The organism is Curvibacter cyanobacteriorum (assembly GCF_028649475.1).
In the GTDB taxonomy this organism is placed as follows: domain Bacteria; phylum Pseudomonadota; class Gammaproteobacteria; order Burkholderiales; family Burkholderiaceae_C; genus Curvibacter; species Curvibacter cyanobacteriorum.
Genome location: NZ_JAQSIP010000003.1, coordinates 394951 through 509226 on the forward strand (window position 1 = coordinate 394951; position 114276 = coordinate 509226).

General features: G+C 68.0%; 90 protein-coding genes and 1 pseudogene (2 of these 91 cut by a window edge). 47 read left to right on the forward strand and 44 right to left on the reverse strand.

Features of this window, described 5'->3' with window-relative positions; translation table 11 throughout:
- The 3 genes and pseudogenes from PSQ40_RS08405 to PSQ40_RS08415 form a co-directional block, all read right to left on the reverse strand.
- A pseudogene (locus tag PSQ40_RS08405) lies at positions 1–251 on the reverse strand (FKBP-type peptidyl-prolyl cis-trans isomerase); its annotated part reaches 94 nt to the left of the window's first position; the annotation flags it as partial.
- A 163-nt stretch (positions 252–414) separates the two neighbouring features.
- Complete coding sequence (locus tag PSQ40_RS08410; RefSeq protein ID WP_273950549.1) at positions 415–723, reverse strand: winged helix-turn-helix transcriptional regulator; 309 nt, start codon at positions 721–723, stop codon at positions 415–417.
- Positions 724–915: 192 nt separating this feature from the next.
- Positions 916–1383, reverse strand: a complete 468-nt coding sequence (locus tag PSQ40_RS08415) for a MarR family winged helix-turn-helix transcriptional regulator (RefSeq protein WP_273950552.1) — start codon at positions 1381–1383, stop codon at positions 916–918.
- 190 nt (positions 1384–1573) lie between these two features.
- Here PSQ40_RS08415 and ahpC point away from each other — a divergent pair, with 190 nt between their 5' ends.
- The 4 genes from ahpC (at position 1574) to PSQ40_RS08435 (ending at position 5545) form a co-directional block, all read left to right on the forward strand.
- On the forward strand, positions 1574–2137 hold the full coding sequence (gene ahpC / locus PSQ40_RS08420; protein WP_273950554.1) for an alkyl hydroperoxide reductase subunit C: 564 nt from the start codon (positions 1574–1576) through the stop codon (positions 2135–2137).
- 158 nt (positions 2138–2295) lie between these two features.
- Positions 2296–3864, forward strand: coding sequence for an alkyl hydroperoxide reductase subunit F (gene ahpF / locus PSQ40_RS08425; protein ID WP_273950555.1), 1569 nt, complete (start codon positions 2296–2298; stop codon positions 3862–3864).
- A gap of 108 nt (positions 3865–3972) precedes the next feature.
- Entirely contained in the window at positions 3973–4191 is a 219-nt protein-coding gene (locus PSQ40_RS08430; protein WP_273950557.1) for a SlyX family protein, read from the forward strand.
- 208 nt (positions 4192–4399) lie between these two features.
- A complete protein-coding gene (locus tag PSQ40_RS08435) occupies positions 4400–5545 on the forward strand; it encodes a GGDEF domain-containing protein (protein ID WP_273950559.1) in 1146 nt (381 codons plus the stop codon).
- Between the two features lie 33 nt (positions 5546–5578).
- On the opposite strand, the gene PSQ40_RS08440 is transcribed toward PSQ40_RS08435, so the two are convergent.
- Together PSQ40_RS08440 and PSQ40_RS08445 are read right to left on the reverse strand one after the other, a co-directional pair.
- A complete protein-coding gene (locus PSQ40_RS08440) occupies positions 5579–6805 on the reverse strand; it encodes an HD-GYP domain-containing protein (RefSeq protein ID WP_273950561.1) in 1227 nt (408 codons plus the stop codon).
- 95 nt (positions 6806–6900) lie between these two features.
- A complete protein-coding gene (locus PSQ40_RS08445; RefSeq protein ID WP_273950563.1) occupies positions 6901–7803 on the reverse strand; it encodes a LysR family transcriptional regulator in 903 nt (300 codons plus the stop codon).
- A 112-nt stretch (positions 7804–7915) separates the two neighbouring features.
- Here PSQ40_RS08445 and PSQ40_RS08450 point away from each other — a divergent pair, with 112 nt between their 5' ends.
- From PSQ40_RS08450 to PSQ40_RS08460, 3 genes are all read left to right on the forward strand, one after another.
- Positions 7916–8914: a tripartite tricarboxylate transporter substrate binding protein gene (locus PSQ40_RS08450; RefSeq protein ID WP_273950565.1), complete on the forward strand. Its 999-nt coding sequence runs from the start codon at positions 7916–7918 to the stop codon at positions 8912–8914.
- 5 nt (positions 8915–8919) lie between these two features.
- Positions 8920–10131, forward strand: coding sequence for a M20 aminoacylase family protein (locus PSQ40_RS08455; protein ID WP_273950566.1), 1212 nt, complete (start codon positions 8920–8922; stop codon positions 10129–10131).
- Between the two features lie 170 nt (positions 10132–10301).
- On the forward strand, positions 10302–11453 hold the full coding sequence (locus tag PSQ40_RS08460) for a sensor domain-containing diguanylate cyclase (RefSeq protein WP_273950569.1): 1152 nt from the start codon (positions 10302–10304) through the stop codon (positions 11451–11453).
- A gap of 10 nt (positions 11454–11463) precedes the next feature.
- Here PSQ40_RS08460 and PSQ40_RS08465 read toward each other — a convergent pair whose 3' ends face one another.
- The 5 genes from PSQ40_RS08465 to PSQ40_RS08485 all read right to left on the reverse strand — a co-directional run bounded on the left by PSQ40_RS08465 (position 11464) and on the right by PSQ40_RS08485 (position 17896).
- Complete coding sequence (locus PSQ40_RS08465) at positions 11464–13212, reverse strand: acyl-CoA dehydrogenase family protein (RefSeq protein WP_273950571.1); 1749 nt, start codon at positions 13210–13212, stop codon at positions 11464–11466.
- A 95-nt stretch (positions 13213–13307) separates the two neighbouring features.
- Entirely contained in the window at positions 13308–14318 is a 1011-nt protein-coding gene (locus PSQ40_RS08470) for a Bug family tripartite tricarboxylate transporter substrate binding protein (protein ID WP_273950574.1), read from the reverse strand.
- 47 nt (positions 14319–14365) lie between these two features.
- Positions 14366–15151: an SDR family NAD(P)-dependent oxidoreductase gene (locus PSQ40_RS08475; protein WP_273950576.1), complete on the reverse strand. Its 786-nt coding sequence runs from the start codon at positions 15149–15151 to the stop codon at positions 14366–14368.
- A 1-nt stretch (position 15152) separates the two neighbouring features.
- Positions 15153–17045 carry a feruloyl-CoA synthase gene (locus tag PSQ40_RS08480; protein ID WP_273950578.1) on the reverse strand — a complete coding sequence of 631 codons (1893 nt, stop codon included), beginning with the start codon at positions 17043–17045 and terminating at the stop codon, positions 15153–15155.
- Between the two features lie 56 nt (positions 17046–17101).
- Positions 17102–17896, reverse strand: a complete 795-nt coding sequence (locus PSQ40_RS08485; protein ID WP_273950580.1) for a crotonase/enoyl-CoA hydratase family protein — start codon at positions 17894–17896, stop codon at positions 17102–17104.
- A gap of 119 nt (positions 17897–18015) precedes the next feature.
- On the opposite strand from PSQ40_RS08485, the gene PSQ40_RS08490 reads away from it, so the two are divergent.
- A complete protein-coding gene (locus tag PSQ40_RS08490; RefSeq protein WP_273950582.1) occupies positions 18016–18894 on the forward strand; it encodes an amidohydrolase family protein in 879 nt (292 codons plus the stop codon).
- Between the two features lie 13 nt (positions 18895–18907).
- Here the strand turns inward: PSQ40_RS08490 and PSQ40_RS08495 are convergent, their stop codons facing one another.
- Together PSQ40_RS08495 and PSQ40_RS08500 are read right to left on the reverse strand one after the other, a co-directional pair.
- On the reverse strand, positions 18908–20089 hold the full coding sequence (locus PSQ40_RS08495; protein ID WP_273950584.1) for a porin: 1182 nt from the start codon (positions 20087–20089) through the stop codon (positions 18908–18910).
- Positions 20090–20298: 209 nt separating this feature from the next.
- A complete protein-coding gene (locus PSQ40_RS08500) occupies positions 20299–21489 on the reverse strand; it encodes a porin (protein WP_273950586.1) in 1191 nt (396 codons plus the stop codon).
- Between the two features lie 398 nt (positions 21490–21887).
- Here PSQ40_RS08500 and PSQ40_RS08505 point away from each other — a divergent pair, with 398 nt between their 5' ends.
- The 10 genes from PSQ40_RS08505 (at position 21888) to PSQ40_RS08550 (ending at position 31658) form a co-directional block, all read left to right on the forward strand.
- Positions 21888–22742: a FadR/GntR family transcriptional regulator gene (locus PSQ40_RS08505; protein WP_273950587.1), complete on the forward strand. Its 855-nt coding sequence runs from the start codon at positions 21888–21890 to the stop codon at positions 22740–22742.
- A gap of 155 nt (positions 22743–22897) precedes the next feature.
- Entirely contained in the window at positions 22898–23869 is a 972-nt protein-coding gene (locus PSQ40_RS08510) for a Bug family tripartite tricarboxylate transporter substrate binding protein (protein ID WP_273950589.1), read from the forward strand.
- Between the two features lie 73 nt (positions 23870–23942).
- Positions 23943–24860 (forward strand): 5-dehydro-4-deoxyglucarate dehydratase, encoded by a 918-nt coding sequence (gene kdgD / locus PSQ40_RS08515; RefSeq protein WP_273950591.1) that lies wholly within the window; start codon positions 23943–23945, stop codon positions 24858–24860.
- A 45-nt stretch (positions 24861–24905) separates the two neighbouring features.
- Positions 24906–25358 carry a nuclear transport factor 2 family protein gene (locus PSQ40_RS08520; protein ID WP_273950593.1) on the forward strand — a complete coding sequence of 151 codons (453 nt, stop codon included), beginning with the start codon at positions 24906–24908 and terminating at the stop codon, positions 25356–25358.
- Positions 25359–25420: 62 nt separating this feature from the next.
- Positions 25421–26398: a Bug family tripartite tricarboxylate transporter substrate binding protein gene (locus tag PSQ40_RS08525; protein WP_409338564.1), complete on the forward strand. Its 978-nt coding sequence runs from the start codon at positions 25421–25423 to the stop codon at positions 26396–26398.
- Positions 26399–26462: 64 nt separating this feature from the next.
- Positions 26463–27911: an aldehyde dehydrogenase family protein gene (locus PSQ40_RS08530; RefSeq protein WP_273950595.1), complete on the forward strand. Its 1449-nt coding sequence runs from the start codon at positions 26463–26465 to the stop codon at positions 27909–27911.
- 86 nt (positions 27912–27997) lie between these two features.
- A complete protein-coding gene (locus PSQ40_RS08535) occupies positions 27998–29029 on the forward strand; it encodes a Bug family tripartite tricarboxylate transporter substrate binding protein (protein WP_273950598.1) in 1032 nt (343 codons plus the stop codon).
- 68 nt (positions 29030–29097) lie between these two features.
- Positions 29098–30042 (forward strand): 2-hydroxyacid dehydrogenase, encoded by a 945-nt coding sequence (locus PSQ40_RS08540; protein ID WP_273950600.1) that lies wholly within the window; start codon positions 29098–29100, stop codon positions 30040–30042.
- A gap of 117 nt (positions 30043–30159) precedes the next feature.
- Positions 30160–30450: a late competence development ComFB family protein gene (locus PSQ40_RS08545; RefSeq protein WP_273950602.1), complete on the forward strand. Its 291-nt coding sequence runs from the start codon at positions 30160–30162 to the stop codon at positions 30448–30450.
- A 209-nt stretch (positions 30451–30659) separates the two neighbouring features.
- The gene (locus PSQ40_RS08550; protein WP_273950604.1) at positions 30660–31658 is read left to right on the forward strand and encodes a TRAP transporter substrate-binding protein; all 999 of its coding nucleotides are present in this window, start codon (positions 30660–30662) and stop codon (positions 31656–31658) included.
- Here the strand turns inward: PSQ40_RS08550 and PSQ40_RS08555 are convergent.
- Positions 31640–32617 (reverse strand): LysR family transcriptional regulator, encoded by a 978-nt coding sequence (locus PSQ40_RS08555; protein ID WP_273950605.1) that lies wholly within the window; start codon positions 32615–32617, stop codon positions 31640–31642. The genes PSQ40_RS08550 and PSQ40_RS08555 overlap by 19 nt on opposite strands.
- A 110-nt stretch (positions 32618–32727) precedes the next feature.
- Between PSQ40_RS08555 and PSQ40_RS08560 the strand changes: the two genes are divergently transcribed.
- The 3 genes from PSQ40_RS08560 to PSQ40_RS08570 all read left to right on the forward strand — a co-directional run bounded on the left by PSQ40_RS08560 (position 32728) and on the right by PSQ40_RS08570 (position 37610).
- Entirely contained in the window at positions 32728–34098 is a 1371-nt protein-coding gene (locus PSQ40_RS08560; RefSeq protein ID WP_273950607.1) for an aspartate aminotransferase family protein, read from the forward strand.
- A gap of 239 nt (positions 34099–34337) precedes the next feature.
- Positions 34338–35831: an amidase gene (locus PSQ40_RS08565; RefSeq protein ID WP_273950610.1), complete on the forward strand. Its 1494-nt coding sequence runs from the start codon at positions 34338–34340 to the stop codon at positions 35829–35831.
- Positions 35832–36140: 309 nt separating this feature from the next.
- On the forward strand, positions 36141–37610 hold the full coding sequence (locus PSQ40_RS08570; RefSeq protein ID WP_273950612.1) for a DASS family sodium-coupled anion symporter: 1470 nt from the start codon (positions 36141–36143) through the stop codon (positions 37608–37610).
- Here PSQ40_RS08570 and PSQ40_RS08575 read toward each other — a convergent pair.
- Positions 37601–38401, reverse strand: coding sequence for an IclR family transcriptional regulator (locus PSQ40_RS08575; RefSeq protein ID WP_273950614.1), 801 nt, complete (start codon positions 38399–38401; stop codon positions 37601–37603). The two genes, PSQ40_RS08570 and PSQ40_RS08575, sit on opposite strands and share 10 nt — an antisense overlap.
- Before the next feature lie 163 nt (positions 38402–38564).
- Between PSQ40_RS08575 and PSQ40_RS08580 the strand changes: the two genes are divergently transcribed.
- The 4 genes from PSQ40_RS08580 (at position 38565) to PSQ40_RS08595 (ending at position 42779) form a co-directional block, all read left to right on the forward strand.
- A complete protein-coding gene (locus PSQ40_RS08580; protein WP_273950616.1) occupies positions 38565–39521 on the forward strand; it encodes an MBL fold metallo-hydrolase in 957 nt (318 codons plus the stop codon).
- Positions 39522–39549: 28 nt separating this feature from the next.
- Positions 39550–41244: an FAD-dependent oxidoreductase gene (locus tag PSQ40_RS08585; protein ID WP_273950617.1), complete on the forward strand. Its 1695-nt coding sequence runs from the start codon at positions 39550–39552 to the stop codon at positions 41242–41244.
- A 16-nt stretch (positions 41245–41260) separates the two neighbouring features.
- On the forward strand, positions 41261–41521 hold the full coding sequence (locus PSQ40_RS08590; RefSeq protein WP_273950620.1) for a DUF2783 domain-containing protein: 261 nt from the start codon (positions 41261–41263) through the stop codon (positions 41519–41521).
- Positions 41522–41810: 289 nt separating this feature from the next.
- Complete coding sequence (locus tag PSQ40_RS08595) at positions 41811–42779, forward strand: Bug family tripartite tricarboxylate transporter substrate binding protein (RefSeq protein WP_273950621.1); 969 nt, start codon at positions 41811–41813, stop codon at positions 42777–42779.
- A gap of 109 nt (positions 42780–42888) precedes the next feature.
- Here PSQ40_RS08595 and PSQ40_RS08600 read toward each other — a convergent pair whose 3' ends face one another.
- Both PSQ40_RS08600 and PSQ40_RS08605 read right to left on the reverse strand, forming a co-directional pair.
- Positions 42889–45642 carry a bifunctional diguanylate cyclase/phosphodiesterase gene (locus PSQ40_RS08600; protein ID WP_273950623.1) on the reverse strand — a complete coding sequence of 918 codons (2754 nt, stop codon included), beginning with the start codon at positions 45640–45642 and terminating at the stop codon, positions 42889–42891.
- Between the two features lie 20 nt (positions 45643–45662).
- Positions 45663–46334, reverse strand: a complete 672-nt coding sequence (locus PSQ40_RS08605; RefSeq protein WP_273951154.1) for an NUDIX domain-containing protein — start codon at positions 46332–46334, stop codon at positions 45663–45665.
- 87 nt (positions 46335–46421) lie between these two features.
- On the opposite strand from PSQ40_RS08605, the gene PSQ40_RS08610 reads away from it, so the two are divergent.
- Positions 46422–46706, forward strand: a complete 285-nt coding sequence (locus tag PSQ40_RS08610) for a VF530 family protein (RefSeq protein WP_273950624.1) — start codon at positions 46422–46424, stop codon at positions 46704–46706.
- Positions 46707–46736: 30 nt separating this feature from the next.
- Here PSQ40_RS08610 and PSQ40_RS08615 read toward each other — a convergent pair whose 3' ends face one another.
- Entirely contained in the window at positions 46737–49193 is a 2457-nt protein-coding gene (locus PSQ40_RS08615) for a hypothetical protein (protein WP_273950626.1), read from the reverse strand.
- A 293-nt stretch (positions 49194–49486) separates the two neighbouring features.
- Here PSQ40_RS08615 and imuA point away from each other — a divergent pair, with 293 nt between their 5' ends.
- The 4 genes from imuA to PSQ40_RS08635 all read left to right on the forward strand — a co-directional run bounded on the left by imuA (position 49487) and on the right by PSQ40_RS08635 (position 56390).
- Positions 49487–50353 carry a translesion DNA synthesis-associated protein ImuA gene (imuA, locus tag PSQ40_RS08620; protein WP_273950628.1) on the forward strand — a complete coding sequence of 289 codons (867 nt, stop codon included), beginning with the start codon at positions 49487–49489 and terminating at the stop codon, positions 50351–50353.
- 241 nt (positions 50354–50594) lie between these two features.
- Positions 50595–51905 carry a Y-family DNA polymerase gene (locus PSQ40_RS08625; RefSeq protein WP_273950629.1) on the forward strand — a complete coding sequence of 437 codons (1311 nt, stop codon included), beginning with the start codon at positions 50595–50597 and terminating at the stop codon, positions 51903–51905.
- Complete coding sequence (locus PSQ40_RS08630) at positions 51902–55072, forward strand: error-prone DNA polymerase (protein ID WP_273950631.1); 3171 nt, start codon at positions 51902–51904, stop codon at positions 55070–55072. The genes PSQ40_RS08625 and PSQ40_RS08630 overlap by 4 nt, the downstream gene beginning before the upstream one ends.
- A 199-nt stretch (positions 55073–55271) precedes the next feature.
- Entirely contained in the window at positions 55272–56390 is a 1119-nt protein-coding gene (locus PSQ40_RS08635) for an alpha/beta fold hydrolase (RefSeq protein WP_273950633.1), read from the forward strand.
- Between the two features lie 127 nt (positions 56391–56517).
- On the opposite strand, the gene rpoD is transcribed toward PSQ40_RS08635, so the two are convergent.
- From rpoD to dnaG, 3 genes are all read right to left on the reverse strand, one after another.
- The gene (rpoD, locus tag PSQ40_RS08640; protein ID WP_273950634.1) at positions 56518–58884 is read right to left on the reverse strand and encodes an RNA polymerase sigma factor RpoD; all 2367 of its coding nucleotides are present in this window, start codon (positions 58882–58884) and stop codon (positions 56518–56520) included.
- Positions 58885–59258: 374 nt separating this feature from the next.
- Positions 59259–60596, reverse strand: coding sequence for an MFS transporter (locus PSQ40_RS08645; protein WP_273950636.1), 1338 nt, complete (start codon positions 60594–60596; stop codon positions 59259–59261).
- A gap of 495 nt (positions 60597–61091) precedes the next feature.
- Positions 61092–63158 (reverse strand): DNA primase, encoded by a 2067-nt coding sequence (dnaG, locus tag PSQ40_RS08650; protein WP_273950638.1) that lies wholly within the window; start codon positions 63156–63158, stop codon positions 61092–61094.
- Between the two features lie 85 nt (positions 63159–63243).
- Between dnaG and PSQ40_RS08655 the strand changes: the two genes are divergently transcribed.
- The 3 genes from PSQ40_RS08655 to PSQ40_RS08665 all read left to right on the forward strand — a co-directional run bounded on the left by PSQ40_RS08655 (position 63244) and on the right by PSQ40_RS08665 (position 67813).
- A complete protein-coding gene (locus tag PSQ40_RS08655) occupies positions 63244–64353 on the forward strand; it encodes an ABC transporter substrate-binding protein (protein WP_273950640.1) in 1110 nt (369 codons plus the stop codon).
- A complete protein-coding gene (locus PSQ40_RS08660) occupies positions 64350–66047 on the forward strand; it encodes a GGDEF domain-containing protein (RefSeq protein WP_273950642.1) in 1698 nt (565 codons plus the stop codon). Before PSQ40_RS08655 ends, PSQ40_RS08660 begins: the two co-directional genes overlap by 4 nt.
- A 107-nt stretch (positions 66048–66154) precedes the next feature.
- Positions 66155–67813 carry an acyl-CoA synthetase gene (locus PSQ40_RS08665; protein ID WP_273950644.1) on the forward strand — a complete coding sequence of 553 codons (1659 nt, stop codon included), beginning with the start codon at positions 66155–66157 and terminating at the stop codon, positions 67811–67813.
- A gap of 129 nt (positions 67814–67942) precedes the next feature.
- Here PSQ40_RS08665 and PSQ40_RS08670 read toward each other — a convergent pair whose 3' ends face one another.
- From PSQ40_RS08670 to mnmH, 3 genes are read right to left on the reverse strand one after another with little or no spacing between them, the layout of a single operon-like run.
- Positions 67943–69556, reverse strand: a complete 1614-nt coding sequence (locus PSQ40_RS08670; RefSeq protein ID WP_409338572.1) for an alkaline phosphatase D family protein — start codon at positions 69554–69556, stop codon at positions 67943–67945.
- 40 nt (positions 69557–69596) lie between these two features.
- On the reverse strand, positions 69597–71120 hold the full coding sequence (locus PSQ40_RS08675) for a GGDEF domain-containing protein (RefSeq protein WP_273950646.1): 1524 nt from the start codon (positions 71118–71120) through the stop codon (positions 69597–69599).
- 45 nt (positions 71121–71165) lie between these two features.
- A complete protein-coding gene (mnmH, locus tag PSQ40_RS08680; protein WP_273950648.1) occupies positions 71166–72251 on the reverse strand; it encodes a tRNA 2-selenouridine(34) synthase MnmH in 1086 nt (361 codons plus the stop codon).
- Positions 72252–72287: 36 nt separating this feature from the next.
- Between mnmH and selD the strand changes: the two genes are divergently transcribed.
- Both selD and PSQ40_RS08690 read left to right on the forward strand, forming a co-directional pair.
- Complete coding sequence (gene selD, locus PSQ40_RS08685; protein WP_273950650.1) at positions 72288–73346, forward strand: selenide, water dikinase SelD; 1059 nt, start codon at positions 72288–72290, stop codon at positions 73344–73346.
- A 4-nt stretch (positions 73347–73350) separates the two neighbouring features.
- Positions 73351–73506, forward strand: a complete 156-nt coding sequence (locus PSQ40_RS08690; RefSeq protein ID WP_273950651.1) for a hypothetical protein — start codon at positions 73351–73353, stop codon at positions 73504–73506.
- Between the two features lie 46 nt (positions 73507–73552).
- Here PSQ40_RS08690 and PSQ40_RS08695 read toward each other — a convergent pair whose 3' ends face one another.
- The 6 genes from PSQ40_RS08695 to PSQ40_RS08720 form a co-directional block, all read right to left on the reverse strand.
- Positions 73553–75547, reverse strand: a complete 1995-nt coding sequence (locus tag PSQ40_RS08695) for a polysaccharide biosynthesis protein (protein WP_273950653.1) — start codon at positions 75545–75547, stop codon at positions 73553–73555.
- 192 nt (positions 75548–75739) lie between these two features.
- Entirely contained in the window at positions 75740–76300 is a 561-nt protein-coding gene (locus PSQ40_RS08700; RefSeq protein ID WP_273950655.1) for a sugar transferase, read from the reverse strand.
- Positions 76301–76410: 110 nt separating this feature from the next.
- Positions 76411–77580, reverse strand: coding sequence for a nucleotide sugar dehydrogenase (locus PSQ40_RS08705; protein WP_273950658.1), 1170 nt, complete (start codon positions 77578–77580; stop codon positions 76411–76413).
- A 71-nt stretch (positions 77581–77651) separates the two neighbouring features.
- The gene (locus PSQ40_RS08710; protein ID WP_273950659.1) at positions 77652–78038 is read right to left on the reverse strand and encodes a MarR family EPS-associated transcriptional regulator; all 387 of its coding nucleotides are present in this window, start codon (positions 78036–78038) and stop codon (positions 77652–77654) included.
- A 176-nt stretch (positions 78039–78214) separates the two neighbouring features.
- Positions 78215–80458 carry an O-linked N-acetylglucosamine transferase, SPINDLY family protein gene (locus PSQ40_RS08715; protein WP_273950661.1) on the reverse strand — a complete coding sequence of 748 codons (2244 nt, stop codon included), beginning with the start codon at positions 80456–80458 and terminating at the stop codon, positions 78215–78217.
- Between the two features lie 202 nt (positions 80459–80660).
- Positions 80661–81650 (reverse strand): Bug family tripartite tricarboxylate transporter substrate binding protein, encoded by a 990-nt coding sequence (locus tag PSQ40_RS08720; RefSeq protein WP_273950663.1) that lies wholly within the window; start codon positions 81648–81650, stop codon positions 80661–80663.
- A gap of 316 nt (positions 81651–81966) precedes the next feature.
- Between PSQ40_RS08720 and PSQ40_RS08725 the strand changes: the two genes are divergently transcribed.
- The 5 genes from PSQ40_RS08725 to PSQ40_RS08745 all read left to right on the forward strand — a co-directional run bounded on the left by PSQ40_RS08725 (position 81967) and on the right by PSQ40_RS08745 (position 87609).
- Positions 81967–82431 (forward strand): acyl-CoA thioesterase, encoded by a 465-nt coding sequence (locus PSQ40_RS08725; protein WP_273950665.1) that lies wholly within the window; start codon positions 81967–81969, stop codon positions 82429–82431.
- A gap of 336 nt (positions 82432–82767) precedes the next feature.
- The gene (gene pncB, locus PSQ40_RS08730) at positions 82768–83949 is read left to right on the forward strand and encodes a nicotinate phosphoribosyltransferase (protein WP_273950667.1); all 1182 of its coding nucleotides are present in this window, start codon (positions 82768–82770) and stop codon (positions 83947–83949) included.
- A 66-nt stretch (positions 83950–84015) separates the two neighbouring features.
- Entirely contained in the window at positions 84016–85002 is a 987-nt protein-coding gene (locus PSQ40_RS08735) for a 2-hydroxyacid dehydrogenase (RefSeq protein ID WP_273950669.1), read from the forward strand.
- Between the two features lie 7 nt (positions 85003–85009).
- Positions 85010–86392 carry a DNA recombination protein RmuC gene (locus tag PSQ40_RS08740; RefSeq protein WP_273950671.1) on the forward strand — a complete coding sequence of 461 codons (1383 nt, stop codon included), beginning with the start codon at positions 85010–85012 and terminating at the stop codon, positions 86390–86392.
- Between the two features lie 8 nt (positions 86393–86400).
- Positions 86401–87609: an MFS transporter gene (locus PSQ40_RS08745; protein WP_273950673.1), complete on the forward strand. Its 1209-nt coding sequence runs from the start codon at positions 86401–86403 to the stop codon at positions 87607–87609.
- A gap of 135 nt (positions 87610–87744) precedes the next feature.
- On the opposite strand, the gene PSQ40_RS08750 is transcribed toward PSQ40_RS08745, so the two are convergent.
- Positions 87745–88608 (reverse strand): LOG family protein, encoded by an 864-nt coding sequence (locus PSQ40_RS08750; protein WP_273950675.1) that lies wholly within the window; start codon positions 88606–88608, stop codon positions 87745–87747.
- A gap of 94 nt (positions 88609–88702) precedes the next feature.
- Here PSQ40_RS08750 and PSQ40_RS08755 point away from each other — a divergent pair, with 94 nt between their 5' ends.
- Together PSQ40_RS08755 and PSQ40_RS08760 are read left to right on the forward strand one after the other, a co-directional pair.
- Positions 88703–89965 carry an MFS transporter gene (locus PSQ40_RS08755; RefSeq protein ID WP_273950676.1) on the forward strand — a complete coding sequence of 421 codons (1263 nt, stop codon included), beginning with the start codon at positions 88703–88705 and terminating at the stop codon, positions 89963–89965.
- Between the two features lie 52 nt (positions 89966–90017).
- A complete protein-coding gene (locus PSQ40_RS08760) occupies positions 90018–90959 on the forward strand; it encodes a M14 family metallopeptidase (protein ID WP_273950678.1) in 942 nt (313 codons plus the stop codon).
- Positions 90960–91011: 52 nt separating this feature from the next.
- On the opposite strand, the gene PSQ40_RS08765 is transcribed toward PSQ40_RS08760, so the two are convergent.
- The 4 genes from PSQ40_RS08765 to PSQ40_RS08780 form a co-directional block, all read right to left on the reverse strand.
- On the reverse strand, positions 91012–92622 hold the full coding sequence (locus PSQ40_RS08765; RefSeq protein WP_273950680.1) for a methyl-accepting chemotaxis protein: 1611 nt from the start codon (positions 92620–92622) through the stop codon (positions 91012–91014).
- A gap of 226 nt (positions 92623–92848) precedes the next feature.
- Positions 92849–94159, reverse strand: coding sequence for a TRAP transporter large permease (locus tag PSQ40_RS08770; protein ID WP_273950682.1), 1311 nt, complete (start codon positions 94157–94159; stop codon positions 92849–92851).
- 27 nt (positions 94160–94186) lie between these two features.
- On the reverse strand, positions 94187–94720 hold the full coding sequence (locus PSQ40_RS08775) for a TRAP transporter small permease (protein ID WP_273950684.1): 534 nt from the start codon (positions 94718–94720) through the stop codon (positions 94187–94189).
- Positions 94720–95712: a TRAP transporter substrate-binding protein gene (locus PSQ40_RS08780; protein ID WP_273950686.1), complete on the reverse strand. Its 993-nt coding sequence runs from the start codon at positions 95710–95712 to the stop codon at positions 94720–94722. The genes PSQ40_RS08775 and PSQ40_RS08780 overlap by 1 nt, the downstream gene beginning before the upstream one ends.
- A 155-nt stretch (positions 95713–95867) precedes the next feature.
- Between PSQ40_RS08780 and PSQ40_RS08785 the strand changes: the two genes are divergently transcribed.
- From PSQ40_RS08785 to pcp, 4 genes are read left to right on the forward strand one after another with little or no spacing between them, the layout of a single operon-like run.
- The gene (locus PSQ40_RS08785; protein ID WP_273950688.1) at positions 95868–96413 is read left to right on the forward strand and encodes a winged helix DNA-binding protein; all 546 of its coding nucleotides are present in this window, start codon (positions 95868–95870) and stop codon (positions 96411–96413) included.
- Positions 96414–96423: 10 nt separating this feature from the next.
- Positions 96424–97167, forward strand: a complete 744-nt coding sequence (locus PSQ40_RS08790) for an aspartate/glutamate racemase family protein (protein ID WP_273950690.1) — start codon at positions 96424–96426, stop codon at positions 97165–97167.
- Between the two features lie 2 nt (positions 97168–97169).
- Positions 97170–100862 (forward strand): hydantoinase B/oxoprolinase family protein, encoded by a 3693-nt coding sequence (locus PSQ40_RS08795; RefSeq protein ID WP_273950692.1) that lies wholly within the window; start codon positions 97170–97172, stop codon positions 100860–100862.
- A gap of 4 nt (positions 100863–100866) precedes the next feature.
- The gene (gene pcp / locus PSQ40_RS08800; RefSeq protein ID WP_273950694.1) at positions 100867–101517 is read left to right on the forward strand and encodes a pyroglutamyl-peptidase I; all 651 of its coding nucleotides are present in this window, start codon (positions 100867–100869) and stop codon (positions 101515–101517) included.
- A 123-nt stretch (positions 101518–101640) separates the two neighbouring features.
- Here the strand turns inward: pcp and PSQ40_RS08805 are convergent, their stop codons facing one another.
- The 10 genes from PSQ40_RS08805 to gyrA form a co-directional block, all read right to left on the reverse strand.
- Positions 101641–101898 (reverse strand): ComEA family DNA-binding protein, encoded by a 258-nt coding sequence (locus PSQ40_RS08805; protein ID WP_273950696.1) that lies wholly within the window; start codon positions 101896–101898, stop codon positions 101641–101643.
- 293 nt (positions 101899–102191) lie between these two features.
- Positions 102192–103349 carry a lipopolysaccharide assembly protein LapB gene (gene lapB, locus PSQ40_RS08810; RefSeq protein ID WP_273950698.1) on the reverse strand — a complete coding sequence of 386 codons (1158 nt, stop codon included), beginning with the start codon at positions 103347–103349 and terminating at the stop codon, positions 102192–102194.
- Complete coding sequence (locus tag PSQ40_RS08815) at positions 103339–103656, reverse strand: LapA family protein (RefSeq protein ID WP_273950700.1); 318 nt, start codon at positions 103654–103656, stop codon at positions 103339–103341. The genes lapB and PSQ40_RS08815 overlap by 11 nt, the downstream gene beginning before the upstream one ends.
- Positions 103657–103749: 93 nt before the next feature.
- On the reverse strand, positions 103750–104061 hold the full coding sequence (locus PSQ40_RS08820; RefSeq protein WP_273950702.1) for an integration host factor subunit beta: 312 nt from the start codon (positions 104059–104061) through the stop codon (positions 103750–103752).
- Between the two features lie 79 nt (positions 104062–104140).
- Positions 104141–105826 (reverse strand): 30S ribosomal protein S1, encoded by a 1686-nt coding sequence (gene rpsA / locus PSQ40_RS08825; RefSeq protein WP_273927064.1) that lies wholly within the window; start codon positions 105824–105826, stop codon positions 104141–104143.
- Positions 105827–106016: 190 nt separating this feature from the next.
- Entirely contained in the window at positions 106017–108029 is a 2013-nt protein-coding gene (locus tag PSQ40_RS08830; protein ID WP_273950704.1) for a bifunctional 3-phosphoshikimate 1-carboxyvinyltransferase/cytidylate kinase, read from the reverse strand.
- Between the two features lie 3 nt (positions 108030–108032).
- Complete coding sequence (locus PSQ40_RS08835; RefSeq protein WP_273950706.1) at positions 108033–108911, reverse strand: prephenate dehydrogenase; 879 nt, start codon at positions 108909–108911, stop codon at positions 108033–108035.
- 30 nt (positions 108912–108941) lie between these two features.
- Positions 108942–110048, reverse strand: coding sequence for a prephenate dehydratase (gene pheA / locus PSQ40_RS08840; protein WP_273950708.1), 1107 nt, complete (start codon positions 110046–110048; stop codon positions 108942–108944).
- Between the two features lie 39 nt (positions 110049–110087).
- Entirely contained in the window at positions 110088–111194 is a 1107-nt protein-coding gene (gene serC, locus PSQ40_RS08845) for a 3-phosphoserine/phosphohydroxythreonine transaminase (protein WP_273950709.1), read from the reverse strand.
- A gap of 99 nt (positions 111195–111293) precedes the next feature.
- The gene (gyrA, locus tag PSQ40_RS08850) at positions 111294–113945 is read right to left on the reverse strand and encodes a DNA gyrase subunit A (RefSeq protein WP_273950711.1); all 2652 of its coding nucleotides are present in this window, start codon (positions 113943–113945) and stop codon (positions 111294–111296) included.
- Positions 113946–114169: 224 nt separating this feature from the next.
- On the opposite strand from gyrA, the gene ompA reads away from it, so the two are divergent.
- A protein-coding gene (gene ompA / locus PSQ40_RS08855; protein ID WP_273950713.1) for an outer membrane protein OmpA crosses the window boundary here: on the forward strand, positions 114170–114276 show its beginning. Its footprint extends 547 nt past the window's final position; only the first 107 of its 654 coding nucleotides appear in the window; it begins with the start codon at positions 114170–114172; the stop codon falls past the right edge of the window.

Here is a 114276-nt window from a genome sequence, read left to right on the forward strand (position 1 = left end):
ATCAGGGTGCGCTTGCCACCCACCTTCATGCCTTGCACGCCCAGGTCCCAGCCCTTGATGACCATGCCGGCGCCCAGGGAGAACTCGAACGGGTCGTTGCGGTCCACGCTGGAGTCGAACTTGGCGCCTTGCACGCCGTTCTCGTACAGCCAGCCCGTGTAGTGGACGGTGACCTCGGCGCCGGCGCGGGCTTCGCTGCCCTCGCCAACGGTGGTGTCTTCGTATTGGAGGCCGGATTCGGTGGTGGGCATGAAAGTCCTTGGGTGTGTGCGGTCGGAATGAGAGGGCCCATGTCCGCGCGGTGGCGCGCCTGGGCCCGGTTTTGGAGCCCGGATTATCCCCGAAACCGCCTGCCCAGCCCGGGCCGCGCGGGGCGGTGGGCGCGCGGGCGGGCTGTGGTCAGGCCCGCGGCGATTATTTTTTCTTGGCCCGCCCGGCGGCCCATTTGACGGCAAAAGGCTGCACGTCGTTGAGGCGGCGCAGCAGGTCTTTGCCGCTGTCGGTGACCAGGTAGCCGCTGGGGCCGTGGTCGATCAGGCCAGCTTCGCGCAGCTCTTTGATGCGTGTGTTCAGCGTGTTGGGGGTGATGCCGCCGACGCTGTCTTGCAGCAGGCGAAAGGTCTGGGCGTGTTCATCGCGCAGAGCCCACAGCACGCGCAAGGCATAACGCGACTCCAGCAGGTCGAACAACTGGCTGATGGCGGGGGCTTCCTTGGCGGTCATGGTGGGGATCTCCTCGTGACACAACACATTCGCATTCAAACACCCCAGGCCCAGTGGCCTGCCCGTGCGGCGCGACTATAGCCCAAAACCCGTCTTTGCTACCGGATTCATAGCTGCCCAGCAACCGCCGGAGCGGCTGGTGCGCCCCAGTCAGGGCCTGGCGGTGATTTCAGTCCGCCAGCGACCCGAGGGTCACAGGTAGATCTTTTGCAGCAGGCGGATCAGCGTTTTGCGTTCCTGGGCGCTGAGCCGGCTGGTGGCGTCGTCCTCGAGGTCGGCCGCGGTTTGTTCGGCGTCCTTCATCAGCGCCTGGCCGGCTTCGGTCAGGTGCAGGCCCATGGCCCGGCCGTCGCTGGGGTGGGGGCGGCGCTCGATCAGGCCGCGCCGGTCCATCGAGGCAATGATGCCCACCAGGTTGGGCGGCAGGATGTCCAGCGTGCTGCACAGCTGGCGCGAGGTGATGCCCGGGTTGTGCGCCACCAGGGACAGCACCGAGAAGTCCACCACCTTGAGCCCATAGACCGACATCCGCTCCATGAAGACCTCGATGATGCTCAACGCCGCCCGACGGGCGTTGTAGCCCATCAGCGTTTCCAGGTAGCGGGTGTCCACGGCTTCGACGGCGGCCGCGGGGGAGGTGGTTTTGCGCTGCGTGACCATGGCCCGATTGTCCTCCCAATAGCGGCCGCCTCGCGGCTGGTGTGACGCGTTGATGTCCAGCGCTCCCGGGAGGGTGGTATTTTTAATAGGCAAAAACAATTGGGTGAATATGATCAATCAATTGGTTCAATGGCTATGGCTCGGATAAAGTCACGGCTGTCGTCAACCAAACGTAACAGAGGAAACATCAATGTCCTTGATCAACACCCAAGTCCAGCCTTTCAAGACCCAAGCTTTCCACAACGGCAAGTTCGTTGAAGTCAGCGAACAAAGCCTGAAGGGCAAGTGGTCGGTTCTGATCTTCATGCCGGCAGCGTTCACCTTCAACTGCCCGACCGAAATCGAAGACGCCGCTGACAACTACGCTGAGTTCCAAAAGGCCGGTGCCGAGGTGTACATCGTCACCACCGACACCCACTTCTCGCACAAGGTCTGGCACGAAACCTCGCCGGCCGTGGGCAAGGCCAAGTTCCCCCTGGTCGGCGACCCGACCCACGTGCTGACCAAGGCTTTCGGCGTGCACATCGCTGAAGAAGGCCTGGCTCTGCGCGGCACCTTCATCATCAACCCGGACCTGGTCATCAAGACCGCCGAAGTGCACTCCAACGAAATCGCTCGCGACGTCAAGGAAACCGTGCGCAAGCTGAAGGCTGCCCAGTACACCGCCGCCCACCCCGGTGAAGTCTGCCCCGCCAAGTGGAACGAAGGCGCCAAGACCCTGGCCCCCTCGATCGACCTGGTCGGCAAGATCTAAGTCACCGCCTCACGGCAGAGCGCTTCGGCGCTCCCCCGCCGGACAGCGTCATGGCCTGGTGCCATGCCGTCCGGCTTTTTTTTGCCCGAATTTTGGCGCCCGGGCCGCCACAAGCGGCCCGCCGCGCCCCCCAGCACTGACCCCTGAAGGACCTGAACATGCTCGACGACCAACTCAAGACCCAACTCTCTGCGTACCTGGAGCGCGTGACGCAGCCTTTTGAGCTGGTGGCTTCCCTCGACGACAGCGACACCGCACGCGACATGCTGCAGTTGCTGCAAACCATCCAGTCCCTGCGCGCCGACAAGATCTCGCTGCGCACCGATGGCACCGACGAGCGCAAGCCGTCGTTCAGCCTGCAGCGCCTGGGCAGCCACAACCAGCTGCGCTTTGCGGGGCTGCCCCTGGGGCACGAGTTCACGTCTTTGGTGCTGGCCCTGCTGTGGACCGGCGGCCACCCGCCGAAGGTGGAGCAGGATGTGATCGAGCAGATCCAGGCGCTGGACGGGGACTACAACTTCGAGGTCTACATGAGCCTGAGCTGCCACAACTGCCCCGACGTGGTGCAGGCAGCGTCCCTCATGGCGGTGCTCAACCCGCGCGTCAAGACCACCATCATCGAAGGCGGCGCCTTCCAGGATGAAGTCACGCGCCGCGGCATCATGGCCGTGCCCATGGTCTACCTGAACGGCGAGGTGTTTGCCTCGGGCCGCATGACGGTGGAGGAGATCGTGGCCAAGCTCGACACCGGTGCCGCAGCGCGCGACGCGGTCAAGTTCGACGCCAAGGCCCCTTACGATGTGCTGATCGTCGGCGGTGGCCCGGCCGGCGCCGCAGCGGCGGTGTATTCGGCCCGCAAGGGCATCCGCACCGGCGTGGTGACCGAGCGTTTCGGTGGCCAGACCCTCGACACCCTGGGCATCGAGAACTTCATTTCGGTCAAGGAGACCGAAGGACCGAAGTTCGCCGCGGCCCTGGAAGAGCATGTGCGTGCCTACGACGTGGACATCATGAACGCCCAGCGCGCCGAGCAACTGGTTCCGGCGGCCCAGCCGGGTGAGCCGATCCTGGTCAAGCTGGCCAACGGTGGCACGCTCAAGGCCAAGACCGTGATCCTGAGCACCGGCGCGCGTTGGCGCAACATGAACGTGCCAGGCGAAAACGAGTACCGCACCAAGGGCGTGACCTACTGCCCGCACTGCGACGGCCCGCTGTTCAAGGGCAAGCGCACCGCGGTGATTGGCGGCGGCAACTCGGGCGTCGAGGCGGCGATCGACCTGGCTGGCATCGTCGACCACGTCACCCTGCTCGAGTTCGCCCCCGAGTTGAAGGCCGATGCCGTGCTGCAGAAGAAGCTGGCCAGCCTGCCCAATGTGACGGTGCTCACCAACGCCCAGACCACCGAGGTCCAAGGCGACGGCAGCAAGGTCACGGGCCTGCGCTACAAGGACCGCGTCAGCGGTGCCGAACAGCTGCTGCCGCTCGAAGGCATCTTTGTGCAGATCGGTCTGCTGCCCAACACCGACTTCCTGAAGGGCACGGTCGAGCTGTCCAAGCACGGCGAGATCGTCGTCGACACCCATGCCCGCACCTCAGTGCCCGGGGTGTTCGCTGCCGGTGACGTCACCACGGTGCCGTTCAAGCAGATCATCATCGCGGCCGGTGAAGGGGCCAAGGCCGCCCTCGGCGCCTTCGACCACCTGATCCGCACCCCGGTCGTGGCTTGAGGCGGGACGGCGCCAGGCCCGGCGACAGGTCGCCGGGGCCTGGCCCCCACGAGCCCCGCCCTCGGGCGGGGTTTTTTGCGGGCGCTGAATTTCAGGTCCAATCGGGGCATGGAAAAACCTGACATCATCGACCACCGCCTCACGGAGCTGGAGATCAAGACCAGCTTCAACGAAGACCTGCTGGAGCAACTCAACCAGACCGTGTTCCGCCAGCAGGAACAGATCGAGGCCCTGATCCGCGAGGTGCGTGAACTGCGTCGGCAGCAGCCCGACAACGGCCCCGGCGCCACGCCCGGCCTGCGCGACGAACTGCCACCCCATTACTGACTCGCAGGTCATTCAATCAGCCTGACCTGGCCCCCCGTGAACCGAGCCGCCGTCCCCCCAGGGCTGCGGCTTTTTTGCATGGTTTTGAGACACATCGCCGTTCCGCGGGGGAATTTCTTTGTTTGCAACCGAACCGTTGGTACCATGCCTTGAAAGAACGGTTTCAGACTCCCAAAGCAACACCATCGACCTGGAGAGGAAGCCGGCGATGTCCACGGTACTTGAAAGTGGCGCGAAACATGCCCGCTCGGGCGCCCTGCCGGCGCCTTGGGAGGGTGGCCACCGCACTCGCCTCACGATGCTGGTGGCGGTGGGGGTCAGTTACGCACTGGATGCAGTGTTCCTGGCCTGTTTCTGGTGGCTGGGCCGGATCGAGCTGAGCCTGCCTCTGCTGTATGTGGCAGCGGGCCTGGGGCACATCTTGCTGTTCACCCTGGCCTTCCGGATCGGTGATGCGCGGGGGCAGCGAGACCTGCTCCTGACCGAATGGCAGATGGCCGCGGCGATTGCCGTGCAACTCGGCGCGGTGCTGCTGGCGCCGTGGATCAAGGCCTATTTCCTGTGCATCATCTTCGTCGTGTTCGCGTTTGGCACCCTGAGCCTGAGCGTGCGACGGGCCTTGCTGATGTGGCTGGGCACCTGCGCCATGACCGCCCTGACCCTGCAGTGGCTGCCTTCGCAGCACACGGTGCCCGTCAGCATTCCCGCCAACGCGCGTGAGGCCGTGCTGGTGGGCGTGGCCTATGCGTCCATTTTGCTGCGTTGCCTGCTGCTCAACCACTACGGCACCTTGCTGCGCACGCGCCTGATCCAGCGCCAGCGCAAGCTGACCGAAGAGGTCGAGGCGGTACACCGCCTGGCCTCCCACGACTTGCTGACCGGCGCGCTCAACCGCCACGCCATGCTGCCCTTGCTTGAAGGGCAGATTCAACTGGTGCAACGCGGCCGTCAGGTGTGTGCGTTGGCCCTGATCGACCTCGACCATTTCAAGCGCGTCAATGACAACCATGGCCATTTGACCGGCGACCAGGTGCTGTGCCGGGTGGTCGACACCATGGCGGCCACCCTGCGCCCCAGTGACAAGCTGGCGCGCTACGGTGGCGAGGAGTTCTTGCTGCTGATGCCCGCCACCACACTGGCCGAGGCCGAGGTGGTGCTGGAGCGTGTGCGCGCAGCCGTGGCCTTGCAGCATTGGCAGGATTTGGTGCCGGGTTGGCCGATCACCCTGTCGGCCGGCATCACCAATGTGCACCCCAGTGACCGGCTCGACGATGTGCTGGCCCGCGCCGACACCAGCCTCTACCAGGCCAAGAACGGTGGTCGCAACCGCTGTGTGTCCTTGCCGTGGCAGTGAGGCGGGCGGTGCCAGCGCGGTGGCGGGGACGGCTCAGGTCAGTGCCAGCAGGCGCACCAGGTCCGGGCGCACCCGGATGTCCTTGTAGTTGACGCTCGACAGGATGCGGTGGTCGTGCAGGCGCGTGTCACGGATGGCGGGTTCCAGCATGGGCATGCCTTCCCGGTTGACCAGCACCGCGACGCGCGGGGTCAGGGTGTTGGCCCCGCGGCGCACCACGGTGGCAATCTCATTGCTGGCCAGTTTGACGAACGAGCCCGGTGGGTAAATGCCCACCGCCTTGATCAGCGAGGCCCCGGCTTCGTCGACCTTCTTGCTTTCGTCAAAGTAGGTCGCGTGCATGGCGGCCGAGGGCGCCATGGGCGGTCGGGTGGCGCGCGGCGACAGGCGTGCGGCAAAGCCATCGGCACGGTGGATCAGGCGCGCAATCTGGTCGGCGGGCGTGCGCCCGCCCAAGGGCCCGGCGCTGACCTGGTGGTGCTGTTGCACGGCTTCGAGCCAGATCGGGTCGCGCACCCCGCGCTCGCGCAGCAGTTGAACCGAGCGCAGCGGGTGGTGTTCGATCTGTTCCCGTTGTTCGGGCGACACCGGTTCGCGTTGCAGGGTCAGCTGGTCCTGCAACTCGGTCATGCCGATGTTCATGGTCAGGCAGGCCCGCACCATGGTGGTCTCGAGTTCTGGGGACCAGTTCAGCACGTCACGCGCTGCCAGCGAGCACATGGCGCACACCAGCATGGCGTGGGTGGCGCTGTAGTAGCGGGTTTCGCTGGCGGTCAGGTGGATCAGTGCGAACAGCGCGGTGTCGGGGTTGCGCGTCAGCACCCGGCTCAGGTCGCGCTGCAGGCGGTCCAGGCGGAACATGAAGCGCAGGCTTTTGGTGTCGCGCAGCAGGGTGTTGGCCCGGCTCTGCATGTCCAGCCAGTCGATCGGGGCATCGGGGTCACCGAGCTCTTCGGGCGGCCGTGCCGACGGGGCGCTGCTGGGCTCGGGCGCCATGATCTGGGTGTCGGCGATCTGGCCCAGCGTGGTGTTGCCGGCGTTCACCATCGAGTTCATCTGCGCTTCCATGGCACGCCGGTATTGGCGCACTTCCTGGGGGTCGACGAACAAGGTCCCGTGCGCCGCCAGCGTGTCCAGCGCTTCGCGTTCGTTGAACACATAGCCACGGCTGGCCAACAGAATGCCCTCGGCGTTGTGCAGCGAGAAGGGCAGTGGACGTCCCAGCGGGATGTTGCTGAAGCTGACGGGAGCGAGTTTCATGGGTGGCCGTGATTATCTGACAGGATTTTTCATCGGTGACCGAGGTTTACCGGGTATCCCCAGTGCTGTTCTGGCTTCCACGGAGAGGGCCGGACTCAGTCGTGCAGCTGCCGGCGCACAAAGTCGCGCAGCAGGCCCATCAGCGGTGACTCCGTGCGCCCGCGCAGCGTGATCAGCCCGAAGCGCGCCGAAGCCTGCAGCGGCGGGCTGACGCGGACCTCGGCCAACAGGCCGGCTTCGATGCCGGCGCGCGCGGCGGCCCGGATGCCGAGGAACAGCGCGTCGGTCTGGGCCACGGTGTCGAGCAGGCTGCTGACGTCCTCGCAGCGCAGCGAGACCATCTGCTCGGGGTTGGCGGCTTCGCCGTAGCGTTCGACCAGCATGCGCGCCACCTCATCGCTCAAAGGCGTGGTGGCGATGGGGTAGCGCAGCAGCGCGGCAAAAGGCGGGCTGGCGTCATGGCGCAGCAGTGGGTGCCCCGCGCGGGCGATGAAGGCCGCCTGCATGTCGGTCAGGCGCTCGATGCGCAGGTCTTCCGCGGGCGCAACCCGGCGCAGGTCGACCACCAGCGCATCCAGCTGGCGCTCGCGCAGGGCCTGCAGTTGCAGCTCGGTGGCGCCACGCGAGACGCTGACCTTGACCCCCGGGTGGTGGCGCGCCATGTGCTGCAGCAACGGCGTCATCAGCAAGGCCCCAGGGCCCGAGCCCAGGCCCACGCGCAGGGTGCCCAGCTCGGCCTGGTTCAGGTGTTGCAGGCCTTCTTGCAGGTCGTGGGCCTCGAACAACACGCGGCGTGCGCGCTCGGTCACCCAGTGGCCTACGGGGGTCAGCTCATTGCGCTTGCCCAGGCGGTCCACCAGCGGCACGCCCAGGCTCGATTCGAGCGCCTGGATGCTGCGGCTCAAGGCCGATTGGGTCAGGTGCAGCTGCTCGGCGGCCCGGCTGAAGGAACCGCACTCGGCGAGGCAAATCAAGTGTTTGAGTTGGCGCAATTCCATGGGCGACCCAATGAGTTTGATGAATCATTATCAGGAAAATAATGCATTAGACACATGGATAAACCATGCCCTAGCATGGACTCACCTTCCTCAACTCACCTCCCGATACCCCATGACCTCACCCCAAAAACGCCGCTTGATCGGCCTGTCGTTGGCCCTGCTGGGCCTGAGCTGGATGGCGGGCGCACAGGCGCAAAGCTACCCCAGCAAGCCCGTGACCTTGATGGTGCCGTACCCAGCGGGGGGCTTGTCGGACGTGATCGCCCGCACCGTCAACACGGCGCTGGCCAAGCACCTCGGCCAGCCGGTGGTGGTGGAGAACCTGGGCGGCGTGAGTGGCGCCCTGGCGGCCCAGAAGGTGTTGAACGCTCCGGCCGACGGGTATCAGATTTTCCAGGGCTCGCCCAATGAGCTGATCCTGTCGCCGCTGGCCAACTCGGCGGTCAAGTTCAAGAGCGAGGACTTCCGCCTGGTCCAGTTGGTGGCGGTGGCCCCGATGGCCGTTCTGGCGCGGGGGGATTTGCCGGTGAGCAATGGGGATGAGCTGGTGGCCTACGCCGCCCGCATGGCCAAGGAGCAAAAGCCGCTGACCTACGCGAGCGTGGGGCCGGGCTCGTTCTACCACCTGATGGGCGAGCACCTGTCCCACCTGGTCGGCGTGCCCATGACCCATGTGCCCTACAAAGGCGCCGCACCGGCACTGCAGGATCTGATGGGTTCGCAGGTCGACATCTTCATCACGCCGTTTGGCAAGCCGCAGCTCGAGATGGCCCAGCAAGGGCGACTGAAGTTTGTGGCCACCCTGTCACCCGAGCGCCTGGACGGTCTGAAGAACACCCCCACCCTCAATGAAAGCAAGGCGCTGAAGGGCTTTGTGTTCAACATCTGGACAGGTTACTTCGTCAAAAAGGACACGCCCGAGCCCGTGGTGCAGGCGCTGCACAAGGCCCTGTCCGAGACGCTGGGCGACGCCACCATGCGCGCCAGCCTGGAGGCCCAGAGCCAGTCCGTGTCGCGACCGCTGTCGCTGGCCGAGGCCGCGCGCTATTACAGCGAGGGCACCGCCCAGTTCCGCGCCATCGCCAAGTCCATCCAGTTGCAGGCCCAGTGAGCCCCATGTCCGACCTCACCATCCAACAAGTTCTGGCCCGCGCTGAGGCGCAGGCCCCCGAGTTCGTCACCTTCCGGCGCGACATCCACCAGCACCCCGAGCTGGGCTTTGAGGAACACCGCACCAGCGAACGGGTGGCCGACTGCCTGCAACGCTACGGCTACACCGTGCAGCGTGGCGTGGGCGGCACCGGCGTGGTGGCCCAGCTGCGGCGCGGCAACGGTCCGCGGCGCCTGGGGCTGCGCGCCGACATGGACGCCTTGCCGATCGTCGAGGCCACCGGCCTGCCGCACGCCAGCCAGCACGCCGGCGTGATGCACGCCTGCGGTCACGACGGGCACACCGCGATGCTGCTCGCAGCGGCGCGCCAACTGGCCGAGCACGGCGAGTTTGACGGCACGCTGAACCTGATCTTCCAGCCCGCCGAGGAAGGCCTGGGCGGCGCCCTCAAGATGATGGAAGACGGCCTGTTCGAGCAGTACCCGTGCGACGCCATCTTCGCCATGCACAACATGCCCGGCTACCCGCAGGGCCACCTGGCGCTGCGCGAGGGCGCGGCCATGGCCTCGTCGGACCAGGTGTTCATCACCGTGCGCGGCGTGGGGGGCCATGGCGCCATGCCGCACAAGGCGGCCGACCCGGTGGTGGCCGCCAGCAGCCTGGTGATGGCCTTGCAGACCGTGGTGTCGCGCAATGTGGACCCGCTGGCCATGGCGGTCATCACCGTCGGAGCCTTCCACGCCGGCGAGGCGAACAACGTGATCCCCGAGACCGCCAGCCTGAAGCTCAGCGTGCGTTCGCTGGACCGCGAGGTGCGTCAACTGCTGCGCGAGCGCATCACCGAGCTGGCCCACGCGCAGGCGCGCAGCTTGGGTTGCGAGGCCACGGTGGACTACCGCGCCGGCTATGCGGTGCTGGTCAACACCCCGGCCGAGACTGCGTTGGCGCGTGAGGTGGCCCTGGCCCTCAACGGCCCCGAGCGCGTGTTGTTGCAGGCTCCGGCCTTGCCGGGCAGCGAAGATTTCGCTTTCATGCTCGAGCGGGTGCCCGGCAGCTATGTGCTGATCGGCAATGGCGATGGCCACGATGACAGCCCCTATGCCGGTCACAGCGCCTGCATGGTGCACAACCCGTCCTACGACTTCCACGACAGCAATGTGGCCCGTGGGGCCGCCTTCTGGGTGCTGTTGGCGCAGCGCTTTTTGCAAGCGGCCTGAGCCCGTCGGCGGCCCGGCCGCGGCCCGTGGAGGCGCTGGACCGGGGTGCAGCGCTGCATTTGAGCGGCTGGACTTGACCGGCTGTCCTGGGCGGGCCGCGTCGCGCGGGGGGCGGGGGCGGTGCTTGCTAAATTGGGTGGCTCCCGTTTGGAGTTCCAGCACCACAGCGCATGGCCTCCCCCAATGATCTTGACACCCCACCGACGGCAGACCGTGGTTGGGGGCGACTGAACCCCCGCCACCGGCTGGCCTCCTGGGGCTGGGTGTGGGCGGTCTGTCTGTTGCTGGGCCAGGAGCGTGGCTGGCCCGGGCTGCCCTGGGTGGCCGTGACGCTGCAGTGTCTGGTCTATCCGCTGCTCAGCCAGGGGTGGGCCCGCCGCCAGGCCGACCCTTGGCACGCCGCACGGTGGGTCCTCACCCTCGACGCCGTCTGCCTCGCACTCTGGGTGGTTTGGCTGGGCGTGCCGCTGTGGCTGACCTATGCCCTGGCGACCGCCAGCGTGACCTCGTTCGCAGCGCTGTGGGGGCGGGCCGGGCTGGTCCGCGCCGGGCTGGCTTGGGCGGGCGGCGCGGGGTTGGCGGGGGCGCTCTGGGGCCTACACCTTCAACCCCACATGGGCCCTGCGGCCACGGCCTGCAGCATGCTCTACCTGACGGCCCAGCTGGCGTGGTGGGCCCATGTGCTGCAGCGGCGCCTGAGCCGGCTCAGCCAGGCCCGGCAACAACTGGCGCACAGCGAGCGCCAGCTGCGCCAGCAGCTCGGGGTGGTCAGCGCGCTGCAGTCTCAGTGGCAGGAGCAGGCCCACCACGACGCACTGACGGGTTTGTTCAACCGCCGCTTTTTGGACGCCACGCTGGCGCGCGAGCTGGTGCGCTGCCTGCGCATGCAGAGCCCCCTGTCCTTGATCCTGATCGACATCGACCATTTCAAACGCGTCAACGACGAGCACGGCCACGCGGCCGGCGACGAGGTCTTGCGCCGGCTGGCGTTCTTGCTGAGCAATGACGCGCGGGCCAGCGATGTGGTGTGCCGCCACGGCGGTGAAGAATTCTTGTTGATGCTGCCGCACATGCCGCTGGCGACCGCGCTGGCCCGCGCCGAGCACTACCGCGCGACGCTGGCCGCGTCGGTGATGTGGATCGGCGGCCAGCCCTTGAACTGCACCTTGTCGGCCGGGGTGGCCTGCTACCCGGCCGACGGCCAGACGGCCGAGTTGCTGGTGGCGGCCGCCGACCAGGCCCTGTACCGGGCCAAACGCAGCGGCCGCAACCAGGTGGTGGCGGCCAGCGACGAGGGCGCGGTGCAGTCGGCCCGCGCGTGACGGCGCGGCCTCAGGCCGGGTGCGCGGCGTTGGGGTTGGGCAGTTGCAGCTTGATGAGCTTCAGGCGCAGGTCCAGCTCGGGCAGCACCCGTTCGCGGAAGGCCTTGAGCGGTGCTTGCCAGCGCGCCGACTCTGCCCCAGGCGTCTGGGCGATCTGGGCCCAGGCCCAGGCCATCAGCACCAGGGCGACGGCGCGCAGGTAGTCGTCGGCCACCTGGCTCGCGAGCACGGCGTCTTGCCCACCCGCCAGGGCCAGGGTGGTGGTCAGGTAGCGCAGTTCCGCCAGGCGGCGCAGCACCTCGGCGTCGAAGTCGCGCGCCGCATCGAGCGAGCCGCGCAAGGACAGCAGCACCTGGCCCAGGGCTTCGCCCCCATCGGGCAGCACCTTGCGCAGCAGCAGGTCGATGGCCTGGATTTCATTGGTGCCCTCGTAGATCATGCTGACGCGCGCGTCGCGCACGATCTGCTCAATGCCCCACTCGCGCACATAGCCGTGGCCCCCCAGGACCTGCAGGCATTCGCTGGCGCCATAGAAGGCCTGGTGGGTCCAGGCGGCCTTGAGCACGGGGGTGACCAGGCTGCACCAGCGCTGGGCGGCGTCACGGGCCGTGGCGTCGGGGTGGTGGCGGGCCTGGTCCAGTGCCAAGCCGGTGCGGTAGGCCAGCAGGCGGCCGGCGTCGATCCAGGCGCGTTGCACGTCGAGGATGCGGCGCATCGCAGGGTGCTCGATCAGCAGGTCGGCACTGTCGCCGTCGCCCCGCGAGGCCGGGCGGGCGCCGGGGGCGCGCATCTGGCGCCGCTCGCGGGCATAGGCGTCGGCCTTTTGCCAGGCCGCGTCCAGCAGGCCAATGCCTTGCAAGGCCACATGGACGCGCGCGGCGTTCATCATGATGAACATGGCATTCAGGCCGGCCCCGGGCTGGCCCACCAGCCAGCCGGTGGCGTCCTCAAAGCGCATCACACAGGTGGGGCTGCCGTGCAGGCCCATTTTTTCTTCGATGCGATCGCAGTGGGCGCCATTGCGCGAGCCGTCGGGCAGGAACTTTGGCGCCAGGAACAGCGACAGCCCCTTGGGGCCGGCCGGTGCGCCCGGCAGCCGGGCCAGCACCAGGTGAACGATGTTGTCGCTGAGATCGTGCTCGCCGCCAGAGATGAAAATCTTGGTGCCGCTGAGGCGGTGCTCGCCGGGGAAACGGCCGCCGTCCTGGGGCACCGCCTGGGTGCGCACCAGGCCCAGGTCGCTGCCTGCGTGGGGCTCGGTCAGGCACATGGTGGCCAGCCATTCACCGCTGGCGATGCGGTTCAGGTAAGCGGCCTTCAAGTCGGCGTGGCCATGGTGCTTGAGGCATTCGTAGGCGCCATGCAGCAGGCCGGGCGCCATGGTCCAGCCGTGGTTGGCCGCGCTCAGCCATTCGTAGAGCACGCCTTCGAGCACCCAGGGCAGGCCTTGGCCACCGTCTTCTTCGGCGCAGGCCAGGGCGGGCCAGCCCGCCTGCCAGAACGCCTGGTAGGCGTCGCGGAAGCCGGGCGGGGTGGTCACCTGGCCGGCCTCCCAGCGGCAGCCGATCTCATCGCCCTGGCGCGACAGCGGCGCCACCACCTCCCCGACAAACTTGCCGGCCTCGTCGAGCACCTGGGTCATCAGGGCCTCGTCGGCCTCGGTGAGGCCGGACAGGGCCGCGAGCTGGCTTGGGGCTTGGAGCACGTTGAACAGCAAAAAGCCGTTGTCGGCGGGGCGGGGCTGGTAGGAGGACGACATGGGCGGGCAGGGCGACAGAACAACTCAACACACAAAAAGCCGGCAGGTGCCGTGGGCACCGTGCCGGCCAGGACTCAGGACTCAGGACTCGGACCTCACGACTCGGCCGAGAAGCCGATGCGCTTGACCAGGGGGCCCCAGCGCTCGAACTCGAGCTTTTGCGAGCGGCCCATTTCTTCGGGCGTGGAGCCCTGGGCGATCAGGCCCACGATGGCCAGGCTGTCGATCACGCTCTTCTCTTTGAGGGCCGCGTTGATGGCGGCATTGGCGGCCGCGACCACCGGCGCCGGTGTCTTGGCCGGGGCGTAGAAGCCAAACCATTCTTCGGTCGTCAGGTCAGCGAAGCCTTGCTCGGCGAAGGTGGCCACCTCCGGCAGGTAGGGCGAGCGCTTCTCGCCCGAGGTGGCCAGGATGCGCAGCTTGCCGGCCTTGGCGTTGGCGATGAAGTCACCGCTGGGCGTCACCATGGCGGCGATCTGGCCGCCCACCAGGTCGGTCACGCCGGGGATCGAGCCACGGTAGGGCACGTGGCGCATCTCGACGCCCGCGTTCAGGCCCAGCAGGGCCCCGATGAAGTGCGGCGTCGAGCCGGCCCCGGGCGAGCCATAGCTGGCGTCCTTGGGGTTGGCCTTGGCCCAGGCCAGGAAGTCCTTGAGGGTCTTCACGCTGGCCGGCACCAGGGGGCCCACGGCCAGGCCGTGGTGCATGACGGCTGCGATCGACACCGGCGTGAAGTCCTTCTGCTCGTAATTCATCTTGGTGTAGATGTGCGGGTAGATGGCCAGCGCCGAGAACGGCGACAGGGCCAGCACCGAGCCGTCGGCCGGCGAGGGCTTGAGCGATTCAAGCGCAATGCGGCCACCAGCGCCGGGCTTGTTCTCAACCACGCCGGCGTTCTTGGTGTAGGCGCTGCCCATCAACTTCTCGCCCACGCGGCGGGCCACGCTGTCGCCCGAGCTGCCGGCCGGGAAGCCGTAGTAGATCTTCACTTGTTCGACCAGTTGGGCGAAGGCGTTGAGCGGCAGCAGGCTGGCGCTGGAGCCCAGGGCGCCCAGGGCGGCGACGCTGCCCAGGCGCTGGACAAATTGACGGCGGTGTTGGTTCATGGTGTGTCTCCGATGTTGTTGTGTGGGTGGGGTCGGCTGGGGCGGGCTCAGCGCGGCGCCATGCGCAGCGCGCCATCGAGGCGGATCACCTCGCCATTGAGGTGGCCGTTGGTCACGATGTGGCAGGCCAGTTGGGCAAACTCTTCGGGCTTGCCCAGGCGCGACGGAAAGGGGATGGACGCGGCCAGCGAGGCCTGCACGGGCTCGGGCAGTTGCTTCATCAGCGGTGTGGCGAACAGGCCGGGGGCCACGGTGCAGACGCGGATGCCATGCTGCGCCAGGTCGCGGGCCATCGGCAGGGTCATGCCCACCAGGCCGCCCTTGGAGGCGCTGTAGGCCTGCTGGCCCACCTGGCCGTCAAAGGCCGCGACGGAGGCGGTGAACATCATCACGCCGCGCTCGCCGTCTTCCAGCGGGGCTTGCTTGGCGCATTGGGCGGCAAACAGGCGGCTGATGTTGTAAGCACCGATCAGGTTGACGGTGACCACGCGGCTGAAGTCCTCCAGCGGCGCGGCGCTGCCGTCTTTTTGCACCACGCGCTTGGCCGTGCCAATGCCCGCGATGTTCATCAGGATGCGGGCCGGGCCGTGGGCCGCCGTGGCCTGGTCCAAAGCGGCTTGCACGCTGTCGGTGTTGGTGATGTCGCAGACGCAGGCGATGGCGCGGCCTGCGCCGTACTGGGCGTTCAGGTCGGCGGCCACCTGAGCGGCCAGCGTGGCGTTGACGTCGAGCACGGCGACCTTGGCGCCGAGCCGGGCCAGTTCGCGGGCCGTGGCTTCGCCCAGGCCCGAAGCGCCGCCGGTGACCAGTGCGGCTTGTCCTTGGATGTCCATGTCAGTTTCCTTGCGGTTGGAGGGTGTTCGGCAGGGTGCCTTGGTGCAGCGCCTGCACCAGGGCGTCGCGGTGCTTGAGCACGGCACGTTGGTTGATCGAGCCCTTGTCGGTGACCTCGCCCTTGTCGATCGAGGGCGGCTCGGCCAGCAGCGCGGCGCGCGCAATGCGGTTGGCACTGCCGGTGGCATGGCTGGCCAGCTCGTTGACCACCTGCTGGAACTTGGCCAGCACCGGGGCGCTTTGCAGCACCTCGGCCCAGGGGGCATCGGCGGGCAGGCCGCTGAGGGCCCGGCAGGCCTGGGTCGGGAAGATCAGCGCGCCCACTTCCTTGAGGTTGATGCCGGTCAGCACCGCGTCCTGCACATAGGGGGCGCCGGCCGCCGTGATCTTGGCGCGCAGCGGACCCACGCTGACAAAGGTGCCCGTGGCCAGCTTGAAGTCTTCGGCAATGCGGCCGTCAAAGCGCAGGCCCTGGTGCACGTCGTTGGGGTCGATCCACTGCACGGCGTCGCCGCTGCAGAAGAAGCCTTCGCTGTCGAAGTGGGCCGCGGTTTCCTCGGGCGCACGCCAGTAGCCCGGGGTGATGTTGGGGCCGCGGTAGCGCACCTCGGTCTTGCCGTCGATGTCCACCAGCTTCAGGGTCAGGCCCGGCGTGGGCACACCCAGGTCGCCCGACTTGACTTGGGGGCCGGTCACGAAGATCGCAAACGGGCCCGATTCGGTCATGCCCAGGCCGGTGCCCATGACGATGCGTTCGCCCACTTCTGCTTCCTGCAGCTGGTGCAGGTCGTCCCACACCGACTGGGCCAGTGCGGCACCGGCGTAGAAGAACATGCGCACCCGCGACAGCAGGTTCTTGCGCAGCACGTCGTCGGTCTTCATCGCGTTGGCGATGGCCTCGAAGCCGGTGGGCACATTGAAGTACACCGTGGGGGCGATCTCGCGCAGGTTGCGCAGGGTTTCCTGCATCAGCGCGGGGGTGGGCTTGCCGTCGTCGATGTAGAGCGTGCCGCCGTTGTAGATCGTCAGGCCGACGTTGTGGTTACCACCGAAGGTGTGGTTCCAAGGCAGCCAGTCGATCAGCACCGGGGGCAGGTCGGGGTCGGCCAGCACCGGCATGGACTGGCGCATCTGCTGTTGGTTGGCGCACCACATGCGGTGCGTGTTGATGACCGCCTTGGGCAGTTTGGTCGAGCCCGAGGTGAACAGGAACTTGGTGATGGTGTCCGGTCCGGTGGCTTGCAGCGCGGCGTCTACGGCCTCGGTGTCCGCGGTGTTCAGCAGGGCCTGCCAGTCGGTGTGGGCACGGCCCTCCACCTGGCCATGGACCAGCACCACCTCGGTCTCGGGGGCCACCGCGGCGGCGATGGCGCGGCCGTAGCGGCTGCCGTCGGTGGCAAACACCAGACCCGGCGTCAGGGTGTTGAGCACATGGCGCAGCTTGTCGTAGTCCTGGCTGACGGTTGAGTAGGCCGGCGAAGCCGGGCAGTGCGGGATGCCCGCGAGCAGGCAGCCCAGTGCCAGCAGGGCGTGTTCCAGGCTGTTCTCGCTCAAGATGACCACCGGCCGTTCGGTGCTCAGGCCGCGGTTCAGCAGCGCCTGGGCAATGCGGCGCGCGGTGCTCAGCGCTTCGGCGTAGCTGACGTGGCGCCAGTCGCCGGTGCGGCCATCGGCCAGGCGCTCGCGCTGGGCCATGAAGGTGCGGCTGGGCTCGGTGCGGGCCCAGTGCAGCAGGCGGTCGGTCATGCGTTCGGCATGGCTGTCGAGCGCCTGCTCGGCCTGCAGGTAGCGGGTGCCGGCCTCACCGTCTTGCAGCGTGACGCGGGTCACGCCGAAGGTCAGCGGGCGGTAGCGCGGCGCAGCGGCGCCTGAGGGGCGGTTTGTCTCTGTCATTTTGTTCTGCTCGGGCTGTGGGTCTGGAGGAGGGCGCTGGGCACACCGGGGGGCGTTCAGTCCTTGCGCACTTTGTCGGCGCGGCCTTCGAGGAAGGCGCGCACGCGTTCCTTGGCGTCCGGGGCGCTCTGGGCGATGGCGGCCATCAGCGCCTCGGTGAAGAAGCCCTGGTCGGCCGGTTGCTCGGCGATGCGCGGCAGCGCGTGCATCAGCGCGTAGTTGGTCAGCGGGGCGTTCTCGGCCACCCGTTTGGCCAGTTCCAGGGCTTTGTCAAAAGCCGTGCCTTCGGGCACCAGGTACTGGGCCATGCCGATGCGTTCGCCGTCGGCGGCGTTGTAGACGCGGCCGGTCAGCATCATGTCGGTCATGCGGGCCGCGCCAATCAGGCGCGGGATGCGCACCGCGCCGCCGCCACCCACAAAGATGCCGCGCGAGCCTTCGGGCAGGGCGTAGAAGGTGGTTTCGTCGGCCACCCGGATGTGGCAGGCGCTGGCCAGTTCGAGGCCGCCGCCGACCACCGCGCCGTGCAGCGCGGCGATGACGGGGACCGGGCCGTGCTGCACGCGCTCCAGCGCGGCGTGCCACATGCGCGAGTGGTGCAGGCCCTGGCCGGCGTCGCGCTCTTTGAGTTCGCTGAGGTCCAGGCCGGCGCAGAAGTGCGGGCCTTCGCCGTCGATGACGGCAGCGCGCACCGTGGCGGGCAGGTTTTCGAAGGCGTCGCGGATCGCCAGGATCAGGCCGTCGCTGAGCGCATTGCGCTTGGTCGGCCGGGTCAGGCGGATCACGGCCACTTCTTGGCTGGCGCCGTGGAATTCAACTTTGAGGTCTGGATTGGAGGAGGTCTGGGTCATGATGGCGTTCCGTTGTTGAATTCATTATGGTTATGAAACATAATCAATTCAAGCGAGCCCCACTCGTTTTTTTATAAGTACTTACCCTTGCATCCGATCCACCCAATCAAGGAGACTTCATGGATTACAAGAACCTGATCGCGATTGACATCCACACCCACGCCGAAGTGAGTTGCTGGAACCCGTTTGACAGTTACGGCGAGGAGTACGACCGCGCGGCCGACAAGTACTTCGGCAGCAACCGCCGCCCGACCATCGAGGAAACGGTGGCTTACTACCGCGAGCGCAAGATCGGGCTGATCATGTTCACGGTGGACAGCGAGTCCAAGCTGGGGCGTCGCCGCATCCCCAATGAAGAGATCGCCGAGGCCGCCAAGAAGAACAGCGACATGATGATGGCCTTCGGCAGCATCGACCCGCACAAGGGCAAGATGGGCGCGCGCGAGGCCGAGAAGCTGATCACCGAGCACGGCGTGCGCGGCTTCAAGTTCCACCCCACGGTGCAGGGCTACCACCCCTACGACAAGATGGCCTGGCCGATCTACGAGGTCATCAACCACTACAAGCTGCCGGCCATCTTCCACACCGGCCACAGCGGCATTGGCAGTGGCATGCGCTGCGGTGGTGGCCTGCGCCTGGAGTACAGCAACCCGATGCACTTGGACGACGTGGCGATTGACTTCCCCGACATGCAGATCGTCATGGCCCACCCGAGCTTCCCGTGGCAGGACGAGGCCTTGTCGGTGGCCACGCACAAGCCCAACGTCTGGATCGACCTGTCGGGCTGGAGCCCCAAGTACTTCCCGAAGCAGCTGATCCAGTACGCCAACACCCTGCTCAAGGACCGCATCCTGTTCGGCAGCGATTACCCGCTGATCACCCCCGAGCGCTGGATGAAGGACTTCGAGGTCGCCGGCTTCAAGCCCGAGGTGATGCCCGGTATTCTGAAAGACAACGCCGTGCGCCTGCTGGGCCTGGACAAGACCGACCCGGCTTGAGGCAGGCCGCGCGTCAGAACGAGACGCGCACACCCACGTCCAAGCCGGTCGAGCTGTGGTTCACATTGTTGGACCCCATGACCGGTGACAGGGCGCCAGCGCCATAGGAGCTGGCGCTGATGGAGGCCCCACCCGAGTTCTGCACCCGTGCCACCGTGGTGTAGACGGCGCTGCGTTTGGACAGGTTGTAGACCGCGCCCAGCGCCAGCTTCTGGGCCTTGGCGCCGTCCAGTTTGGCGCTGCTGAACGAGGCCAGCCACTGCGTGTTGCCGAACGGCGCCTGGAGCCCCAGGCTCCAGGCCCGGGTGCTTTGCTGGTTGCCGGCTTGAACCAGGTCATTGAGGGTTTGCTTGGCCAGCACCGTCATGACCTTGACGCGGTCGAACTGGTAGGACGCGCCGAGGTTGGTGTCGGTGTATTCCCCCGCACGCGTCACCGTGCTGCCGCCCTGGGTGCCGCTGCCCGCCAGCCCATTGCTGCCCAAGGTCTGGGTCAGCGGCGCATAGCGGGTCTGGCCGTAGGCCACCGCCACGTCGAAGCGGTCCCGCTGAATGCCCAGCCGCGCCCCCGCGTAGCGCCCGTTGCCGGAGGTGTCGACACCATCTTGTTGGGCGTTGCTGCCGTGGTTGCCTGACGCCAGCATGGCCTGACCATACACACCGCTGCTCATCTTGGGCAGGAAGTAGCCCACGGCGTTCGAGGCGCGCAAGAAGGTGTTGGCCGACGCCGAGCCGGTGTAGCTGGCGATCAGTGTGCCCACCCCGTTGCCATTGAAAGGGTCGTTGTTGCCGTAGTTTTGCCAGGTGGGCGTGGTGTCACGGCCCAGGCGGAGTTCGCCGTAGTCGCTGCTGAGGCTGACGGTGGCGCGGCGGTTGAACAGGAAGCCGCCCGAGGCCACGTCATTGGTCTGGTTGTTGGTGCTGCTGCCGCTGGGGCCGCTGCCATTGGCGGGGTTGAGCCCGCCCTCGAGCCAAAAGTTGGCGGCCAGGCCGGCCCCCAGGTCCTCGGAGCCCCGCAGCCCCAGCGCGCTGCTGCTGTTGCCCGAAGGGGCCAGGCCCGTGACCCGGCCACTGCCGGTTTGCACCGTTTCGTAGGACAGGTCCAACACGCCAAAAAGATGGACCGCCGCATGGGCGGGAGCCAGACTGGCGACGCCCAGGATGGCGCCGGTGAGCAGGGGGTATTTGAATTGCATCATGGGTCCTCAGCCAGCAAAGAAAGGCGCTTCGGGGCATTCAGCCCCTGCGACGCCGGGAAGGGCATGATCGGACCTGTGCCGTGGGTGCCGAGCCGTCGCGGCCCATCCAATCTCTCGGAGGCCGGTCTGTCTCCTTGGGCGGCCAGCGTGGGGTCCCAGACCCGGGTCCGGCGGGCAGTGTTCAGGGCTGGCGCGTGTGTCGTGCCTCAGAAACTCAGCCGCAACCCGAGGTCCCAGCCGGTGCTGGGGCCGTTCACGTTGCCGGGGCCCGAGGCGGCTGGCAGCCCGCTGGAGCTGTTGGAGCTGGCCGCCATCGAGGCGCCGCCGGTGTTGCGCAAGCGGGCCCAGCTGAAGTACAGGGCGCTGCGCTGGGACAGGTCGTACACCGCACCCAGGGCCCATTTGCGGGCCTGGGCCCCGTCCAGCCGCACGGCGCTCAACGACGCCAGCAGGTGGTAGCGCCCGCTGGGCAGTTGCAGGCCGACGCCCCAGCCGCGTGTGCTTTGCTGCTGCCCGGGCTGGCCGACGTCCTGCAGGGTCTGGCGCGACAGCAGGGCGGTGAAGGTGCCGCCCTCGAACTGCTGCGTCACGCCCAGGCTGCGGTCGATGAAGGTCCCGGCCAGCACCGGGGCGCCGCCCTGGGTGCCACCACCGGCCAGCGCGTTGCTGCCCAGGGTCTGGGTCAGGGCGGCGTAGCGTGTCCGGCCCGTGGCCAAGACCCAGTCGGTGTAGGGCAGTTTGAAGCCCAGGCGCGCACCGGCGTAGCGCCCATTGCGCGAGGTGTCGACCCCGTTCTGTGTTGCTTGGCTGGCCTGGTTGCCCGAGGCGACCATGGCCTGGCCGTACCAGCCGGTGGCGGCCGCGGGCAGGAAGTAGCTCACCGCGTTGGAAGCGCGCGAGAAGGTGCTGGCCGCGGCGTCCCCGGTGTAGCCGGGCAGCATGGCGCCAACGCCATTGCCATTGAAGGGGTCCAGCGTGCCGTAGTTCTTCCAGCTCGGGGTGTCGTCGCGGCCCAGACGCAGTTCACCGGACCCGTCCTTCAGGCTGAGGGTGGTGCGCCGGTTCAGGATGAAGGGGCCCGGGGGCGTGTCCAGGGCCTGGTTGTGGCTGGCACTGCCGCTGGCCCCGCTGCCGTTGCTGGGGTCGACCGAGCCTTCGAGCCAGATCAGCACCGACAGGCCTGCCCCCAGGTTCTCGCTGCCCCGCCAGCCCAGCGAACTGCTGCTGTTGCCGGAGGGGGATAAGCCTGTGGACCGGCCACTGCGGGTCTGCACGGTCTCGCGCGACAGGTCAATGACACCAAACACCGTGACCTGGGGTGGGGGCAGGGCTTGCGCGCCCACCAGGGGGCTCAGAGCGGCCAGCGCCAGGGGGCGCAGACAAGGGGGCCAAACCAAAGGAAAGTCTCCTAGCGTCAGTCAGGGGCGGGGGGGATGAAGGGCTGCGGGCCTGATCGGGCGTGCCGCGTGGGGCATGATTTCAGCGCGTGGGGGCTCGCGCCATCGGACGGCGCCGGCTTCGGTACCGGCGGTTGGGTTGGTGCCCCCAGGGGCGGGCACCGGGCCGCTGTGTGGCGCCCCACCGCGGCCAGGGCCGCCACGTGCGTGTCCAACGGGACGGAGCGCGGCGGAGCGGGATGGTGGGGATGCGGCGGGCGGCGGGACGCCGGGGCCCGGCGGCGACGGCCTCACTGTCCAGATCGGGCGTTGGCGCCTGCGGGTCGCTGCCAGACCGGCCTCGGCCCGTGCTTTGTTATATGTCGTCATACAACATGAGGGGCGCTTATCATCGGGCCATGCCCAAGTCGTTCAATGCCCCGTCCCCGGCCCCGTCACAAGCCCCCGCTGTGGAGGTCGGCAGCCCCGCGGCTGCGTGGCCGGGGCGGCGCCGAACACGGGGTCTGGCGCACGACCTGGTGGACGACTTCAGTGGCCGCATCCAGGCCCAGCTGTTGCGACCCGGCGACAAGTTGCCCACCGAGTCCGAGCTGATGAAGGCCTTTGGGGTCAGCCGCACCGTGGTGCGCGAGGCCCTGTCGCGTTTGCAGGCGGCGGGCCTGGTGGAGACCCGGCACGGCATTGGCACCTTTGTGCTGGAGGCGCGCAGCACCGGCATGTTCCGCATCGACCCGTCCGACATGGCGACTTCGGTGGAGGTGCTGGCGGTGCTGGAGTTGCGCGTCAGCCTGGAGACCGAATCCGCTGGTCTGGCCGCGGTGCGCCGCACCGAAGCGCAGCTGCAGGCCATGCGCGAGGCCTTGAATGACTTTGCGGCCAATGTGGGCGAGGGGGGCGACACCGTGTCGCCCGATTTCCGCTTTCACCTCGAGATCGCCCAGGCCACCGGCAACCGCTACTTTGGCGACATCATGAGCCACCTGGGCACCACCATCATCCCGCGCACGCGCATTTCCTCGGCCATGCGCATGGCGCCCGAGTTGCGGGCCCAGTACCTGCAAAAAGTGAACCGCGAGCACGAGGAGATCTTCGAGGCCATTGCCCGCCAGGACGCTGACTCGGCCCGGGCCGCCATGCGCATCCACCTGACCAACAGCCGCGAGCGCCTGCGCCGCGCGCAGGCCCTGGCCCAGGCCGCCTCCGAGGCGGCCGCCGCGCCCGAGGGCATCCCCCGCCCCGCCGCGTCGGACTGACGCTTTTCGCGGCCACGGACAGGGCCATCCAGCAACAGGCTGGATTTTTTTGAAATTTGGTTGTACGATGACTGACGACATAAGACAGCGTTCGTTTTCAGCAGGGCATGGAGGCACCCCCTTCCCCGCGGCGGACGCACCAACAGGAGACCTTCATGAGCTTGACTAGACGCCTGGGCCTGATCGCTGCCGCGACCTGGCTCGCCGCCTCGGGGGCGGCGCTGGCCGCCGATCAATGGCCCAGCCGCCCACTGCGCATCGTGGTGCCTTACCCGCCGGGGGGCTCGTCGGACATCATCGCGCGGGCCATCAGCCAGCCCCTGTCCGAAGCCCTCAAGCAACCGGTGGTGGTCGAAAACCGCGCCGGTGCCAACGGCAACCTGGGCGCCGAACTGGTGGCCCGTGGCGCCGCCGATGGCTACACCCTGCTGCTGTGCGACGTGGGCGCCCTGGCCATCAGCCCCTCGGTCTACACCAAGCTGGCGTTCGACCCGTCCAAGGACCTGCGGGGCGTGACCATGCTGGCCTACTCGCCGCACTTGCTGGTGGTGCACCCCTCGGTGCCGGCCAACAACTTTGCAGAACTGGTGGCGCTGTCCAAGAAAAGCGACCTGAACTTCGCCATCCCGGCCACGGGCAGTGCGGCGCACCTGGCCGCGGTGGCGGTGCAGGCGGCCACGGGCGCGCGCTGGCAGTACGTGCCCTACAAGGGCGGCGTGCAGGCGATCGGCGACACCGTGGCCGGCCAGACCCAGGTGCTCATGAACGGCATGCTGGCTACGCTGCCGCAGGTGCAGGCCGGCAAGCTCAAGCTGCTGGCGGTGTCCAAGGGCGCGCGCATGCCGCTGGTGGGCCAGGTGCCCACGCTGGCCGAACAAGGCGTGACGGGCTTCGAGTCCGGCACCTGGCAAGGCGTGCGCATGGCCCGCGGCACCCCCGACGCGGTGGTGGCGCGCCTGAACACCGAGCTGATCCGCATCATCCGCAGCCCCGAGATCCGCTCCCGCCTGGCGGGGCAGGGCGCCGAGGTGGTGACCATGACCCCGGCCGAGGAAGAGCGCTTCTTCAACCAGGAGCGCAGCCGCTGGGCCAAGGTGGTGCAAGCCGCCAACGTCAAGCTGGACTGAGGCCCGCCCCGCTGGCAAGCCGCCGATTTTTGATTTCCTTTTTATCCATCGCAACCCTCTGAAGAGCATCCTCATGACGCCTCAAGAACTCAAGACCATCATGGGCTCCGGCCTGCTGTCCTTCCCGCTGACCGACTTCGACGCCGAAGGCAACTTCAACCAGAAGGGCTACATCGAGCGCCTCGAATGGCTGGCCCCTTACGGCGCCAGCGCGTTGTTCGCCGCGGGCGGCACGGGCGAGTTCTTCTCGCTGACCGCCGACGAATACCCCGGCATCATCCAAACCGCGGTCGACACCTGCCGCGGCGTGGTGCCCATCATCGCTGGCGCCGGTGGCCCGACCCGCTTTGCCATCCAGTGCGCCCAGGCCGCTGAGAAGGCTGGCGCCCACGGCGTGCTGCTGTTGCCCCACTACCTGACCGAAGCCGGCCAGGAAGGCCTGATCGCGCACGTCGAAGCGGTCTGCAAGAGCGTCAAGTTTGGCGTCATCGTCTACAACCGAGGCCAGTCCAAGTTGACCCCAGCCTCGCTGCAGATCCTGGCCGACCGTTGCCCCAACCTGGTGGGCTTCAAGGACGGCATCGGCGACATCGAACTCATGATGTCCATCTACCAGACCCTGGGCGACCGCTTCGCCTACCTGGGCGGCCTGCCCACGGCCGAAGTCTATGCCGCGGCCTACAAGGCGCTGGGCACCCCGGTGTACTCGTCGGCGGTGTTCAACTTCATCCCGAAGACCGCGATGCAGTTCTACGAAGCCGTGCGCACCGACGACCACGCCACCCAGCACCGCCTGCTGAAGGACTTCTTCCTGCCTTACCTCGAACTGCGCAACCGCGGCCAGGGCTATGCGGTGAGCATCGTCAAGGCCGGTGCCAAGCTGGTGGGCCACGACGCCGGGCCGGTGCGCACCCCGCTGACCGACCTCAAGGCCAACGAAATGGAAGCGCTCGACGCGCTGATCCGCCAACTGGGCTCGCAAGCCCTCTGAGGCGAGCGCCGCCAGCACCCCCTTCACTGACAGGAGACGATCCCGATGCACCTCCGTCGCCGTTGGGCCCTTCTTGGCCTGTGGGGGGCCGTGTGGCTGGCCCCCTTCACCTGGGGGGCTCAGACCCCTGCCGATGAGCAAGCCGTGGTCCAGGCCGTCGAGCAGCTGCGGGTGCTGATGGTGGACCCCGAGCGCCGCCAGCTCGAGGCCCTGCTCAGTGAATCGCTGAGCTACGGGCACTCGGGTGGCCGCCTGGACACGCGCGACAGCTTGGTCGGCGACCTGCTGAGTGCCCGTTCGGACTTCACGCACATTGCCTTGAGTGAGCAGACCGTGCGCCTGTCCGGTGATGTCGCCGTGGTGCGGCACCGCTTCGTCGGCGGTACCTTGAGCGGCGGCCAGCCCGGCCAAGTGGACCTGAAGGTTCTGCAGGTCTGGCAAAAGCAGGGCGGTGTCTGGAAGCTGCTGGCCCGCCAGGCCCTGCGCGTGCCGGGCTGATTCCCCGGTCGCTGGTGTTGTGGCGCCAGCGCCCCTTACTTCAAACCGAGACAAAAACTGCCATGACCATTTTTTCCAAGCTGAGCCGCCGTGCCTGGATGGGCGCCGCCTTGGCCTGCCTCAGCGTGCCCGCCTGGGCCGCGTTCCCCGACAAGACCATCACCGTGGTGGTGCCCTTCCCGCCGGGGGGCTCGACCGACATGGTGGCCCGTTTGCTGGCCACCAAGATGGGCGAAAAGCTCGGCCAGAGCGTCATCGTCGACAACAAGGCGGGTGCCACCGGCAGCATCGGGGCGACCTTTGTCAAGCGCGCCCCGGCCGATGGCTACACCTTGCTGGTGGCGTCGCTGGGCCCCTATGTCATCGTGCCGCACCTGATCAAGGGCGTGGCCTATGACGCCACGCGCGACTTCGACTACCTGACCGTGGCGGCCCAGTCGCCCAATGTGCTGGTGGTGCCCGCGAACTCGCCGTTCAAGACCGTGGCCGACCTGATTGCGGCGTTGCGCAAGACGCCCGAGCGCATCACCTTCGCCTCCTCGGGCAATGGCTCGTCGGACCACCTGAGCGCGGTGCTGTTCTGGCAGCAGACCAACACCAGCGGGCTGCATGTGCCCTACAAGGGCGGTGGCCCGGCCATCACCGACTTGCTGGGGGGCAATGTCGATGCGTCGTTCCAGAACATCAACAACGTGATCTCCCACATCAAGGCCGACAAGCTGCGTGTGCTGGCCGTGGCCGGCGAGAAGCGCGTTGCGCTGCTGCCGCAAACCCCGACCCTGGCCGAGAGCGGCGTCAAGGACGCCGAGGTGTATTCCTGGCAAGGCGTGGCGGCCCCCAAGGGCCTGCCCGCGGACGTCAAGAAGCGCCTGCACGAGGCCTTGGTGTTTGCCTTGGCCGACCCGCAGGTCAAGTCCCGGTTGACCGAGATCGGTTTCGACATCGTGGCCAACACGCCCGAGCAGTTCACGGCCTTCCAGGCGCGCGAGTTCGCGCGTTGGAAGAAGGTGATCGAAGAGCGCAAGATCACCGCGGATTGAGTTTGTCCCTGACCCCAAGCCGGCCTGTGCCGGCTTCTCCATTTTCTGATCTGAAAGCATTGACATGAACCAACACCTGAACCTCATCCATGGCGAATGGGTGGCCGGCCACACCCTGGCCCCCAACCTGAACCCGTCCAACCTGGCCGACGTGATCGGCGAGTACACCCAGGGCGATGCGGCCCAGGTGGACCAAGCCGTGGCGGCTGCCACGGCAGCCTTTCCGGCCTGGTCCACGGGCAGCGTGCAGGCGCGCTCCGAGGCCCTGGACAAGATCGGCACCGAGATCCTCGCGCGCCGCGAAGAACTGGGCACCCTGCTGTCGCGCGAGGAGGGCAAGACCCGCGCGGAAGGCATTGGCGAGGCCACCCGCGCGGGCCAGATCTTCAAGTTCTTTGCTGGCGAATGCCTGCGCCTGAGCGGCGAGACCTTGCCGTCGGTGCGCCCCGGCATCGGCGTGGACATCACGCGCGAGCCGATCGGCGTGGTGGGCCTGATCACGCCGTGGAACTTCCCCATCGCCATCCCGGCCTGGAAGATCGCGCCGGCCCTGGCCTTCGGCAATTGTGTGGTGCTCAAGCCTGCCGACCTGGTGCCGGGCAGCGCCTGGGCGCTGGCCGAGATCATCAGCCGCAGCGGCATCCCCGCGGGGGTGTTCAACCTGGTCATGGGCCGGGGCAGTGTGATTGGCGACGCCCTGGTCAAGCACCCGGGCATCCACGCCATCAGCTTCACCGGTTCGGTGGGCGTGGGACGCCGCATTGCCGAGACCTGCGTGCAAAGCGGCAAGAAGGTGCAGCTGGAGATGGGCGGCAAGAACCCACAGGTCATCCTGGACGACGCCGACCTGAAGCAGGCGGTCGAACTCAGCGTGCAGAGCGCCTACTTCTCGACCGGCCAGCGCTGCACCGCCAGCAGCCGCCTGATCGTCACCGAAGGCATTTACGAGCAGTTCATCGCCGGCGTCACGGCGCGCCTGGCCAGCCTGAAGGTTGGTGACGCGCTGACTGCGGGCACCGACATCGGCCCAGTGGTGTCGCAGGCCCAGCTGGAGCAAGACCTGAGCTATGTCGAGATCGCCAAGTCGCAAGGCGCCACCGTCGCCGCTGGCGGCCAACGCGTGGCCTGCCACACCGGCAGCGGCCATGACGGCTTCTTCATGGCCCCGGCCTTGATCACCGACACCACGCCCGAGCAGCGCATCAACCGCGAAGAAGTGTTTGGTCCCGTGGCCAGCGTGATCCGGGTGAAGCACTACGAAGAAGCCCTGGCCGTGGCCAACGACACCGAGTTCGGTCTGTCGGCAGGCATCGCCACCACCAGCCTGAAGTACGCCACCCACTTCAAGCGCCACGCCCAAGCCGGCATGGTGATGGTCAACCTGCCCACCGCCGGGGTGGACTACCACGTCCCGTTCGGGGGCCGCAAGGGCTCCAGCTACGGCCCGCGCGAGCAGGGCCGCTATGCGCAGGAGTTCTACACCACGGTGAAGACGGCCTACACCCTGGCCTGACGCGGCAGGGCGCGGTCGCTGGGGCGCCGAGTGGCCCCACCGACCGCGCAACGGCGGCGCTGCAAGCCCTTCAAGGAGACAAAACAATGACCCCCAACGCATCCCATTCCAACCTGCCCGCTGCGCCGCAGCGGCGCCGCCTGGCCGCTGTCTGCGCCCTGGGCCTGAGCCTTGGCCTGGGCCTTTTGCCAGCGCTGGCCAGTGCCCAGGGCGCCGCCAGCTACCCCGAGCGCCCGGTCACCCTGGTGGTGCCCTTTCCGCCCGGTGGGGGCACCGACACCGGGGCCCGCCTGATCGCCCAGCGCCTGGGGCAGAAATGGGGCAAGTCGGTGATCGTCGAGAACAAGGCCGGGGCGGCGGGTGTGATCGGTGCTGACTTCGTGGCCAAGGCCAAGGCCGACGGCTACACGCTGCTGTTTGGCAACATCGGCACCCAGGCCATCAACCCTTCGCTGTACAAGAACCTGCCCTATGCCCCCGACACAGCGTTCGCGCCCATCACGCTGGTGGCCGAGTTGCCGCTGGTGATGTTGGTCAACGCCCAGGTGCCCGCCAAGACGGTGGAGGAGTTCATTGCGCTGGCCAAGGCCAAGCCCGATGGCATGAGCTACAGCACCTCGGGCGCGGGCAGTTCCATGCACCTGGCGGCCGAAATGTTCAAGAGCGGCACCGGCACCTCGGTGCTGCATGTGCCTTACCGCGGGGGCGGCCCGGCCGTGGCCGACCTGATCGCGGGTCATGTGCAGCTGAGCTTCGCCACCGTGCTCGAATCCAGCGGCCACCTCAAGGCCGGCAAGGTGCGCGCCCTGGCCGTCACCGGCAAGACCCGGGTGCCGGCCTTGCCCCATGTGCCCACGCTCGCGGAGAGCGCTGTGCCTGACTTCAACTCCATCTCTTGGATTGGTCTGCTGGCCCCTGCGGGCACGCCCAAGGACGTGGTGGAGAAGATTGCCGTTGACGTGCGCCAGGTGCTGGCCAGCGACGAGGTCAAGGCGCGCCTGGCCGAGTTGGGCGCGCTGCCGGTGGGCAACTCCCCGGACGCCTTCGCCAAGCTGATGGCCAATGACCGCAAGCGCTACGCGCAGATCATTGCCGACAAAAACATCCAGGTGGATTGAGCCCCGCCAGCGCTTTGGCGCTGGGGCACCGACCCTGTTGAGCTGACTTTCATACCGAGGTTTTTTTCATGTCTTCTTCCGCTGTTCGCCTGTTGCAGATCGGTCGCCAGATGCCTGCTCTGGAGCAGGCCCTGGCCGCCCGTTACCAGGTGCATTGCCTGGCCGATGAGGCCGATCCGCAGGCCTTTTTGGCCGCCCATGGGGCCGAGTTCCAGGCCCTGGTCACCTCGGCCGCCATCGGGGTCGAGCACGCCGTGGTGCAGGCGCTGCCGAACCTGAAGGTGATCTCCAGTTTCGGCGTGGGCCTGGACAAGATCGACGTCGCAGCCGCCCGCGCCCAGGGCGTGGCCGTGGGCTACACCCCCGAGGTGCTGACCGACTGCGTGGCCGACCTGGCGTTTGGCCTGTTGATCGACGCCGCGCGCGGCCTCAGCGCGGCCGACCGCTTTGTGCGCCGCGGCGACTGGGAGCGCAGCAAGTTCCCCATGAGCACCCGGGTCAGCGGCAAAAAGCTGGGCATCTTTGGCCTGGGGCGCATTGGCCGGGCCATCGCGCGCCGGGCTTCGGGCTTTGACATGGCGGTGCACTACACCAACCGCCAACCGGCTGAAGGCGTGTCCTACGGCTTCGAGCCGTCCTTGCTGGAGCTGGCCCGCTGGAGCGACTTCCTGGTCATCGCGGCGGCTGGCGGCCAGAGCACCCACCACCTGGTCAATGCCGAGGTGCTGAGCGCGCTGGGGGCCCAGGGCTTCCTCGTCAACGTGGCGCGCGGCAGCGTGATCGACGAGGCCGCCCTGGTGCAGGCCCTCAGCCACCGCACCATCGCAGGCGCAGGCCTGGATGTGTTCGAGGACGAGCCGCATGTCCCGGCCGCGCTGCGCGCGCTGGACAACGTGGTGCTGCTGCCCCATGTGGCCAGTGGCACCCACGAGACCCGCCAGGCCATGGCCGACCGGGTGCTGGACAACCTGGCCCGCTTCTTTGCCGACGGCACGCTGGTGTCGGCGGCCTGAAACCCTTCGGCCGGTGCGCCCCCGCAGGGCGCGCTTGCCCGCAACCCGGCAGGCTGGTAAGGTTTCAAGGCGTATCAGTGCGGGCCGGGCGCCCGTGATCCTCCAGGAGCAACGACCATGGCCATCAGCGACTTTGAACAGATCCACAATTTCTATGAACGACTGGTGTTCGAAGAAGTCAGCCACCGGGCCGATGCCCACCCCGACTTCACGCACGACATGCTGGCCGATGTGGCTTGTGTGGCCTTGAACCGCCTGCCGGCGCGCTATGTGCGCCACGACGTCGACCTGATGTTCTACCTGACCGAGAAAGAGCGCCACAGCATCGAAAAGGCCATGGACGAGGCCCTGTCCTTTGGCTTCCGCTTTGTGGCCGAGCGGGCGGCCAAACGCCAGGCCGCCGGCTGACCAGGGGGCCGCAGCGGGTGCCGCTGTGCGGGCCGCTGGCGGCACGCGGGGAGCGACCCGGCGCGCGGGCCGGGGTGGCCCGGGGTGTGGCCCAGCGCTGACACATTCGGTCCAATTTCTCTTTTTTGAGCCCTTCGGTGGGGTGATGGGCAGGCGTCGGGCGTGGCCTTCCTTATCATTTGGCAGCTTCAACAACCAAGGGTTTTCCCGTGTCTGATTGCCTTGCGCGCCGACAGGCGCTCGCTTCTTTGGGCTGGGGCGCGCTGGCGCTCGGTGCGCCGGGGGTGGTTCGCGCCCAGGCGCCGGCCTTGCGGTTTTCCGGGGCCTACGGCGATGCCGTGTTCCACACCCAGAACCTGCGCCAGTTCGCGCGCCGCGCCAGCGAGTTGCTGGGGCGCCCCATCGAGGTGTCGGTCAACGCCCAGCTCAAGCCGATGGCCGAGGTGCTGCCGGCCCTGTCGGGCGGTGAGATCGCTTTTGGCGAGGTGCTGATGTCGTCGTACGGCGGCAAGTACCCCTTGCTGGCGCTGGATTCGCTGCCGTTCATCGTGCGCGGTTTTGAAGACGCGGGCCACATGTGGGAAGCCTCGCGCCAGGCGGTCAGCGACGACCTGCTGAGCCGGGGCGTGCGCCTGCTGTACGCCGTGCCCTGGCCCGGTCAGGGCCTGTACAGCCGCAGCCCCGTGACCTTGCTGAGCGACCTCAAGGGCCTGCGCTTTCGCGTCTACAACGACGCCACCAAACGCCTGGCCGAACTCTCCGGCGCGGTGCCGACCACCATCGCCGCCAATGAACTGTCCAAGGCCCTGGAGTCCGGGCAGGTGGACGCCATGATGACCTCCAGCACCACCGGGGTGGACAGCCAGGCCTGGCGCGTCATGAAGTACTTTGTCGACCTGCGCGCCTGGATCCCGAAGAACATGGTCTGCGTCAGCGACAAGGTCTGGCAAGGCTTCAGCCCCAGCCAGCAAAAGGAGCTGCTCGAGGCGGCCCGCCAGGCCGAGCAGCAGGGCTGGCAGATGGCCCGTGACGCCGACGAGGCGGCCAAGAAGGTCTTGACCGAGCAAAAGGTGCGCATCGTGGCACCGACCGCCGAACTGCGCCGCACCCTCGACCAGCTCGGCGAGCGCTTTGGCCGTGAGTGGGCGCAAAAGGCCGGCATCCCCGGCACCCAGGCCCTGCTGGGGTATTACGCGCGCCGCGGCTGAGTCGGCGCCGGGGGCTGGTGCGCCTTCACCAGGCACTCATAAAAACACTGCGCGGCCCGCCCCGGTTGCGGTGAACGCCGCAGCAGGCTGACGAACTGGCAGCTGTACTGCAGGCGTTCGGGCGCCAGCGCCTGCATCAGGCCGCGGCGCTCGAAGGCCTCGGCATAGTGGTCGGGCAAAAAGCCCAGGTAGCGGCCCGACAGGATCAGCGTGGCGATGGCTTCTTGGTCGAAGCCGGTGGCGCTGCGTGTCAGCTGCGCCTGGTGGCTCAGCGCCATGTTGGGCGAGTGGTAGCCCAGGCCGGCAAATGGCCATTGGCGCAGCGCGTCCCAGTCCAGTTCCGCGTGCGCTTGGCCAAACAAGGGGTGGCGCTGGCCGCAGTACAGCTGCATGGTTTCGCCAAACAGATCCGCGTAGAGCAGGCTGGGCGAGTTGCGGTGCGCCGGGATCACGCCCACCTGCCAGCGCCCGTCGATGATGCCGCGCTCGATCGTGTTGATCGAGGCCACGTGCAGCACCAGCTTGACCTCGGGCGCCTGCTCGGCAAACAAGGCGATCGCTTCGTGGATGCGCGCGCGCGGGTTGCTGGCGGTCTTGTCAAACAGGGCCAGCTCCAGTTGGCCGCCCATGCGCTGGTGGATGTCGTCCACGCTGGCGCGAAAGCCGTCCACCGCGGACAGCAGGCGCAGGGTCTCTTCGTACACGCGCTGGCCTTCGCCGGTCAGTGCAAAGCCGGCCCGGCCGCGCCGGCACAGCACCAGGCCCAGGCGGGTTTCCAGGTCCTTGACGTGGCGGCTCACGGTGGAGCTGCCGATGTTCAGCTCCAGTTCGGCGGCGGACATGCCGCCGCACTCCACCACGGTCTTGAAGACCTGCAGCAGGCGCATGTCCATGTCACTGAGCTGACCCAGGATGGCGCGGTTTTTGGCGGGGCGGGCGGGTGGGGGTGTTACTTGCATAAAGTGCGAAGTAAGTATTGATATTGAGCTATTTTCAAGAATAACCAGCGCATGAAAAATGAACAAGTTCTTTCACCTGATCGCTGCGTTCGTCGCGCAGCCTGACCGCCATGACCCTCCTCACCGCTGACCCCGCTGCCCCGGCCCCGGCCTCCGAATCGGGGGTGCGCACCGACGCTGCCTGGCTCGACGCGCACTGGATGCCCTACACCGGCAACCGCAACTTCAAGGCCAACCCGCGCATGATCGTGGAGGCCAAGGGGGCGTATTTCACCGATGCCGACGGGCGCAAGATCTTTGACGGTCTGTCGGGTCTGTGGTGCACGGGGCTGGGCCACAGCCACCCCGCCATCAACGAGGCGGTCAGCCGCCAGATCGCCAAGCTCGACTACGCACCGGCTTTCCAGCACGGCCACCCGGGCAGCTTTGCGTTGGCCAACCGCCTCAAGGAACTGACCCCCGCCGGTCTCGACTACGTGTTCTTCACGGGTTCGGGCTCCGAGTCGGCCGACACCTCGCTGAAGATGGCCCGCGCCTACTGGCGCGCCAAGGGCCAGGCCAGCAAGACGCGCCTGATCGGGCGCGAAAAGGGCTACCACGGCGTGAACTTCGGCGGCATCTCGGTCGGTGGCATTGGCGCCAACCGCAAGCTGTTCGGTCAGGGCGTTGAAGCCGATCACCTGCCGCACACCCAGCCGCCCGCGGGCTCGTTCTACAAGGGCATGCCGCCGACCGGCGCCGAACTGGCCGACCGCCTGCTGGACCTGATCACGCTGCACGACGCGTCCAACATCGCGGCCGTCATCGTCGAGCCCTTCTCTGGTTCGGCCGGCGTGGTGATCCCGCCCGTGGGCTACCTGAAGCGCTTGCGCGACATCTGCACCGCCCACAACATCCTGCTGATTTTTGACGAGGTCATCACCGGCTTTGGCCGCGCCGGCGCCTTCACCGGGGCCGAGGCCTTTGGCGTCACACCCGACATCCTCAACTGCGCCAAGCAGATCACCAACGGCGTGCAGCCGCTGGGTGCCGTGCTGGCCAGCAAAGAGATCTACGACACCTTCATGTCGGTTGGCGGTCCTGACTACATGCTCGAGTTCCCGCACGGCTACACCTACTCGGCCCACCCGGTGGCCTGCGCCGCTGGCCTGGCCGCACTCGATGTGCTGCAAAAGGAAGACATGATCGGCCGCGTGCGCGCGCTGGCCCCGTACTTCGAGACCGCCGTGCACAGCCTGCGCGGTGCCAAGCATGTGCTGGACATCCGCAACTACGGCCTGGCCGCTGGCATCACCCTGGCCCCCGTGCCCGGCGAGCCGGCCAAGCGCCCCTACGAGGTGGCGATGGCGTGCTGGAAGAAGGGCTTCTACGTGCGTTACGGTGGCGACACCATCCAGTTGGCCCCACCCTTCATCTCCGAGAAGGCCGAGATCGACCGCCTCATCAACGCGCTGGGCGACGCCCTGGCTGAAACCGCCTGAAGGCGCTGAACCCGGGTGGCCGGTCCCCGTGCCGGCGGCCCGGGTCGTGGGGCGCTGATTCTGGGGTGCTGGTCGTGAGGCGCCGATGCTGAAGCGCTGGGGGCGGTGTGCCCACCGGCGCTGCCCCGGCTAGGTTGTTCCGGCTCTGTTGGTCCGGCGCTGTGGACCCCGCTCAGTGGGCCCGGCCTCCGGGTTGCTCCGGCTGCCCGGGCCGGGGTCTTTTTGATTAAGCTGCCCCCATGAGTTCCACGCCTGTTGAACGCGCCGCATCGGCGCCATCCCCCGCTTCTTCCCCCCTCCATGATGTGGTGCAGCTGGACGCGGTCGCCCTGTCGCGGGCCATCCACCAGCGCGAGGTGTCGTGCCTGGAGGTGCTGGACGCTTTCCAGGCCCAGGTCGCGCGCCACAACCCCCGCGTCAATGCGCTGGTGGCCCTGGCCGACACCGAGCCCCTGCGCGACCTGGCACGCGAGCGCGACGCCCAATTGGCCCGCGGCCAGAGCCTGGGCGTGCTGCACGGGTTCCCGCAGGCCCCCAAGGACATTGCCCCGGTCGAGGGGCTGATCACCACGCGGGGCTCGCCGCTGTTCAAGGGCCAGCGCACGCGCCTCGACGCGCAGGTGTTCGAGCGCATGCGCGCCGCGGGCGCCTTGTTCATCGGGCGCAGCAACTCGCCTGAGTTCGGCCTGGGCGGCCACACCTACAACCCGGTCTACGGCATCACCCGCAATGCCTTCGACCCCAGCCGATCGGCCGGGGGCAGCAGCGGCGGCGCCGGGGTGGCCGTGGCCCTGAACATGCTGCCGCTGGCCGATGGCTCGGACATGATGGGCTCGCTGCGCACCCCCGCGGCGTTCAACCATGTGTTTGGGTTTCGGCCCTCGGTGGGCTGCGTGCCGCAGGGCCCGGCCGACGAGGTGTTCTTCCAGCAGTTCGGCGTCAGCGGGCCGATGGCCCGCAACGTGCCCGACCTGGGCCTCCTGTTGTCGGTGCAAGCGGGCTTTGATGCGCGCCAGCCACTGACGCGCCAGCAGGACCCCCGGGTCTATGCAGGCCCCCTGGAGCGGGACTTCAAGGGCACGCGCATTGGCTGGCTGGGCGACCTGGGCGGCCACCTGGCCACCGAGCCCGGCGTGTTGCCGCTGTGCGAGCAGGCGCTGCGCCACTTCGAGCGCCTGGGGTGCACGGTCGAAGCGGTGCGTCCGCAGGCTGACCTGGAGCGTGTCTGGACGGCCTGGCTGGACCTGCGCGCCTTCCAGATGGCGGGCAACTACGCGGTGCTCTACCACGACCCGGCGCGCCGCGCCCAACTCAAACCCGAGGCCGTGTGGGAGATCGAACGCGGCCTGGCCCTGAGCGGGCAGGACGTGTTCCGTGCCGCCAGCGTGCGCAGCCACTGGTACCAGGCGCTGCGCAGCCTGTTCGAGCAGGTCGACTACCTGGTGCTGCCCTCGGCCCAGGTGTTCCCTTTCGAGGCCGAACAGCACTGGCCCGCCGAGGTCGGCGGTCGTGGCATGGACACCTACCACCGCTGGATGGAGGTGGTCGTCGCCGCCACCCTGGCGGGGCTGCCCGCGCTGAGCGTGCCCGCTGGCCTGGGCGGGCCCGAGGGCCGCTGGCCCGTGGGCCTGCAACTCATCGGCCCCACGCAGGCCGACCTGGCCGTGCTGCAACTGGGCCACGCCTACGACCAGGCGGGTGGGTTCTCGAAGGTGCGCAGCCCCTGGCTGTGAGGGGGCCGGCGGCCGCTGCGCAGCGGTGCGGCGGCGGTGCCCCTGCAGGCGCCCCCGGCGGGTCTGGTGGGCTGGCCGAGGCGTCGGGCCGGGGGGCGGGTCTGGGGGCGAGGCCGGGCTTGGCGACCGAGCCTGGCGCGAGCCGGCTCCAACAACGATGCACTTGAAACACCAGGAAACACGCCCGCCCCCCGGGCTTCTGCCATATTGAGCCCTTTCCACCCCAACAGGGGTGGCCGATGGATGTGTCAAGCGCAGGCCCCTGCACGCTCCGTGCGCCAGCGGGCCTGGTGCGCAAGGAGCCCCTTTGTGAAACCAAGCACCGCGCTTCGCCTGGGCTCGGCCGTGGCCATTGTGGGGCTGGTGCTCCTGATCTGGTGGGGCATTCCCGTGCCCCAGGGCGTGACGGCGCCGGCCTGGCACCTGCTGGCGCTGTTTGTCGGCACCATCGCGGCCATCATTGCCAAGGTCATGCCCATTGGCGCGCTGGCCATCATCGCGATCGTGTTGGTGGCGATCACCGGTGTCACCCACAGCACGCCGTCGGTGGCCATGGCCGACGCGTTGAGTGGCTTTGGCAACCCCCTGATCTGGCTCATCGGCCTGTCGATCATGCTGTCGCGCGCGCTCATCAAGACCGGCCTGGGCGCCCGCATCGGCTACCTGTTCATGCGCTTGTTCGGTCGCAAGACCCTGGGCATTGGCTATGCGCTGGCCTTCTCCGAGTTGGTGCTGGCGCCAGTCACCCCCAGCAACACCGCGCGGGGCGGGGGCATCATGCACCCCATCATGCGTTCGATCGCCACCAGCTTTGGCTCGACACCGGAGCAGGGTACGCACCACCAGATGGGCCGCTACCTGGCGCTGGTCAACTACCACGCCAACCCGATCTCCTCGGCCATGTTCGTCACGGCCACCGCGCCCAACCCCTTGATCGTTGATTTCATCAGCCGAGCCACCGGCGCACAGGTCTCGCTGACCTGGACCACCTGGGCCTGGGCCATGTTGCTGCCTGGTCTGGCGGCCATGCTGTTGATGCCGCTGGTCCTGTACTGGCTCAGCCCACCCGAGGTCAAGGACACCCCACAAGCGCGGGTGTTTGCCCAGGCCCGCCTGGATGAACTGGGTCCCCTGCACCGCGCCGAGAAGATCCTGCTGGCGGTTTTCGCCTTGCTGCTGTTGCTGTGGGTGGGGGTGCCGGCGCTGCTGTGGGGGCCGCACTGGGAGGTGGACGCCACCGCCGCCGCCGCCTTGGGTCTGGCCTTGCTGTTGGTGAGCGGCGTTTTGCAATGGGACGATGTTCTGAAGGAAAAATCGGCCTGGGACACCATCGTCTGGTTTGCCGCGCTGGTCATGATGGCCACCTTCTTGAACAAGCTGGGGCTGATTGCCTGGTTCTCCACGCTGGTGCAAAACGGCATCCTCCACCTGGGCCTGGGTTGGGCGGGGGCCTCGGCCTTGCTGATCGGGGTCTACCTGTACGCGCACTACTTTTTCGCCAGCACCACCGCCCACATCACGGCCATGTTTGCCGCCTTTTACGCGGCAGGGCTGGCGCTGGGCGCACCGGCCATGCCCTTGGCCCTGCTGCTGGCCGCAGCCTCGTCGATCATGATGACGCTGACCCATTACGCCACGGGCACCTCACCGATTGTGTTTGGCTCCAACTTCGTCACCTTGGGCCATTGGTGGCGCATTGGCCTGGCCATGAGCGTGGTCAACCTGCTGGTCTGGACGCTGGTGGGGGGCCTGTGGTGGAAGGTGTTGGGCTACTGGTGAGTCTTGGCGCGCGGCGCCCCCAGGCGCTGTGACAGCTGGCGGCCGCAGTCGCGCAGCAGGCTGGCGCTGGGGCCGTCCGGGCGCAGGTCCAGCGTGGCACTGGGGCCGATGGCGGCCAGGGCCAGCACCAGCTGACCAAAGCCGTCAAACACCGGCACGGCGAGGGCGCTGACGCCTTCAATCAACTGCCGGTCCACCACCGCCAACTGACGGGCCCGTACCTCCTGCAACTCGGCCTGGAACACCGGGTCGTCCAGGGCCCCGGCGTGGCCGTCCAGGCGCAGGGCCTCGGCCACCGGCTCGGCCGGGTGGAAGGCCGCAAACACCTTGCCCGACGCGGTGTGCCGCACCGAGGCCGTGGTGCCGTGGCGCATCGCCACATGCACGGGGGTGGGGGCCTCCTCGACCCGGATGATGGTCGGCCCGCGCGTGCCCCACACCGAGGCCGACACGGTGTGGCCCAGGCGCTGGGCCAGCGAGGGCAGCTCGGCAATCGCCAGCCGCACCGGGTCCACCTGCTGCAGGCTGATCAATCCCAGTTGCAGGGCCAGCGGGCCCAGGCCGTAGTGGCCGCTGACGGGGTCTTGTTCGATCAGGCCCAGCTTGCCAAAGCTCACCAGGTAGGGGTGGGCCTTGGCCGGGGTCATGTCGGCCTCGCGCGCCAGGTCCTTCAAGGCCATGGGGCGGCCGGTGTGGGCCAGCGCCTTCAGCAACTGGCCGCCCACCTCCACGCTCTGGATGCCACGCGGGGCGCGTGCGGCGCCGTCACCACTGTCTTCTGCATTGCTCATGGGCCCGATTGTCTCTGCTTCGCAGGCCGGGGCAGCGCTGGGTCTAGGGTTTTCACCTAAACAAATGAATTCGACATTGACGAATTTTTTGCCTAACATCAAAGAATTCCGTTTAGGTGAATTCATTCGCCTATGTTGAACAACCACCCACTGTGAGCCCACCATGAGCACCAAGACCTTCGCCTCCGCCGCCGACCTCGAAGTCAAGAAAGTCAGCTTCGACAAGCTGTCCGACCACGCCTACGCCTACACCGCCGAGGGCGACCCGAACACCGGCATCATCATTGGCGACGACGCGGTGATGGTGATCGACACCCAGGCCACGCCGGTGATGGCGCAGGACGTGATCCGCCGCATCCGCGAAGTCACCGACAAGCCCATCAAGTACGTGCTGCTGAGCCACTACCACGCGGTGCGCGTGCTGGGCGCCAGCGCCTACGGTGCCGAGCACATCATCGCCAGCGAAGACACGCGCGACCTGATCGTGGAGCGCGGCCAGTTCGACAAGGACAGCGAGATCGGCCGTTTCCCGCGCCTGTTCCAGAACGTGGAGAGCGTGCCCGAGGGCCTGACCTGGCCCACCCTGACCTTCAACAAGAAGATGACCCTGTGGCTGGGCAGCGTCGAGGTGCAGATCCTGCAACTGGGCCGCGGCCACACCAAGGGCGACACCGTGGCCTGGCTGCCGCAAGAAAAAATCCTGTTCTCGGGCGACCTGGTCGAGTTCGATGCCACCCCCTACGCGGGCGACGCCTACTTCAAGGACTGGCCGCAGACGCTGGACAACATCGCCGCCCTGCAGCCTGAAAAGCTGGTGCCCGGCCGCGGTGCCGCGCTGCAGACGCCCGAGCAGGTGCAGGCCGGCCTGGCCGGTACGCGCGCCTTCATCAGCGACCTGTACGAGAGCGTGCAGGCCGGCGCCGCCGCGGGGCAGGACCTGCGCAAGGTCTACGAAGCGACCTTCGCCAAGCTGCAACCCAAGTACGGCCAGTGGGTGATCTTCAACCACTGCATGCCGTTCGACGTCACGCGCGCCTACGACGAAGCCACCCAGTACCCGGACCCGCGCATCTGGACCGCCGAGCGCGACATCCAGATGTGGAAAGCCCTGGAAGGCTGAGCCCGTTCGAGGTGAGGAGACACGTTCCATGAAACCCCAAGACATTCCTTTTGACGCCTTGCGCGGCACCGGGCCTGAGGTGCAGGCCATCGAGTTCCCCTACCGGCGCAGCGCCGACCAGGACCAGGCCACGCCGGCGCGCCACCCGGTGGTGGTGGTGGGCGCCGGCCCCGCCGGCCTGAGCCTGGCCATCGACCTGGCCCAGCGTGGCCAGCCCGTGGTGGTGCTGGACAACGACTACCGGCTATCCATTGGTTCGCGTGCGATCTGTTTTGCCAAACGCACGCTCGAGATCTGGGACCGCCTGGGCGTGGGCCAGCGCATGGTGGACAAAGGCGTGTCCTGGAACCTGGGCAAGGTCTTCTTCCACGACCAGCAGGTCTACCAGTTCAACCTGCTGCCCGAGGACGGGCACGAGCGCCCGGCCTTCATCAACCTGCAGCAGTACTACGCCGAGGCCTACCTGGTCGAGCGCGCGCTGCAACTGCCGCTGATCGACATCCGCTGGCACAACCAGGTCAAGGCGGTCACGCCGCGTGACGACGGTGCCTCGGTGCAGGTCGACACGCCCGACGGCCCCTACCAGATCGAGGCCGACTGGCTGATCGCCTGCGACGGCTCGCGCTCGCCGGTGCGCGCCATGCTGGGGCTGGAGAGCAAGGGCCGCATTTTCCAGGACCGCTTCCTGATCGCTGACGTCAAGATGCAGGCGGATTTCCCGACCGAGCGCTGGTTCTGGTTCGATCCGCCGTTCCACCCGCAGCAAAGCGTGCTGCTGCACCGCCAGCCCGACAACGTCTGGCGCATCGACTTCCAGCTCGGCTGGGACGCCGATCCCGAGGTCGAAAAGCGACCCGAGAACATCCTGCCCCGCGTCAAGGCCTTGCTGGGCCACGACGCCCAGTTCGACCTGGAGTGGGCCAGCGTCTACACCTTCGCCTGCCTGCGCATGGACCGCTTTGTGCACGGCCGCGTGGTGTTTGCCGGTGACAGCGCGCACGGCGTGTCGCCGTTCGGTGCGCGGGGCGCCAACAGTGGCGTGCAAGACACCGAGAACCTGGCCTGGAAGCTGGACTGGGTGCTCAAGGGCCGCGCCGGCGCCGAGCTGCTGGCCAGCTACGGCCCGGAGCGCGAGTACGCGGCCGACGAGAACATCCGCAACTCGACCCGCGCCACCGACTTCATCACGCCCAAGAGCGAGATCAGCCGCCTGTTCCGCGACGCCGCGCTGGACCTGGCGCGCGAGCACGAATTTGCGCGCCGCATCGTCAACAGCGGGCGCCTGTCGGTGCCGGCCACCTTGCATGGGTCGGCCCTGAACACGCCCGACGCCGACCACGGTGCCGACGCCTTTGACGCACCGCGCCAGGTGCCCGGGGCCGTGTTGCTCGACGCCCCGGTGCTGCGCGATGGCCAGCCGGGCTGGCTGCTGCGCGCGCTGGGGCCTGACTTCACCCTGCTGTGCTTTGGTCCGGTGCCCGCCTGGGCCGCGGGCTTGCCCCATGTGCAGGCCCTGTCGCTGGGCAGCGATCTGGTCGACGCCCAGGGCCTGGTCACCCAGCGCCTGGACGGCCGCCCGGGCAGCGCCTACCTGGTCCGCCCTGACCAGCATGTGTGCGCGCGCTGGCGCCAGCCCACCGAAGCCGGCGTGCGCGCCGCGCTGGCCCGCGCCACGGCGCGTCACGACACCACGGCGCGTCAAGACGCCCCTGTGGCGGCCTGAACCGGAGACCCCGACCATGCTCAACACCCAAGCCAACCTGATCGCTTGTGACGACTTCTACGAGAGCCTGATCCAGGCCCACCACGGCCTGTCCACCGCGCAAAGCCACGCCATGAACGCCCGCCTGGTGCTGCTGCTGGCCAACCACATCGGTGACACCGAGGTGCTGCAGCAGGCGCTGCAACTGGCCCGGCGTTCGGGGCCCGCGCCCGCCGAGACCACGGCCGCCGAGCGCGCCGCCATCACGCCGGTGGCCCCGGTCCACGCCGAGGCCTGAGCAACTGAGCGACTGAGGTTCTTTCGTCCCTGCCCGGCTTGCACCCCGCAACCCGCCAGTTCGTGTTGGTCCATGCGCCCCCTGGCCCGAGCCAGGGTGGCACCTGGCGACCGGCGCGGGGGCGTTTTGAGGTGCTTTTCGGACACGGCCCAAGCCCCCTCAGCCTCTGAGCACCGCCCCCAGTTGCTGCGGCACAGATCACCTGACACCGGGCCGAGCCCGGTGGGGGGCGAGCTGCGCCCTGAATTCATCCACCCACCCACAAGACCCCACCACGGAGACCTTTCCCATGCTGCGCAAATCCTTCCTGAGCACCCTCGCGGCGCTGGCCCTGGCCGCCACCGCCCCCCTGGCCCTGGCCAACAACGACAAGCCCCTTGAATGGGTGGTCGGCTATGCCGCGGGTGGCGGTTCGGACGTGGTGGCCCGCACCATTGCCGAGGCCATGGGCACAGCCCTGGGCCGCACCATCATCATCAACAACAAGCCCGGCGCGGGCACCAACATTGCGGCCGAGTACACGGCCCGCTCCAAGGACCTGGGTAACCTCATGTTCTCGGCCGACTTCGCCACGCTGGCGGCCAACCCCTTCTTGTTCAGCAAGCTCAGCTACAACGCCGAAAAGGACTTCCAGCCGGTGGGCCTGCTGGTGCGCTTTCCGATGTTCCTGGTGGTCTCCAACAAGGTGCCGGCCAGCAACTACAAAGAGTTCGTCGCCTGGGCCCAAGGCCAGTCGGACAGCGTGAACTGGGCCTCGGCTGGCCCGGGCAGCCCGCACCACCTGGTGGGCGAGTTGTTCCGCGAGCAAAGCGGCCTCAAGCTGACTCATGTGCCCTACCGTGGGGCCGCACCCGCCATCCAGGACGTGATCGGTGGCCAGGTGCCGGCCATGTGGGTCGACAGTGCCTCGGTCTACCCCTTCCTGAACGCGGGCAAGCTCAAGGCGATCGGTGTGGCCAGCCCGCAGCGCGTGGCCACGGCGTCCGAGGTGCCCACCCTCCAGGAACAAGGCCTGAAGGGCTTTGAGGGCTATGCCTGGCAAGGCTTGGTGGTGCCCACCGGCACCCCCCCCGAGGTGACGGCCCAGTTCAGCAAGGCCTTGCAGACGGCCCTCAACGCCACCGCGGTCAAGGCGCGCCTGCAGGCCCTGGGCGTCGAGCCGCTGCCGGGCACGCCGGCCCAGATGGCGGGCTTTGCCAAGGCCGAGCGCGAAAAATGGGGCCGCGTCATCAAGCAGGTGGGCGTCAAGCTGGACTGAGTTCGGGCTCGCCCCATGGCCGGCCCCCCTCGCGGGCCGGCCGCCTGCCGGTCGGTGCCCCGCCTGGCGCGGCTGCGCCAGGGGCGCACGCAGGCCCCTGGGGTGGGGGTCAGTGCGGGGGCGGCACGGCCGTTTCCGGGCTTGTCTCTGCGGGTGTTTCTGGGGGTGTTTCCGGGGCCGGCGGCTGTGCGGCCTGCGCCTCGAGCCAGGCCCAGGCCGGGGTCGGGCGGGCGTACAGGTAGCCCTGCAGGGCGTCGCAACCGCTGCTGACCAGGAAGTCCACCTGGGCCTGGGTTTCCACGCCTTCGGCCACCACCCGCAGCCCCAGGTGCTTGGCCATCGACAGGATCATGCGCACGATGGCCGTGCCGTTGGGGTCGCCAGGCGTGTCCTGCACAAAGCTGCGGTCGATCTTCAGCTCGTACAGCGGCAGTCGCTTGAGGTAGACCAGGCTCGAGTAGCCGGTGCCAAAGTCGTCGATGGAGAAGCGGATGCCCAGTTCGGCCAGCGCCTGCATGCGGCTCACGGTCTCCTGCAGGTCGTCGATCAGCAGGCCTTCGGTGACCTCAAACACCAGGCCGCAACCGGGGGCTCCGGTGTCGGCCAGCACGGCCTGGACCCGCTGCACAAAGTCGGGCTGGCGGAACTGCCGCGGGCTGACGTTGATGGACAGCGGCGTGTTCAGGCCGCGCGCGCGCAGACCCACCAGCAGGGCGCAGGCTTGCTGCAACACCCAGTCGCCCAGCGCGATGATCAGGCCGGTCTTCTCGGCCACCGGGATGAAGCGGTCCGGCGGCACCAGGCCGCGTTCGGGGTGCTGCCAGCGCAGCAGCAACTCGGCACCATCCACCCGACCTTCGGCATCGAACTGGGCTTGCAGGTGCAGCTGCAGCTGCTGCTGCGGGATGGCTTGGGCGAGTTCGTTTTCGAGCGCCAGGCGGTCTTCGATGTGGGTCTGCATGCCGACCTCGAAGAAGGCCAGCCGGTTGCGCCCTGCGGCCTTGGCCTGGTACATCGCGGTGTCGGCTTCGCGCAGCAGGTCGGCCGGGGTCTGTTGGCCAAACGGAAACAGGCTCAGGCCCAGGCTGGCGCTGTGGGTGTAGGGCTGGCCGTCCAGTTCGAAGGGTTGCGCCAGTTCGTTGCGCACCTGTTCGGCCAGGCGCAGGGCGGTGCTGGCCCCGCTGGCCAGGTCCTGTCCCAGCGCGGGCGCGAGGACCACGAACTCGTCGCCACCGAGCCGTGCCACGGTCTGGCCCTTGCGCAGCAGCTGGGTCAGGGTGGCCGCCGCGTGGCACAGCACGGCGTCGCCCACGGCGTGGCCGCGGGCGTCGTTGACGTCCTTGAAGTGGTCCAGGTCGATGAAGATCAGCGCCCCCACCGACTGCAGGCGCTGGGCCTCATCGAGGGTCAGTGCGAGGCGGTCCATCAGCTGGCGGCGGTTGGGCAGGCCGGTCAGCGCGTCAAAGTAGGCCAGCACATGGATGGCTTGCTCGGCCGTCTTGCGCGCCGTGATGTCGCGCAGGATGTTGGAGATGCCCTGCACCTCACCACGGTCGTCGCACAGCGGCGAGATGCTCATCTCCACGTCGATGCGGCGACCGTCGCGGTGCAGGCGCTGGGTTTCGATGCGCTCCACGCGCTCGCCCTGGCGCACCCGGCTCAGGTGGCGCGCCTCGTCGGCGGCCAGGTCGCTGGGCACGATCAGGTCCAGCGGCTGGCCCAGGGCCTGCGATTCGCTGAAGCCCAGCAGGCGCGTGGCGCCAGGGTTCCAGGACTTGAGGCGGCCGTCCAGGTTGTGGCTGATGATGGCGTCGTCGGAGGACTCGACAATCGCGGCCAGCCGGGTCTGGGCGCTGCGGGCCTGCTGCTGTTGCAGGTACAGCTCGCGCTGGCGCCGCCGGGCGATGCGTTGCGCCAGCAGCAGGCCGCCCAGCAGCAGGGCCAGCAAAAAGTAGGAGGTGCGCACCGTGTGCCACCAGACCCGGTACAGCTCCGTCATCGGCAGGGTGATGAACAGCGTGATCGGGTAGTGGGTGAGGCGGCGGAACACATTGAGGTTCTCGGTGCCCCCGATCTGGTTGACGCCTTGGGTGGCGCCTTGCTGCGGAAAATGCTGGGCCTGCAGGTGACGGTACAAGGCCCCCCGGCGGCGTTCGCCATAGACCATGGCCGGTGTCTGGTCACCGGGCACCGGGTAGCGGCTGCGCAGGTAGCCGTCGTCACCGAGCAGGCCGATGGCGGCGCGTTTCATGATCGGGGCGTCCTGCCAGAAGGTCTGCATCAGCTCGACCGGCAGGTAGGCCGAGGCGATGGCGTGCAGCTGCCCTTGTGCGTCGCGCACGGCATAGCGCAGCGGCAGCACCCAGCGTCCGCTCAAGGCCCCTTGCACGGGGCGGCCCAGCACAAAGTCGACCCCGCCATCCATGGCGTCGCGGGCTTCGATGAAGTTGGCTTGCTGGCCCACCGAGGGCAGGCGGTTGTCGGCTTGCTTGCGGCTGACCACCAGCACCTGGCCGTGGCGGTCGATCAGGCTCACGTCCACCAACTCGGGGTGGCGGGCACCGTAGCGGCGCACTTTGTTGAGGTCGTACTGACCGGCCCGCGGTGCGGCTTCCTGCAGTTCCTGGGTCAGTCCGTGCAGGCTGGTCTGCAGCAGACCCAGGTAGTGGTCGATCGACTTCTCGCCGAGTTCGGTCACGGTGTCCAGTTCGGCCACCGTGTTGTCGCGCACCTGCTCCAGCGTGTGCAGTGTGTACAGCGTGGTGAAGGCCAGCACCAGCAGCACGATCACCAGCGAGGCCCGCAGCGACGACGGTCCCACCGAGGGGTCGGTCAGTGGCGGGGAGCGGGTGGGCCGGGCCATGGGGGTGCGGGCTGGGGGCGTCAGGGCCGGGCTGGTGCGGGGGGCGCAGGCCTCGGGGGCACGGCGCCGCGGCTCAGGCCGTCCAGCCCGACCAGGGCCGCATGCAGCAACAGCATGATGGTCTTGCCGTCCTGGATGCGGCCGTCGTAGACACCGGCCAGGGCCTCGCTCAAGGGCATCTCCAGCACCTCGATGTCTTCACCCTCGTCGGCCAGGCCGCCGCTGCGGTTCAGTGGGGCGTCGTCGTATTCGGCGCAGAAGCAGTGCAGCTTCTGGGTCACCGAGCCCGGGCTCATGTAGGCCTGGAACACGGCTTGCGGGCGGTGCACGCGCAGCCCGACTTCCTCTTGGGCTTCGCGCTGCACGCAGGCCGCCGGGTCGTCGCCGTCGAGCAGGCCGGCACAGGTTTCGATCAGCAGGCCATCGGCGCTGCCGGTCAGGAAGGCCGGCAGGCGGAACTGGCGCGTCAGCAGCACGGTGCCACGGCCCCGGTGGTAGAGCAGCACGCTGGCGCCGTCGCCCAGGTGGTAGATCTCACGCGTGGTGACCAGGCGGCGCTGATCGCGGGTCTGCAACTCGAAGCGGGTCTTGCTCAGCCGGGTCCAGTCGTGGGCCAGTTCGGTGGTCTCCAGCAGGCGCACCGGGGCGCTGCTGGGGGCGCCGGGGGCGGTGTCCGTGAGGGGCTGGGGCATCGAGGTCATGGCGGGTGAAGGCTTCAGGGGCATCAGGCGGGTGGTTCAGGGGCCGGGCAGGGCGCGCAGGTCGGGGAAAATGGGGCCATGCAAAACACCCCCACGCCGCCGTCACAGGCCCGAAACCCGCTGCACGGCATGACCTTGGAGCGCATTGTCATCGCCCTCGTTGACCATTTTGGCTGGGCGGAATTGGGCCAGCGCATCCCGATCCGTTGCTTCACCTTCGAGCCCAGTGTGGCCTCCAGCCTGAAGTTCCTGCGCAAGACGCCCTGGGCCCGCGACAAGGTGGAGAGCCTGTACCTGTTCATGCTGCGCGACATCCGGCGCCAGGGCGGTGACGCGTCGGCACCGCCCCCCGGCGCCGACTGAGTCGCCGCCGGCGCCCGGCGGGTGCAGGCGTCACTGGCAGACAAACTGGACACGGCTGCCGCCTGTGGTCTGTGTGCCTTGCCCCGAGTTGTTGGCCAGCGCGCAGCTGCCTGTTGCCGGCTGGCTGCTGACGGTGTAGCTGTAGGTGGCGCCCACCGGCAGGTAGTAGTTCAGCGTGCCCCCCTGGCTGGTGATGGTGCGCGTGACGGTGTCGGTCAGGTCGGGCGACTGGCCGCTGGGGTAGCTGTAGGTCAGCGTGAAGTCCATGCTGGCGCCCGCGGCCAACCCGGTGGTGCTGAGGGTGTGCGGGTACTGGTCAAAGCAGGCCATGCGCACCGTGACACCGCCGGGCGGCATGGCCCCGGACACCGCGTTGCAGCCATAGGCTTGCAGCGCCGGGAAGGGCGTGTAGACCCGGTAGGCCGTGCCCGTGGCCACCGGTTTCGGGAAGCTGAAGCCCGGCGAGGCCGCGCTCACGGCCACGGTCTCGGTCCCGGTGGTGGAGGTCAGGGTCAGCGGTCCGGTCAGCCCAACGGTGGTGCCGCTCAGGGTGAAGGTGTTCTGCCCACAGCTCACGGCCACCGAGGTGATCGCCGAGCCCCCCATGGTGCCCGTGCCATTGCCCACGGTGCAGTACTGGTTGGTGGGCTGGGTCGGCACGGTCACGTTGTAAGGCGTGCCGTTGGCCAGCGGGGCCAGGAAGGTGAAGCTGTTGATCGGCGGCGTCAGGCTCAGGGTCTGGCCGTTGCTGGCCAGCACCAGGCCCGCGCCACTCAGTCCGGTGATGCTGCCCCCCAGGGTCGAGGCGCTGCTGCTGCAGGTCACCCCGACGTTGCTGACGGCGCTGTTCATGCTGCCGCTGCCGTTGCTCACGCTGCAGGTCAGGCCTGCGGGTTGGCTGCTGACCTGCACGTTGTAGCTGCTGCCGGCCTGCACCGTGCTGGCGAAGCTGAAGCTGCTGCTGTTGGCCGGCACACTGAGGGTTTGGCCTGCGGCGCTCAGCACCAGGCCGCTGCTGGTCAGGCCGCTGATGTTGCCGCCCAGGCTGAAGCCGCCAGTCTGGCAGCTGACCTGCACCGAGTTGACGGCTGCCGCCCCCATGGTGCCGCTGCCGTTGCTGACGCTGCAATTGGCGCCCACGGGCTGGGCGCGCACGGTGACGTTGTAGTTCACGCCCACGGCCACGCCGGCGGGGAAGCTCCAGCTGGCGGCGCCGGCGGGCACGCTGACCGTCTGCGCCGTGATGCCCAGCACCAGGCCGTTGCTGCTCAGGCCGCTGACGCTGCCCCCCAGGGCGTAGGTGTTGACCACGCACAGCACCTTGACGGACGTGACCGCGCTGCTGGCGATGTTGCCGCCACCGTTTTGCACGGTGCAGGTGGCGCCGCTGGGCTGGCTTTGCACCGTGACCCAGTAGCTGGCCCCCTGGGGCAGGGCGTTGGCAAAGGTGAAGCCGCTGGCGTTGGCGGGCACTGCCACGGTTTGGCTGCCATTGGCCAGCACCAGGCCGCTGCTGGTCAGGCCGCTGACGCTGCCGCCCAGGCTGAGGGTGGTGGTGTTGCAGACCACGGCCACGTTGGTCAGGGCGGCGTTGCCCATCACCCCGCTGCCGTTGTTGACGGCGCAGGTCAGGCCGCTGGGCTGGCTGGCCACGCTGATGTTGTACGGGCTGCCCGGGGCGATCTTGCGCACAAAGCTGAAGCTGCTGGCGCCGGCCGGGAGGCTCAGGGTTTCGCTGCCGTTGAGCAGGCTCAGGCCCGTGGCGCTGCCCAGGCCGTTGACGCTGCCGCCGAGGCTGTAGCGGGTGCCGATCACGGTGGCCGTGGTGGCGCTGTTGCTGATCGCTAGGCCGTTGAGCAACTGGTCGTGGCCGGTGTTGCTGGGGGTCAGCAAGGTGGTGACCGGGTCAAAGCCGGTGGTGCTGAGACCGGCTGCGCTGATCTGTGCGCTGAGCTGGCTGTTGAGGGCCGCTTTGGCGCTGCTCAGCGCCGCGGTGTTGGCGGCCAGCAGGGCCGGGGTCAGCTGGGCTGAGCCCGTCTTGCCGGCGGCCGTGGCCACGTCCGACACCAGCTTGTCGGTCAGGCCGGTCAGGTTGAGCAGCACAAAGCCGCGCGCCACGGGCGTGCTCAGCGAGGGGGCGTACCAGCGCGAGCCGTCAGGCTTGGTGACCACGCCCAGCAAGGGGGGCACAAAACCGTCGATGCGGGCGCGGTAAATGCCTTGGCTGTCGGTGCTGGTGCTCACGCTGCGGCCGGCGTTGTCGATCACCGTCACCAGCGCGTTGGGCAGCACGGCCCCATCGGCGGCCGTGCCATTGATGCCGGCGGCGCTGGCCGAGCCCCCGTCAAAGCTGCTGGGCTGGGCCACGCCGTAGCTGTCCACCATGGCGGTGCTGACCGTGCTGCTGCCGCCACCACCGCCACCGCCGCAGGCCGCCAGCATCACGCTGCCCACCAAGGCGAGGGCCAGACTCAGTTTTCGGGTCATTTTCTTCATGGACATCTTTGGGACTCAGGGCCCCCAACGCAAGCGGGGGCAGGGGACGCCGGGCGGGGCCCGCGTGGGGTCAAGGAACGATGAACGGTTTGTAACACGCGGATCAAGGGGATTCCAGTCACGCAGGTGTTTTGCCGTGATGTCGTGCCGAAGTCGCCGAGTGGGGGGCGGGGGCTTGGGCTGGACAAGCCCAGACCTTGCGCTCAAAATACTGTATAAATAAACAGTTTTATGGGCCTTCAGGCCCCGTGTGCTGTTCCACCTACTTCTGCTGTGTTGCCCCGATGCCATCCACCGCTTTGTCCCCGTCCCACGCGCTGCTGCACCGCATTCCGGCGCTGTGGCGCGCCAGCGAGCTGGGCGCGCCACAGGGGCCGGTGTTCAGCACCGGCTTTGCCGCGCTCGATGCGGTCTTGCCGGGCGGCGGCTGGCCGGCCGGGCAGCTGACCGAGTTGCTGCAGCCCGAGGCCGGCTGGCGCGAGTGGCGCCTGCTGGCGCCGGCGCTGGCGCCGCTGTCGCAGCAGGGCACGGTCTTGCTGGTGGGGCCGCCGTGGGTGCCTTATTTGCCGGCACTGGCGGCCCAGGGGCTGCGGGTGTCGGCGCTGCGCTGGGTGCAGGCCCAAACCCCGGCCGAGCGCTTGTGGGTGGCCGAACAGGCGCTGCGTTGCCGTGACCTGGCGGCCTTGCTGGTCTGGCTGCCCGAGGGGCCGGCCAGCCAGGCCAGCAGCCTGCGTCGCCTGCACCTGGCCGCGCAGGCCGGGGCGCAGCCCCAGCCGCCTGGGCTGTGGGCCCTGCGGCCCTGGCGCGTGCAAGCGCAGTCGTCCCCGGCGCCGTTGCGGATCGGCCTGAGCGCAGGCGCCGAGGACGGCCTGAGCCTGAACGTGTTCAAGCGCCGCGGCCAGGCCCTGAGCCAAGCGCTGTGGCTGGCGGCCGCGCGGCCACCGGCCCTGCGGCCCCGGCCCACCTGGCCGCCTGTGCCGTCTGTGCCGTCTGTGCCGTCTGGGCCCTCCATGCACCCGGTGGGGATCCCGGTGCTGGCGCCGGAGGCCACGGACCCCAGCGCCTTCCGTGTCGGGGGGCGTGCCGCCCGCGCGGTTTCAGACCGAGGTGCCCATGTGGTGGATCGCCCTGCTGCCCGCACCCTGTCCTGAGCCCGCGCCGCCGCTGAGCGCTGCCGTCGCCGGGGGGGCGTCCGACCCGGCCACCGGGGCCGGCACCCCCGCCATCCCCGCCACACCCGGCACACCCGGCACACCCGGCACACCCGCCGCGCACTCCGCACACTCCGCACACTCCGCACACTCCGCCGAGGCCCCAGGGGGGCTCGTCCCTGGGCTCCGCGCAGGCCACCCCCCCGAGATCGATCCCCCGGCTGGGGGCGAGGTCACCCCTTTGGACGACCCCTGTCAGGCACAGCGCCGCCGGGTCTGGTGGGCCTTGCGCTACACCCCCCGCGTCACCTGCCTCGAGGGCGCGGTGTTGATGGAGCTGCAGGCCAGCCTGCGCCTGTTTGGGGGCGACCGGGCCCTGCTGCGCCGCGTGCTGGGCGAGTTGCAGGCCCTGGGGGTGGACCGCCTGGGCCTGGCGCCCACCGGTCGCGCTGCGCTGGCCTTGGCCCGCTCTTTGCCCCCAGGCAGCCAGCGTGCGCGCCGTTGTGGCGCCGACACCCTGACCGCCCGCCTCGATGCCCTGCCGCTGAGCTGCCTCAGCGAGGCCGCGGCGCAGGCGGCCCTGCTGTCGCGCCTGGGCTGCCGCACCCTGGGGCAGTTGCGTGCCCTGCCGCGGGCCGGGGTGGCCCGGCGCTTTGGCGCCGGCCTGTTGCGCGCGCTGGACCAGGCCTATGGCCGGCAGGACGAGGTGTTTGCCTGGGAAAGCCTGCCCGAGCAGTTTGAGCCCCAGTGCCAACTGCCCGAACCCGAGGCCCACAGCGCGGCGCTGGCGCCCGTGCTGCAAGCCCTGATGCAAGCCCTGCAAGACTGGCTGGCCGCGCGCCAGGCCGGGGCCACGGGGGTTGGCCTGCGTTGGCAGCACGACGCCCGCCGCGGCTGCCCCCCGCACGGCGAGTTGCGCGTGCACAGCGCCCAAGCCAGCCGGGACGGGGCCCACTGGCTGCGCCTGCTGCACGAGCACCTGGCCCGCGTGGTCTGGCCCGCGCCGGTGCAGGCGGTGTCGCTGCGCGCCCTGGGCGTGCAGACCTGGGCCCCGGACACCGCCAGCCTGCTGCCGCAGGACCGCCACGCGGGCGAGCCGCTGGCCCAGTGCCTGGAGCGCCTGGCCGCCCGCCTGGGGCCCGAGCGTGTGCTGCAAGGCGAGCTGCAAGCCGACCACCGGCCCCAGCACCGGCAGCGCTGGTGGCCTGCCGTGGCGCCGCCCGGCACGCCGCCAGCCCGTTCACCCGACCCGGCCCTGGGCCCGGCCTTGGGCTGGGGGCAACCGCCCTGGCTGCTGCCCCAGCCCCTGGCCTTGCGCTGTGTCGGCGAGCGCCCGCACTACCACGGCGCACTGGCCCTGCTGGCCGGGCCCGAGCGCATCGAGGCCGGTTGGTGGGACGCCCGCCCGGGGGCCGAGGCCGGCCTCACCTTGCGCGACTACTTTGTCGCCCGCAGCGCCCGGGCCGGCTTGTTGTGGGTGTTCCGGGTGCGCGATCGCGGCGGGGCCGACCCCCTGGGCGCGCGCTGGTATTTGCATGGGGTGTTCGGATGACGCTGCCCCCGAGCACGGGCCTGCCCGCCTATGCCGAGCTGCAAGCCTGTTCCAACTTCAGCTTTCTGCGTGGGGCCTCCACCCCGGCCGAGCTGATCGACCGGGCCCAGGCCCTGGGTTACAGCGCCCTGGCCCTGACCGATGAGTGTTCGCTGGCCGGGGTGGTGCAAGCCCATGCCCGGGCCCGCGAGTGTGGTCTGCCGCTGTTGATCGGGGCCCAGTTTGCGCTGGACGCCGAGACCCTGGCCGAGGGGGCTGTGGGGGCGGGCACCCTGGTCTTGCTGGCCCAGCACCGGCGTGGCTACGCGCAGCTGTGCAGCTTCATCACCCGGGTCCGTGCCGGCCACCCCAAGGGCGCCTACCAGGTGGCCTGGGCCGACTTGCTGGCCGACCCGCGCCGACTGGACGGCTGCCTGGCCCTGTGGAACCCGCAGCGCGCAGGCGCCCCCGACACCGCGGCCCTGACGCGGGTCGCCCGGCGCCTGGCCCAGGCCTTTGCGTCACGCGCCTGGCTGGCCGTCACCCAGACCCTGCGCATGGACGATGCGCGCTGGCTGGAGGCCCTGCGCGAGGCTGCCGACCCGGCGGGGCTGCCCCTGGTGGCCTGCGGCGCGGTGTTGATGCACCGGCGCTCGCGCAAGCCCTTGCAGGACGTGCTGACCAGCCTGCGCCTGCGCCGCCCGGTGGCCGACTGCGGTCTGGCCTTGCAGCCCAATGCCGAGGGCCACCTGCGCTCGCGGGCCCGCCTGGCGCGCCTGCTGCCGCCCGCGCTGCTCGAAGAAAGCGTGCGCATCGCCCAGCGCTGCCGTTTCAGCCTCGACGAGCTGCGCTACGAGTACCCGCAAGAGGTGGTGCCCGCCGGCCTGACGCCGACCGACTACCTGCGCCAGTGCGTGGCCGAAGGCGAGCGCCGCCGTTACCCCGACGGCACCCCGGCCCCGGTGCAGGCCCAGTTGGCGCACGAGCTGGCCTTGATCAGCGAGCTGGCGTTTGAGACGTACTTCCTGACCGTCTACGACGTGGTGCAGTTTGCGCGCCGGCGCCACATCCTGTGCCAGGGCCGGGGGTCGGCGGCCAATTCGGCGGTCTGCTATTGCCTGGGCATCACCGAGGTGGACCCGGCGCGCAGCAGCCTGCTGTTCGAGCGCTTCATCAGCCGGGCCCGCCGTGAGCCCCCCGACATCGACGTCGACTTCGAGCACCAGCGCCGCGAGGAGGTGATCCAGTACCTCTACGCCAAGTACGGGCGGGCCCGCGCGGCCCTGGTGGCGGTGGTCATCCGCTACCGGCTGCGCAGCGCCATCCGTGACGTGGGCTTTGCCCTGGGGGTGGCGCCCGCCGTGGTGGATGCGCTGGCCAGCCGCCCGCATGAGTGGGGCGAACCCGCCACCCTGGCCCAGCGCCTGGTGGCGCAGGGGGCCGCGGCCGAGCAGGTGCGCCTGCCGCTGTGGCAGGCCTTGGTCGAGCAGTTGCTGGGGTTTCCGCGCCACCTCTCGCAGCACCCGGGCGGCTTTGTCTTGACCGGCGACCGGCTCGACGCCACGGTGCCCGTGGTCCACGCCAGCATGGCCGGACGCACCTGCATCGAATGGGACAAGGACGACATCGACACGGTCGGCCTGCTCAAGGTCGACGTGCTAGCGCTGGGCATGTTGAGCGCACTGCAGCGCGCGTTCATGCTGATAGGCCAGTGGCGCGGCCGCCCGTTCACGCTCAGCGAGATCCCCGAGGGCGACCGCCCCACCTACGACATGCTGTGCCGGGCCGACACGGTGGGCGTGTTCCAGGTCGAGTCGCGGGCCCAGCAAAGCATGCTGCCGCGCCTGCGACCGCGCTGCTTTTATGACCTGGTGGTGCAGGTGGCCATCGTGCGGCCCGGGCCCATCCAGGGCGGCATGGTCCACCCCTACCTGCGGCGCCGCCAGGGCCTGGAGCCGGCCGAGGGTCCCCCGGGTCTGGAGGCCGCGCTGGGCCGCACCTTGGGCGTGCCGATCTTCCAGGAACAGGTGATGCAGATCGCCATGGACGCGGCCGGCTTCAGCGCCGACGAGGCCGACCAGCTGCGCCGCGGCATGGCCGCCTGGAAGCGCAAGGGCGGTTTGCAGCATTTTCAGGACCGCCTGCTGCAGGGCATGACGGCACGGGGCTACAGCCCCGAGTTCGCCGAGGCGATTTTTCAGCAGATGCTGGGCTTTGGGGAATACGGTTTTCCGGAAAGCCACGCCGCCAGCTTTGCGCTGCTGGCCTACGCCAGCGCCTGGGTCAAGCAGCACCACCCGGCCTGCTTTTTGGCCGCCTTGCTGAACTCGCAGCCGATGGGCTTTTATGGCCCGGCCCAGCTGGTGCAGGACGCGCGCCGCCATGGCGTGACGGTGCGGCCTGTCGACGTGCTGCACAGCGACTGGCTCAGCACGCTCGAGCCCCTGGGGCCTGAGGCGGACGCTGCCGTGCCCGCGGTGCGCTTGGGGCTGAACCGTGTCAAAGGCCTGGGTGAGGCGGTGGCGCGCCGCATCGTGCGCCTGCGCCGCCAGGGCCAGCCCATGACCGTACAAGGCCTGGCCCGGAGCGCCGAGCTGGACGCGGGCGACCTCGCCACCCTGGCCAGCGCCGACGCCCTGGCCAGCCTGGCCGGTCACCGCCGCCAGCAGGTCTGGGAGGGCAGCGCGTTGCGCCAGGCCCCGGCCTTGTTGCGCGAGGCCCCGGTGCACGAGGCCGAGCTGACACTGCCCGCCCCTGGCGAGGCCGAGGACGTGTTGTTTGACTATGCGGCCACCGGCCTGAGCCTGCGCCGCCACCCGCTGGCCCTGCTGCGCCCGACGCTGGACCGCCAGCGCCTGTTCACGGCAGCCCAGTTGCAGCACGTGCGCAACGGTCACCTGGTGCGGGCCTGTGGTCTGGTCACGGTGCGCCAGCGCCCCGGCACGGCCAAGGGCACGGTGTTTGTCACGCTCGAAGACGAGACCGGCTGCATCAACGTGATCGTCTGGCCGCAGCTGCGTGAGCAGCAGCGCGCGGCCCTGCTCGAGTCGACCTTGTTGGCGGTGGACGGGCAGTGGCAGCGCGAGGGCGACGTGGCCCACCTGATCGCGCGCCGCCTCAAAGACCTGACCCCGTTGTTGCAGGCCCAGTTCGGGGCCTTGGCACCGCGCAGCCGCGACTTCCATTGACCCGCCGATCCAGGGTATGTGCCCATCGGGAAAACCCGAAAGCGCCCCGACCCGCCGGGGCTGGCGGTGTTAATTTGCAGGCTCCTGATGAGCCCGTGCCAGCGCACGGGCCGCCAGCCCTGGAGACCTCCCCATGTTGCATTCATCGGCCGCGCCTGCGCGGCCTTCTGTGTTTCGACCGTTCCCCCTGTTGCAGACCATGGCCCTGACCCTCGCCGCCACCCTGGCCAGCGCCCCCGACGCGCTGGCCCAGACCCCGACCAGCCCCGCCACGCCCGCGGTCGCCGCCCCGACCGCCACCGCCTCGCCCGCGCCGACGGCCCTGCCCGCGGCGCAGCACGGCCAGGCGGTGCTGAAGGACTTTCGCTTTCACACCGGCGAGGTGCTGCCCGAGTTGCGTCTGCACTACACCACGCTGGGCACGCGCGACAAACCCGCGGTGCTCATCCTGCACGGCACCAATGGGTCGGGGGCGGGTCTGTTGAACCCGGCCTTTGGCGGCGAGTTGTTTGGCCCCGGCCAGCCGCTGGACGCCAGCCGCTACTTCATCATCCTGCCCGACGGCATCGGCACGGGGCAGTCCTCCCGCCCCTCCGAGGGCTTGCGCACGCGCTTCCCGCGCTACAACTACGCCGACATGGTGCGTGCCCAGCACCAGTTGCTGACGCAGCACCTGGGGGTGCGCCACCTGCGCATGGTGTTGGGCTACTCGATGGGCGGCATGCACACCTGGCTGTGGGCGCAGCAGTACCCCGACTTCATGGACATCGCGGTGCCCATGGCCTCGTTGCCGGTGCCCATGTCGGGCCGCAACTGGATGTTGCGCCGCCTGGTGATCGACTCCATCCGCAACGACCCCGCCTGGCAGGGCGGTCAGTACACCCAGCAGCCGCCGAGCCTGGCCTTTGCCTCGGTGTACTTCAACCTCGCCACCAACGGCGGCAACCAGGGCCTGTACCACCTGGCGCCCACGCGCGAGAAGGCCGACCAGTTGCTCAACCAGCGCCTACAGGCGCCGTTCCGCGGCGACGCCAACGACCACCTTTACCAGTGGGAGGCCTCGGGCGACTTCGATCCCTCGCCGGGGCTGGAGCGCATCCGGGCCCGTGTGCTGGCCATCAACTCGGCCGATGACGAGCGCAACCCACCCGAGTTGGGGGTGATGGAGCGTGAAATGCGCCGCATCCCCCACGGCCAGGTGCTACTGGTGCCCGGCGGCCCCGACACCTCGGGCCACGGCACCCTGGCCCAGGCACGCCGTTGGAAGGGCGCGGTCGAGGCCTTGCTGCAGACGGCGCCGGTGGTCGGTGCGCCCTGAGCCCCCGGGCTTTCCAGGCCCCGCCGAGCCCGCGGCGAGGGCATGAAAAAAGCCCCGGCACCGCAGGGTGCAGGGGCTGATTCAGTGCGCACTTGAGCGCTTGGGCGGCCCCCCAGGGGGCCAGGCTTCACAGCGAATCGATGAAGCTGCGCAGCTTGTCGCTGCGGCTCGGGTGCTTGAGCTTGCGCAGGGCCTTGGCTTCGATCTGGCGGATGCGCTCGCGCGTCACGTCAAATTGCTTGCCGACTTCTTCCAGCGTGTGGTCGGTGGACATCTCGATGCCGAAGCGCATGCGCAGCACCTTGGCTTCGCGCGGGGTCAGGCCGTCAAGGATGTCCTTGACCACGTCGCGCAGACCGGCCTGCATGGCCGCGTCGATCGGGGCGGTGTTGGAGCCGTCCTCGATGAAGTCGCCCAGGTGGCTGTCGTCGTCGTCACCGATGGGGGTTTCCATCGAGATCGGCTCCTTGGCGATCTTCATGATCTTGCGGATCTTGTCCTCGGGGATCTCCATCTTGGCCGCCAGGATGGACGCATCGGGCTCAAAGCCAAACTCTTGCAAGTGCTGGCGGCTGATGCGGTTCATCTTGTTGATGGTCTCGATCATGTGCACCGGGATGCGGATGGTGCGGGCCTGGTCGGCGATCGAGCGCGTGATGGCCTGGCGGATCCACCAGGTGGCGTAGGTCGAGAACTTGTAGCCACGGCGGTATTCGAACTTGTCCACCGCCTTCATCAGGCCGATGTTGCCTTCCTGGATCAGGTCCAGGAACTGCAGACCGCGGTTGGTGTACTTCTTCGCGATCGAGATCACCAGGCGCAGGTTGGCCTCGATCATTTCCTTCTTGGCATCGCGCGAGGCGGCTTCGCCTTCGTTCATGCGCTTGTTGATGTCCTTCAGGCCCGGCAGCGGCACGACCACGCGCGATTGCAGGTCGATCAGCTTTTGCTGCAGTTCCTGGATCGGCGGGATGTTGCGGGCCATCACGGTCGACCAGGGCTTGCCGGCCGCGGCTTGCTTTTCGACCCACTTCAGGTTCAGCAGGTTGGGCGGGAATTCCTTGACGAAGGTTTCCTGCGGCATACCGCACTTGTCCACGATGATGCGGCGCAGTTCGCGTTCTTTCTTGCGCACGTCGTCCACCTGGCTGCGCACCAGATCGCACAGTTTCTCGATGGTCTTGGCGGTGAAGCGGATGGTCATCAACTCGGCCGACAGTTGCTGCTGGGTCTTCATGTAGACCGGGCCGCCATAGCCTTCCTTGTCGTAGATCTTGTGCATCTTCTCGAACAGCTCGCGCAGCTTGTCGAAACGCGACAGGGCTTCACGCTTGAGTTCTTCGAGCTTCTTGGTCAGGGCCTTGGAGCCGCCCTTGCCGTCGTCGTCGTCGGCTTCGTCGAATTCGTCGAAGTCTTCTTCGGCCACATAGTCGTCGGCCTCGTTGGCGTTGGAGAAGCCGTCCACGATGGTCGAGATGACGATCTTGCCTTCGCGGATTTCCTCACCCATGTTGAGGATCTCGGCGATGGTGGCCGGCGAAGCCGAGATGGCTTCCATCATGGCCATCAGGCCGCCTTCGATGCGCTTGGCGATTTCGATTTCGCCTTCGCGGGTCAGCAGTTCAACCGTGCCCATTTCGCGCATGTACATGCGCACCGGGTCGGTGGTGCGGCCGAATTCGCTGTCCACGGTGGACAGGGCGGCTTCGGCTTCTTCTTCGGCTTCCTCGACCGTCGCGGCCGTCGGGGTCACGTTGTTCTGGAACAGGGTCTCGGCGTCGGGCGTCTGCTCGTACACCGCCACACCCATGTCATTGAGCATGGTGACCACGACTTCCATGGTCTCGGCATCGACCAGTTTGTCGGGCAAGTGGTCGGAGATTTCGACCTGGGTCAGGTAGCCGCGCGTCTTGCCCAGGGTGATCAGGGTCTTCAGGCGCGAACGGCGCTTGGCCATGTCTTCTTCGGACAGGACGGTTTCGTCCAGGCCGAATTCCTTCATCAGCGCGCGCTCTTTGGCCTTGCTGATCTTCATGCGCAGCGGCTTGACCTTTTCGGTCGTGGCTGCGGGCGTGGCTTCGACTTCACCTTCGAGGTCGGCTTCGATGTCGGACAGGTCCAGGTCATCGTCCACGCTGTCCTTGGCGGCATCGGCCTTGGGCTTGCGACCGCGCTTGGCGCCGGTGGCCTTGGGGGCGGTGCCGTCTTTGTCAGCAGCGGCCTTGGGCGGGCGGCCCGGCTTCTTTTTGACCGGGGCGTCTTCGCCCGCCGCGGCAGTGGCCTTGGCGGTTTTCTTCAGTTCGTCGGTGGGGGCTTCAGCTTTGGATTTCGAGGCAGGCACTGTGGTGGCTTTCTTGGCAGACGGGGTCGTCACCTTGGCTGATGGGCGCGTGCTGGACGCGGCGGCAGCAGTCTTGGCGGCGGCTTGAGGGGCGGCCTTGGCGTCGGATTTCGGGCTTGACGGAGCAGACTTCGCGGACTTTTGAGCGGGCATGAAACAACCTCAGGATCAAAATGGGACACAAAGAACACGCAAGCGCCACAATCCCGGCGCGGGTGGCTCAGCCAAGGGCAGCCCGGAGGCGGCTTGGCTGTCGAGAAGCCGGCAGCCCAACTGGGACGCGGCCGCACGCTTCTCAAGGGCAAGATGTCTGGGCGATCATTTGGTGTGCAGTCCTTGCGAATGTTGGGCGCGTGCCCCGTATGAAGGGGTCGGTGCGGGCCCGGACCGGAGGTGCTGCTGTCGCTCTTGCCGATGCAAACCTTACATTATACCGATGAATCTGTTTTTCAAGGGGTAGGGTGCATCACCGCCGCCCGGTTCAGGGCTTGGCGGTCGCGTCCAGGGGGCCCAGCCCCCTGCCCGGATCAGCTGGCCGAGCCTTGGGGGCCCCCGGCAGGGCGCGGCACGGTGCGGGCCAGCGCTCGCCCCACCCACACACTCACGGTCAAGCCGCCCAGGCAGAACACCCCGGCCACCACCCAGGTCCATTGCCAGCCCCCGCTGCGCGCGGCCACCCAGGCCACCAGCGGGGCCCCGGCAAACTGCCCCAGGGCCGAGCACTGGGTCATCCAGCCCACGGTGGTCGAGATGGTGCTTTCGCTCGGCGACAGGCGCACCGCCAACAGCGACAGGCTGCCCGGGATCAGCCCGCCCAGCATCGAAAACGCCAGCAAGGCCAGGTAGCGCACCGCGGCGGGCAGCGGCCAGAACGGCTCAAACGCCAGCCAGGCGCCGACGGCCATGCTGACAAAGCCAAACGCCAGCACCCGCGCCGGCGGCACCCGGCGCTGCAGCAGCAGGCCGGCCCCCAGGTTGCCCAGGATGTTGGCCGCCCCGGCCAGGGCGGTGAGCACCGCGGTCAGCCCCACGCCGAGGGTGCTGTTGGCGTAGATCGAGGGCAGAAAGCCCATCACCGCCTGCCATTGCGCGGCGTAGAACGCAAAGCTCAGCGCGACCAGCCAGGGCCCCTGGCAGCTCAGGGTCAGCCACAGGCCCGCGAGGCCGGCTTGGGCCTCGACCGCGTCGTCGGGCTGGCCCGCGGCGCGCGCGGCATCGCTGGGCACCCCCAGGGTCATGAGCAGGGCCATCACGGCGCTCAGGGCGGCCATCAGCCACCACCAGTCCGGCCAGCCCAGCAAGGGCAGCAACAGCGGCCCACCCAGCAAGGCCAACGCGGTGGCCAGCGGCATGCAGGTGCCCCAGACGCCCGACATGAAGGGCATTTGCTCGGTGCTGACCAACTGGCGGATCAAGCTCACGCCGGGCATGAACACCAGCAGGAAGCCAATGCCCTCCAGCGCCCGGCAGGCCAGCATGAAGCCGGCCGTGGGCCACAGCGGACCGGCAGCGCTGGACAGGGTCAGCATGAGCAGGCCGATCAGCATGCAGCGGCGCAGGCCGATGCGGTCCGAGAACAGGCCCAACACAGCCCCCAGCAGCATGGAGGCGATCTGCACCGCCGACAGCATCAGCCCCGCTTCAGGCAGGGTCAGGCCCAGTTGGGCCTGCAACAAGGGCACGGCCGGGGCCAGTTTGGCCACATGCAGCGCGCCCGCCATGCCGCACAGCACCACCAGGTAAGCGGTCGCCAGGCCCGACAGGGCCCTGCGCGGGCCCGGTACCTTCGTCTGGGGCGTCGGGGCTGCAGGCGGCCGGGGCGTGGCGTCCCCAAGCGGGGATTGAGGGGGTGCTTCAGGGTTCACGGGGTCTCCAGCCAGGGATGGTCTGTGCCGATCCGGCCTGCACAGGCCGCCGGGATCGGGGCTGCGCCGGGGCCGCACCCGCTCAGGGCACCGCCTTCAGCGCAGGCCACAGGGGGGCCCAGCCTAGTCGCGGTGCGCGCTGCAGGGGTATCCAATTGGCACAACAGGGGGGCACCTGGCGCCGCCTGCCGGGTCGCCTGCACCCGCCCCAGCGCCCAGCCCCCGCCCCCGCCGGCACCGCGGGGGCCACCTCAGCGACCGCAGAACCCGGGGGGGCGATGTCAGTGCGCTGCGCACCATGTTGCCAGCCCTTACCTCTGGCGGGGCGCATGGTCGGAGGGCGGTGGGCAGGACCGGGCGGTGGCGGCCCAGGTGCTGAGAGGCTTTGAGACGCACTAAGAGGTGCTGGGAGGTGTTGAGCGGTGCTGGCAGCCGCTCCAAGGCTTTCAAAGGTGCTGAAAGGTCGGTGCGGCAGCCCGCCAGGGCGACCGCCCGTCACTGGATCGAAACGCGCTGCAGGCTGAGTTCGAGTTCGGTACGGCGCTTGAACAGGTGCCGGTAGCGTTCCAGGGCACTGGGGTCGCTGCGCACGGCCACGATGGCTTCGTTCTCCAGCTGCTTGAGGCGGTCCACCAGCATGCGGTTGAGCACGCCGCGCAGCTCGGCGCGCAGTTCCTTGATCTCGCCCTCGGTTTGCGCGTGCGAGCCGGTCATCAAGCGCGTGGCCAGGGCATCGAAGGGTTGTTGGCGCAGGCTTTCGCGCAGCACCGCCCAGGCCACAGCGCCATGCTCGTGGTACTGGCTTTCGAGCCAGACGAACAGCGGGCCGTGGGGCGGCGGCAGTTCGCACAGCATCTGGTGGTCTTCATGGGTCAGGTGGTCCAGCGCGCCCATGTGAGACAGCAGCAGGCGGGCCGCGTGGTCGGCCCGGGTGACGGGGGGCGTGCGCGGGCCGTCGTCGTTCTCTTCGGGCTTTTGGCCCCACTTGCCGCCGCGCCAGCCGTCGCGGTCGCCACCGGGGCCTTTGAAGCCGCCCGGGCCCTGGCCGCCCTTGAACGGGCCTTTGAAGGCCCCTTTGTCAAAGCGCTTGAAGCCCCCGCCAGGGCCCCCTGCGGCGCCTTGGCCCCTCGGGCCGCCGCCCGCCTGGGCGCCGCCGTCGTGCCAGCCGCCGCCCGGCGCGCCCTGGCTGTGACCGCCATGCCAGTCGGGCGCATCGTCGGGCTCGGGGGCCCCGCGCGAACCGCTGCGGCCCGCCGCCGTCCCCCCTGCCTGCTGCCACAGGGCGGCCAGGTCGGCCGCGGGCAGCTGGGCCAGCTCGGCCAGTTCACCGAGCAGCTGGCGTTTGAGCACCCCTTCGGGCAGGGCACTCCACAGGGGGCGGGCGTTGGCGGCCATGCGGGCGCGGCCCTCGGCCGTGCCCAGGTCGCACTGCTCGCGCGCGGCTTCGATCAGGAAGCGGCTCAGCGGCAGGGCTTCGGCCACATGGCGCGAGAAGGCATCGGCGCCGTGTTCGCGGATGAAGCTGTCGGGGTCGTGCTCGGCGGGCAGGAACAGAAATTTGACGCTGCGCGTGTCGGTGGCGTAGGGCAGGGCGCCATCGAGCGCCTTGCGTGCGGCGCGGCGCCCCGCGGCGTCCCCGTCGAAGCTGAACACCACCGCATCGGTGAAGCGGAACAGCTTGTGCACGTGGTCCGTGGTGCAGGCCGTGCCCAGGGTGGCGACGGCGTTCGGGAAGCCCAGTTGGGCCAGCGCCACCACGTCCATGTAGCCCTCGGTGACCAGCGCATAGCCCTGCTCCCGCAGCGCGGTGCGGGCCTCGAACAAGCCGTACAGCTCGCGGCCCTTGCTGAACACCGGGGTTTCGGGGGAGTTCAGGTACTTGGGCTTCTCGTCGCCCAGCACCCGCCCGCCAAAGCCGATGCACTCGCCTTTGACATTGCGGATGGGGAACATGATCCGGTCCCGGAACCGGTCGTAGCGCTTGGCGTCTTCGTCGTTGACGATGACCAGACCGCACTCGGCCAGCAAGGGGCTGTCGTACTCCGGAAACACACTGGCCAGGCTGCGCCAGCCCTCGGGCGCATAGCCCAGGCCAAAGCGCTTGGCAATCTCGCCCGACAGGCCGCGGCCCTTGAGGTAGGCCACCGCCTTGGGCGAGGCCCGCAGGTGCTTGCGGTAGGCGTCGCCGGCTTTTTCGAGCACGTCGCTGAGGCTCAACTGGCGCTGGCGCTGCTCGGCGGCACGGGCTTTTTCCTGGGGCGAGAGGTCATCCTGCGGCACTTGCAGGCCGTACTGCTGGGCCAGGTCATCGACGGCTTCCAGAAAGCTCATGCCGCCGTGGTCCATCAGAAAACCGATGGCGTTGCCGTTCTTGCCGCAGCCAAAGCAGTGGTAGAACTGTTTGGTGGGACTGACCGAAAAAGAGGGGGATTTTTCGCCGTGGAACGGGCACAGGCCCATGAAGTTGGCGCCGGCCTTTTTGAGCGGCACATACCGGCCGACGATCTCGACCACGTCGGCGCGAGCAAGCAGCTCCTGGATAAAAGACTGGGGAATCGTCACGCCGCGTATTGTCCCCTTAAACTCTTGCTTACATTTATATCCAACTCGATGGATCAGGCCTCGGGCTTGAGGAGGGCGGCTCAGAATGCCAATCAGCACAACTCGGCGATCGGTCTGGCAGGCCGGTCTGGCCCAAGCCTGTGCCGTGGGCCTGGGGACCTGGGCGGCGGCCTCGGCCCGCGCGCAGCAGAACCTGCACCGCACCAGTGATCCGGCCAAGACCCTGCGCGTGCTGGCGTGGCCGGGCTACGCCGACCCGGACGTGGTCAAGGCCTTTGAGGCCCGGGAAGGGGCTCGGGTCGAGCTCAGCATCGTGGGCTCCGACGAGGTGCTGCGCCAGCGCCTGTCCCTGGTGGACCCGGTCACCGGGGGGCCGCTGTTCGACGTGCTGGCGGCCAACACGGTCGAGATCCAGCGCCTGCGCGAACTCAACATGCTGGCCCCGCTGGCCCTGTCCGGCCTGCCCCATGCGGCGGCCCAACTGCCCCGTTTTTTGCGCCGCGAGGCGATTCCCGGCATCACCGACGGCGGGCGCGTTTACGCCATGCCCTACACCTACGCCGAGATGGGGCTGATTTTTGACCGGCGTCAAATCAGCACGCCGCCGGTGTCGGTGGAGGCCCTGTGGGACCCCGCGCTGCAGGGGCGGGTGCTGGCCTTTGACGGCAGCACGCACAGCTTTTCGCTGGCGGCCATGGCCCAGGGCCTGTCGCCGTTCCAGATCGACGCCACCCACTGGGGCCGGGTGACCCAGCGCCTGGTGGCCCTGCGCCGCAATGTGCGCGGTTTCTACAGCCTGCCCGAAGAGTCGGCCGAGATGTTCCGCCGCCACCGGGTGGCGCTGATGTTCGCCAACTACGGCCGCCAGCAACTCAAGCTGCTGCAGGACCAGGGCATGGATGTGGGCTATGTGGTGCCCCGCGAAGGCGCCCTGGCCTGGCTGGACTGCTGGGCCATCACGCGCCAGGCGCGCAACCCCGAGCTGGCGACCCGCTGGGTCAACCACCTGCTGTCGCTGGACTCGGGGCGCCTGCTGACGCGGCGCCAGGGCCTGGCCAACACCCTCGAGGAACCGGCCGGTGTGCCCGCATCGGGACGCCTGGTGTGGCTGGAACCGGTGGAAGACGAGCCCCGCCGCGGGCGCTTGTGGCAACGCATCATCGCCGGCGAGCGCCCCGAAAGGCTGGTGGCATGAAGCCTGGCAGCATTGCCTTTCGCCTGAGTCTGTTGTTGGCGGCCTTCAGTGTGTTCGCCGCCGCCTTGGCCAGTCACTACACCTTTGTGACCAGCCGCAGTCTGCTGCGCGAGCGGGCCGAGCACTACCTGATGACGACCACCGAGGTGCTGGGGCGCCACCTGCAGTCCAGCCTGCAGGCGGTGTCGCGCAACGCCGTCACCCTGGCGGCCCTGGCCGCCGCCCAGGGCGCGCTGGAAGAGCACGCCGGGGAGCCGGTGCGCCGCACGCTGGCCCAGGCCTTTGCGGCCGAGATGGATTCGCACCCTGATTACCTGCAGATCCGGCTGATCTCGGCCGGCGCGCATGGCCTGGAGCAGGTCCGCGTGCAACGCCAGCCCACGGGCCTGCAGCGGGTGCTCGACGCTGAGTTGCAGGAAAAAGGCCATTTCCCCTATGTGTTCGAGGCCTTGCCGCTGCCCGCAGGCCAGGTCTACATGTCCGAACTCGCGGCCACCCGCGACGAGGCCCTGGCCGGTGGCGGGGATCTGCCCAGCTACACCTTGTCCGCCCCGGTGGTGCACAACGGGCATGCGCTGGGCGTGGTGGTCATCCAGGTGGCGGCGCGCCCCTTCCTGCAAGGGGTGTCGGCCGATTTGCCGGACGGCTTTCAGCTCTACATGAGCAACCGCTGGGGCGACTGGCTGATGCACCCCGACCCCAGTCAGACCTTTGGCTTTGACCGCGGGCAACGGGTGTTCATCCAGGACAGCTTTCCCGACGCGGCCCGCCTGATCAACGGCCAGTCCCAGCAGTTGGTGACCTCGGTCAACGAGTCCGGTGGCGAGCCCGTGGTGGCGGCGTTTGTGCGCCTGCCGATCGGCTCCGAGCCCGAGCAGCGCTTCTGGGTGCTGGGACTGGCCCAGCCCGTGAGCGCCATCGAGGGCGAGGCCTCGGTGCTGGGCCGCAGCATCGTGCAGGTGCTGTTGCTGCTGTGTGTGGCGGCCCTGGTGCTGGCGGTGCTGGTGTCACGTGTCGTCACCGAACCACTCAAGGCCCTGGCCCAGGCCACCCGGGTGCTGGGCACGGGCCAGCGGGTGCAGGCCTTGCCGATCGAGCGCACCGACGAGATTGGCGAGCTGGCGCGCAGCTTCCAGCTGATGGAAGAACAGGTCTGGCAGCAGATGACCCAGCTGCGCACCAGCCACAACGCCATGGACCACCTGGCCCACCATGATGCGCTGACGGGCTTGCCCAACCGCCGCATGGTCGAGGCCCGCCTGGCCCAGGCGCTGCAGCGTGCCGAACACACCCAACGCCCTTGCGCGGTGCTGTTCGTCGACCTGGACCACTTCAAGAACATCAACGACGGCCTGGGCCACGATGTCGGAGACGCCGTGCTGCGCGGGGTGGCCCAGCGCCTGAGCCAGGCCCTGCGGGTGGGCGACATGGTGGGCCGCCTGGGCGGCGACGAGTTCGTGGTGGTGTGCCAGGACCTGGGGGGCGAAGAAGACGCCACCCAGCTGGCCCTCAAGCTCAAGGCCCAGTTTGACCAGCCCCTGCTGATCGAGGGCCTGCCGGTGCAGATCCAGGCCAGCATCGGCATCGCCATGGCCCCGCGCGATGGCACCGAGGTGCGCGCCCTGCTGACCCGGGCCGACATGGGCATGTACCGGGCCAAGCAAAACGGCCGCAACACCTACTCCTTTTCGTGAACCCGGGTGCGCGGTCAGGCCAGGCCTGAGCGTGCGCCCTGCAATGCGCCTGTAAGCCCCGCCCCGCAGAATGGCGGGCTTGCTTTCATCACCCGCCAGGAGACGCCATGACTTCGATCTACGACCAGGATCTGCCCCGCAATGAAGCCAACTTTGCCCCGCTGTCACCGCTGGGCTTCATCGAGCGGGCCGCCCTGGTCTACCCGGATCGGCTGGCCGTGGTGCATGGGCGAGGCGCGCAGGCCCTGCGCCGTACCTGGGCCCAGACCTACGCCCGCTGCCGTCGGCTGGCCAGCGCCTTGCGTCAGGCCGGCATCGGCAAGAACGACACCGTCGCCGTGATGTTGCCCAACACCCCGCCCATGGTTGAAGCCCACTTTGGCGTGCCCATGGCCGGCGCCGTGCTGAACGCACTGAACACCCGCCTGGACGCTGAGACCATCGCCTTCATGCTGGACCATGGCGAGGCCAAGGCGGTCATCGTCGACCCCGAATTCACCCCGGTCATGCAAAAGGCCCTGGCGCTGCGCCAATCGTCCCTGCCGGTGCAGGTCATCGAGGTCGAAGACGCGCTGTATGGCCCGGCACCGGTCCGCCTGGGGGGCCTGGACTACGAGGCTTTCCTGGCCGGCGGCGACGCTGACTACGCCTGGGAGGGGCCTGCCGACGAATGGGACGCCATCGCCTTGAACTACACCAGCGGCACCACCGGCAACCCCAAGGGCGTGGTCTACCACCACCGGGGCGCGGCAGTGAACGCGATCTCCAACGTGCTGGAATGGGACATGCCCAAGCACGCGGTCTACCTCTGGACCCTGCCGATGTTCCACTGCAATGGCTGGTGCTTTCCGTGGACGGTGGCGGCGCGTGCCGGCGTCAACGTGTGCCTGCGCCGGGTCGAGCCCGAGGCCATTTTCGGCATGATGCGCGAGCACGGCGTGACCCACTACTGTGGCGCGCCCATCGTCCACGGCCTGCTGGTCAATGCGCCCGCGGCCCTCAAAGAAGGCCTGCCCCAGGGCGTCAAGGCCATGGTGGCCGGGGCGGCGCCGCCGGCCTCGATGATCGAGGGCATGGAGGCACTGGGCTTTGACCTGACCCACGTCTACGGCCTGACCGAGGTCTATGGCCCGGCCACCGTGTGTGCCAAACACGAGGCCTGGGACCAGCTCGACATTGGCGAGCGGGCCCGCCTGAACGCGCGCCAGGGCGTGCGCTACCACCTGCAGCGCGAGGTCCAGGTGCTCAACCAGGACAGCCTGACCCCGGTGCCACACGATGGCGAGACCATGGGCGAGATCATGTTCCGCGGCAACATCGCCATGAAGGGCTACCTGAAGAACCCCCAGGCGACGGCCGAGGCCTTTGCCGGCGGCTGGTTCCACAGTGGCGACCTGGCGGTGCAGTACCCCGACGGCTACATCAAGATCAAGGACCGCAGCAAGGACATCATCATCTCGGGCGGCGAGAACATCTCTTCGATCGAGGTCGAGGACGTGCTCTACCGCCACCCCGATGTGCTGGCCGCCGCCGTGGTGGCCAAGCCCGACGCGCGTTGGGGGGAAACCCCCTGCGCCTTTGTCGAACTCAAGGCGGGCGCCGAGACCACGCCCGAGGACATCGTGGCGCACTGCAAGAAGCACCTCGCGGGCTTCAAGGTGCCGCGCGCGGTGGTGTTTGGCGAACTGCCCAAGACCAGCACCGGCAAGATCCAGAAGTTCGAGCTGCGCCGCCAGGCGGGTTCGGCCACCGCCATCGACGTTTGAAGCCCTGAGGCCGGTGCAGACCGGCGCAGACCCCGGCGCCGCTGCGCCAAACCGCTGGCTGGCTTCGCTCCCGCCCGTGGTGCCAGGGCCTCGCCGCGGACCTGGGCCAGGGGCAGGGGCAGGGCCGGATCAGCCGTCGCGCTGCGGCCCGGCGCGGCCGTCCTCCACCACAAAACGGGCCAGTGGGCGCAGCGGGCTGTCGGCGCGGCCCGGGTCGTCCACCGCCATCAGCGTGGTGTGCCAGCGCTGTGGGTTCAGCTCGACCAGGGCGTAGCCGCGTTGCTCGGGGTTGGCCAGCAGCACGTGCGGGTTGTTCTGTTGCAGGGCCTGGGCCCGTGCCAGCGTGGCGCCGGAGTGGGAGCTGATCGAGGTGCCGCAGAACTCGCTGGCCAGCACGGCCGAGTCGGGGCGCGTCGGGTCGGCCTGCACCTGGCAGACGTAGTTCTGGTGGATGTCGCCCCCGATCAGCACCGTGTTGCGGGGCGGCGTGGCCTGCAGCGTGTCCAGCAGGCGCTGGCGCGCGGCGGGGTAGCCGTCCCACGGGTCGGTCGGGGTGGGTTCGTCGGCCTGCGCGGCGGCGCTGGCGCCGCCATAGTGGCGCGGCGAAAAAAGCGTTTGCTGGGCCAGCACGGTCCAGCGCGGGCCCCCCGCCGAGTGGTCTTGCGCCAGGCCCTGGGCCAGCCATTGCTCCTGGGCCGGGCCCAACAGGCTGCGGCCGGGGTCGCGCAGTTCGGCGCAGCGGCTGGGCCGCACGGTGCCGGCGCTGCTGTCGCTGGGATGGCGGCAGGCCTGCACGGCCCGGTACTGGCGGTCGTCCAGCACATGAAAGCGGGCCAGGCGGCCAAAGGTGTGGCGTTGGTACAGGCGCAGCGCATCGGCCTGGTTCAGGCCTTGCAGGCCCTGCACCAGCACCGAGGCGGGCAGCGGCATGTTCTCGTAAAAGGCCTGGTAAGCCGCGCTGCGCTGGGCCAGGAAGTCGGCGCTTGCGCCTTCGCGGCCTTGCACGCCGGCGTAGTCGTTTTCGACCTCGTGGTCGTCCCAGGTCAGCAGCCAAGGGCAGGCGGCATGGGCAGCCTGCAGGTCGGGGTCGCTTTTGTGCAGGGCGTAGCGGTCGCGGTAGTCGGCCAGGCTGACGGCCCGGCGCAGGCTGTGCACCCGGTGGATGGGCGGCGTCGCCTGCGGTGCCACGCCGCCCCGCGGCGAGGCGTACTCGTAGATGTAGTCACCCAGAAACACCACCAGGTCCAGCGCCTGTGCCGCGGCATGGCGCCAGGCCGCGTAGTAGCCGTGCTCCCAGCGCTGGCACGAGGCAAAGGCCAAGCGCAGCCGGGGGGCCAGGGTGTCGGGCGCGGGCAGGGTGCGGGTGCGGCCCACCGGGCTGACGGCATCGCCGACCAGAAAGCGGTAGTGGAACCAGCGGTCCGCGGGCAGGCCTTGCAGTTCGACGTGCACGGCTTGGCCCAGGGCGGCCTGGGTGTCGGTCTGGCCGCGTTGCACGACGCGCTGAAAGCCCTCGTCCTCGGCCAGTTCCCAGCGCACCGACAGCGCGCGCGGGTCCAGCGGGTCGGCCACATGGAGTCGGGTCCAGAGCACCACGCCGTGGTGGCTGGGGCTGCCGCTGGCGACACCGCAGGCAAAGGGCGGATCGGCCAGCCTTGGGTGGCGGCCCGTTTGGGCCCCGGCCTGCCAGGGTTGCAGGGTGGCGCTGAGCAGCAGGGCCTGCAGCCAGTCACGCCGATTCAGGCCGCCGCGCGGGTCGGTGCCGGCGGGCCCCAGGGCCCGATCAGGCCGCCACGACACGGTTCTTGCCCGAGCGTTTGGCCAGGTACATCGCCTGGTCGGCCCGCTTGATGGCTTCGGTGGTGTCTTCTTCGGCGCCCACCTGGGCCACACCCGCGCTGAAGGTGATCAGCACTTTCTCGTTGTCTTTGAGGAAGTACTTCTTGGTCAGTTCGCGCTGCAGCCGCTTCATGACCTCGACGCCCTTGTCCTGGTCGGTGTCGGGCAGCACCACCAAGAACTCCTCGCCACCGTAACGGGCCAGGCTGTCTTGCGGCCGGATGGCGCTGCGCGCCACCTGCACCAGGTGCAGCAGCGCGGCGTCACCGGTGTCGTGGCCCAGGGTGTCGTTGAGTTTCTTGAAGTTGTCGAGGTCGAGCAGGGCCACGCACATGGGGGTGTCCTGGCGGCGCGCGCGCGCGATCTCGCGGGTCAGGGTTTCGTCCAGGCCCTTGCGGTTCAGGGCCCCGGTCAGCGGGTCGTGGCGAGCTTGCGAGCTGGCGCGGTCCAGTTCTTCCTGCATGCGGCGCAGCGCGGCGTCGGCTTGCTCGGTGCGCTCGCGCATCTCGCGCAGTTCGTCACGCATGTGCAGGGTGTCGATGGACATCGAGCGCGTGGCCTGGATGGCCTCTTGCAGCACCGGGGTGATGTCGGCCAGGGTTTCGGCGCTTTCCAGCTGGCGCGCGCAGTGCTCGATGGTGCCCTGGTAGCTGCCGCTGTGCTCGGTCATGGTGGACAGCCTGTCGATGAAGGCGGCCAGCATCTGCTTCATCTGGTCTTGCGCCTCGAGGGCGCGGGCCTTGGCCTCGGACTGCTTGAAGATCACGTCCTTGAGGCGGGCCTGCACATCGTCGAGGCGGCGCAGCGTCAGGGGCGGCGTGGTGGCATTGACCAGCGCGTCGATCTGGCCCTTGAGCCAGCGGTCGTCGACCGCCAGTTCGCCGATGTTGGTGAACAGCAGGTGCAACAGCGCCAGCAAGGTGCTCTTGATGGCGAGCTGGTCTTCCGAGGCAAACGACAGCCGAAAGCTCAGGTTGCCCAGCATCAGCTTGAGCGTGGCGGCCTCGGCCGCGGGCTGGCGGGCGTAGTGCAGCAGTTGCTCGGCCTGCTGCTGCAGGCGTGGGTCGTCGGCGCCGACCATGGGCAGGATGTTCTCGACCAGGCGGGCAATCTGCTCACGCAATTCACCCATCAGCTCTTCGCTGATCACGGACTTGTCTTGCAGGTGCGAGGGCGTGGCCACCAGCGGTTGGGTGGCCAGGCCAACCAGGGCCGCCTGCACCCCCACCCAACTGCGCTGGCTGATGGCGGTGTCGTATTGGGTCAGCAGGCGTTGCTGGGCTGGGGTCTGGCCCGGCAGCACGCGGCCAATGCCGCGCAGCGCTTCTTCAGGGAAGTTGGCCACATGGCGGGTGCCCGCCACTTCATGGAACAGGGCCTGGTAGTTCTCAGGCGAGGGGATCAGCTTGCGCAGGGAAAGCTGCTTGAGCGTTTCCTTGGCGATGTCATAAGGCGAGCGGTCGGCCATGGGGGTGTTGTGCGGTGCGCCAAAAAGAGGTGACAGGATAACGCCCTAGCGCCCCTTCTGGGCGGCTGGGGGGGCGTCCAGGACGCGGTCTTTGAGCTGTCGGGCCACTTGGCTCAGGGTCTCGGGGTCGAGTTGGGCCAGTGGCAGGGTCTGCCGGGCGCTCCAGCCGTGCAGGTGGGCCGCTTGGGACCGGGCGTACTGGGGGTCGTAGTGGCGGGTGATGAGCTGCTCGAACAAGGGGGGCAGTTGCGCCAGGCGGGCCCAGTCCTGCCATTGCAAAAGGGTGTCGTGGCCATGCAGGGTGCGCAGCGGGGCCAGTTGCTGGGCCAGGGCCTCGCCGTGCTCGGCCAGGTAGGCGTAGTCTTGCAGCAAGAAGGCCAGCCGCGCGGCCTTGGGGGCGGTGAGCTCGAGGCAGGGCGCCGCGCGCAGCGCCGCCAGCAGGGGGTTGGGCACCGACAGCTGGCCGATCTTGCGGCTTTCCGCTTCGATCCAGACCGGCCGGGCGGGGTCGAAACCTTCGATCGCCACCGCCAAAGCGGTCTCAAACGCCTTTTGCGAGGGCTGTGGTTGGCCTGGCCAGGCCCCCAGCAGCGAACCCTTGTGGCGTGCCAGTTGCTCCAGGTCCAGCACCTGGGCGCCTTCGCGCGCCAGCGCCTGCAGCAGCCGGGTTTTGGCCGTGCCGGTGGCGCCCGCCAGCACCTGCCAGCGCAAGGTGGGGCTGTGGCTGGCCAGGGTGTCGATGACGTGCTGTCGCCAGCGCTTGTAGCCACCGGCCACCTGCTGGGCATCCCAGCCCACCAGGCGCAGCCAGGCAACCATCGAGCCACTGCGCAAGCCGCCGCGCCAGCAGTAGACCAGCGGCTTCCAATCGGCGGGGCGGTCGGCAAAGTGCTCGCGCAGGTGGCGTGCCAGGTTGGCCGCCACCAGGGCGCCACCGACGCGCCGGGCCTCGAAGGCGCCTTGCTGTTTGTAGAGCGTGCCGACGGTGCGGCGTTCCTCGTCGTCGAGCGCCGGGCAGTTGATCGCCCCGGGGACATGGTCCAGCGCAAACTCGGCGGGCGAGCGCGCGTCGATCAAGGTGTCGAACTGGTGTCGTTCGGTGATGGGCACCGGCCCGCGCCAGGCGGTCATGATCGAGGCCGATTCAAATTGACGCCAAAATAAGCCATGAGCACCTCTTTGCCAGCATTGACCCAGTTTTCCCACGGCGGTGGTTGCGGTTGCAAGATCGCGCCGGGTTTGTTGAGCGAGATTTTGTCACGCGCGCCGCGCGGCCTGATGCCCCCTGAGCTGATGGTCGGCCTGGAGACCAGTGACGACGCGGCGGTGTACCGCCTCAACGACACGCAGGCCCTGGTGGCGACGACGGACTTTTTCACCCCCATCGTCGACGATCCGCGCGACTTCGGTCGCATTGCGGCCACCAACGCGCTGTCCGACATCTACGCCATGGGCGCCACCCCCATCCTGGCGCTGGCGCTGGTGGGCATGCCGATCGCCAAGCTGTCGGCCGAGGCGATTGGCGAGGTGCTGGCCGGAGGGGCCGAGGTCTGCCGGGCCGCGGGCATCCCGATCGCGGGCGGGCATTCCATCGACCTGCTGGAACCCATTTACGGCTTGGTGGCCCTGGGCTTGGTGCACCCCGACCGCGTGCGTCGCAATGCCGATGCGCAGCCGGGCGATGTGCTGGTGCTGGGCAAGCCGCTGGGGGTGGGCATCTTGTCGGCCGCCCTCAAGAAGGGGGTGTTGGACGCCGCAGGCTACGCCGAGATGCTGGCCCACACCACCCAGTTGAACCGCGTGGGTTCGCGCCTGGGGGGCCTGGTCGGGGTGCATGCGATGACCGATGTGACCGGCTTCGGCCTGGCAGGCCACCTGCTCGAGGTGTGCCGGGGCTCGGGCGTGGTGGCCGAGGTTCGGCTGGCTGAGCTGCCCCTGATCGAGGCCGCTGTGGCCTGGGCCCGCGAGGGCGTGGTCACCGGAGCGTCGGCGCGCAACTGGGCTGCCTACGGCCACCAGGTGCTTTGGCCGAGATGGGCAGAGCCGTGGCAGCAGGCGCTGGTGTCGGACCCGCAGACCAGCGGCGGGCTGCTGGTCAGCTGTGCACCCGAGGCCGCCGCGGCGGTGCTGGCCGCTTTCCAGGAAGACGGTTTTGCCCAGGCCAGTGTGATCGGCAGGCTGCAGGCGGTGGCACCCGAGGGCGCGCCGGGGCTGCACTTTGTCTGAGCCGATGCCCCCCTGGGGCGTGGACGCGGCCGAGGGCGCCAGCGATGCGCCCTGGGGCGGACGCTGGTCGGACTGGCAGGGCTGGGCTTACCGCGTTGCCGCCTGGACCTTGCTGCACCTCGGAGAGGATGCGGCCAGCCTCGCGTTCTTGTTTTGCTGAAGAGCGGCTGGGCCTCTGATGGGGGCCTGGACCGGTTGGAGTCCGCTCAGGGCGCCAGGGTGTCTGGTCGGGGCTGGCGGCTGTCTTGCTGCGCCAGGTGCGTCCAGTCGACCACCGGGTCGCTGGGCTCGTAACCGCTGACCAGGGCCACCATCTGCTCGCGAATGGCCAGCGCATCGTGCCGGTTCAGGGCCTCGCGCAGTGTGGCCAGCCGGTGCTGCAGTTCGGGCCAGGGCAGAAAGTCCTCGCGCGCCTTCATGATGCGCGGGTGCTGGGTGGGCTCGGGGTGATCGCCAATCAGCAATTCTTCATAGAGCTTTTCGCCGGGGCGCAGGCCGGTGATCTCGATCTCGATGTCACCATCCGGGGTCTGAGCGTCGCGGATCGTCAGGCCCGACAGTTCCACCATCTTGCGAGCCAGGTCCTGGATGCGCACCGGTTGCCCCATGTCGAGCAGGAACACGTCGCCGCCCCGGGCCATGGCGCCCGCCTGGATCACCAACTGCGCGGCCTCGGGGATGGTCATGAAGTAGCGTGTGATGTCCGGGTGGGTCAGGGTGATGGGGCCGCCCGCTTTGATCTGGCGCCGGAACAGGGGCACCACCGAACCCGAAGACCCCAGCACATTGCCGAAGCGCACCATGCTGAAGCAGGTGGGCCCCACGCTGGGGGCGACGCCAGCGGCGCCCGCCCGGTCGGCTGCCAGCCCCTGCAGCACCATCTCGGCCAGGCGCTTGCTGGCGCCCATGATGTTGGTGGGGCGCACGGCCTTGTCGGTGCTGATCAGCACAAAGCGCTCCACGCCGTGCTGCTGGGCCACGCGGGCGCAGGTCCAGGTGCCCCAGACGTTGTTCTTGAGGCCCTCGGCCGGGTTGTGCTCGACCAGGGGCACGTGCTTGTAGGCGGCCGCGTGGTAGATGGTGTCGGGCCGCCAGGTGGCCATGATTTCGCTCAGGCGGTCGGCGTCCTGCACCGACGCCAGCAGCGGCAGCAGCTGCGTCGGGCTGGCGTCGGCACCACCGGCTTGCAGCTGTTGCCAGCCCTGCAGTTCCTGGTGGATCTGGTAGAGCGCGAACTCATTGAGGTCCAGCAGCAGCAGCAGGCGCGGCTGCCCCTGCAGGATCTGGCGGCACAGCTCGCTGCCGATCGAGCCCCCGGCACCGGTCACCAGCACCACCTTGTGGCGCACATGGCGGTGCAGCAGTTCGGTGTCCGGCGCCACCGGGTCGCGGCCCAGCAGGTCTTCGATGTCCAGCTCGCGCAGGTCGCTCACCTGCACCCGGCCCTGGGCCAGGTCCAGCAGGTTGGGCAGGGTGCGCACGGACACCTGGGCCCGGCTGGCGCGCAGCAAGATGTCGTTGCGCCGCTGCCGCGTGGCCGACGGCACGGCCAACAAGATGGTGTGGATGCGGTGCTTTTGCACGCAACTCTCGAGCTGCTGGGGGTCATGGATGGGCAGGCCGCTCAGCGTCTGGCCGTGCAGCCGCTCGTCGTCGTCGAGGAAGCCCACGGCCTGCATTTCGTGGCTGGCCGACAGCGCATCGGCCAACTGGCGGCCCGCTGCACCGGCGCCGTAGATCAGCACCCGCGGCAGCTGGGCGCGTTGCAGTTTGCTTTGGTACAGCCCGCTGAGCCAATAGCGTGCCACCAGGCGCGAACCGCCGACTGCCAGCAACAGCAGCATCGGCTGCAACAGGCCCACGGTGCGCGGCACCCCGGACACGCTGATCAAGGTGAAGGCCATGGCGTAGAGCACGCCGTACACGGCCACCGCGCGGATCACCGTCATCAGCGCCGACCAGCCTGCGTAACGGAAGATGGCGCGGTACAAACCATGCACCACAAAGATGGGCAGGGCCAGCGCGGGCGACAGGCCGATGGCCAGCCATTGGCCTTCGCGTGGCACGATCCAGGTTTCGTAGCGCAAGCTCATGGCCAGCCACACCGTGAGCGCGCACAGCAGGGCGTCCACGCTCAGCGCCAGCACCCGCTTGGCCGGGCGCGGCAGGTCGATCAGGAATTCGGTGAAGGCCTTGAACATGGCGAAGGGCAGCAGGCAAAGTGCGGGGCAGCGTAACCCGCCATCATAGGGCTTGGCGCACCGCAAGCGAGGCGGCCCCGCGTGCGGAACGCCCGAAGTGCCCGCCCCCTACGCTTGGTTGGCGCCAGGTCAAGCCGAGCCGCCCGTCTCAGCGTTGGGCGGGCACACGGTCAGGCCGAAGGTTGGCCCGGGTCAGTGCGTCACGCCTTCCCGGCGCAGCACTTTGATGACCGTCAACCACAGGATGCGCAGGTCAAAGGCCAAGGACTGGCGTTGCAGGTATTCGGTGTCATAGGCCACTTTCTGCTCGATGGCCAGTTCATCGCGGCCGTTCACCTGGGCCCAGCCAGTGAGGCCGGGCAGCAGGTCGTTGACGCCGTGCTGCTCGCGCAGCGCGATCAGGTCCTGTTGGTTGAACAGCGCCGGGCGCGGTCCGACCAGGCTCATGTCGCCCTTGAGGATGCTCCACAGTTGCGGCATTTCGTCGAGGCTGGAGCGGCGCAAAAACGACCCAATGGGGGTCAGGTGGCTGTCCGGGTTGCTCAGCAGGTGGGTGGCCACGGCGGGCGTGCCCACGCGCATGCTGCGGAACTTGGGCATGCGGAAAATGCGCTGGTGACGGCCCACCCGGTCGGACCAGTACAGCGCCGGGCCGGTCGAGGTCAGGCGCACCGCCAGGGCCACCAGCGCGATGGGCAGCAACAGCAGGGCCAGGGCGATCAGGGCCAGGGTCAGGTCAAAGAGGCGCTTCATGGGGCAGTTTCAATTCAGAGCGGCAGGGCCCACCGTGGCTCGGTACGCCGCCAGCACCGATGAGGTTTGGGTTCAACGGCTCATCGGTCATGTCGTAGATGGGATGACGGTCAGTCGTCGCCCCCGAACAAGTCGCGCGTGAAGACTTTCTCCTCGACGTCAGCCAGTGCCTTGTTCATCCGGTTCGACACAATCACATCCGCCTCCCGCTTGAAAGCGTCGAGGTCATTGACCACGCGGGAATTGAAGAAAAGTTCTTCCGTCATGGCTGGCTCGTACACGATCACCTCGATGCCCTTGGCCTTGATGCGCTTCATGATGCCCTGGATGCTGGAGGCGCGGAAGTTGTCCGAGCCGGCTTTCATGATCAGCCGATAGACGCCGACCACTTTCGGTTTTTTGGCCAGAATCGCGCTGGCGATGAAGTCCTTGCGCGTGGTGTTGGATTCCACGATGGCGTGGATCAGGTTCTGTGGCACCTGGTTGTAGTTGGCCAGCAACTGCTTGGTGTCCTTGGGCAGGCAGTAGCCGCCGTAACCAAAGGACGGGTTGTTGTAGTGCTTGCCGATGCGTGGGTCCAGGCCCACGCCTTCAATGATCTGGCGCGAATCCAGGCCATGGGTGGCCGCATAGGTGTCGAGTTCGTTGAAGTACGCCACGCGCATGGCCAGGTAGGTGTTGGAGAACAGCTTGATGGCCTCGGCTTCGGTCGAGTCGGTCAGCAGCACCTCGATGTCCGGCTTGACCGCACAGTCCTTGAGCAGGTGCGCAAACACACGGGCGCGCTCGGAGCGCTCGCCCACCACGATGCGTGAGGGGTGCAGGTTGTCGTACAGGGCGCGGCCTTCGCGCAGAAACTCTGGCGAGAAGATCAGCTTGTCGCAGTTCAGCTCGGCGCGGGTCTTGGCCGTGTAGCCCACCGGTACGGTGGACTTGATGACGATCACAGCCTGTGGGTTGATGGCCATGACGTCGCGGATCACGGCTTCCACCGAGCGGGTGTTGAAGCGGTTGGTGTCCACGTCGTAATCGGTCGGGGTGGCCACGATCACGTAGTCGGCGCCCTGGTAGGCGTCCTGCTTGTCCTGGGTGGCGCGCAGGTTCAGGGGTTTATGGGCCAGGAAGTCTTCGATCTCGGTGTCGACAATCGGGCTGCGGCGGCTGTTGATCAACGCCACCTTGTCGGCCACGATGTCCAGTGCCACCACCTCGTGCTGCTGTGCCAGCAGCACCGCGTTGGACAAGCCGACATAACCGGTTCCGGCGATCGCAATTTTCATGGTTGGGGTTCCCTTGCCTGGTGGCGAATGGTTGAGGTGGTGTGTGACAGTCAAATGGGGCCCGAAGGGGCTCAACAGGTCCCCTCGCGGGGGCTCTTATCGGCCGCCGTTGCCGGTGGCATGTCTCTGATTTCTTGGCGCAGGGCGTCAATCTCGGCTTGCAGCGCTTCGTATTCTTCGAGTTTGCGCTTCAGGAACCGACCCGTCAGCGCGGCTTTGTGGCTCAGTCCACTGGGGGTCAGCAGGTAGACGTAGCCAAATTTGTTCTTGCTTTCGCTGAAGTTCTGCACCTTGACCCAGCCTTTGTCGATCAGTGCCTTGAGGCAGTAATTCAGGCCGCCCACGCTGACCCCGAGCCGGTCCGCGAGTTCGCGCTGGGTCAAGTCGGGGTTGTCTTGCAGGATGCGCAGCACGCGAAAGTCGGTGTCTTCCTGGATCCTGGCTTGGCGACTGGTCATGGCAAGGTCGGGGCGTGCAAACGTGGGTGGGGCAGGGCGCTGGGCCGCCGTCGAGGCGCGGGCCGGTCCCGTCGGGGGCAAAAAGCGGGGTTTTGTAAGAAGTCGAACAATTCTAAGGGCTGAGCCAAGCCCGGTCCGAGGCGCCCCTCGGGGCTGGATCCGGCCTGGCGTGGGCGTCAGGTCGGCGGCAGTGCCAGGTGGGAGGGGGGCAAGCCCTGGTCTTGCCGGTCCAGCATGGCGAGGTAGGCGGCTTCCAGGTCGCGCGTGAAGCGGGGGCTGTCAAACAGGGGCGCTTGCAGGCCCTGCTCGCGCAAGTGTTGCTTGAGGCCTTGCAAGCGCTCAGGCTGCTGGGCCAGTGCCACGGCCTCGGCTTCGTAGTCGGCTGGGCTGGCGCAGTTGAGGGCTTGCAGGCCCACCGCGGCATTCAGGCTGGCGGCGACCCGGCTGGCAAAGCTGGCGCCGGGGCAGGTCAGCACAGGCACCCCTGCGCGCAGCGCATCGCTGGCGGTGGTGTGGGCGTTGTAGGTGAAGGTGTCCAGCACCAGGTCGGCCAGCGTTTGGCGGGCCAGGTGCTCGGCCGAGGGCCAGCGGGGTGCGAACACCAGCCGTTCCGGGGCCACGCCCTGCGCTTGGGCGGCCGCCTGAAGTCGTTGTTGGGCGTGGGGGTTGTCCTCCAGCAGCCACAGCACGCTGCCGGGGCAGCGCTGCAGGATGCGCATCCACACGGTGAACGTCTCGGGGCTGATCTTGTAGGTGTTGTTGAAGCAGCAAAAGACCAGCCCTTGGGGCGGCAGCTGGCAGTCGGCGCGCGCGTATTGGCGCGTGGAAACAGCGCGCTGGCGGTCGTTGACCTGGTAGCTGTGAGGCAGGTAGACCACCTTCTCACTGAAATGATCCCGGGCCTGCGGCGGGATGACGTGGCGGTCCGCGATCACATAGTCCATGACCGGGTGGCCCCAGGTGCCTGGGTAGCCCAGGTAACTGACCTGCAAGGGCGCGGCGCGGTGCAGAAAAATGCCCGGCCGGCCCCAGGTGGTGAAACCTTTGAGGTCGATGGCGATGTCCACGCCCAGCGCCCGGGCCCGCTGGGCGATGGCTGGATCGCTGAGGTCGTCCACCTCCCAGAACTGGTCAAAGGCGGCGCGCAGGCGTTGCCGCGCGGGGTCTTCCCAGCGCGGGCCATACGACAGCGCGATCAGCTCGAAGCGCTGTCGGTCGTGCAGCTCAAACAGCTCCGCCATCAGGTGGGTGGTGGCGTGCAGGTGGAAGTCCGCCGACAGGTAGGCGAGCCGGACTTTGGTCCGGCTTGCCCGGGGCCGTGGGGCGGGGCGCTCGGGCACCGCAGGCAGCCAGGCGGGGTACTCGTGGGCCAGGAACAGCTCGGCCGCCTGGCGCTGCCAGGCCGGGTCATCGGTCAGGCTCAGGGCCGTGAAGGGCAGGACCGTGGGCTGGCGCTGGCGCAGGCCGGCCTCGATCTGGGTCCGCAGCCCGTCCAGGCCCGCCCAGTCCGCCGACTGCAAGCGGGCGTGCGCCAGTTCCCCCAGCAGAAAAGGGAGCGGCGGCGTGGCCTCGCGCAGGGGCTCCAACAGGGCGATGGCGCCGGCGTAATCGCCCAGTTCCAGCCGCGCCACGCCCAGCAGGTGGCGCACCGCATCGGGCACGGCAGGCTGGCTCAGCAGTGGCTCGAGGGTGGCGACCGCCTCGCCGGCCTGGCGCCGCGCCAGTCCATTGCGGGCCAGGCCCAGCCGGGCCTGGACATCCTGCGGCCGCCACTGCACCGCCTGAGCCCAGTGGGCGCGCGCGTCGTCATGCTGGCCCAACTGGTCCAGCGCACTGGCCAGGTTGGCGTGGGCTTCGGCATAGCGGGGGTTCAGTTGCAGGGCCTGTTCGTAGCAGGGCAGGGCGCTGGTGGTCTGGCCCAGGGCCACCAGTGTGAGGCCCTTGTGGTTGTGCCCGACCGCATAGGTGGGTTGGGTTTGCAGGGCTTGCTCAAAAGCGGCCAGCGCCTCGCCATGCCGGCCCAGGGCGCGCCAGGCCAGACCCAGGTTGTTGCAGGCCGCGACCCAGCCGGGTTGATGCTGCAAGGCCGTTTGGTAGGCCGCCACCGCCGCCTCGTGTTGACCCAGGTCGCTGAGCACATTGCCCAGGCTGTAGTGCAGTGGGGCCTCGGCGGGGGCGAGTTGGCAGGCTTGTTCCAACCAGGGCAGCGCCAGGTCGGGCTGCTGGGCCTGCGCGTACGAGATGCCCAGGAAATGCAGCGCCTGCACCTGCCCCGGGTCGGCCCTCAGCGCCTGGTGGTAATGGGCCCGGGCTTCATCCAGGCGCCCCTGGCGGTGACAGCTCAGCCCCGCCGCGACGGCGGCCTGGGGGTCGGTGGGCGAAGCGGACGTGGCGGTCTCGGCGCGGAGCGAGGCACTCATGGTCAATCGGGCAAGCGGAAACTTTCAGCAGGCACGGGGTCTGGTGTCTCCGTTGGTCTGTCGAAACAGACCTTGAACACACCTCGATGCCGCATGTTAACCGCGCCGCCCGCTCGCCCAGCCGCTGGGGGATCCCTGGCTGCTCGTCGTCAGGCCGGGACCAGGGCCGCGCCGCGCCAGGGCGGCGCACCGCGGCCCAGCGTCACTCGGGCTTGATGCCGGCGTCGCGGATCACCTTGGCCCATTTGGCGATCTCGCTGCGCTGGTGGGCGGCCAGTTGGCTGGGGCCTGCCGCGATGGGCTCCATGCCCAGGGCCCGCATGCGCGCTTGCACGTCGGGCAGACTGAACACGCGTTGGGCTTCAGCGGCCAACTTGGCCTGGACGTCCGGTGGCAGCTTGCCAGGGCCAAAAATGGCCAGCCAGGAGTCGGCTTCGAACCCCGTGAGGCCTTGCTCTGCCAACGTGGGAATGTCAGGGGCCGAGGCGGAGCGTTTCAAACTGGTGATCCCCAGCGCGCGCACCTTGCCTTCGCGGATCGCGGGCAGCGCCGAGGGCAGGTTGTCGAACATGGTGGCAATGTGGCCGCCCAGCAACTCGGGCACCGCCTGGGCGCGGCCTCGGTAGGGCACATGGGTCAGCTTGACCCCAGCCATGGCGTTGAACATCTCGCCCGCCACATGCGGCGAGGTGCCGATGCCCGGCGTCCCGTAGGTCAGCTGGCCCGGCTGGGCCTTGGCCAGGGCGATCAGCTCGGCCACGTTGTGGGCGGGGACCGAGGGGTGCACCACCAGCACGTTCGGGGTGGCCGCCACCCACAAAATCGGGCTGAAGTCCTTCACCATGTCAAAGGGCAGGTTCGGGTAGATCGAGCCATTGATGGAGTGGGTTGCGATGCCGCCCATCATCACGGTGTACCCGTCCGGCTTGGCCTTGGCCACGGTTTCGCCACCCAGGTTGCCGCCGGCGCCCGGCTTGTTGTCCACCACGATGGGCTGGCCCAGGTTGGCCTTCTCGGCCAGGATGCGCGCCAGGGTGTCGGGCACGCCCCCGGGTGGGAAGCCGACCACGATGTGGATCGGCTGACTCGGAAACGGGGCGGTGGCTTGGGCTTGGGCTGGGCTGAGTGGGGCCAGCAGTGCCAGGCTGAGCGCGGGCGCCAAAAGGCCCAGCACTTGTCGGCTGAATGTCATGAAGTGAACTCCCTGTCTTGTTGTTGAAAATGAAAGGCCTCGGGTCTGGGCCACTGGGGCCGGGCCCGCCTCGGCGAATGGGGCCATCGCCTGTCCGGCAGGGGACGCCTGACCCAGTCCCGCCCGCGGGGGGCGCTGTATTATCGGCGGCGCGTCCGGTGGCCCACGCCAGCCGCTGGCCACCGCCATGGGTTGGCCGCGCTCGGGGCTGGAGCGCGGCGCTGGCCCGCGCCGGACGCGGTTGAACATCGAATCAATGCAGGACGGGCCGGGCGGTTGGTTGACCGCCCTGGCCCCTGAGAACACGGAGCCAACCATGCCGAATGAAGCCGCCAAGGTGAGTGATCACTCTCGTCAGGGGCCTGAAGAAAGAACGGCCTACGCTGCTTTTCGGACCATCACCACGCGCTGGATGGACAACGATGTTTACGGCCATGTGAACAACGTCGTCTACTACAGTTGGTTTGACACGGCGGTCAACGCCTACTTGATCGAACAAGGCGTGTTGGACATTCACCAGGGCGCCACGATTGGCTTGGTGATCGAAACCCAATGCAATTACTTTGCCCCGCTGGCGTTTCCGCAAAACATCGAAGCCGGTATCCGCGTGGCGCGTCTGGGCAACAGCAGCGTGCGTTATGAGGTTGGCCTGTTTGCCGAGGGCGCGCCGCTGACGGCTGCCAAAGGGCATTTTGTCCATGTCTATGTTGACCGCGAAACCCGCCGACCGGTGCCGGTGCCGGCCCCTTTGCGGGCCGTGCTCCAGGGCCTGACGCGCTGACGCGTTGAGGCGCTAAGGCGCTGACCGATGTTCGGCCCCCCTGGGTCCATGGGGCGGGGTGACCTCTGCACTGGCGATGGGCTGGATCGCCAATGGTGTGTGCCCCCAGTGACCATCGCGCCTCCCGGGGCGGCGCTCTGAGCGCAAAATTCACCTGGCGTTCAATGGCTGCGAGCCCCACCGGGCCGCAGCGGGGCGGATCTGCCAGCCTCGGGCGTCGGTGCCACAATATGGGCCAGGTTCTTCTTTGGTTCCCAGGTTTCGGGCGGGCTTGCCAGCCCGAAGCCGCACCGGCCCCGACCGTCGACAGTGCGGCCCCCCTTGCCGCAGCACACCATGATCATCACCAGCCTTCTCGACACCGACCTGTACAAGTTCACCATGATGCAGGTGGTGCTGCACCAGTTCCCTGGGGCCCAAGTGGAATACCGTTTCCGCTGCCGCAACCCGGGCGTCAACCTGGCGGCCTACGCCAATGAGATCCGCGACGAGGTGCGCTCCCTGTGCAGCCTGCACTTCCAGGACGCCGAATTGGCATACCTGCGCTCGATGCGCTTCATCAAGAGCGACTTTGTCGACTTCCTGGGCCTGTTCCGGCTCAACGAGAAGTACATCACCATCACGCCGCTGCCCTCCAACGAGATCGACATCACGATCCGCGGGCCCTGGCTGCACACGATCCTGTTTGAGATCCCGGTGCTGGCCATCGTCAACGAGGTGTACTTCCGCAACACCCAGTCGGTGCCGGACTTCCCCGAGGGGCGCCGCCGCCTGGATGTGAAGATTGCGCAGTTGCAGGGCGAAGGCTTGTCCAACCTCAAGATCGCCGACTACGGCACGCGGCGCCGTTTCTCGCGCGCCTGGCACGAAGAGGTGCTGCGCGTGCTCAACAACCGCCTGGGCAAAGGCCAGGGCGACCAGTTTGCGGGCACCAGCAACGTGCTGGCCGCCATGCGCCTGGGCCTGACCCCGCTGGGCACCATGGCCCACGAGTACCTGCAGGCGTGCCAGGCCCTGGGGCCGCGGCTGCGCGACAGCCAGGTGTTCGGCTTCGAGTCCTGGGCCAAAGAGTACCGGGGTGACCTGGGCATTGCGCTCAGCGACGTCTACGGCATCAATGCGTTTCTGCGCGACTTCGACCTGTACTTCTGCAAGTTGTTTGACGGCGCCCGCCACGACAGTGGCGACCCCTTCGCCTGGGGCGAGCGCCTGATCGAGCACTACCGCAACAACCGCGTCGACCCGCGCACCAAGACCCTGATCTTCAGCGACGGCCTGACCATCCCGCGCACCATCGAGCTGTACCAGCAGTTCCGCGGCCGCTGCCTGCTGGCGTTTGGCATTGGCACCAACCTGACCAATGACCTGGGTTATGAGCCCTTGCAGATCGTCATCAAGATGACGCGCTGCAACGGCCAGCCGGTGGCCAAGCTGTCCGATTCGCCGAGCAAGAACATGTGCGACGACGAGAAGTACCTGGCCTACCTGCGCCAGGTGTTCGAGATCGCCTCGCCCTGAGCTTTCCGTGCCAGCCCCGGCTTGCGCAGGGGCTGTGCGTTTGTTGTCCCAAGCCCTGTCTGTTCCATGACCAAGCCCAAAATTCTGGTAGCCCGCGCCGTTTTCCCTGAAACCCTGGCCCTGCTCAGCGAGCACTTCGAGGTCGAGTCCAACCAGGACGATGTGCTGTGGTCCAAAGCCGAGCTGGCGCGCCGCCTGGCCGACAAGCACGGGGCCTTCACCACCGGCAGTGAGCGCATCGACGCCGAGCTGCTGGCCGCCTGCCCGCAGCTCAAGATCTGCGCCAACATGGCCGTGGGATACAACAACTTCGACGTCGACGCCATGACCGCCCGCGGCGTGCTGGCCACCAACGCCCCCGACGTGCTGACCGAGACGACGGCCGATTTCGGCTTTGCCCTGCTGATGGCCACGGCGCGCCGTGTCACCGAAAGCGAGCACTACCTGCGCCGCGGTGAGTGGACCAAGTGGCGTTATGACCTGTTCGCTGGCACCGAGGTGCATGGCGCCACGCTGGGCATCATCGGCATGGGGCGCATTGGCCAGGGCGTGGCCCGCCGCGGTGCGCTGGGCTTTGGCATGAAGGTGATCTACCACAACCGCTCGCGCCTCTCGCCCGAGCTCGAGGCCCAGTGCCAGGCCCAGTACGTGGGCAAGGAAGAACTGCTGCGCACCGCCGACCATGTGGTGCTGGTGGTGCCTTACAGCGCGGCCTCGCACCACACCATCGGAGCCGCTGAGCTGGCCCTGATGAAGCCCTCCGCGACGCTGATCAACATCGCCCGGGGAGGCATCGTGGACGATGCCGCGCTGGCCCAGGCCCTGCGCGAAGGCCGCATCGCGGCCGCCGGGCTGGATGTGTTCGAAGGCGAGCCCTCGGTGCACCCGGACCTGCTGACCGTGCCCAACGTGGTGCTCACGCCCCACATCGCCAGTGCCACCATGACCACCCGCCGCGCCATGGCCCAGTTGGCCGCCGACAACCTGATTGGCTTCCTGACCCAGGGGCGCCCTGTCACGCCGTTGAACCCGTCGGTGTTGGCGTCGGCCTGAGTCACGCATGCCCGCTGGAGAGACCCTGATTTTTGGCGGGCTGTACGCGCTGCTGCTGGTGCTGTTGCTGGCCCTGCTGTTGCGCCGGCCCGCGTCGTCCCACGAGGCGGTGGCCAGTGCGACCGCCGCCTTGACCGCTGCCGTCGAGCGCAGCGAACGCGAGCTGCGCCGCGAGCTGGCCGAGTCGGCCCGGGCCACCCGCCAGGAGTTGAGCCAGGTGCTGGCCACCTTCCAGCAGACCCTGGTGCTGCAAAGCGCCGAGGCCACGCGCACCCAGAACAGCCAGATTGACGCCTTCGGCCAGCAGTTGGGCCTGTTGCAGAAAAGCCTGACCGACACCCTGTCGGTGCAGATCCAGGGCCTCAGTGAATCCAATGCGCGGCGCTTGAGCGAGGTGCGCGCCACCCTCGAGGCGCAACTGGCCCAGCTGCAGCACAACAACGCGGCCAAGCTCGACGAGATGCGCCAGACCGTCGACGAGAAGCTGCAGGCCACGCTCGAGGCCCGGCTGGGCGCGAGCTTCAAGCAGGTGGCCGACCGACTCGACCAGGTGCACAAAGGCCTGGGCGAGATGCAGACCTTGGCCCAGGGCGTCGGCGACCTGAAGCACCTGCTGAGCAATGTCAAAACCCGGGGCATGTTCGGTGAGGCGCAACTCAGCGCCTTGTTGGAGCAGGTGCTGGCGCCCGACCAGTACGCCGAGCAGGTGGTGACCCGGCCCGGCAGCAAGAGCCCGGTCGACTTTGCGATCCGCCTGCCAGGCAAGTCCGAGGACGGGCGCCCGCTGTGGCTGCCGATCGACGCCAAGTTTCCCAACGAGGACTACGAGCGCCTGCTGGAAGCCCAGCAGCGCGCCGACGCGGTGGCCGCCGAGGCGGCCGGCAAGGCGCTGGAAATGCGCATCCGCGCCGAGGCCAGGTCCATTGCCGAGAAGTACGTCGAGCCCCCGTACACCACCGACTTTGCGATCCTGTTCTTGCCCACCGAAGGCCTGTACGCCGAGGTGCTGCGCCGCCCGGGGCTGATCGAACTGCTGCAGCAGGAGCACCGCGTCACCCTGGCGGGCCCCACCACCCTGATGGCCATGCTGAACGCGCTGCACATGGGCTTTCGCACGCTGGCGCTGGAGCGCCGCTCCAGCGAAGTCTGGCAGGTGCTGGGGGCCGTCAAGACCGAGTTCAACAAGTTTGGCGAGGTGCTGGCCAAGGTCAAGGAGCAAACCCAGACCGTGCTCAACACCCTGGACAAGGCGCAGACGCGCAGCAACGTCATGAACCGCGCCCTGAAAAACGTCGAAGCCCTGCCCGGGCCCGACGCCGAGCGCTTGTTGCCTGAGTTGGGGGCTGGCCGCCCGGTGGCCCCCGCTGCGGGGGACCTGGACGCGGGTTGAGCCGAGTGATGGACGCCCACGCCACGGATTCGACGCGCCGCCTCAATGCCGAACTGCTGCGGCTGATTTCGGCCCAGGTCTGCATCCACGCCACCATGGCGGGCATGCGCATGGCCGCGCCGCTGCTGGCGCTGCAGCAGGGCTACAGCGCGGCGGCCGTGGGCGTGCTGCTGGCCTTGTTCGCGCTGACCCAGGTGTTCCTGGCCTTGCCCGCGGGGCGCTTTGCGGACCGACACGGCTTGCACAGGCCGCTGGCCTGGTGCGTCGGGGTGGCGTGTGGTGGCGCGGGGCTGGCCGTGATCTGGCCCCACTACCTGTGCCTCTGTGTGGCCGCGCTGTGCACGGGCGGGGCGGCAGGTGCCGCCGTGATCGCGCTGCAGCGCCACGTCGGCCGCCTGGCCGAGGGGCCGACCGAGCTGAAACGGGTCTTCAGCTGGCTGTCGCTGGGGCCGGCGGTGTCCAACTTTGTCGGCCCGTTCCTGGCGGGCTTGATGATCGACCACCTAGGTTTTCGGGCGGCCTTTGCCCTGATGGCCGCCTTGCCCCTGCTGGCCTGGGCCTGGCTGCGTTCGGTGCGGGCCTTGCCTGCGGTGGCGGTGCCCCCCGCCGATCAACGTCGCCCGGCCTGGTCCCTGTTGCGTGACGAAGGCTTCAGGCGCCTGTTGCTGTTGAACTGGTTCCTGTCCTCGTGCTGGGATGTGCACACCTTTGTGGTGCCCATCCTGGGGCACGAACGGGGCCTCAGCGCCTCGGTGATCGGGGCCTTGCTGGGGGCGTTCGCGGTGTCGGCGTCAGCCGTGCGTTTGCTGCTGCCCTGGTTCGCCGAGCGCGTGCGCGAGTGGGCCGTGATCATGAGCGCCATGCTGGCCACGGCCTTGTTGTTTGCGGTCTACCCGCTGCTGCAAGGGCCTTGGGCGATGGGCTTGTGCTCGGTGCTGGCGGGCTTTGCCCTGGGGGCGGTGCAGCCCATGATCATGAGCACCCTGCACCAGATCACGCCGCACGACCGCCACGGCGAGGCCCTGGGCCTGCGCCTGATGACCATCAACGCCTCCAGCGTGATGATGCCGATGCTGTTTGGTTCGGCCGGTGCGCTGGTGGGCATTGGCTCGGTGTTCTGGGCCTCGGGGGCCCTGGTCGGCCTGGGTTCACGCCTGGCCTGGGGCATGCGGCACGCGCAGCTGCCCGCGCCCACCCCACCGCCGCCGTCGCATTGAGCGGTTGGCTGCCACCGCCGGCGGTTGGCAGGCAGTGGGCCGACGGGCCGCGGGCGGACAAGCGGCCGCCATCACCGTGAACCCCGGTTGGGATCACTGCGCCCCAATTGGGCCCGCGCTGGGATCCGTCGGGGTTCAAAGGCCGTAAAAGGCCTGGATCTGTTGCCAGGCGGTGGCCGGGTCGTCCGCGAAGTGGAACAGCTTGATGTCCTGCGGTGAGATGGTGCCTTCTTCCACCATCAGGTCGAAGTTGATCAGGCGCTTCCAGTAGTCGCTGCCAAACAGCACGATGGGCACCGCCTTGGCCTTGCCGGTCTGCACCAGGGTCATCACCTCAAACAGCTCGTCCAGGGTGCCGAAGCCCCCGGGGAAGGCCACCAGTGCCTTGGCGCGCATCATGAAATGCATCTTGCGCAGCGCAAAGTAGTGGAACTTGAAGCACAGGCTGGGCGAGATGTAGGGGTTGCCACTTTGCTCGTGGGGCAGGGCGATGTTCAGGCCCACGTTGAGGGCGCCCACGTCATGGGCGCCGCGGTTGGCGGCTTCCATGATGCCGGGGCCGCCCCCGGTGCAGATGTACAGGCGTTCGCTGACCGGGCGCTTCTCGCTCTCGGTCGCCACCAGGCGCGCGAACTGGCGCGCCAGGTCGTAGTAGCGCGCGTTGCGCACGGCCTGCTGGGCCTTGGCCAGGGCCGCCGCGTCACCACTGGCCTGGGCTTGGGCCAAGGCGGTGGCAGCGTCTTCAGGCGCCAGGTAGCGCGCACTGCCAAACACCACCACCGTGTTGTCAATGCCCTGTTCGGCCTGCGCCAGATCGGGTTTGAGCATCTCCAACTGGAAGCGGATGCCGCGGGTTTCGCGCCGCATCAAGAATTCAGGGTCGGCAAAGGCCAGGCGGTAGGCATCGGCGTCCAGCGTAGCCCCACCGTTGGCGTGGGCCTGCAGTTCTGCCCAGGCGTTGGCCAGGCGGCGGTCGTTGAGTTGGGTGTTGCTTTCCATGGATTCATTGTGCCGCTGCTCATGCGCTTTTCAGGTGAACTGCAGCGGTTTTTGCGTAGGCGCCACACCCGACGGGGCTGCTATGCTGAAGTCCATGACTCAATCGGTTTCAGGGGCGTCCGAGCCCGCGACGTCCAGCTTTGCTGTGCTCTTGCAGCAGCGTGCTTTCATGCGTTTTTGGTTCACCCGACTGGCCGCCACCACCGGCAGCCAGATGCTGATGGTGGCCGTGGGCTGGCAGATGTACGACCTGACCGGCAGCGCTTGGGACCTGGGCCTGGTGGGGCTTTACCAGTTTGTGCCGGCGCTGCTGTTGACCCTGGTGGCAGGCCATGTGGCCGACCGGGTGCACCGGGCGCGCATCGTCGCCGGGTGTGTGGCGTCGCAGGCGCTGGTGGCCCTGATCCTGGTGCTGGGCACCGAAGGGGCTTGGATCAGCCGCGACTGGTTGCTGGGCCTGTCGGTGGTGCTGGGCGCGGCGCGCGCCTTCCAGATGCCGGCGCAGCAGGCCCTGACGCCCGTGCTGGTGCCGCCCGCCCTGTTGCCGCGCGCCATGGCCTTTGCGTCGGCGGGCATGCAGGCCGCCATCATTGGCGGGCCCGCGCTCGGTGGGGTGATCTTTGTCGCCGGGGCCACCGCGGTGTATGCGACCTGCAGCGTGTTGTTTGCCTTGGGCATTGGCCTGATCCTGGGGGTGCATTACGACCACGCGCCGGCGCCGCGCGAGCCGGTGTCGCTGGGCACGTTGATGGCCGGGGTGCGTTTCATCTGGGACCGCAAGGTGGTGTTGGGCGCCGTGTCGCTGGACCTGTTTGCGGTGCTGCTGGGCGGGGCCGTGGCGCTGCTGCCCATCTACGCCAAGGACGTGCTCCAGGTGGGGCCCTGGGGCCTGGGCTTGCTGCGCGCGGCCCCGGCGGCCGGGGCGTTGCTGATGTCGGTCTGGCTGACCCGCTGGCCTCTGGAGCGCCATGTCGGCCGCAAGCTGCTCGGGGCGGTGGCTGTGTTCGGCCTGGCCACGCTGGTGTTCGGCGTCTCGACCAGCCTGTGGCTGTCCCTGGCCGCGCTGGCGGTGTCGGGGGCCGCGGACATGGTCAGCGTGGTGGTGCGTCAGACCCTGGTGCAGCTGGAGACCCCGGATGCCATGCGCGGCCGGGTCAGTGCGGTCAACTCGGTGTTCATTGGTGCCAGCAACCAACTCGGTGAGTTCGAGTCGGGGGCTACCGCGGCGTTGCTGGGCCCGGTGGGCTCGGTGGTGCTGGGGGGCGTGGGCACAGTGTTGGTGGCGGCGCTGTGGGTCAAGGCGTTTCCGTCGCTGGCCCAACGCGATCACATGCAAGCTTCGGCAAAAGCTGGTTGAATGCAGGGCGGTGCCGATGCACCGTTTCATTTCCCAGGGAGGCCCCAGAGCCATGAGTCCATCCACACCTGTTTTTGAAGTTTTGCCGCGCGACCTCAGCGCCTACCGCCAGGGCAACGTCGGCGTTGACTATGTGCACCGCTTCGACTCTGGCCAGCCGGGCCCCCATGTGCTCATCAATGCCCTCACGCACGGCAACGAGCTGTGCGGCATGGTCGCCGCCACGCACCTGCTGGACCAGGGCGTGCGCCCGCTCAAGGGCACGCTGACGGTGTCCTTTGCCAATGTGGCCGCCTACGAATCGTTCGACATCCACCAGCCCTTTGAGAGCCGCCAGCTGGTGCACAACCTGAACCGGGTCTGGGACCCCGAGCTGCTCGACGGCCCCGAGGACAGCCCTGAGCTGCGCCGTGCCCGCGCGCTGCGCCCGGTGGTGATGGCGGCCGACCACATCCTGGACATCCACTCGACCAGCCAGGACGTGGTGCCGTTCTGGGTCTACCCCGCCTTTGAGCGCAACGCCGCCGTGGCCCTGGCCCTGGGTCAGCCCTCGGTGCACATGGTGATGCCCAACGGCCTGGGCTCGGGCACGCCGCTGATCCAGCACGGCGCACATGGTGACGGCCGCAGCGCGGCCGGCTCGGCCCTGGTGGTCGAATGTGGCCAGCATTTCCGCCAGTCTTCGGCCGACGTGGCCACCGCGGCCGCGCTGGGCTTTCTGGCCCACCACGGCTTGATTGCCCCCCCCGAGCCCACCAGCCCGCGCGTGCCACAGCGGTGCTTCGAGCTGCTGGCCACGCTGATGGTGCAGACCTCGGAGTTCCGCTTCACGCGGCCGGTGATCGGTTTCGAGCGCTTTGCCAAGGGCGAGCTGATTGCCCAGGATGGCCCGCACGAGATCCGCGCGCTGTGCGACGACTGCACGGTCCTGATGCCCACGCGCGAGCCCATCGTGGGCCGTGAGGCGGTCTACCTGACCCGCCCCATGGCCTGAGCGCCGGCAAGCCGCTGCGCACCCAAGCCCCGCGGGCGTCCCCTGGTGCGGTTCAGCCCTGGCGCGTCAATTCAAACGAGCCCATGGTCGAACTCAGGCGGGTGGCCTGTTCCTGCAGGCTCTGCGCGGCGGCGGCACCTTGTTCCACCAGCGCGGCGTTTTGCTGCGTCATCTGGTCCAGCTCGGAGATCGCCTGGCTGACCTGACCAATCTCCTGGCTTTGCTCTTCGGTGGCCGCACTGATCTCGGCCATGATGGCGCTGATGCGTTGCACGCTGTGCACGATCTCCCCCATGGTGTGACCCGCCGAGTCGACGCGTTCGGTACCGTCTCGCACCTTCTCGACGCTGGCACCGATCAGGTGTTTGATCTCGTGCGCCGCGGCCGCGCTGCGCTGGGCCAATGAGCGCACTTCGCCCGCCACCACGGCAAAGCCACGGCCCTGTTCACCCGCGCGTGCGGCTTCCACGGCCGCGTTCAGCGCCAGGATGTTGGTCTGGAAGGCGATGCCATCGATCAGGCCCACGATCTCGCCAATTTTCTGGCTGCTGGCCTGGATCTCGTTCATGGTGTCGACCACGCCTTGCACCACGGCCCCGCCGCGTTCGGCCACCTCGCTGGCCTGCTGCACCAACTGCGTCGCCTGGCGCGTGTTGCTGGCGTTGGTGGCCACCATGCCGGTGAGCTGGTCCATGCTGTTGGCGGTCTCCTGCAGGCGGCTGGCGGTTTGCTCGGTGCGCTGGCTCAGGTCCTGGTTGCCCAGGGCCACTTCGGCGCTCGCGGTGTGGATGGCGTCGCCGGCGTCGCGCACCTCGACCACCACCTGGTTCAGCGAGGCCACCATCTGGTTCAGCGACTGCAGCAACTGGCCAAGTTCGTCGCGGCGCTGGTCGTCCACGCGCACCGTCAGGTTGCCCGCGGCGACCCGCGCTGCGGCCTCGGACGCCGCCGCCAGCGGCTGCACGATGGAGCGCCGCAGCAGCCAGCCAAACAGTGCCGCCAGCCCCACCACCAGCGCCACCGCCACCGCGCTGATCCACTGGGCGCGCTGCGCGTTGTCGATCATGGCGCTGGCATCGGCCTGGGCGGTGCTTTCCGACACGGCCAGCAGGCTGTCCAGGCTGGCCAGGTAGCGCTGCAGGGCGCTGGCGTGGTCGGCCAGCTCTTTCTGGCTGATGACCTTGGCCTCCAGCGCGTTCTGCACCAACTGCTGGCGCAACTGGCTGTAGCGGCTGCGCTGTTGCAGGGCGCTGTCCAGCGCCTGGGTGGCGGTGGCGTCGGTGCTGCTCTGGCTGGCCATCAGCCGCTGGATGTTTTGGACCAGCACCTCGTCCTGCTGGGCCTGGGTGCGCATCTCGTTGGCCACCGGGAACACATCGGTCGAGCCGGTGGCGCGCAGGGCCAGTTCACCGATCTTGATGGACTGGGCCTTCCAGTCGCGCACGGCGCGCTCCAGTGGCAGGCGTTCTTCGGCCAGGCGTTTGGCCTGGCTGGTGGTGGCCTGGCCGGTCAGCCAGGTGGTGGCCCCCAGCAGGGCCACCGCCAGGCCAAGCAGGCCAAAGGCCAGGCCCAGTTTCTGGCCCAGCGACAGGTGCGGGCGGGCGGGTGGGGCCACGGCGGTGGCAAGGCGGGGCGGCGTCACGGGGCGGGGGAGTTGAAGCATGCTGAACGGGAAGGAGCGGAGGGGGGCGGCGGCACCGTGCCCGGCTGGGCGCAGGGCCGTCACAACGGTAGAGCGTGAAACGTGCCAGCTTGAAGCGATGCGCCCCGCCGTGGGCTCGGGCCCACGGCGGGGCCGATCAAGCCGCCGGGGCGCTGGCGTCGCAGCACCCCGCGGGTCGGGCCGAAGGGCTTGGCCCCTCGGGCACCGGCCGCGGCTTGAGGCGGACTTACTTGTCTTTGCCCATCACCAGGTCGGGCAGGAAGGTGACGATCTCCGGGAACACCGTGATCAGCAGAATGCACACCACCAGGCAGGCAAAGAAGGGGATGGCGGCCTTGGCGATCAGGTTGCTGTCCTTGCCGGTCATGTTCTGCAGCACGAACAGGTTGAAGCCGACCGGGGGCGTGACCTCGGCGATTTCCACCAGCAGCACGATGAAGATGCCGAACCAGATCAGGTCAAAGCCGGCCTTCTGGATCATGGGCAACACCACCGCGCTGGTCAGCACGATCATGCTGATGCCGTCCAGGGCGGTGCCCAGGATCAGGTACACCACCACCAGCACGCTGATCAGGGCGAACGGCGACAGGTTCATGGCGTCGACCCACTCGGCCAGTTCCCGCGGGATGCCGGTGAAGGCCATGGTCTTGGTCAGGAACGCGGCACCCGCCAGGATGAACATGATCATGCAACTGGTGCGGGTCGTGCCCATCAGGCCTTCCTTGAAGTTCTGCCAGGTCAGCGATCGGCTCCACAGGGCCAGGCCCAGCGAGCCCAGCACGCCGTAGGCCGCGCACTCGGTGGCGGTGGCGTAACCGGCAATCAGCACCCAGCAGATGAACACGATCAGCGCAGCGCAGGGGATCAGGTTGCCCGACTGCTTGAGCTTGTGCAGGAAGCTGCTGGGCGGGTCGGCCGCCGGCACCTTGTCGGGGTGACGCAGGCTCCACCACATGATGTAGCCGGAGAACAGGGCCATCAGCAAAAAGCTGGGCAGGAAGCCCGCCAGGAAGATGCGGATGATCGAGGCATCGGCCGCCACCGCGTACACCACCATGGTGATCGAGGGCGGGATCAGGATGCCCAGCGTGCCGGCCGTGGCCAGCGAACCCAACGCCTGCTTCTCGTCGTAGCCACGCTTCATCAACTCGGGCAAGGCCACTTTGGAGATGGTCGCGCAGGTCGCCGCCGACGAGCCCGACACCGAGCCAAAGATGCCGCAGCCCAGGATCGTGGTGTGCATCAGGCGGCCGGGCACGCGGTTCAGCCAAGGGCGCAAGCCCTCGAACATTTCTTCGCTGAGCTTGGTCCGGAACAGGATTTCACCCATCCAGATGAACAGCGGCAGCGCCGCCAGCTCCCAGCTGGCATTGCTTTCCCAGAAGGCGGAGAACAGGTTTTTCCCCGGCGCCGTGCTGGTGAAGAAGGCCTGACCGACCCAGCCGCAAATGGCCAGCGTCATGGCAATCCACACCCCGCCCGACAAAAGCACCATCATGAGCAGCAGCAAAATGCCGCCCACCATCAAGACATCCATGTTGTTCTTTCTTTGGGTTGGATGGGGTCAGACGTCGGAGGAGAAGTCGCCACGCGCATGGCGCTCTTCGACTTCGCGCACGAACGTGGGCACGCCCCCGCGCAGCACGATGACCAGCTCATCGACCAGGGCCACCACCAGCAGCACCGAGCCAATCGCAAAGCTCATCTGCGGAATCCACATCGGGATCGGCAACAGGCCCTGGGCGATGTCGTTGAACTCCCAGCTCTCGTAGGTGAACTGGCAGGCCGACCAGGCCAGGTAGCCGGTGGCCGCGACCCCGATCAGCAGCGAGGCGATCTCGAGGGTGCGGCGCAGGCGGCTGGGCACTTTCTCCAGCAGCAGCGTCACCCGCACAAAGTCCCCGTGCTTGAAGGCGTGCGGCATGGCGAAGAACGCCGCCGCCGCACAGCACCAGGCCACCACGTCGTTCAGGGCGCCAGTGCGCACCCCGAACTCACGCAGCACACTCTGGGCAATCATCAGCACGCAGATCAGCGCGATGAAGGCGGCGCCCAAGGCGCCCATGCCCAGGTAAAGGCGATCCAGGAATCGGCGCATTACTTCTTCGCCGCGGGGGCCGACTTCTTGTAGGCCGCGATGATGGCTTCACCATCGGCACCGGCCTTCTTGAGCCAGTCTGCCAGCATGATGTCGCCCACCTGGCGCAGGTCGGCGCTCAGCTTGGCCGAGGGCGGCATGATCTTCATGCCTTTTTCGGTCAGCGCCTTCTTGTACCACTCGTTCTTTTCGGCGCTCAGGGCCCAGCCGCGGGTTTCGGCGTCGGCAGCGGCCTTGACCACGGCGGCTTGCAGGGCCGGGTCGAGGGCGTCGAAGGCCTTCTTGTTGACGATCACCGCGTCCTTGGGCAGCCAGGCCTGGGTGTCGTACCAGTACTTCAGGCTTTCGTAGGTCTTGGAGTCGTAGCCGGTGGAGCCCGAGCTCATGTAGCTTTCGATCACGCCCGTGGCCAGGGCTTGCGACAGTTCGGCCGCCTGGATGGTCACCGGCTGGGCGCCGATCAGTTCAGCAATCTTGGCCGTGGCCGGGCTGTAGGCGCGCCACTTGATGCCGCGCAGGTCGGCCACCGAGGCGATTTCCTTCTTGGTGTAGACCCCTTGAGGCGGCCACGGCACGGTGTACAACAGCTTCATGCCTTGGGCGTTCAGCAGCTTCTCGAGCACCGGCTTCTGGGCGTCGTACAGGCGCTTGGATTCGGCGTAGGACGAGGCCAGGAAGGGGATGCCGTCGGTGCCGTAGACCGGGTTCTCGTTCTCGAAGTTGGCCAGCAGCAGTTCGCCGATCTGGGCCTGACCGCCTTGCACGGCGCGTTTGATCTCATTGGCCTTGAACAGCGAGGCGTTGGCGTGCACCGTGATCTTGAGCTTGCCCGCGCTGGCCTTGTCCACGTCCTGGGCGAACTGGGTCAAGTTCTCGGTGTGGAAGTTGGTCGCCGGGTAGGCGGTGGGCAGGTCCCACTTGGTTTGGGCGAAAGAGGAGGTCGAGGCCAGCACCAGGGCGGCTGCGGCAAAGGAGAGAGAACGACGCTTCATGGGAACTCCGGAATGAAAGAGTGACGTGAATGTAAGCCTCACGGACGGCAGCATCATGCGGGTTTCTACTTAATGTCAACAAATTGTTGGCAAATCGTCATTGTGCTGCCTACAATCTGCCACATGCAACATCAATGCCAACTGGCAGGACACCGATGAACGCCAAGTCTGCGTCGACCCACACGCCAGCCGAAACCGATCGGCCTCTGATTGTGTCCTCGGCCCACCTGGTCTCCGACCAAAGTGCCGAAATGAGTGAGTTCGAGTTTGGCCTGGTGGTGGCGGGCAACGCCTTCCACCGCTGGATCGTGCACTGCATGAGCGCCGCCGGTCTCAAAGACCTGACCCCGCTCGATGTGCTGGTGTTGCACCACGTCACGCACCGCGCGCGCAACAAGCGCCTGGCCGACATCTGCTTCATCATGAATGTCGAGGACACCCACCTGATCAACTACGCGCTCAAGAAGCTGGTCAACCTCGGGGTGGTGCAGGCCAGCAAGAATGGCAAGGAAGTCACCTACGCCTGCACGGACGCCGGGCGCGAGAGCGTGGCGCGTTACCGGGCCATCCGCGAGTCGTGCCTGATTGGTGCCATGAAGGCCGACGATGCACTGAATCGGGACATCGGCGAGCTGGCCCGCCTGCTGCGCGTGTTGTCTGGCATGTACGACCAGGCGGCGCGCGCCGCCGCCTCTTTGTGAGTCTGCGCCGGTGAGCACGCCCCAGTCTGCGCCCGCACGCCTTGGCCTGATCCGGCTGGACACGCGTTTTCCGCGCCCGCCGGGCGACCTGGGGCGGGCCGACAGCTACCCCGCCGAGGTGTTGACCCAGGTGGTGTCGGGCGCCGTGCCCCAGCGCGTGGTGGGCTCGGCCGAGGCCTTGCTGGGCTCGGGCCTGGCCCCGGTGTTTGTGGACGCCGCGCGCCAGTTGGTGGCGCAGGGCGCTCAGGCCATCACCACCAGCTGCGGCTTTCTGGTGCTGTTGCAGTCCCATTTGCAAGCTGCTGTGCCGGTGCCGGTGGTCAGCTCCAGCCTGCTGGCGCTGCCCGCCTTGCTGCGGCGTCAGCCGCAGGTGGGCGTGTTGACCATCCAGGCCCAGGGCCTGGGCCCGCAGCACCTGCTGGCCGCCGGGGTGCCCCCGGAGCGCCTGGCCGATGTCTGCATCCAGGGCCTGCCGCCGGACTGCCATTTTGTGCAGTCCATCCTGGGCAATGCCGCCACGCTGGACCCGGCCCAGGCCGAACGCGATGTGGTGGCTGCGGCGCTGCAGTTGCAGGCCCGCGCCCCCCAACTGCGCGACTTGGTGCTGGAGTGCACCAATTTGCCCCCCTATGCCCAGGCCGTGGCCGATGCCACGGGCTGGTCGTTGCTGACCCTGCTGCAGTCCAGCCGCCTGTTGGGCGACCGGGCGGTGGCCCATCCCTCCTTCATTCACCCTTCACACGCTGAGTTCTGACCATGCAAGTTTCTGTTGCCCCGAAGCCCGCCCGCTGGCAGTTCTGGATCGACCGGGGCGGTACCTTCACCGACATCGTCGCCAAGAAGCCCAACGCCGACGGCAGCTTCTCCCTCTTGACCCACAAGCTGCTGTCCGAGAACCCCGAGCAGTACCGGGACGCGGCCGTGGCGGGTATCCGCCACCTGCTGGGCCTGAAGCCCGGCGAGCCCATCACCCCGGAGCAGGTCGAGTGCGTGAAGATGGGCACCACGGTGGCCACCAATGCGCTGCTCGAGCGCAAGGGCGAGCCCACGCTGCTGGTGACCACGCGCGGCTTCCGCGATGCGCTGCGCATTGCCTACCAAAACCGACCGCGCCTGTTTGACCGCCGCATCGTGCTGCCCGAGTTGCTGTACCGCGAAGTCATCGAGGCCGAGGAGCGCGTGGGCGCCAACGGCGAGCTGGTGCATGCGCTCGACGAGGCGCGCTTGCGCCACGACCTGCAAGCCGCCTTCGAGCGCGGCCTGCGCAGCGTGGCGGTGGTCTTCATGCACGGCTACCGCTACACCGCGCACGAACAGGCCGCGCGCCGCATCGCGGTGGAGATCGGCTTCAGCCAGATCAGCACCTCGCACGAGACCAGCCCGCTGATGAAGTTCGTCAGCCGCGGCGACACCACCGTGGTCGACGCCTACCTGTCGCCCATCCTGCGCCGCTACGTGGACCAGGTGGCCGGCGAGATGCCCGGCGTGCGCCTGTTCTTCATGCAGTCGTCCGGAGGCCTGACCGACGCCCATGTGTTCCAGGGCAAGGACGCCATCCTGAGCGGCCCGGCAGGGGGCATTGTGGGCATGGCACGCACCGCGGGTCTGGCCGGGCACGACGACGTGATCGGCTTTGACATGGGCGGCACTTCGACCGATGTGAGCCACTTCCGCGGCGGCTTGCAGGGTGAGTTCGAGCGCGAGTTTGAAACCCAGGTCGCCGGGGTGCGCATGCGCGCCCCGATGATGAGCATCCACACCGTGGCGGCGGGTGGCGGCTCGCTGCTGCAGTTTGATGGCGCGCGTTTCCGCGTCGGTCCGCAAAGTGCCGGGGCCAACCCGGGCCCGGCCAGCTACCGCCGCGGTGGCCCGCTGGCCGTGACCGACGCCAACGTCATGGTGGGCAAGGTGCAGCCGCGCTACTTCCCCAAGGTGTTCGGCCCGCAGGCCAACGAGGCACTCGACGCCGATGTGGTGCGCGAAAAATTCGCTGAGCTGGCGCGCCAGAGCGGGCGCTCGGCCGAGGAAGTGGCCGAAGGTTTCATCCAGATCGCGGTGCAGCAGATGGCCAACGCGATCAAGAAGATCTCGGTGGCGCGGGGCTACGACGTGACCCGCTACACCCTGCAGTGCTTTGGCGGGGCCGGTGGCCAGCACGCCTGTCTGGTGGCCGACGCCCTGGGCATGACGCGCGTGTTTGTGCACCCGCTGGCGGGGGTGCTGTCGGCCTACGGCATGGGCCTGGCCGACCAGAGCGTGATCCGCGAGCAGGCCATTGAGCTCAAGCTCAGCGCCTCGGCGCTGGCCGACATCGAGCAAAGCCTGCACAAGCTGGCCGCCGCCGCCGAGGGCGAGCTGACCCGTCAAGAGGTCAGCGCCGGTGAGATCCGCACCCAGCGCCGTGTGCATGTGCGCTACGAGGGCAGCGACTCGGCCCTGGTGGTCAACTACCCCGGCGGCCTGGACGCCGAGGCCACCCTGGCCGCGGTGCAGGCCGGTTTCGAGCAGGCCTACCGCCAGCGCTTTGCCTTCCTGATGCAGGGCAAGGGCCTGATGGTCGAGGCCGTGTCGGTCGAGGCGGTGGTGGCCGGCGATGCCCCGGCCGAGCCGCGCCACGCCCTGAACCCGGTGCGCGAGGTGCCGCGCCGTGAAACCGTGCGCCTGTACTCGGGCGGTGCCTGGCACGACGCGGCCCTGGTGGTGCGCGAGGACCTGCGCCCCGGTGACGTGATCCCGGGCCCGGCGATCATCGCCGAGAAGAACGCCACCACCGTGGTCGAGCCTGGCTGGGAGGCCACACTGACCGCCCTGGACCACCTGGTGCTGGACCGCCGCGTGGCGCGTGCCGTGACCTTCGCGGCCGGCACCACGGCCGACCCGGTGCTGTTGGAGGTGTTCAACAACCTGTTCATGAACATCGCCGAGCAGATGGGCCTGCAACTGCAGAACACCGCCTACTCGGTGAACATCAAGGAGCGCCTGGACTTCAGCTGCGCGCTGTTTGACGCCGCAGGCAACCTGATCGCCAACGCCCCGCACATGCCGGTGCACCTGGGCTCGATGGGCGAGAGCATCAAGACCGTCATCCGCGAGAACGCCGGCCAGATGAAGCCTGGCAATGTGTACGCGCTCAACGACCCCTACCACGGTGGCACCCACCTGCCTGACGTGACCGTCATCACCCCGGTCTACCTGGGCCAGGCGGCCGACGAGCAACCGCTGTTTTATGTGGGTTCGCGCGGCCACCATGCCGACATCGGTGGCATCACGCCCGGCTCCATGCCCCCCTTCTCGACGCGCATCGAAGAAGAGGGCGTGCAGATCAACAACTTCAAGCTGGTCGAGCAAGGTGTGCTGCGCGAGGCCGAGATGGTGGCCTTGCTGGAGAGCGGCGAGTTCCCCAGCCGCAACCCGGCGCAGAACCTGGCCGACCTGAAGGCGCAGATCGCCGCCAACGAAAAGGGGGTGCAGGAGCTGCGCAAAATGGTCGCGCAGTTTGGCCTCGACGTGGTCCAGGCCTACATGGGCCATGTGCAGGACAACGCCGAAGAGTCGGTGCGCCGCGCCATCACGCGCCTGAAGGACGGCCAGTTCACGCTGCCGCTGGACAACGGGGCACAGATTCAGGTGGCCATCCGCGTCAATGCCGCCGAGCGCAGCGCCGAGATCGACTTCAGCGGCACCAGCGAGCAGCAACTCAACAACTTCAACGCCCCCACGGCGGTGTGCATGGCTGCGGTGCTGTACGTGTTCCGCACCCTGGTGGACGACGACATCCCGCTCAACGCGGGCTGCCTGAAGCCGCTGAAGGTCATCATCCCGGAAGGCTCGATGCTGTCGCCGCGCCCACCCGCTTCGGTGGTGGCCGGCAACGTGGAGACCTCCACCTGCATCACCAACGCGTTGATTGGCGCGCTGGGTCTGATGGCGGCCAGCCAGTGCACGGTCAACAACTTCACCTTCGGCAATGCGCGTTACCAGTACTACGAGACCATCAGTGGCGGCAGTGGTGCAGGCGCGGTGTTCGACGCCCAAGGGCAGGTCACGGGCGGGTTTGACGGCACCAGCGTGGTGCAAACCCACATGACCAACTCGCGCATGACCGACCCCGAGGTGCTGGAGTTCCGCTACCCGGTGCGCCTCGAGAGCTACGAGATCCGCCAGGGCTCAGGCGGCGCTGGTCAGTGGCAAGGGGGCCATGGCGGCGTGCGCCGCATCCGCTTCCTCGAACCGATGACGGCCAGCATCCTGTCCAACGGGCGCCTGCGTGGGGCCTTTGGCATGGCCGGTGGCCAGCCCGGGGCGGTGGGGCAGAACCGGGTGTTGCGGGCCGATGGTCGGGTCGAGACCCTGGCGCACATTGGTCAGGCCGACATGCAGCCGGGCGACATCTTCGAGGTGCAAACCCCGGGCGGTGGCGGTTACGGCCCGGTGGGCCAGGGGGCCTGAGGCCATGGCCGGCGGTGTGCTGTTGACGGGCTTTGAGCCCTTTGGGGGCGAGGCCAGCAACCCGTCCTGGACGGTGGCCGAGCACCTGCATGGCAGCACCCTGGCCGACGGTGCACCGGTGCAGGCCTTGCAGCTGCCGTGTGTGTTCAGCCAGGCCTGGCCGGTGTTGCAGGCGGCGATCGCCGCCCAATCCCCGCGCTTGGTGCTGGCGCTGGGCCTGGCCGGCACACGCACCGAACTGTGTGTGGAGCGCGTGGCCCTGAATTGGGTCGACGCGCGCATCCCCGACAACGCGGGCGCCCAGCCACTGGACCAGCCCATCGTGCCCGAGGGGCCGCTGGCCTGGCGCACCCGGCTGCCGGTCAAGGCCATGGTGCAGGCCATGCGTGCGGCGGGGGCCCCGGCCAGCGTGTCGTACACGGCGGGGACCTTTGTGTGCAATCAGCTGCTGTTCTGGATCACCCACACGCTGGAGCAGGCCCACACCGCCGGTCAGCCCTTGCCGTGGCGCGGCGGCTTTGTCCATGTGCCACCACTGCCCCCGGCCGCCGGCGGCGTGGACCTGGCGCTGCAGGTGGCGGCGGTGCGTGCTGCGCTGGACGTGGCCTGGGCCGATGGGCCTGACCTGGCGCAGGCGGGCGGTACGCTGGACTGAGGCCAGGGCGCGCTTGGCGCCGGGGGCTTGGGGCCCCGGTTGCCCGTTGGCTCGGGCGTAAAAAAGCCCGCGCAAGCGCGGGCAGGCTCTTGGTAAGGAAGCGTTCTGCGCGCTTTCAATCACTCATTCATTCTGTCGTTCGGCCGTGCTGGGGGGCATGCCGTCCAGGCTCAGGCCGTCCACCGTGGCCCCTTGGGCGGAGAGCTTGCGCGCACTGCGCGGACCGATGCCCGGCACGCGCTGGATCAGGTCACGCCAGTCCTTGAAGGGGCCTTGCTGACGCGCCTGCAGCAAGCGGCTGCTGAGCGACGGTCCGACGCCCAGCAGGCTGTCGAGTTCGGCTTCGCTGGCCTGGTTGAGTTCGAGCGCTTGCGCGGGCATCAGCAGGCTGGCACTGAGCCCCAGCCCCCACAGCCAGGCCCGCGGACCTGCCCGGCGCACCCCGGCCGGCCGAGGCGTCGCGCCATCGGCTGTCGTTGAACCCCAGCTGGGGGCAAGGGAAGTTGGATGGTACACGGCGCCCCTCCTGACGGCCATGAGCCGCTCACGGTGAGCGGTTCTATTGGCTCCAACGGCTCAGGGGGCAGGCCGTTGACGGGAACAACCCGGTCAAGTTGCAAGCAATCGTTACGGGTGCGCGGCGTTCCGGCGTTGTCTGCGTTTCGGCGCCAGGGTCACAGCTCTTCCACCCGCTTGGCGGGGTAGCTGTCCCAGGACTGGCAGCCCGGGCATTGCCAGAAGTACTGCTTGGCCTCGAAGCCACAGGCCGCGCAGCGGTAGCGCGTCAGGGGCTTGGCGGCGTGGTCCAGGGCGCGTTGCACCTGCGGGTGGAACTGCTCATGGGCCAGCTTTTCGCCTGCAATCCAGCGCGCGGCGGCGACCAGCGAGGGCTCGCGCTCCAGGTGCTGCACATAGCGCTCGCGGGCCGTGGCCTCGGACGCACCCTGCGCCTGGCTCAGGCTGACCAGGGCCTCCAGCACATCGAGTGAGGGGTGTTCCTGGTAGCTGGCTTCGAGGCGTTGCAGGGTTTCGGCGACCCGGTTCTGCGCCTGGGCCGAAGCCGCCCAGGGCTGCGCCGCCAGCGCCAGGTGGCTGGGTGCGACGTCGGCCAATTGCGCGAGCATGTCGCAGGCCTGGTCGTGCTGCCCTTGCTGGGCCAGCAGGCGCGCGGCTTCGATGTAGGCGCGGGGGGCGTCCGGGGCAATGCCGCGGGCCTGGGCCAGCAGCTCCAGAGCTTGGGGCACGGCTTGCTTGGCGGCCAGGCTGAGGGCGTCTTCGCACAGGTAATGCGCCTGCCGGGTGTTGAAGCGGCCTTGGCCAGCCTGGTCCATGCGCTGGGCAATGGCTGCGGCCTGCGGCCAGTCGCGCGAGCGCTCGTAGATGGCCAGCAAGGCCAGGCGAGCCTGGTTCTCGAACGGCGTGCCCTCGAGCTTTTGCAAGGCCGCTTCGGCGCGGTCCAGCAGGCCGGCCTTGAGGAAGTCCAGCGCCAGCGCGTGCTGGGCGCGCTCGCGGTCGGTGCGGCTCAGGTCGGCGCGCGAGAGCAGGTGCTCGTGCACCCGCACCGCGCGTTCGTACTCGCCGCGGCGGCGGAACAGGTTGCCCAGCGCAAAGTGCAGCTCCGAGGTGTCGGGGTCGTTTTGCACCGCCTCGATGAAGGCGTCGATGGCCTGGTCCTGTTGTTCGTTGAGCAGGAAGTTCAGGCCCTTGAAGTAGGCCTTGGGGGCTTGCCGGTTCTCCAGGCGCCATTGGCGCAGGTCGAAGCGGGACGCGGCCCAGCCCAGAAAGAAGGCCAGAGGCAAGCCCAGCAAAAGCCAGCTGATGTCAAATTCCATGTGGGGGTTCGTTGGCGTCCAGGGACGGGCTGGCTGGGGTGGAAGGGGGCGTCGGGGCGGCCGCTTGGGGCGCCGTGGCGGGTTGCTGCTTGCGTGCGGCGCTGCGGTGCTTCCACCAGCGCGGCACCATGCCGAGCACGCCCGCGACCACGCCCATCGAGAAGGCCGCGAGCACCACCAGCACCAGAGGCGCGCGCCATTGCGTGCCAAAGAAGAAGTGGACCGTGGCGTCCTGTTGGTTGTTCAGGGCGAACGCGAACAGCGTAAAAAAAATGGCCGCCTTGAGCAGCCACATGAGGTATTTCATTCGTCTCCTCGGTGACGAGGCGATTCTACCGAGGGATCAAGGGCGCTTGGCCCAAGGCACGCTCGGTCGTGCCAGACGCGACCGCGTCCTCCATCAGGTGCCGGGATTCGATTCCAGCTCTTCGGTGCGCTTGTCGACCGCTTCGCGCAGCGCCTTGCCCGGCTTGAAGTGCGGTACCCGCTTGCTGGGGATGGCCACGCTCTCACCACTGCGCGGGTTGCGGCCCATGCGTGGGGGGCGGTGGTTGATCGAGAAGCTGCCAAAGCCCCGGATCTCAATCCGGTGACCCCGCACCAGGGCGTCGCCCAGGGCATCCAGAATGGTTTTGACGGCCTGTTCGGCGTCACGGTGGGTCAGTTGGCTGAACCGGGTGGCCAGTTCTTCAACAAGGTCAGATCGGGTCATGGATTCGGTTCAGAAATGGCAAAGGGCCGGTTTTGCAACGCGTGCAAAACCGGCCCTTTGGCCGGTTGATCCGTCAGGATCAGTTGTTGCCGCCATCCAGCTTGGCGCGCAGCAGGGCGCCCAGGCTGGTGGTGCCGGCGCTTTCGCGGGCCGACTGTTGGCTCAGCGATGCCATGGCTTCTTGCTGGTCAGCAGCGTCCTTGGCCTTGATCGACAGCTGGATGTTGCGGGTCTTGCGATCCACGTTCACCACCACAGCGGTCACTTCGTCGCCTTCCTTCAGCACGTTGCGGGCATCTTCCACGCGGTCGCGGGAGATTTCGCTGACGCGCAGGTAGCCGATGATGTCTTCGCCGAGGTCGATTTCAGCGCCACGGGCGTCCACCGTCTTGACCTTGCCGGTCACGGTTTGGCCCTTGTCGTTCACGGTCACGAAGGTCGTGAACGGGTCGGAGTCGAGCTGCTTGATGCCCAGGGAGATGCGCTCGCGGTCCACGTCCACAGCCAACACGATGGCTTCGACTTCTTGGCCCTTCTTGTAGTTGCGCACAGCGGCTTCGCCAGCTTCGTTCCACGACAGGTCGGACAGGTGAACCAGGCCGTCGATGCCGGCAGCCAGACCCACGAACACGCCGAAGTCGGTGATCGACTTGATCGGGCCCTTGACGCGGTCGCCGCGCTTGGTGTTTTGCGCGAACTCTTGCCACGGGTTGGCCTTGCACTGCTTCATGCCCAGGCTGATGCGGCGCTTGTCTTCGTCGATTTCCAGAACCATGACTTCGACTTCGTCGCCCAGCGTGACCAGCTTGCTGGGGGCGATGTTCTTGTTGGTCCAGTCCATTTCAGACACGTGCACCAGGCCTTCGATGCCGGGTTCGAGTTCCACAAACGCGCCGTAGTCGGCGATGTTGGTGATCTTGCCGAACAGGCGGGTCGATTGCGGGTAGCGGCGGTTGACGCCCATCCAGGGATCGTCGCCCATTTGCTTGAGACCCAGGGACACGCGGTTCTTTTCGGTGTCGAACTTGAGGATCTTGGCGGTGATTTCTTGACCTGCTTGCACCACTTCGCTCGGGTGGCGGACACGGCGCCAGGCCATGTCGGTGATGTGCAGCAGACCGTCGATGCCGCCCAGGTCAACGAACGCACCGTATTCGGTGATGTTCTTGACCACGCCGTTGACGATGGAGCCTTCCTTGAGGGTTTCCATCAGCTTGGCGCGCTCTTCGCCCATCGAGGCTTCGACCACGGCACGGCGGCTCAGCACCACGTTGTTGCGCTTGCGGTCCAGCTTGATGACCTTGAATTCCAGGGTCTTGTTTTCGAACGGGGTCAGGTCCTTGATCGGACGGGTGTCGATCAGCGAGCCCGGCAGGAAGGCACGGATGCCGTTGACCAGAACGGTCAGACCGCCCTTGACCTTGCCGCTGGTGGTGCCGGTGACGAATTCGCCGGATTCCAGGGCCTTTTCCAGGGCCAGCCAGGAAGCCAGACGCTTGGCCTTGTCGCGCGACAGGATGGTGTCGCCGTAGCCGTTTTCGATGGCGTCGATGGCCACCGAGACGAAGTCACCCACTTGGACTTCGACTTCGCCCTTGTCGTTCTTGAATTCCTCGAGCGGAACGTAGGCTTCGGACTTGAGGCCTGCGTTCACCACCACGAAGCTGTGCTCGATGCGCACGACTTCAGCGGTGATGACTTCGCCCGCACGCATTTCAGAGCGTTGCAGGGATTCTTCAAAAAGGGCGGCAAAAGATTCGGACATGAATTTTCCTCATCCGCAAACAGGAAAGTCGAGGGCACCATTGCCATCGATGAAAAGGGCTGCTTGCGGCGGTTTGGGTTGCGGGAGGGCCCGCGGTTAGGTTGATGAACCACAGCACCTGTGCGCTGACGCGCGGCGGGGGGACTGTGGACCCATGCCCCGACAACAGGGCTGTCGGGGGCTTTTGGCGTCAGGTGGCGGAATGACTTCCGATGGCCTGGCGTTGCAGCCAGCCAGTCAACACCTGCTGCACCGATTGATCGATGCTGAGTTCGGAGTTGTCCAACCACTGCGCGTCGGCGGCGGGCTTGAGCGGTGCGACGGCCCGGGACTGGTCCCGGGCGTCACGGGCTTCGAGGTCCGCGCGTAACTCGTCGATGTTAGCCGAAATTCCTTTTGATATCAATTGCTTATGGCGGCGCTCGGCCCGGCAGGCGGCGCTGGCGGTCATGTAGACCTTGTACGGGGCGTCCGGGAAGATCACCGTGCCCATGTCGCGGCCGTCGGCCACCAGGCCAGGCAGGGCCTGAAAACCATGCTGCAAGTCCACCAGGGCCAGGCGCACCGAGGGCAGGGCCGAGACGCGCGAGGCGTTCATGCCAGCGGCTTCGGTGCGGATGGCGTCGGTCACGTCGTCGTGGCCCAGCCACACCTTGCCGCCTTCAAAGCGCACGGGCAGCGCGCGCGCCAGGGCCGCGATCTCGGCCTCGTGTTGCGCGTCGATGCTCAGGCCGGCCCGGGTGGCGGCCAGCGCGGTGACGCGGTACATGGCGCCCGAGTCCAGGAAGTGGTAGCCCAGGCGCTTGGCGACCTCGGCGGCCACCGTGCCCTTGCCCGAGGCGGTGGGGCCGTCAATGCAGATCACCGGCACGCGACCGGGTTGCGCCCGAACCAGGCCGAACAGGGTTTCAAAGTAGTCCGGGAAGGTCTTGGCCACGCATTTGGGGTCTTCGATGCGCACCGTCACCTGGTCGGGGTTGAAGGCCGCCAGCGAGAAGCACATGGCCACGCGGTGGTCGTCGTAGGTGTGGATGCTGGCAGGGCGCCAGGCACCAGCCGGCAGCGGGTGCACGCGCAACCAGTCGGGGCCTTCTTCGACGCGGGCGCCAAGCTTGGCGCACTCGGCCACCATGGCCGCGATGCGGTCGGTTTCCTTGACCCGCCAGCTGGCGATGTTGCGCAGCGTGCAGGGGCCGTCGGCATAAAGCGCCATGACGGCCAGGGTCATGGCCGCGTCCGGGATGTGGTTGCAGTCGAGGTCAATGGCCTTCAGGGGCCATTGGCCGCGCGCGATTTCCAGCCAGTTCGGGCCGCCCGTGATCTGTGCGCCCATGGCCTGGGCGGCTTCAACAAAGCGGATGTCGCCCTGGATCGAGTCCAGGCCCACGCCCTGGATGCGCACCTTGGCCCCCGGCTCGGACGGCGTGGCCAATGCGCCCAGCGCAATGAAGTAGCTGGCCGACGAGGCATCGGCCTCGACGTGGATGTCGCCCGGCGACTGGTAGCGGCTGCCCGCCGGGATGGTGAAACGGGCCCAGCCTTCGCGGCGCACGGCGATGCCAAAGCGCTGCAGCAGGTTGAGGGTGATGTCGATGTAGGGCTTGCTGATCAGCTCACCGACCACCTCGATCACGATGTCTTGCGTGGCCGCCAGCGGCAAGGCCATCAGCAGCGCGGTGAGGAACTGGCTCGACACGTCGCCGCGCACGGGGATCGGCTGGTCCAGCCGCAGCTGGGCGCGGCCGATGCGCAGCGGCGGGTAGCCTTCGTTGCCCAGGTAGTCGATGCTGCAACCGAGTTCACGCAGCGCGTCGACCAGGTCGCCGATCGGGCGTTCGTGCATGCGTGGCACGCCGCTGAGGCTGAAGTCGCCGCCCAGCACCGCCAGGGCCGCGGTCAGCGGGCGCATGGCCGTGCCGGCGTTGCCCATGAAGAACTGCGCGCTGTCGGTCTTGAGCTGCCCGCCCAGGCCGTCAATGACCAGCACCGAGCCCTGCTGGGTCACGCCGCAGCCCAGTTGGCGCAGCGCCTGCAACATGACGCGGGTGTCGTCGGAGTCGAGCAGGTCATGGATGCGGGTGCTGCCCGCGCTCAGGGCCGCCAGCAGCAGCACGCGGTTGGAGATGCTCTTGGAGCCCGGCAGGGTGACGCTGCCGCCAGCGCTGGCCAGGGCCGGCAGGTCGAGGAATTCGGTGTTGAACATGGCTTACTTGGTGGGGCGGGGGGCGGCCAGGCGCCAGGGCGCGCGGACTTGGCTGGCGCGGTCGATCAAGGCCTCCAGGCCCGGACCGTCCTGGGCTGCCAGCAGGGCTTCAAATTCGTCCAGGGCAGCTCTGAAATGTTGGGTCTGGGCCCGCAGTTCGGTCTGGTTGGCCAGCAGGATGTCGCGCCAGACCTTGGGGTCGCTGGCGGCGATGCGGCTGAAGTCGCGGAAGCCCGGGCCCCCCAGGGCCAGGTAGTCGGCCCCGTCGGGCTGGGCGGCGATGCCGTTGATGAAGGCAAATGCCAGCAAGTGCGGCAGGTGGCTGACGGCCGCAAAGGTGGCGTCGTGGCGTTCGGGAGACATGTGCAGCACCTGGGCCCCCAGCGCCCCCCACACCGTGGCGGCCTTTTGCAGGTGCACGGTGAGGGTTTTTTCGAGCGGGGTCAGGATGACTTGCTTGCCGCGGTAAAGGTCGGCGTCGGCGTGCTCGATGCCGGCAACCTCTTTGCCGGCGATCGGGTGCGCCGGCACAAAAGAGCCCACGCGGTCACGCAGCGCGCTGCGCGCGGCGGCCACCACGTCGGTCTTGGTCGAGCCCACGTCCATGATCAGCATGTCCGGGGTGACCAGGTGCTTGATGGCTTTGAGCGTGGCTTCGGTGGCCGACACGGGCACCGCCACGATCACGATGTCGGCGCCGGCCACGGCCAGCAGCGCCGACGGCGCGGCCAGATCGATGACGCCCATCTGGCGCGCCTTCTCGGTCGTGGTGGGGGACTTGCTGTAGCCCACCACGCGCTTGACCAAGCCAGCGCGCTTGAGCGCCAGCGCGAACGACCCGCCCATCAGGCCGCAGCCGATGAGGCCCAATTGCTCAAACATGGGACGCCTTTGCCATGGTGGGGCGCGTGCTCACAAGGCCCCGACCGGGTAGGAGCCCAGCACCTTGTAGAAGGCGCACAGGCTGCTGAGTTCTTCGAGGGCGGCGGCCACATGGGGCTGCGAGGGGTGGCCGTCGAGGTCGATGTAGAAGTAGTACTCCCAGTGGCCGGTGCGCGCCGGGCGCGACTCAAAGCGCGTCATCGACACGCCGTGCTTCTTCAGTGGCACCAGCAGGTCGTGCACGGCACCCGGGCGGTTGGGCACGGACACCACCAGGCTGGTGCAGTCCTTGCCGGAGGCCGGCGGCGTGGCCTGGGTCTGGGGCAGCGAGATGATGGCGAAGCGGGTGCGGTTGTAGGCGTCGTCCTGGATCGCATGGGCCACGATGTGCAGGCCAAACAAGGTGGCGGCACGCTCGCTGGCCAGGCCGGCCCAGGCCGGGTTGGTGGACGCCAGGCGGGCCCCTTCGGCGTTGCTGGAGACCGGGCGGCGCTCGGCGTGCGGCAGGTGCTTGGACAGCCAGGCCTGGCACTGGGCCAGCGCTTGCGGATGGGCCAGCACGGCTTCGATGCCGTCCAGCGACTGGGTCTGGCGCAGCAGGTTGTGGCGCACCAGCAGGCTGACTTCGCCAATCACATGGGTGGGCGTGTGCAGGAACAGGTCGAGCGAGCGCGTGACCACGCCTTCGACCGAGTTCTCCACCCCGACCACACCGTACTGGGCGCTGCCCGCCGCCGTGGCGTGGAACACCTCGTCAAAGTTGGCGCAGTACATCAGGTCGGCGGCGCCGCCAAAGAACTCGATGGCGGCCTGTTCGCAGAACGTGCCCGCCGGGCCCAGCACGGCCACGCGTTGCGGGGATTCGAGCGCCAGGCAGGCCGACATGATCTCGCGCCAGATGGCGGCCACGTGCTCGTCGCGCAGCGGGCCGGGGTTGGCGGTCTTGATCTTTTCGATCACCTGGGCCACGCGGTCCGGGCGGAAGAAGGGCGTGCCTTCGCGTTTCTTGACTTCGCCCACCTGCTCGGCCACATGGGCGCGCTGGTTCAGCAGGGTCAGCAGTTGCTGGTCCAGCGAGTCGATCTGCACGCGCAGTTCGCCCAGGCTGGGCAGGGGGGTGTCGGAGGACTGGGTCATGGCTTGGGTCTCGGGCCGGGGGCAGAACGGAGGGCGGGTTCAGGCCTGGGTTGTCTCGAAGTCGCGCAGGTAGTCGACCAGCGCTTGCACGCCCGCCAAGGGCATGGCGTTGTAGATGCTGGCCCGCATGCCGCCCACCGACTTGTGGCCCTTGAGCTGCAGCAGACCGCGCGCCTTGGCGCCGGCCAGGAAGGCGTCGTTGAGTGATTCGTCGCGCAGGCGGAACGGCACGTTCATGCGCGAACGGCCTTCCAGCGCCACCGGGTTGCTGTAGAGCTGGGACTGGTCCAGGAAGTCGTAAAGCAGCTTGGCCTTGGCGATGTTGCGCGCCTCGATCGCGGCCAGGCCGGTCAGCGAGCCTTCGGTCTGGCGCTTGAGCCACTGGAAGGTCAGGCCGGCGATGTAGATCGCGTAGGTCGGCGGGGTGTTGTACATCGACTGGTTGTCGGCCACCAGGCGGTAATCGAAAGCGCTGGGGCAGGCCTTCAAGGCCTGGCCGAGCAGGTCTTCGCGGATCACCACCAGGGTCAGGCCGGCGGGGCCCAGGTTCTTTTGCGCGCCCCCGAAGGCCACGCCGACCCGGCGCCAGTCCACCGGGCGCGAGGCCACATGCGAGGAGAAGTCGATCACCAGCGGGGCGTCGCAGCCCAGTGCCTGGAGGTCGGGCAGCTCATGGAACTCGACCCCGTGGATGGTCTCGTTGCTGCACAGGTGCACATAGCTGGGCTTGGCGCTGAGCTGCCACTGGCTGGCCGCAGGCAGGCTGGTGTGGCCATCGGCCTCGTTGCTGGCGGCGATGTGCACGTCGCAGTACTTGCGCGCTTCTTTCTGGCTCTTTTGGCTCCAGCTGCCAGTGACGATGAAGTCGGCCGAGGCGCCGCGCGACAGGTTCAGCGGCACGATGGCGTTTTCGGCCAGGCCACCGCCCTGCATGAACAGGATCTTGAAGTTCGGAGGCACCGCCAGCAGTTCGCGCAGGTCGGCTTCGGCTTGCTCGTAGATGCTGATGAACTCTTTGCCGCGGTGGCTCATTTCCATCACGCTCATCCCGCTGCCATGCCAGTCGAGCATTTCGCTGGCGGCGGTTTGCAGGACTTCTTCAGGGATCGCGGCCGGGCCGGCGGAGAAGTTGTAGGGACGCGTCATGGGCAGGGCTACTTCAGTTCAGAGTGGCCTGGGGCCGGGGCCCCAGGCGCAGGTGCGGATTGGTCACAGCACCGGTCGGGCCGGTGCGTGGCGGTGGGCTCAGGCGTCGCCGCTGGCGTCCGGGGCGGCGTCACTGCCGCCTTCGTCGCCGTCGGCGCTGGCCACGTTGGCATCGTTTTCAACGATGCGTTGCAGGCCGGACAGGCGCGAGCCTTCGTCCAGGGCCATCAGGGTCACACCCTGGGTGGCACGGCCCAGCTCGCGGATCTCGCTGACACGGGTGCGCACCAGCACGCCCTTGTCGGTGATCAGCATGATCTCGTCGTCGGCATGCACCAGGGTGGCGGCCACCACGCGGCCGTTGCGCTCGCTTTGCTGGATCGCGATCATGCCCTTGGTGCCACGGCCGTGGCGGGTGTACTCGGTGATCGAGGTGCGCTTGCCGTAGCCGTTCTCGGTGGCGGTGAGCACACTTTGCTGCTCGTCCTCGGCCACCAGCATGGCGATCACGTGCTGGGTTTCGTCCAGCATCATGCCGCGCACGCCGCGCGCATTGCGACCCATCGGGCGCACATCGTTTTCGTCAAAGCGCACGGCCTTGCCGCCGTCGCTGAACAACATCACATCGTGTTGGCCGTCGGTCAGTGCCGCACCGATCAAAAAGTCACCTTCATCGAGGTCGACCGCGATGATGCCGGCCTTGCGCGGGTTGCTGAAGTCTTCCAGCGGGGTCTTCTTGACCGTGCCCATCGAGGTGGCCATGAACACGTACTGGTCGGCCGGGAAGCTGCGCTTCTCGCCGGTCAGCGGCAGCACCACGTTGATCTTCTCGCCCTCTTGCAGCGGGAACATGTTGACGATCGGGCGCCCGCGCGAACCGCGCGAACCCGCCGGCACTTCCCAGACCTTGAGCCAGTACAGGCGGCCGCGGTTGGAGAAGCACAGGATGTAGTCGTGCGTGTTGGCGATGAACAGCTGGTCGATCCAGTCGTCTTCCTTGGTGGCGGTGGCCTGCTTGCCGCGGCCACCGCGTTTTTGCGCCCGGTACTCCGACAGCGGCTGGCTCTTGATGTAGCCGCTGTGGCTCAGCGTCACCACCATGTCGGTGGGCGTGATCAGGTCCTCGGTGCTGAGGTCTTGGGCACTGTGCTCGATCTCGCTGCGGCGGGCGCCGAGCTTGGTCTGGCCGAACTCCGTCTTCACCAGGGTCAGTTCTTCACCAATGATGGTGGACACGCGTTCGGGCTTGGCCAGGATGTCGAGGAAGTCGTCGATCTCGGCCATCACCTCTTTGTACTCGGCCACGATCTTGTCCTGCTCCAGACCGGTCAGGCGCTGCAGGCGCATCTGCAAGATCTCTTGCGCCTGGGTTTCGGAGAGTCGGTACAGGCCATCGCCTTGCATGCCGAATTCGGCTTCCAGGCCGTCGGGGCGGTAGTCGTCGGCATTCACCACGCCACCGTCGGCGCGGGTGCGGGTGAGCATTTCGCGCACCAGCTTGCTGTCCCAGCTCTTGAGCATCAGCTCGGCCTTGGCCACCGGCGGGGTGGGGGCGTTGCGGATGATCGCAATGAAATCGTCGATGTTGGCCAGTGCCACCGCCAGACCTTCCAGCACGTGGCCGCGCTCGCGTGCCTTGCGCAGGTTGAAGATGGTGCGGCGCGTGACCACTTCGCGGCGGTGCTGCAAAAAGACCACGATCAGGTCTTTGAGGTTGCACAGCTTGGGTTGGCCGTCGATCAGGGCCACCATGTTCATGCCGAAGGTGTCCTGCAGCTGGGTCTGCTTGTACAGGTTGTTCAGCACCACTTCGGGCACTTCACCGCGCTTGAGCTCGATCACCAGGCGCATGCCCGATTTGTCGGACTCGTCCTGGATGTGGCTGATGCCTTCGATCTTCTTTTCGTGCACCAGTTCGGCCATGCGCTCTTGCAGGGTCTTCTTGTTCACCTGGTAGGGCAGCTCGTCCACGATGATGGCCTGGCGCTGGCCCTTGTCGATGTCTTCAAAGTGGCACTTGGCGCGCATCACCACCTTGCCGCGGCCGGTGCGGTAACCGTCTTTGACACCGTTGATGCCGTAAATGATGCCTGCAGTCGGGAAGTCCGGCGCCGGGATGATCTCCATCAGCTCATCAATCGTCGCGTCGGGCTGGCGCAGCAGGTGCAGGCAGGCGTCCACCACCTCGTTGAGGTTGTGCGGCGGGATGTTGGTGGCCATGCCAACCGCGATGCCCGCGGAGCCGTTGACCAGCAAATTGGGCAGGCGGCTGGGCAGGACCAGGGGTTCTTTTTCGCTGCCGTCGTAGTTGGGACCGAAATCGACGGTTTCCTTGTCAATATCGCCCAGCATTTCGTGGGCGATTTTGGCCAGGCGGATTTCGGTGTACCGCATGGCGGCCGCGTTGTCGCCGTCAACCGAGCCGAAATTGCCTTGCCCGTCGACCAGCATGTGGCGCAGCGAAAAATCCTGCGCCATCCGAACGATGGTGTCGTACACCGCGCTGTCGCCGTGCGGGTGGTATTTACCAATCACGTCACCCACAATACGGGCAGACTTTTTATAGGGGCGATTCCAGTCGTTGTTCAGCTCATGCATGGCGAACAAGACACGGCGGTGCACGGGTTTCAGGCCGTCACGGGCATCGGGCAGCGCCCGCCCCACAATCACGCTCATCGCGTAGTCGAGGTAGCTGCGCCGCATTTCCTCTTCGAGACTGATGGGCAGAGTTTCTTTGGCGAACTGAGTCATGGAAGGTGGTGTTGACGGCAAGAAGCCGCCATTTTACGGGCAACGTCCTGTCGCTATCTAGCAACAATCAACCCCTATTGAGGCCTTGTCCTGCAAGCTAGGTGACTCTGACCCAAGGCTGAGGGGGGCGGGTGTGGCACAATTTAAGTAACGTTTTTGGTGGTGGTCACTGGAAACGTACGTATTCGCAGCGCGGCTGCGGCTTTTTCCCCAAGAGGAGAACCATGAAGAAACTGAACAAAGTGGCGATGTTGTTTGCCTCCGCTGCCCTTGCAACCGCTGCTGGCGCTCAAACCGTCGACAACTGGAAGAACGGCACCGGCGAACTGGT

Coding starts and splice junctions, on each gene's coding strand:
- PSQ40_RS08835 (WP_273950706.1), bottom strand. CDS start 108,911: ATGTTTGAGCAATTGGGCCTCATCGGCTGCGGCCTGATGGGCGGGTCG.
- PSQ40_RS08575 (WP_273950614.1), bottom strand. CDS start 38,401: ATGAGCAATGCAGAAGACAGTGGTGACGGCGCCGCACGCGCCCCGCGT.
- PSQ40_RS08760 (WP_273950678.1), top strand. CDS start 90,018: ATGAGTCCATCCACACCTGTTTTTGAAGTTTTGCCGCGCGACCTCAGC.
- PSQ40_RS08815 (WP_273950700.1), bottom strand. CDS start 103,656: ATGAAATACCTCATGTGGCTGCTCAAGGCGGCCATTTTTTTTACGCTG.
- PSQ40_RS08560 (WP_273950607.1), top strand. CDS start 32,728: ATGACCCTCCTCACCGCTGACCCCGCTGCCCCGGCCCCGGCCTCCGAA.
- PSQ40_RS08495 (WP_273950584.1), bottom strand. CDS start 20,089: ATGCAATTCAAATACCCCCTGCTCACCGGCGCCATCCTGGGCGTCGCC.
- PSQ40_RS08415 (WP_273950552.1), bottom strand. CDS start 1,383: ATGGTCACGCAGCGCAAAACCACCTCCCCCGCGGCCGCCGTCGAAGCC.
- PSQ40_RS08615 (WP_273950626.1), bottom strand. CDS start 49,193: ATGACCCGAAAACTGAGTCTGGCCCTCGCCTTGGTGGGCAGCGTGATG.
- PSQ40_RS08460 (WP_273950569.1), top strand. CDS start 10,302: ATGGCCTCCCCCAATGATCTTGACACCCCACCGACGGCAGACCGTGGT.
- PSQ40_RS08455 (WP_273950566.1), top strand. CDS start 8,920: ATGTCCGACCTCACCATCCAACAAGTTCTGGCCCGCGCTGAGGCGCAG.
- PSQ40_RS08720 (WP_273950663.1), bottom strand. CDS start 81,650: ATGACATTCAGCCGACAAGTGCTGGGCCTTTTGGCGCCCGCGCTCAGC.
- PSQ40_RS08580 (WP_273950616.1), top strand. CDS start 38,565: ATGAGCACCAAGACCTTCGCCTCCGCCGCCGACCTCGAAGTCAAGAAA.
- rpsA (WP_273927064.1), bottom strand. CDS start 105,826: ATGTCCGAATCTTTTGCCGCCCTTTTTGAAGAATCCCTGCAACGCTCT.
- PSQ40_RS08770 (WP_273950682.1), bottom strand. CDS start 94,159: ATGGATGTCTTGATGGTGGGCGGCATTTTGCTGCTGCTCATGATGGTG.
- PSQ40_RS08435 (WP_273950559.1), top strand. CDS start 4,400: ATGTCCACGGTACTTGAAAGTGGCGCGAAACATGCCCGCTCGGGCGCC.
- PSQ40_RS08805 (WP_273950696.1), bottom strand. CDS start 101,898: ATGCCCGCGCAAGCGCTCGAACTCAACCAGGCCAGCGAAGCCGAACTC.
- PSQ40_RS08485 (WP_273950580.1), bottom strand. CDS start 17,896: ATGACCCAGACCTCCTCCAATCCAGACCTCAAAGTTGAATTCCACGGC.
- PSQ40_RS08630 (WP_273950631.1), top strand. CDS start 51,902: ATGACGCTGCCCCCGAGCACGGGCCTGCCCGCCTATGCCGAGCTGCAA.
- PSQ40_RS08655 (WP_273950640.1), top strand. CDS start 63,244: ATGCCAATCAGCACAACTCGGCGATCGGTCTGGCAGGCCGGTCTGGCC.
- PSQ40_RS08695 (WP_273950653.1), bottom strand. CDS start 75,547: ATGTTCAAGGCCTTCACCGAATTCCTGATCGACCTGCCGCGCCCGGCC.
- mnmH (WP_273950648.1), bottom strand. CDS start 72,251: ATGACCGCCTGGCGCGGGCCGGTGCCCATCACCGAACGACACCAGTTC.
- PSQ40_RS08750 (WP_273950675.1), bottom strand. CDS start 88,608: ATGGAAAGCAACACCCAACTCAACGACCGCCGCCTGGCCAACGCCTGG.
- PSQ40_RS08540 (WP_273950600.1), top strand. CDS start 29,098: ATGTCTTCTTCCGCTGTTCGCCTGTTGCAGATCGGTCGCCAGATGCCT.
- rpoD (WP_273950634.1), bottom strand. CDS start 58,884: ATGCCCGCTCAAAAGTCCGCGAAGTCTGCTCCGTCAAGCCCGAAATCC.
- pcp (WP_273950694.1), top strand. CDS start 100,867: ATGGCCGGCGGTGTGCTGTTGACGGGCTTTGAGCCCTTTGGGGGCGAG.
- gyrA (WP_273950711.1), bottom strand. CDS start 113,945: ATGACTCAGTTCGCCAAAGAAACTCTGCCCATCAGTCTCGAAGAGGAA.
- PSQ40_RS08445 (WP_273950563.1), bottom strand. CDS start 7,803: ATGGAATTGCGCCAACTCAAACACTTGATTTGCCTCGCCGAGTGCGGT.
- PSQ40_RS08475 (WP_273950576.1), bottom strand. CDS start 15,151: ATGGACATCCAAGGACAAGCCGCACTGGTCACCGGCGGCGCTTCGGGC.
- PSQ40_RS08665 (WP_273950644.1), top strand. CDS start 66,155: ATGACTTCGATCTACGACCAGGATCTGCCCCGCAATGAAGCCAACTTT.
- PSQ40_RS08715 (WP_273950661.1), bottom strand. CDS start 80,458: ATGAGTGCCTCGCTCCGCGCCGAGACCGCCACGTCCGCTTCGCCCACC.
- kdgD (WP_273950591.1), top strand. CDS start 23,943: ATGACGCCTCAAGAACTCAAGACCATCATGGGCTCCGGCCTGCTGTCC.
- PSQ40_RS08635 (WP_273950633.1), top strand. CDS start 55,272: ATGGCCCTGACCCTCGCCGCCACCCTGGCCAGCGCCCCCGACGCGCTG.
- PSQ40_RS08595 (WP_273950621.1), top strand. CDS start 41,811: ATGCTGCGCAAATCCTTCCTGAGCACCCTCGCGGCGCTGGCCCTGGCC.
- PSQ40_RS08780 (WP_273950686.1), bottom strand. CDS start 95,712: ATGAAGCGTCGTTCTCTCTCCTTTGCCGCAGCCGCCCTGGTGCTGGCC.
- pncB (WP_273950667.1), top strand. CDS start 82,768: ATGATCATCACCAGCCTTCTCGACACCGACCTGTACAAGTTCACCATG.
- ahpF (WP_273950555.1), top strand. CDS start 2,296: ATGCTCGACGACCAACTCAAGACCCAACTCTCTGCGTACCTGGAGCGC.
- PSQ40_RS08700 (WP_273950655.1), bottom strand. CDS start 76,300: ATGAAGCGCCTCTTTGACCTGACCCTGGCCCTGATCGCCCTGGCCCTG.
- pheA (WP_273950708.1), bottom strand. CDS start 110,048: ATGACCCAGTCCTCCGACACCCCCCTGCCCAGCCTGGGCGAACTGCGC.
- PSQ40_RS08705 (WP_273950658.1), bottom strand. CDS start 77,580: ATGAAAATTGCGATCGCCGGAACCGGTTATGTCGGCTTGTCCAACGCG.
- PSQ40_RS08775 (WP_273950684.1), bottom strand. CDS start 94,720: ATGCGCCGATTCCTGGATCGCCTTTACCTGGGCATGGGCGCCTTGGGC.
- serC (WP_273950709.1), bottom strand. CDS start 111,194: ATGACGCGTCCCTACAACTTCTCCGCCGGCCCGGCCGCGATCCCTGAA.
- PSQ40_RS08430 (WP_273950557.1), top strand. CDS start 3,973: ATGGAAAAACCTGACATCATCGACCACCGCCTCACGGAGCTGGAGATC.
- PSQ40_RS08735 (WP_273950669.1), top strand. CDS start 84,016: ATGACCAAGCCCAAAATTCTGGTAGCCCGCGCCGTTTTCCCTGAAACC.
- ahpC (WP_273950554.1), top strand. CDS start 1,574: ATGTCCTTGATCAACACCCAAGTCCAGCCTTTCAAGACCCAAGCTTTC.
- selD (WP_273950650.1), top strand. CDS start 72,288: ATGAGCACCTCTTTGCCAGCATTGACCCAGTTTTCCCACGGCGGTGGT.
- PSQ40_RS08820 (WP_273950702.1), bottom strand. CDS start 104,061: ATGACCCGATCTGACCTTGTTGAAGAACTGGCCACCCGGTTCAGCCAA.
- PSQ40_RS08745 (WP_273950673.1), top strand. CDS start 86,401: ATGGACGCCCACGCCACGGATTCGACGCGCCGCCTCAATGCCGAACTG.
- PSQ40_RS08470 (WP_273950574.1), bottom strand. CDS start 14,318: ATGAACCAACACCGCCGTCAATTTGTCCAGCGCCTGGGCAGCGTCGCC.
- PSQ40_RS08660 (WP_273950642.1), top strand. CDS start 64,350: ATGAAGCCTGGCAGCATTGCCTTTCGCCTGAGTCTGTTGTTGGCGGCC.
- PSQ40_RS08490 (WP_273950582.1), top strand. CDS start 18,016: ATGGATTACAAGAACCTGATCGCGATTGACATCCACACCCACGCCGAA.
- PSQ40_RS08505 (WP_273950587.1), top strand. CDS start 21,888: ATGCCCAAGTCGTTCAATGCCCCGTCCCCGGCCCCGTCACAAGCCCCC.
- PSQ40_RS08535 (WP_273950598.1), top strand. CDS start 27,998: ATGACCCCCAACGCATCCCATTCCAACCTGCCCGCTGCGCCGCAGCGG.
- PSQ40_RS08610 (WP_273950624.1), top strand. CDS start 46,422: ATGCAAAACACCCCCACGCCGCCGTCACAGGCCCGAAACCCGCTGCAC.
- PSQ40_RS08765 (WP_273950680.1), bottom strand. CDS start 92,622: ATGCTTCAACTCCCCCGCCCCGTGACGCCGCCCCGCCTTGCCACCGCC.
- PSQ40_RS08600 (WP_273950623.1), bottom strand. CDS start 45,642: ATGGCCCGGCCCACCCGCTCCCCGCCACTGACCGACCCCTCGGTGGGA.
- PSQ40_RS08520 (WP_273950593.1), top strand. CDS start 24,906: ATGCACCTCCGTCGCCGTTGGGCCCTTCTTGGCCTGTGGGGGGCCGTG.
- PSQ40_RS08675 (WP_273950646.1), bottom strand. CDS start 71,120: ATGGCCGACCGCTCGCCTTATGACATCGCCAAGGAAACGCTCAAGCAG.
- PSQ40_RS08440 (WP_273950561.1), bottom strand. CDS start 6,805: ATGAAACTCGCTCCCGTCAGCTTCAGCAACATCCCGCTGGGACGTCCA.
- PSQ40_RS08605 (WP_273951154.1), bottom strand. CDS start 46,334: ATGCCCCAGCCCCTCACGGACACCGCCCCCGGCGCCCCCAGCAGCGCC.
- imuA (WP_273950628.1), top strand. CDS start 49,487: ATGCCATCCACCGCTTTGTCCCCGTCCCACGCGCTGCTGCACCGCATT.
- PSQ40_RS08740 (WP_273950671.1), top strand. CDS start 85,010: ATGCCCGCTGGAGAGACCCTGATTTTTGGCGGGCTGTACGCGCTGCTG.
- PSQ40_RS08830 (WP_273950704.1), bottom strand. CDS start 108,029: ATGTTCAACACCGAATTCCTCGACCTGCCGGCCCTGGCCAGCGCTGGC.
- PSQ40_RS08565 (WP_273950610.1), top strand. CDS start 34,338: ATGAGTTCCACGCCTGTTGAACGCGCCGCATCGGCGCCATCCCCCGCT.
- PSQ40_RS08525 (WP_409338564.1), top strand. CDS start 25,421: ATGACCATTTTTTCCAAGCTGAGCCGCCGTGCCTGGATGGGCGCCGCC.
- PSQ40_RS08480 (WP_273950578.1), bottom strand. CDS start 17,045: ATGACAGAGACAAACCGCCCCTCAGGCGCCGCTGCGCCGCGCTACCGC.
- PSQ40_RS08450 (WP_273950565.1), top strand. CDS start 7,916: ATGACCTCACCCCAAAAACGCCGCTTGATCGGCCTGTCGTTGGCCCTG.
- PSQ40_RS08710 (WP_273950659.1), bottom strand. CDS start 78,038: ATGACCAGTCGCCAAGCCAGGATCCAGGAAGACACCGACTTTCGCGTG.
- PSQ40_RS08530 (WP_273950595.1), top strand. CDS start 26,463: ATGAACCAACACCTGAACCTCATCCATGGCGAATGGGTGGCCGGCCAC.
- PSQ40_RS08510 (WP_273950589.1), top strand. CDS start 22,898: ATGAGCTTGACTAGACGCCTGGGCCTGATCGCTGCCGCGACCTGGCTC.
- PSQ40_RS08410 (WP_273950549.1), bottom strand. CDS start 723: ATGACCGCCAAGGAAGCCCCCGCCATCAGCCAGTTGTTCGACCTGCTG.
- PSQ40_RS08585 (WP_273950617.1), top strand. CDS start 39,550: ATGAAACCCCAAGACATTCCTTTTGACGCCTTGCGCGGCACCGGGCCT.
- PSQ40_RS08590 (WP_273950620.1), top strand. CDS start 41,261: ATGCTCAACACCCAAGCCAACCTGATCGCTTGTGACGACTTCTACGAG.
- PSQ40_RS08465 (WP_273950571.1), bottom strand. CDS start 13,212: ATGTCGTCCTCCTACCAGCCCCGCCCCGCCGACAACGGCTTTTTGCTG.
- PSQ40_RS08785 (WP_273950688.1), top strand. CDS start 95,868: ATGAACGCCAAGTCTGCGTCGACCCACACGCCAGCCGAAACCGATCGG.
- PSQ40_RS08555 (WP_273950605.1), bottom strand. CDS start 32,617: ATGCAAGTAACACCCCCACCCGCCCGCCCCGCCAAAAACCGCGCCATC.
- PSQ40_RS08795 (WP_273950692.1), top strand. CDS start 97,170: ATGCAAGTTTCTGTTGCCCCGAAGCCCGCCCGCTGGCAGTTCTGGATC.
- PSQ40_RS08725 (WP_273950665.1), top strand. CDS start 81,967: ATGCCGAATGAAGCCGCCAAGGTGAGTGATCACTCTCGTCAGGGGCCT.
- lapB (WP_273950698.1), bottom strand. CDS start 103,349: ATGGAATTTGACATCAGCTGGCTTTTGCTGGGCTTGCCTCTGGCCTTC.
- PSQ40_RS08755 (WP_273950676.1), top strand. CDS start 88,703: ATGACTCAATCGGTTTCAGGGGCGTCCGAGCCCGCGACGTCCAGCTTT.
- PSQ40_RS08690 (WP_273950651.1), top strand. CDS start 73,351: ATGCCCCCCTGGGGCGTGGACGCGGCCGAGGGCGCCAGCGATGCGCCC.
- PSQ40_RS08545 (WP_273950602.1), top strand. CDS start 30,160: ATGGCCATCAGCGACTTTGAACAGATCCACAATTTCTATGAACGACTG.